The organism is Mesorhizobium humile, from assembly GCF_033977215.1.
Lineage (GTDB): Bacteria > Pseudomonadota > Alphaproteobacteria > Rhizobiales > Rhizobiaceae > Mesorhizobium > Mesorhizobium humile.
Genome location: NZ_JAVIIV010000015.1, coordinates 1 through 113,434, shown reverse-complemented (window position 1 = coordinate 113,434; position 113,434 = coordinate 1). Strand labels below are relative to the sequence as shown.

The 113,434-nt window shown below is 64.9% G+C and carries 105 protein-coding genes and 1 pseudogene (1 of these 106 cut by a window edge); 62 read left to right on the top strand and 44 right to left on the bottom strand.

What is annotated here, in order from left to right; translation table 11 throughout:
• A protein-coding gene (locus RFM52_RS21680) for a ribonuclease D (protein ID WP_320296918.1) crosses the window boundary here: on the bottom strand, window positions 1-178 show its 5' end (the start). The gene continues 446 nt to the left of window position 1, outside the view; 178 of the gene's 624 nt are visible here — the first part of the coding sequence; the start codon lies at window positions 176-178; its stop codon lies off the left edge, out of view.
• Window positions 179-301: 123 nt separating this feature from the next.
• Window positions 302-1,687, bottom strand: coding sequence for a M20/M25/M40 family metallo-hydrolase (locus tag RFM52_RS21675; RefSeq protein ID WP_320296919.1), 1,386 nt, complete (start codon window positions 1,685-1,687; stop codon window positions 302-304).
• Window positions 1,688-2,212: 525 nt separating this feature from the next.
• Between RFM52_RS21675 and polA the strand changes: the two genes are divergently transcribed.
• Window positions 2,213-5,167, top strand: coding sequence for a DNA polymerase I (gene polA, locus RFM52_RS21670; protein WP_320296920.1), 2,955 nt, complete (start codon window positions 2,213-2,215; stop codon window positions 5,165-5,167).
• A gap of 101 nt (window positions 5,168-5,268) precedes the next feature.
• On the opposite strand, the gene RFM52_RS21665 is transcribed toward polA, so the two are convergent.
• From RFM52_RS21665 to RFM52_RS21630, 8 genes are all read right to left on the bottom strand, one after another.
• Window positions 5,269-5,673 carry a Fur family transcriptional regulator gene (locus RFM52_RS21665; protein ID WP_320296921.1) on the bottom strand — a complete coding sequence of 135 codons (405 nt, stop codon included), beginning with the start codon at window positions 5,671-5,673 and terminating at the stop codon, window positions 5,269-5,271.
• A 148-nt stretch (window positions 5,674-5,821) separates the two neighbouring features.
• A complete protein-coding gene (gene mgrA, locus RFM52_RS21660; protein ID WP_320296922.1) occupies window positions 5,822-6,868 on the bottom strand; it encodes an L-glyceraldehyde 3-phosphate reductase in 1,047 nt (348 codons plus the stop codon).
• A gap of 111 nt (window positions 6,869-6,979) precedes the next feature.
• Entirely contained in the window at window positions 6,980-8,122 is a 1,143-nt protein-coding gene (locus RFM52_RS21655) for a Gfo/Idh/MocA family protein (protein WP_320296923.1), read from the bottom strand.
• 5 nt (window positions 8,123-8,127) lie between these two features.
• Window positions 8,128-8,880, bottom strand: a complete 753-nt coding sequence (locus RFM52_RS21650; RefSeq protein ID WP_320296924.1) for a sugar phosphate isomerase/epimerase family protein — start codon at window positions 8,878-8,880, stop codon at window positions 8,128-8,130.
• A gap of 40 nt (window positions 8,881-8,920) precedes the next feature.
• Complete coding sequence (locus RFM52_RS21645) at window positions 8,921-10,030, bottom strand: ABC transporter ATP-binding protein (protein WP_320297025.1); 1,110 nt, start codon at window positions 10,028-10,030, stop codon at window positions 8,921-8,923.
• Window positions 10,030-10,962, bottom strand: a complete 933-nt coding sequence (locus tag RFM52_RS21640) for a carbohydrate ABC transporter permease (protein ID WP_320296925.1) — start codon at window positions 10,960-10,962, stop codon at window positions 10,030-10,032. Before RFM52_RS21640 ends, RFM52_RS21645 begins: the two co-directional genes overlap by 1 nt.
• Window positions 10,955-11,848, bottom strand: coding sequence for a carbohydrate ABC transporter permease (locus RFM52_RS21635; RefSeq protein ID WP_320296926.1), 894 nt, complete (start codon window positions 11,846-11,848; stop codon window positions 10,955-10,957). The genes RFM52_RS21640 and RFM52_RS21635 overlap by 8 nt, the downstream gene beginning before the upstream one ends.
• Before the next feature lie 85 nt (window positions 11,849-11,933).
• Window positions 11,934-13,172, bottom strand: coding sequence for an ABC transporter substrate-binding protein (locus RFM52_RS21630; RefSeq protein ID WP_320296927.1), 1,239 nt, complete (start codon window positions 13,170-13,172; stop codon window positions 11,934-11,936).
• 386 nt (window positions 13,173-13,558) lie between these two features.
• Between RFM52_RS21630 and RFM52_RS21625 the strand changes: the two genes are divergently transcribed.
• Window positions 13,559-14,605: a LacI family DNA-binding transcriptional regulator gene (locus tag RFM52_RS21625; protein WP_320296928.1), complete on the top strand. Its 1,047-nt coding sequence runs from the start codon at window positions 13,559-13,561 to the stop codon at window positions 14,603-14,605.
• A gap of 226 nt (window positions 14,606-14,831) precedes the next feature.
• On the opposite strand, the gene gndA is transcribed toward RFM52_RS21625, so the two are convergent.
• The 6 genes from gndA to RFM52_RS21595 form a co-directional block, all read right to left on the bottom strand.
• Window positions 14,832-16,256 (bottom strand): NADP-dependent phosphogluconate dehydrogenase, encoded by a 1,425-nt coding sequence (gene gndA, locus RFM52_RS21620; protein ID WP_320296929.1) that lies wholly within the window; start codon window positions 16,254-16,256, stop codon window positions 14,832-14,834.
• Between the two features lie 152 nt (window positions 16,257-16,408).
• Window positions 16,409-18,037: a copper resistance CopC/CopD family protein gene (locus RFM52_RS21615; protein WP_320296930.1), complete on the bottom strand. Its 1,629-nt coding sequence runs from the start codon at window positions 18,035-18,037 to the stop codon at window positions 16,409-16,411.
• Window positions 18,038-18,088: 51 nt separating this feature from the next.
• A complete protein-coding gene (locus tag RFM52_RS21610) occupies window positions 18,089-18,607 on the bottom strand; it encodes a YcnI family copper-binding membrane protein (RefSeq protein WP_320296931.1) in 519 nt (172 codons plus the stop codon).
• Window positions 18,608-18,637: 30 nt separating this feature from the next.
• Window positions 18,638-19,192, bottom strand: a complete 555-nt coding sequence (locus tag RFM52_RS21605; protein WP_320296932.1) for a copper chaperone PCu(A)C — start codon at window positions 19,190-19,192, stop codon at window positions 18,638-18,640.
• A gap of 88 nt (window positions 19,193-19,280) precedes the next feature.
• Window positions 19,281-19,628, bottom strand: a complete 348-nt coding sequence (locus RFM52_RS21600) for a DUF2946 family protein (RefSeq protein ID WP_320296933.1) — start codon at window positions 19,626-19,628, stop codon at window positions 19,281-19,283.
• A 307-nt stretch (window positions 19,629-19,935) separates the two neighbouring features.
• Window positions 19,936-20,838 carry a GntR family transcriptional regulator gene (locus RFM52_RS21595; RefSeq protein WP_320296934.1) on the bottom strand — a complete coding sequence of 301 codons (903 nt, stop codon included), beginning with the start codon at window positions 20,836-20,838 and terminating at the stop codon, window positions 19,936-19,938.
• Between the two features lie 260 nt (window positions 20,839-21,098).
• On the opposite strand from RFM52_RS21595, the gene RFM52_RS21590 reads away from it, so the two are divergent.
• The 5 genes from RFM52_RS21590 (at window position 21,099) to RFM52_RS21570 (ending at window position 27,699) form a co-directional block, all read left to right on the top strand.
• Complete coding sequence (locus RFM52_RS21590; protein ID WP_320296935.1) at window positions 21,099-22,604, top strand: UxaA family hydrolase; 1,506 nt, start codon at window positions 21,099-21,101, stop codon at window positions 22,602-22,604.
• 346 nt (window positions 22,605-22,950) lie between these two features.
• Window positions 22,951-23,946 (top strand): ABC transporter substrate-binding protein, encoded by a 996-nt coding sequence (locus tag RFM52_RS21585; RefSeq protein ID WP_320296936.1) that lies wholly within the window; start codon window positions 22,951-22,953, stop codon window positions 23,944-23,946.
• Window positions 23,947-24,102: 156 nt separating this feature from the next.
• Window positions 24,103-25,656: a sugar ABC transporter ATP-binding protein gene (locus tag RFM52_RS21580; protein ID WP_320296937.1), complete on the top strand. Its 1,554-nt coding sequence runs from the start codon at window positions 24,103-24,105 to the stop codon at window positions 25,654-25,656.
• Window positions 25,653-26,618 carry an ABC transporter permease gene (locus RFM52_RS21575; protein ID WP_320296938.1) on the top strand — a complete coding sequence of 322 codons (966 nt, stop codon included), beginning with the start codon at window positions 25,653-25,655 and terminating at the stop codon, window positions 26,616-26,618. Before RFM52_RS21580 ends, RFM52_RS21575 begins: the two co-directional genes overlap by 4 nt.
• Before the next feature lie 64 nt (window positions 26,619-26,682).
• Window positions 26,683-27,699 carry a zinc-binding alcohol dehydrogenase family protein gene (locus RFM52_RS21570; RefSeq protein ID WP_320296939.1) on the top strand — a complete coding sequence of 339 codons (1,017 nt, stop codon included), beginning with the start codon at window positions 26,683-26,685 and terminating at the stop codon, window positions 27,697-27,699.
• Between the two features lie 291 nt (window positions 27,700-27,990).
• On the opposite strand, the gene phnF is transcribed toward RFM52_RS21570, so the two are convergent.
• The gene (gene phnF, locus RFM52_RS21565) at window positions 27,991-28,740 is read right to left on the bottom strand and encodes a phosphonate metabolism transcriptional regulator PhnF (protein WP_320296940.1); all 750 of its coding nucleotides are present in this window, start codon (window positions 28,738-28,740) and stop codon (window positions 27,991-27,993) included.
• 123 nt (window positions 28,741-28,863) lie between these two features.
• Between phnF and phnG the strand changes: the two genes are divergently transcribed.
• Genes phnG through RFM52_RS21550 form a run of 3 tightly spaced genes read left to right on the top strand, consistent with a single transcriptional unit; the run spans window position 28,864 to window position 31,053 of the window.
• On the top strand, window positions 28,864-29,325 hold the full coding sequence (gene phnG / locus RFM52_RS21560; protein WP_320296941.1) for a phosphonate C-P lyase system protein PhnG: 462 nt from the start codon (window positions 28,864-28,866) through the stop codon (window positions 29,323-29,325).
• Entirely contained in the window at window positions 29,325-29,936 is a 612-nt protein-coding gene (gene phnH, locus RFM52_RS21555) for a phosphonate C-P lyase system protein PhnH (RefSeq protein WP_320296942.1), read from the top strand. Before phnG ends, phnH begins: the two co-directional genes overlap by 1 nt.
• 1 nt (window position 29,937) lies before the next feature.
• Window positions 29,938-31,053, top strand: a complete 1,116-nt coding sequence (locus RFM52_RS21550) for a carbon-phosphorus lyase complex subunit (RefSeq protein WP_320296943.1) — start codon at window positions 29,938-29,940, stop codon at window positions 31,051-31,053.
• Between the two features lie 2 nt (window positions 31,054-31,055).
• On the opposite strand, the gene RFM52_RS21545 is transcribed toward RFM52_RS21550, so the two are convergent.
• Window positions 31,056-31,229, bottom strand: coding sequence for a hypothetical protein (locus RFM52_RS21545; protein WP_320296944.1), 174 nt, complete (start codon window positions 31,227-31,229; stop codon window positions 31,056-31,058).
• A gap of 59 nt (window positions 31,230-31,288) precedes the next feature.
• Between RFM52_RS21545 and RFM52_RS21540 the strand changes: the two genes are divergently transcribed.
• The 9 genes from RFM52_RS21540 (at window position 31,289) to phnE (RFM52_RS21500) (ending at window position 40,007) form a co-directional block, all read left to right on the top strand.
• On the top strand, window positions 31,289-32,203 hold the full coding sequence (locus RFM52_RS21540) for an alpha-D-ribose 1-methylphosphonate 5-phosphate C-P-lyase PhnJ (protein ID WP_320296945.1): 915 nt from the start codon (window positions 31,289-31,291) through the stop codon (window positions 32,201-32,203).
• The gene (gene phnK / locus RFM52_RS21535) at window positions 32,200-32,976 is read left to right on the top strand and encodes a phosphonate C-P lyase system protein PhnK (protein ID WP_320296946.1); all 777 of its coding nucleotides are present in this window, start codon (window positions 32,200-32,202) and stop codon (window positions 32,974-32,976) included. The genes RFM52_RS21540 and phnK overlap by 4 nt, the downstream gene beginning before the upstream one ends.
• Window positions 32,977-33,292: 316 nt before the next feature.
• Window positions 33,293-34,000 carry a phosphonate C-P lyase system protein PhnL gene (phnL, locus tag RFM52_RS21530; protein ID WP_320296947.1) on the top strand — a complete coding sequence of 236 codons (708 nt, stop codon included), beginning with the start codon at window positions 33,293-33,295 and terminating at the stop codon, window positions 33,998-34,000.
• Window positions 33,997-34,614 carry a DapH/DapD/GlmU-related protein gene (locus RFM52_RS21525; RefSeq protein ID WP_320296948.1) on the top strand — a complete coding sequence of 206 codons (618 nt, stop codon included), beginning with the start codon at window positions 33,997-33,999 and terminating at the stop codon, window positions 34,612-34,614. The genes phnL and RFM52_RS21525 overlap by 4 nt, the downstream gene beginning before the upstream one ends.
• Before the next feature lie 140 nt (window positions 34,615-34,754).
• Window positions 34,755-35,465: a DUF1868 domain-containing protein gene (locus RFM52_RS21520; protein ID WP_320296949.1), complete on the top strand. Its 711-nt coding sequence runs from the start codon at window positions 34,755-34,757 to the stop codon at window positions 35,463-35,465.
• Between the two features lie 173 nt (window positions 35,466-35,638).
• Window positions 35,639-36,496 carry a phosphonate ABC transporter ATP-binding protein gene (gene phnC / locus RFM52_RS21515; RefSeq protein ID WP_320296950.1) on the top strand — a complete coding sequence of 286 codons (858 nt, stop codon included), beginning with the start codon at window positions 35,639-35,641 and terminating at the stop codon, window positions 36,494-36,496.
• Between the two features lie 141 nt (window positions 36,497-36,637).
• Window positions 36,638-37,546, top strand: coding sequence for a phosphonate ABC transporter substrate-binding protein (phnD, locus tag RFM52_RS21510; protein ID WP_320296951.1), 909 nt, complete (start codon window positions 36,638-36,640; stop codon window positions 37,544-37,546).
• Between the two features lie 56 nt (window positions 37,547-37,602).
• Entirely contained in the window at window positions 37,603-38,556 is a 954-nt protein-coding gene (gene phnE, locus RFM52_RS21505; protein WP_320296952.1) for a phosphonate ABC transporter, permease protein PhnE, read from the top strand.
• Window positions 38,557-38,642: 86 nt separating this feature from the next.
• Window positions 38,643-40,007 carry a phosphonate ABC transporter, permease protein PhnE gene (gene phnE / locus RFM52_RS21500; RefSeq protein ID WP_320296953.1) on the top strand — a complete coding sequence of 455 codons (1,365 nt, stop codon included), beginning with the start codon at window positions 38,643-38,645 and terminating at the stop codon, window positions 40,005-40,007.
• 156 nt (window positions 40,008-40,163) lie between these two features.
• Here phnE (RFM52_RS21500) and RFM52_RS21495 read toward each other — a convergent pair whose 3' ends face one another.
• From RFM52_RS21495 to RFM52_RS21485, 3 genes are all read right to left on the bottom strand, one after another.
• Window positions 40,164-41,015, bottom strand: coding sequence for a sugar phosphate isomerase/epimerase family protein (locus tag RFM52_RS21495; RefSeq protein WP_320296954.1), 852 nt, complete (start codon window positions 41,013-41,015; stop codon window positions 40,164-40,166).
• Between the two features lie 169 nt (window positions 41,016-41,184).
• Entirely contained in the window at window positions 41,185-42,372 is a 1,188-nt protein-coding gene (locus RFM52_RS21490; RefSeq protein WP_320296955.1) for a Gfo/Idh/MocA family protein, read from the bottom strand.
• Between the two features lie 54 nt (window positions 42,373-42,426).
• On the bottom strand, window positions 42,427-43,482 hold the full coding sequence (locus RFM52_RS21485) for a sugar phosphate isomerase/epimerase family protein (RefSeq protein ID WP_320296956.1): 1,056 nt from the start codon (window positions 43,480-43,482) through the stop codon (window positions 42,427-42,429).
• Between the two features lie 398 nt (window positions 43,483-43,880).
• On the opposite strand from RFM52_RS21485, the gene RFM52_RS21480 reads away from it, so the two are divergent.
• The 4 genes from RFM52_RS21480 to RFM52_RS21465 are packed head-to-tail and all read left to right on the top strand — an operon-like array spanning window position 43,881 to window position 47,699.
• Window positions 43,881-44,768 (top strand): sugar phosphate isomerase/epimerase family protein, encoded by an 888-nt coding sequence (locus RFM52_RS21480; RefSeq protein ID WP_320230675.1) that lies wholly within the window; start codon window positions 43,881-43,883, stop codon window positions 44,766-44,768.
• A 57-nt stretch (window positions 44,769-44,825) separates the two neighbouring features.
• A complete protein-coding gene (locus tag RFM52_RS21475) occupies window positions 44,826-45,995 on the top strand; it encodes a mandelate racemase/muconate lactonizing enzyme family protein (RefSeq protein WP_320296957.1) in 1,170 nt (389 codons plus the stop codon).
• Window positions 45,996-45,997: 2 nt separating this feature from the next.
• A complete protein-coding gene (locus RFM52_RS21470; protein ID WP_320216915.1) occupies window positions 45,998-46,714 on the top strand; it encodes a FadR/GntR family transcriptional regulator in 717 nt (238 codons plus the stop codon).
• A 4-nt stretch (window positions 46,715-46,718) separates the two neighbouring features.
• Entirely contained in the window at window positions 46,719-47,699 is a 981-nt protein-coding gene (locus RFM52_RS21465) for a hydroxyacid dehydrogenase (protein ID WP_320296958.1), read from the top strand.
• A 243-nt stretch (window positions 47,700-47,942) separates the two neighbouring features.
• Here RFM52_RS21465 and RFM52_RS21460 read toward each other — a convergent pair whose 3' ends face one another.
• Window positions 47,943-49,238, bottom strand: coding sequence for an amidase (locus RFM52_RS21460; protein ID WP_320296959.1), 1,296 nt, complete (start codon window positions 49,236-49,238; stop codon window positions 47,943-47,945).
• Between the two features lie 118 nt (window positions 49,239-49,356).
• Here RFM52_RS21460 and RFM52_RS21455 point away from each other — a divergent pair, with 118 nt between their 5' ends.
• On the top strand, window positions 49,357-49,704 hold the full coding sequence (locus RFM52_RS21455) for a GFA family protein (protein ID WP_320296960.1): 348 nt from the start codon (window positions 49,357-49,359) through the stop codon (window positions 49,702-49,704).
• A 59-nt stretch (window positions 49,705-49,763) separates the two neighbouring features.
• Here RFM52_RS21455 and RFM52_RS21450 read toward each other — a convergent pair whose 3' ends face one another.
• Window positions 49,764-50,672, bottom strand: a complete 909-nt coding sequence (locus tag RFM52_RS21450; protein ID WP_320296961.1) for an SDR family oxidoreductase — start codon at window positions 50,670-50,672, stop codon at window positions 49,764-49,766.
• A gap of 94 nt (window positions 50,673-50,766) precedes the next feature.
• Here RFM52_RS21450 and RFM52_RS21445 point away from each other — a divergent pair, with 94 nt between their 5' ends.
• Both RFM52_RS21445 and RFM52_RS21440 read left to right on the top strand, forming a co-directional pair.
• Entirely contained in the window at window positions 50,767-51,345 is a 579-nt protein-coding gene (locus RFM52_RS21445; RefSeq protein WP_320296962.1) for a TetR/AcrR family transcriptional regulator, read from the top strand.
• A 397-nt stretch (window positions 51,346-51,742) separates the two neighbouring features.
• The gene (locus tag RFM52_RS21440; protein ID WP_320296963.1) at window positions 51,743-52,735 is read left to right on the top strand and encodes an Acg family FMN-binding oxidoreductase; all 993 of its coding nucleotides are present in this window, start codon (window positions 51,743-51,745) and stop codon (window positions 52,733-52,735) included.
• Between the two features lie 135 nt (window positions 52,736-52,870).
• Here RFM52_RS21440 and RFM52_RS21435 read toward each other — a convergent pair whose 3' ends face one another.
• A complete protein-coding gene (locus RFM52_RS21435; protein ID WP_320296964.1) occupies window positions 52,871-54,085 on the bottom strand; it encodes an MFS transporter in 1,215 nt (404 codons plus the stop codon).
• A 171-nt stretch (window positions 54,086-54,256) separates the two neighbouring features.
• Between RFM52_RS21435 and RFM52_RS21430 the strand changes: the two genes are divergently transcribed.
• Together RFM52_RS21430 and RFM52_RS21425 are read left to right on the top strand one after the other, a co-directional pair.
• The gene (locus RFM52_RS21430) at window positions 54,257-55,225 is read left to right on the top strand and encodes an AraC family transcriptional regulator (protein ID WP_320296965.1); all 969 of its coding nucleotides are present in this window, start codon (window positions 54,257-54,259) and stop codon (window positions 55,223-55,225) included.
• A 99-nt stretch (window positions 55,226-55,324) separates the two neighbouring features.
• Window positions 55,325-55,756 carry a DUF4437 domain-containing protein gene (locus tag RFM52_RS21425; protein ID WP_320296966.1) on the top strand — a complete coding sequence of 144 codons (432 nt, stop codon included), beginning with the start codon at window positions 55,325-55,327 and terminating at the stop codon, window positions 55,754-55,756.
• A gap of 46 nt (window positions 55,757-55,802) precedes the next feature.
• On the opposite strand, the gene RFM52_RS21420 is transcribed toward RFM52_RS21425, so the two are convergent.
• The 7 genes from RFM52_RS21420 to RFM52_RS21390 all read right to left on the bottom strand — a co-directional run bounded on the left by RFM52_RS21420 (window position 55,803) and on the right by RFM52_RS21390 (window position 62,507).
• The gene (locus RFM52_RS21420) at window positions 55,803-56,906 is read right to left on the bottom strand and encodes an ABC transporter ATP-binding protein (protein ID WP_320296967.1); all 1,104 of its coding nucleotides are present in this window, start codon (window positions 56,904-56,906) and stop codon (window positions 55,803-55,805) included.
• Complete coding sequence (locus tag RFM52_RS21415; RefSeq protein ID WP_320296968.1) at window positions 56,906-58,009, bottom strand: ABC transporter ATP-binding protein; 1,104 nt, start codon at window positions 58,007-58,009, stop codon at window positions 56,906-56,908. Before RFM52_RS21415 ends, RFM52_RS21420 begins: the two co-directional genes overlap by 1 nt.
• Entirely contained in the window at window positions 58,006-58,227 is a 222-nt protein-coding gene (locus RFM52_RS21410) for a hypothetical protein (protein ID WP_320296969.1), read from the bottom strand. Before RFM52_RS21410 ends, RFM52_RS21415 begins: the two co-directional genes overlap by 4 nt.
• Window positions 58,224-59,180, bottom strand: a complete 957-nt coding sequence (locus RFM52_RS21405; protein WP_320296970.1) for a carbohydrate ABC transporter permease — start codon at window positions 59,178-59,180, stop codon at window positions 58,224-58,226. The genes RFM52_RS21410 and RFM52_RS21405 overlap by 4 nt, the downstream gene beginning before the upstream one ends.
• Before the next feature lies 1 nt (window position 59,181).
• Complete coding sequence (locus RFM52_RS21400; protein ID WP_320296971.1) at window positions 59,182-60,087, bottom strand: carbohydrate ABC transporter permease; 906 nt, start codon at window positions 60,085-60,087, stop codon at window positions 59,182-59,184.
• Between the two features lie 66 nt (window positions 60,088-60,153).
• The gene (locus RFM52_RS21395) at window positions 60,154-61,470 is read right to left on the bottom strand and encodes an ABC transporter substrate-binding protein (protein ID WP_320296972.1); all 1,317 of its coding nucleotides are present in this window, start codon (window positions 61,468-61,470) and stop codon (window positions 60,154-60,156) included.
• 353 nt (window positions 61,471-61,823) lie between these two features.
• Window positions 61,824-62,507, bottom strand: a complete 684-nt coding sequence (locus tag RFM52_RS21390; protein ID WP_320296973.1) for a TetR/AcrR family transcriptional regulator — start codon at window positions 62,505-62,507, stop codon at window positions 61,824-61,826.
• Between the two features lie 156 nt (window positions 62,508-62,663).
• Between RFM52_RS21390 and RFM52_RS21385 the strand changes: the two genes are divergently transcribed.
• The 3 genes from RFM52_RS21385 to RFM52_RS21375 are packed head-to-tail and all read left to right on the top strand — an operon-like array spanning window position 62,664 to window position 65,196.
• Entirely contained in the window at window positions 62,664-63,860 is a 1,197-nt protein-coding gene (locus RFM52_RS21385) for a Tm-1-like ATP-binding domain-containing protein (RefSeq protein ID WP_320296974.1), read from the top strand.
• A gap of 12 nt (window positions 63,861-63,872) precedes the next feature.
• Window positions 63,873-64,775 (top strand): phosphoenolpyruvate hydrolase family protein, encoded by a 903-nt coding sequence (locus RFM52_RS21380; protein ID WP_320296975.1) that lies wholly within the window; start codon window positions 63,873-63,875, stop codon window positions 64,773-64,775.
• A 4-nt stretch (window positions 64,776-64,779) separates the two neighbouring features.
• Window positions 64,780-65,196, top strand: coding sequence for a cupin domain-containing protein (locus tag RFM52_RS21375; protein ID WP_320296976.1), 417 nt, complete (start codon window positions 64,780-64,782; stop codon window positions 65,194-65,196).
• 187 nt (window positions 65,197-65,383) lie between these two features.
• Here the strand turns inward: RFM52_RS21375 and RFM52_RS21370 are convergent, their stop codons facing one another.
• Window positions 65,384-66,574, bottom strand: coding sequence for a Xaa-Pro peptidase family protein (locus RFM52_RS21370; RefSeq protein ID WP_320296977.1), 1,191 nt, complete (start codon window positions 66,572-66,574; stop codon window positions 65,384-65,386).
• Window positions 66,575-66,908: 334 nt separating this feature from the next.
• On the opposite strand from RFM52_RS21370, the gene RFM52_RS21365 reads away from it, so the two are divergent.
• The 6 genes from RFM52_RS21365 to RFM52_RS21340 all read left to right on the top strand — a co-directional run bounded on the left by RFM52_RS21365 (window position 66,909) and on the right by RFM52_RS21340 (window position 72,941).
• Window positions 66,909-68,519 carry an ABC transporter substrate-binding protein gene (locus RFM52_RS21365; protein WP_320296978.1) on the top strand — a complete coding sequence of 537 codons (1,611 nt, stop codon included), beginning with the start codon at window positions 66,909-66,911 and terminating at the stop codon, window positions 68,517-68,519.
• 264 nt (window positions 68,520-68,783) lie between these two features.
• Window positions 68,784-69,770, top strand: coding sequence for an ABC transporter permease (locus tag RFM52_RS21360; RefSeq protein ID WP_320296979.1), 987 nt, complete (start codon window positions 68,784-68,786; stop codon window positions 69,768-69,770).
• On the top strand, window positions 69,767-70,597 hold the full coding sequence (locus tag RFM52_RS21355; RefSeq protein WP_320296980.1) for an ABC transporter permease: 831 nt from the start codon (window positions 69,767-69,769) through the stop codon (window positions 70,595-70,597). Before RFM52_RS21360 ends, RFM52_RS21355 begins: the two co-directional genes overlap by 4 nt.
• A complete protein-coding gene (locus RFM52_RS21350; RefSeq protein WP_320296981.1) occupies window positions 70,594-71,598 on the top strand; it encodes an ABC transporter ATP-binding protein in 1,005 nt (334 codons plus the stop codon). The genes RFM52_RS21355 and RFM52_RS21350 overlap by 4 nt, the downstream gene beginning before the upstream one ends.
• Window positions 71,595-72,371, top strand: coding sequence for an ABC transporter ATP-binding protein (locus tag RFM52_RS21345; protein ID WP_320296982.1), 777 nt, complete (start codon window positions 71,595-71,597; stop codon window positions 72,369-72,371). The genes RFM52_RS21350 and RFM52_RS21345 overlap by 4 nt, the downstream gene beginning before the upstream one ends.
• A 63-nt stretch (window positions 72,372-72,434) precedes the next feature.
• A complete protein-coding gene (locus RFM52_RS21340; RefSeq protein WP_320296983.1) occupies window positions 72,435-72,941 on the top strand; it encodes an L-2-amino-thiazoline-4-carboxylic acid hydrolase in 507 nt (168 codons plus the stop codon).
• Window positions 72,942-72,949: 8 nt separating this feature from the next.
• Here the strand turns inward: RFM52_RS21340 and RFM52_RS21335 are convergent, their stop codons facing one another.
• The 8 genes from RFM52_RS21335 to RFM52_RS21300 all read right to left on the bottom strand — a co-directional run bounded on the left by RFM52_RS21335 (window position 72,950) and on the right by RFM52_RS21300 (window position 81,808).
• Complete coding sequence (locus RFM52_RS21335) at window positions 72,950-73,735, bottom strand: DeoR/GlpR family DNA-binding transcription regulator (protein ID WP_320296984.1); 786 nt, start codon at window positions 73,733-73,735, stop codon at window positions 72,950-72,952.
• Between the two features lie 212 nt (window positions 73,736-73,947).
• Window positions 73,948-75,246 carry an NAD(P)/FAD-dependent oxidoreductase gene (locus tag RFM52_RS21330; RefSeq protein WP_320296985.1) on the bottom strand — a complete coding sequence of 433 codons (1,299 nt, stop codon included), beginning with the start codon at window positions 75,244-75,246 and terminating at the stop codon, window positions 73,948-73,950.
• 2 nt (window positions 75,247-75,248) lie between these two features.
• On the bottom strand, window positions 75,249-76,619 hold the full coding sequence (locus RFM52_RS21325) for a glutamine synthetase family protein (protein WP_320296986.1): 1,371 nt from the start codon (window positions 76,617-76,619) through the stop codon (window positions 75,249-75,251).
• Between the two features lie 382 nt (window positions 76,620-77,001).
• Window positions 77,002-77,763 (bottom strand): SDR family NAD(P)-dependent oxidoreductase, encoded by a 762-nt coding sequence (locus RFM52_RS21320; protein WP_320297026.1) that lies wholly within the window; start codon window positions 77,761-77,763, stop codon window positions 77,002-77,004.
• An 11-nt stretch (window positions 77,764-77,774) separates the two neighbouring features.
• A complete protein-coding gene (locus RFM52_RS21315) occupies window positions 77,775-78,587 on the bottom strand; it encodes an ABC transporter permease (RefSeq protein ID WP_320296987.1) in 813 nt (270 codons plus the stop codon).
• Window positions 78,587-79,450: an ABC transporter permease gene (locus RFM52_RS21310; RefSeq protein WP_320296988.1), complete on the bottom strand. Its 864-nt coding sequence runs from the start codon at window positions 79,448-79,450 to the stop codon at window positions 78,587-78,589. The genes RFM52_RS21315 and RFM52_RS21310 overlap by 1 nt, the downstream gene beginning before the upstream one ends.
• 77 nt (window positions 79,451-79,527) lie before the next feature.
• Entirely contained in the window at window positions 79,528-80,691 is a 1,164-nt protein-coding gene (locus tag RFM52_RS21305; RefSeq protein WP_320296989.1) for an ABC transporter substrate-binding protein, read from the bottom strand.
• Entirely contained in the window at window positions 80,672-81,808 is a 1,137-nt protein-coding gene (locus tag RFM52_RS21300) for an ABC transporter ATP-binding protein (protein ID WP_320296990.1), read from the bottom strand. Before RFM52_RS21300 ends, RFM52_RS21305 begins: the two co-directional genes overlap by 20 nt.
• A 118-nt stretch (window positions 81,809-81,926) precedes the next feature.
• Between RFM52_RS21300 and RFM52_RS21295 the strand changes: the two genes are divergently transcribed.
• Complete coding sequence (locus RFM52_RS21295) at window positions 81,927-82,739, top strand: helix-turn-helix transcriptional regulator (protein ID WP_320296991.1); 813 nt, start codon at window positions 81,927-81,929, stop codon at window positions 82,737-82,739.
• Here RFM52_RS21295 and RFM52_RS21290 read toward each other — a convergent pair.
• A complete protein-coding gene (locus RFM52_RS21290; RefSeq protein WP_320297027.1) occupies window positions 82,717-83,370 on the bottom strand; it encodes a GntR family transcriptional regulator in 654 nt (217 codons plus the stop codon). The two genes, RFM52_RS21295 and RFM52_RS21290, sit on opposite strands and share 23 nt — an antisense overlap.
• 338 nt (window positions 83,371-83,708) lie before the next feature.
• On the opposite strand from RFM52_RS21290, the gene RFM52_RS21285 reads away from it, so the two are divergent.
• From RFM52_RS21285 to atzF, 8 genes are read left to right on the top strand one after another with little or no spacing between them, the layout of a single operon-like run.
• On the top strand, window positions 83,709-84,836 hold the full coding sequence (locus RFM52_RS21285) for a BMP family ABC transporter substrate-binding protein (RefSeq protein ID WP_320296992.1): 1,128 nt from the start codon (window positions 83,709-83,711) through the stop codon (window positions 84,834-84,836).
• 28 nt (window positions 84,837-84,864) lie between these two features.
• The gene (locus tag RFM52_RS21280; protein WP_320296993.1) at window positions 84,865-85,989 is read left to right on the top strand and encodes an ABC transporter permease; all 1,125 of its coding nucleotides are present in this window, start codon (window positions 84,865-84,867) and stop codon (window positions 85,987-85,989) included.
• The gene (locus tag RFM52_RS21275; RefSeq protein WP_320296994.1) at window positions 85,989-86,915 is read left to right on the top strand and encodes an ABC transporter permease; all 927 of its coding nucleotides are present in this window, start codon (window positions 85,989-85,991) and stop codon (window positions 86,913-86,915) included. The genes RFM52_RS21280 and RFM52_RS21275 overlap by 1 nt, the downstream gene beginning before the upstream one ends.
• Before the next feature lie 40 nt (window positions 86,916-86,955).
• A complete protein-coding gene (gene biuH / locus RFM52_RS21270) occupies window positions 86,956-87,657 on the top strand; it encodes a biuret amidohydrolase (protein ID WP_320296995.1) in 702 nt (233 codons plus the stop codon).
• Between the two features lie 10 nt (window positions 87,658-87,667).
• Window positions 87,668-89,200, top strand: a complete 1,533-nt coding sequence (locus RFM52_RS21265; protein ID WP_320296996.1) for an ABC transporter ATP-binding protein — start codon at window positions 87,668-87,670, stop codon at window positions 89,198-89,200.
• Window positions 89,200-89,868 carry a cysteine hydrolase family protein gene (locus RFM52_RS21260; RefSeq protein ID WP_320296997.1) on the top strand — a complete coding sequence of 223 codons (669 nt, stop codon included), beginning with the start codon at window positions 89,200-89,202 and terminating at the stop codon, window positions 89,866-89,868. The genes RFM52_RS21265 and RFM52_RS21260 overlap by 1 nt, the downstream gene beginning before the upstream one ends.
• Entirely contained in the window at window positions 89,861-90,211 is a 351-nt protein-coding gene (locus tag RFM52_RS21255) for a cupin domain-containing protein (RefSeq protein ID WP_320296998.1), read from the top strand. The genes RFM52_RS21260 and RFM52_RS21255 overlap by 8 nt, the downstream gene beginning before the upstream one ends.
• On the top strand, window positions 90,208-92,040 hold the full coding sequence (gene atzF / locus RFM52_RS21250) for an allophanate hydrolase (RefSeq protein ID WP_320296999.1): 1,833 nt from the start codon (window positions 90,208-90,210) through the stop codon (window positions 92,038-92,040). The genes RFM52_RS21255 and atzF overlap by 4 nt, the downstream gene beginning before the upstream one ends.
• Window positions 92,041-92,107: 67 nt before the next feature.
• Here atzF and uxuA read toward each other — a convergent pair.
• Window positions 92,108-93,292: pseudogene (gene uxuA / locus RFM52_RS21245) on the bottom strand (mannonate dehydratase).
• Between the two features lie 232 nt (window positions 93,293-93,524).
• On the opposite strand from uxuA, the gene RFM52_RS21240 reads away from it, so the two are divergent.
• Together RFM52_RS21240 and RFM52_RS21235 are read left to right on the top strand one after the other, a co-directional pair.
• Entirely contained in the window at window positions 93,525-94,223 is a 699-nt protein-coding gene (locus tag RFM52_RS21240; protein WP_320297000.1) for a GntR family transcriptional regulator, read from the top strand.
• Between the two features lie 232 nt (window positions 94,224-94,455).
• The gene (locus RFM52_RS21235) at window positions 94,456-95,811 is read left to right on the top strand and encodes a glutamine synthetase family protein (protein WP_320297001.1); all 1,356 of its coding nucleotides are present in this window, start codon (window positions 94,456-94,458) and stop codon (window positions 95,809-95,811) included.
• Window positions 95,812-95,905: 94 nt separating this feature from the next.
• Here RFM52_RS21235 and RFM52_RS21230 read toward each other — a convergent pair whose 3' ends face one another.
• Window positions 95,906-97,123, bottom strand: coding sequence for an NAD(P)/FAD-dependent oxidoreductase (locus tag RFM52_RS21230; RefSeq protein WP_320297002.1), 1,218 nt, complete (start codon window positions 97,121-97,123; stop codon window positions 95,906-95,908).
• A 7-nt stretch (window positions 97,124-97,130) separates the two neighbouring features.
• The gene (locus RFM52_RS21225) at window positions 97,131-97,895 is read right to left on the bottom strand and encodes an HpcH/HpaI aldolase family protein (RefSeq protein WP_320297003.1); all 765 of its coding nucleotides are present in this window, start codon (window positions 97,893-97,895) and stop codon (window positions 97,131-97,133) included.
• Window positions 97,896-98,007: 112 nt separating this feature from the next.
• On the opposite strand from RFM52_RS21225, the gene RFM52_RS32850 reads away from it, so the two are divergent.
• The 14 genes from RFM52_RS32850 to RFM52_RS21160 all read left to right on the top strand — a co-directional run bounded on the left by RFM52_RS32850 (window position 98,008) and on the right by RFM52_RS21160 (window position 113,050).
• Window positions 98,008-98,277, top strand: a complete 270-nt coding sequence (locus tag RFM52_RS32850; protein ID WP_320297004.1) for an NAD(P)-binding domain-containing protein — start codon at window positions 98,008-98,010, stop codon at window positions 98,275-98,277.
• Window positions 98,163-98,975 carry a shikimate dehydrogenase family protein gene (locus RFM52_RS21220; protein ID WP_320297005.1) on the top strand — a complete coding sequence of 271 codons (813 nt, stop codon included), beginning with the start codon at window positions 98,163-98,165 and terminating at the stop codon, window positions 98,973-98,975. The genes RFM52_RS32850 and RFM52_RS21220 overlap by 115 nt, the downstream gene beginning before the upstream one ends.
• Complete coding sequence (locus tag RFM52_RS21215; protein WP_320297006.1) at window positions 98,968-99,774, top strand: SDR family NAD(P)-dependent oxidoreductase; 807 nt, start codon at window positions 98,968-98,970, stop codon at window positions 99,772-99,774. Before RFM52_RS21220 ends, RFM52_RS21215 begins: the two co-directional genes overlap by 8 nt.
• A gap of 11 nt (window positions 99,775-99,785) precedes the next feature.
• Window positions 99,786-100,133 carry a RidA family protein gene (locus RFM52_RS21210; protein ID WP_320297007.1) on the top strand — a complete coding sequence of 116 codons (348 nt, stop codon included), beginning with the start codon at window positions 99,786-99,788 and terminating at the stop codon, window positions 100,131-100,133.
• Between the two features lie 151 nt (window positions 100,134-100,284).
• The gene (locus tag RFM52_RS21205; protein WP_320297008.1) at window positions 100,285-101,073 is read left to right on the top strand and encodes a FadR/GntR family transcriptional regulator; all 789 of its coding nucleotides are present in this window, start codon (window positions 100,285-100,287) and stop codon (window positions 101,071-101,073) included.
• A gap of 295 nt (window positions 101,074-101,368) precedes the next feature.
• Complete coding sequence (locus tag RFM52_RS21200; RefSeq protein WP_320297009.1) at window positions 101,369-102,079, top strand: SDR family oxidoreductase; 711 nt, start codon at window positions 101,369-101,371, stop codon at window positions 102,077-102,079.
• An 11-nt stretch (window positions 102,080-102,090) separates the two neighbouring features.
• On the top strand, window positions 102,091-102,840 hold the full coding sequence (locus RFM52_RS21195; RefSeq protein WP_320297010.1) for an SDR family NAD(P)-dependent oxidoreductase: 750 nt from the start codon (window positions 102,091-102,093) through the stop codon (window positions 102,838-102,840).
• 77 nt (window positions 102,841-102,917) lie between these two features.
• Entirely contained in the window at window positions 102,918-103,865 is a 948-nt protein-coding gene (locus RFM52_RS21190; protein ID WP_320297011.1) for a LysR substrate-binding domain-containing protein, read from the top strand.
• A 173-nt stretch (window positions 103,866-104,038) separates the two neighbouring features.
• Window positions 104,039-105,442 (top strand): FAD-binding oxidoreductase, encoded by a 1,404-nt coding sequence (locus RFM52_RS21185; protein ID WP_320297012.1) that lies wholly within the window; start codon window positions 104,039-104,041, stop codon window positions 105,440-105,442.
• Window positions 105,443-105,655: 213 nt separating this feature from the next.
• Window positions 105,656-107,320: a thiamine pyrophosphate-binding protein gene (locus tag RFM52_RS21180; protein ID WP_320297013.1), complete on the top strand. Its 1,665-nt coding sequence runs from the start codon at window positions 105,656-105,658 to the stop codon at window positions 107,318-107,320.
• A 2-nt stretch (window positions 107,321-107,322) separates the two neighbouring features.
• The gene (locus RFM52_RS21175) at window positions 107,323-109,419 is read left to right on the top strand and encodes a hydantoinase/oxoprolinase family protein (RefSeq protein WP_320297014.1); all 2,097 of its coding nucleotides are present in this window, start codon (window positions 107,323-107,325) and stop codon (window positions 109,417-109,419) included.
• Entirely contained in the window at window positions 109,416-111,035 is a 1,620-nt protein-coding gene (locus tag RFM52_RS21170; protein ID WP_320297015.1) for a hydantoinase B/oxoprolinase family protein, read from the top strand. The genes RFM52_RS21175 and RFM52_RS21170 overlap by 4 nt, the downstream gene beginning before the upstream one ends.
• Entirely contained in the window at window positions 111,032-112,234 is a 1,203-nt protein-coding gene (locus tag RFM52_RS21165) for a pyridoxal phosphate-dependent aminotransferase (RefSeq protein WP_320297016.1), read from the top strand. The genes RFM52_RS21170 and RFM52_RS21165 overlap by 4 nt, the downstream gene beginning before the upstream one ends.
• 3 nt (window positions 112,235-112,237) lie before the next feature.
• Window positions 112,238-113,050 (top strand): NAD-dependent epimerase/dehydratase family protein, encoded by an 813-nt coding sequence (locus RFM52_RS21160; protein WP_320297017.1) that lies wholly within the window; start codon window positions 112,238-112,240, stop codon window positions 113,048-113,050.
• Window positions 113,051-113,434: the final 384 nt, after the last annotated feature.

Genomic DNA, 113,434 nt, shown 5'->3' with positions numbered 1-113,434 from the left:
GGCCAGGCGCGATCTGGATGACGTCGGCACTTCCGTCGCCGGGAGAAATCTGCACCACGCAGAGCCGGTCGCGATGCGGGTTCAAGCCCAGCGTTTCCGTGTCGATGGCCACCGCCCCGACATTGTAGCGGGTGAGGTCCGGCAGGTCGTTCTTGTGAAAACGGATGTCTGCGGTCATTCTCTTCTCCGGATCGCGATCTGCAGCGCCGCGCATCTTTTGGGATGCGCAAAGGACGCTGCATAAAAACTAGAAAGCCCGTCCTTGCCGCGATCCGGTGAAAAATCAACCAAAACTTGTTGTTTAGCGGGTCAGCGCATCGAGGATTCGCGCCCAGGACCGCTGCCCCTTGTGGAAGGAGGTCAGCTCGTATTTCTCGTTCGGCGAGTGGATGCGGTCATCGTCGAGGCCGAAGCCGACCAGAAGCGATTCCATGCCAAGATAGGTCTGGAAATCGCCGACCACCGGGATCGAGCCGCCGCCGCCCGTGGTCACCGCCTGCTTCTCCCACTCGTCCGACAGCGCGTCCTTGGCCTTGGTCAGGAACGGCGAATCGTAGGAAAGCTGGATCGCCGGCGAGCCGCCATGCGGGTGGAACTCGACCGAGCAGTCGCCGGGGATGCGCTCGCGCACGAAGGCCTGGAAGGCGGCGCGGATCTTCTTCGGATCCTGCTTGTGGACGAGCCGGAACGACACCTTCGCCGAGGCTTGCGCCGCGATCACCGTCTTGAAACCCTTGCCGGTATAACCGCCGATGATGCCGTTGAATTCCGCCGTCGGCCGCGCCCAGGTGAGCTCGAGCACCGAGCGGCCCTTTTCGCCGGCCGGGATGGAGAGGCCAACCGGTCCGAGGAAGGTCTCGGCCGTCTCGCCGAGCCCTTCCCAGGATTTCAGCACCTGCGAAGGCGTCTCCTCGACGCCGTCATAGAAGCCCGGGATGGTGACGTGGCCGTCCTTGTCGTGGATGTCGGCCAGCACCTTGGCCAGGATGCGGATCGGATTGGCGGCGGGACCGCCATAGAGGCCCGAATGCAGGTCGCGGCTGGCAGCCTTGACGGTGACCTCCTCGCCGACCATGCCGCGCAGCGACACGCAGATCGACGGCGTCTCGCGGTTCCACATGCTGGTGTCGCAGACCAGCGCGAAATCCGCCTTCAGCTCGGCGGCGTTGGCTTCCAGGAACGGCTTCAGCGATGGCGAGCCGGACTCCTCCTCGCCCTCGAACAGGATGGTGACGCGGCACGGCAGATTGCCATGCACCTGCTTCCACGCGCGGCAGGCCTCGACGAAGGTCATCAGCTGCCCCTTGTCGTCGGCCGAGCCTCGTCCGGTGATTATCTTGCGTCCAGGCTCGATCTCCTTGATCGAGGGCGCGAACGGGTCGGTTTCCCACAATTCGATCGGATCGACCGGCTGCACGTCGTAATGGCCGTAGAACAGCACATGCGGCGCGCCCGCCGGTCCCTCGTGATGCGCCACCACCATCGGATGTCCGGGCGTGTCGCGCACACTGGCGTCGAAGCCGATCAGCTTGAGCTCGGCGACCAACCATTCCGCCCCTTTGCGGCAGTCGGCGGCAAAGGCCGGATCGGTGGAGATCGACTTGATGCCGAGCAGGCCGAACAGCCGCCCCAGGCTCTGGTCGAGATTCTGGTCGAGACGGTCGAGGACGGGGGAGATTCTGGACATGCTTTTTGCCTTTCGATTTTGGGCAGACCCTAAAGGGCCACGCCGAAAACGAAAAGCCGCGATCGTTAGACCAACGAGGCAAGGGGCCAGCCGAAAGGCAAAAAAAGACCGCCGTGGTGGAGGGGGAACCACGGCGGTCTCTACTCGAAACGATGCGGCAGCCCGGAGAGGGGGGATAGGCTGCCGCAGTTGCCCGGGATAGGCGGGGGACGGGCCTTACTCCGGACTTCGGCGAAAACTGCCGATGAGATGTATTTGGGTCTGTGAACGTGGCGATTCAAGGGCACGAAAATTACAGTTTTGTAACATGCCCGTGAGCGGCGAATTCCATGCATGTCGCCCAAAACTGTGCAGCGGTTTTGGGAAACGGCATGCACGAACAAAAAGACGCAAAACACGTCACCTGAATCCGTTTCAGCGCGACACGCTTTGGCGGACAGGATCTGTCAGGGGTGTTGCCCGAACCGGTGGGTTCCGCAGCCTTTGGCATGGACCGCGAAGGCTGGCCGCGCTATCCCTGCCGGCATGAAAAAAGGCGATCACCTCTTCCTCGTCGACGGCTCCGGCTACATTTTCCGCGCCTACCACGCGCTGCCGCCGCTCAACCGCAAGTCCGACGGCCTGCCGACCAATGCCGTGCTCGGCTTCTGCAACATGGTTTGGAAGCTGGTGCAGGACGCCCGCAACACCAATGTAGGTGTGGTGCCGACGCATTTCGCCGTCATCTTCGATTATTCCTCGAAAACCTTCCGCAGCGATCTCTACCCTGAATACAAGGCGAACCGCTCGGCGCCGCCGGAAGACCTGATCCCGCAATTCGGGCTGATCCGCCAGGCGACCGTGGCTTTCAACCTGCCCTGCATCGAGATGGAAGGCTTCGAGGCCGACGACATCATCGCCACCTATTGCCGGCTCGCCTGCGAGGTCGGCGCCGACACCACCATCGTCTCCTCCGACAAGGACCTGATGCAGCTGGTCGGCCCGACGGTCGGCATGTACGACCCGATGAAGGACCGCCAGATCGGCATCCCCGAAGTGATCGAGAAATGGGGCGTGCCGCCGGAAAAGATGATTGACCTGCAGGCGCTGACCGGCGACTCGGTCGATAACGTGCCGGGCGTGCCCGGCATCGGCCCGAAGACCGCGGCACAGCTTCTGGAGCAGTTCGGCGATCTCGACGGCCTGCTGGCGCGCGCTTCCGAGATCAAGCAGGACAAGCGGCGCGAGACCATCATCGCCAACGCCGACAAGGCGCGCATCTCGCGCCAGCTGGTGACGCTGAAGAACGACGTACCTATGAAGGAGGGGCTGGACGAGCTGGTCCTGCATGAACCGGACGGCCCGAAGCTGATCGGCTTCCTGAAGACGATGGAGTTCACCACGCTGACGCGCCGCGTCGCCGAGGCGACCGCGACCGAGATCGGCGACGTCCAGGCTTCCGCCGTCACCGTCGAGCGCGCCGATGCCGCGCATGGGCCCGATGTCGGGGCCGGCGCTCCGCCGAGACAGGCAGCAGCCTCATCAAACGGCGCCGCGAAGCCGGCGGTAAGGGGCGAGGACGCGCCGCCGCAGGGCGACACCCCATCCCTCCTCTCGGCGCTGCGGCTGGAGCAGGCGACGGCGCGCAAGATCGATCCCTCGGCCTATGGCGCCATCCGCGATGCGGCGGCGCTCAAGGCCTGGATCGCCGAAGCCCGCGACGCCGGCATCCTTGCGCTCGATGCCGAGACCTCTTCGCCCGACCCGATGCAGGCCGATCTCATCGGCATTTCCATGGCGATCGCGCCCGGCCGCGCCGTCTATGTGCCGCTCGCCCACAAGAGCGGCAATGGCGACCTGCTCGGCGGCGGCATGGTGGAGAACCAGATCCCCGTCCGCGACGCGTTGGCGCTGTTGAAGCCACTGCTTGAGGACCGTTCGGTCCTCAAGATCGTGCAGGACATGAAATACGACATCGTCGTGATGAGCCGGCACGGCATCGAGGTCGGTCCGTTCGACGACACGATGTTGATCTCCTACGTCCTCGACGCCGGCACCTCGGGCGGCCACGACCTCGCCTCGCTGTCGGAGAAGTGGCTTGGCCACGCGCCGGCCTCCAAGAAGGAACTTGCCGGCTCGGGCAAGAATGCCATCGGCTTCGACCAGGTCGATATCGAGCGCGCCACCGCCTATGCCGGCGAGCAGGCCGACTTGGCGCTGCGGCTGTGGCAGTTGCTGAAGCCGAGGCTGGCCGCCAAAGGCCTCGTTTCCGTCTACGAGCGGCTGGAAAGGCCGCTGGTGCCCGTGCTTGCCCGGATGGAACAGCGCGGCATCTCGGTCGATCGCCAGATCCTGTCGCGGCTGTCCGGCGAACTGGCGCAGGGTGCCGCCCGCGTCGAGGAGGAAATTTACGGGATCGTCGGCGAGCGCATCAACATCGGCTCGCCGAAGCAGCTCGGCGACATCCTGTTCGGCAAGATGGGCCTGCCCGGCGGCTCGAAGACCAAGACCGGCCAGTGGTCGACCTCGGCGCAGCTGCTTGAGGACCTCGCCGCCGAAGGCCACGAGCTGCCGCGCAAGATCGTCGACTGGCGTCAGCTGACCAAGCTGAAATCGACCTACACCGACGCGCTGCCCGGCTTCATCAACCCCGGCACCAACCGCGTCCACACCTCCTATGCGCTGGCCGCGACCACGACCGGGCGACTGTCGTCCTCCGATCCCAATCTGCAGAACATCCCGGTGCGCACCGCCGAAGGCCGCAAGATCAGGACCGCCTTCATCGCCGAAAAGGGCCACAAGCTGGTCTCGGCCGACTACAGCCAGATCGAATTGCGCGTGCTTGCCCACGTCGCCGAGATCCCGCAGCTCAAGCAGGCTTTCGCCGACGGCGCCGACATCCACGCCATCACTGCCTCCGAAATGTTCAACGTGCCGGTCGAGGGCATGCCCTCGGAGGTGCGCCGGCGCGCCAAGGCGATCAATTTCGGCATCATCTACGGCATCTCGGCCTTCGGCCTCGCCAACCAGCTGTCGATCCCGCGCGACGAGGCCAGCGCCTACATCAAGCGCTATTTCGAGCGCTTCCCGGGCATCCGCGACTATATCGAGGAAACCAAGGCCTATGCGCGCGAGCACGGCTTTGTCGAAACCATCTTCGGCCGCCGCATCCACTATCCGGAGATAAGGTCGTCCAACCCGTCGATCCGCGCCTTCAACGAGCGCGCCTCGATCAACGCCAGGCTGCAAGGCACCGCCGCCGACATCATCCGCCGCGCCATGGTGCATATGGAGGAGGCGCTGGACAAGGCGAAGCTCTCCGCCCGCATGCTGTTGCAGGTGCATGACGAGCTGATCTTCGAAACGGTGGAAGCGGAGGTCGAGGCGACGATTCCCGTCGTGCGCCGCGTGATGGAAAACGCGCCGATGCCGGCTGTCTCGATGTCGGTGCCGCTGCATGTCGATGCGCGGGCTGCTAACAACTGGGACGAGGCGCATTAGGCGGCATGCCGAGAGGCGCCGCGATCCGTCGCCCCCCTCTCTGTCCGGCAGGACAGAGAGGGGGGCTTCGCGCCGGCATTAAAAGGCTAAGTCGTATAGAGCTAAGCAGCTTCGGCCCGACACTTGGCGCAAACCCCACGAAACTCGATCACCGCCTTCTTGGCCGCGAATCCCGTCGAGCGCACCCACTCGTCCAGCCGGTGGTCGACATCGTGGTCGGACATCTCCGTCACCTGGCCGCAATTGTCGCAGATGGCAAAGGCCGTCATCGAATGGCTGTGGTCGTGCGGCTCGGCGCAGGCGACGAAGGAATTGAGGCTCTCCAGCCGGTGCACCAAGCCGGACTTCACCAGCGTGTCGAGCGCCCGGTAAACCTGCAATGGCGCGCGAAAACCGCGCTCGCGCAGTTGGTCGAGCAGTGTATAGGCGCTGAGCGGCCCGCTCGACGCCTCGAGCTTCTCGAGCACGCAGAGCTGGTTCTTGGTCAGCGCATCTCTTGCCGTCATCTTGTTCGCCCAGTTGGCGCCCGCGCGAAATCTCGCATGCGGACGACTTCAATTCTCCTGAGATAGCGACGAACGAGTGATTTTGCCACTGTTTCCGCAGCGCATCCCTTCCGGTGCGCGCCGGGCCAGATGGTTCGCCGGCTAATCGCTACTTGCGCGGCGGCCCCTTGCGTTCGGCAGAAGCCGCCCACAGGTTGATGTCGGACTCGCGCGCGTAAGTGTCGATCTCGGCCAGTTCGGCATCGGAGAACTCGAGCGCCTTGAGCGCGCCGACGCAATCCTCGACCTGTTCGGGCCGGCTGGCGCCGATCAGCGCCGTCGTCACGCGGCCCTTGCGCAGCACCCAGGCCAGCGCCATCTGCGCCAGCGTCTGGCCGCGGCGGCCGGCAACGGCGTTGAGCGCCTTGATGTTGGCGATCGACTTGTCGTTGATGAAGGCAGGCTTGAGCGACTTGCCTTGCGATGCACGGCTGCCATCGGGAATACCGCCGAGATATTTGTCGGTCAGCATGCCCTGCGCCAGCGGCGAGAACACGATCGAGCCGATGCCGAGCCCCTCCAGCGTGTCGAGCAGCCCGTCTTCCTCAACCCAGCGGTTGAGCATCGAATAGCTCGGCTGGTGGATCAGGCAGGGCGTGCCGAGCTGCCTCAATATGTCGGCCGCCTCGCGCGTGCGCTGCGAATTGTAGGACGAGATGCCGGCATAGAGCGCCTTGCCCGAGCGCACCGCGTGGTCGAGCGCCCCCATCGTTTCCTCGAGCGGTGTCTCGGGGTCGAAACGGTGCGAATAGAAGATGTCGACATAGTCGAGCCCCATGCGCTTGAGGCTCTGGTCGAGGCTGGCCAGCACATACTTGCGGCTGCCCCATTCGCCATACGGGCCGGCCCACATCTCGTAGCCGGCCTTGGTCGAAATGATCAGCTCGTCGCGATAGCCTGCGAAATCGCTGCGCAGGATCTCGCCGAACGCGGTTTCCGCCGAGCCGGGAGGCGGGCCGTAATTGTTGGCGAGGTCGAAATGCGTGATGCCGAGGTCGAAGGCCTTGCGCACGAGCGCCTGCTTGGTCTTGTGCGGCGTGTCGTTGCCGAAATTGTGCCACAGCCCGAGCGAGATCACCGGCAGCTTCAGGCCGGACCGCCCGCAGCGGTTGTAGATCATCTTCTCGTAGCGGTTCTCGGCGGCGACATAGGGCATGGGGAATCCTCGGGATACAAGCGGCGCAGAGATCGCCACCAGATAAATTGAATCGATGCTTGCCCCTCATCATTACCCTCTCCCCGCCGGAACGGGGAGAGGGGTTGCCACCTACTTTTTCTTCGCCAGCAGCGCCTTCGCGTCCTTGACGCCGAGCGCGGCCGGCCGCTCGCAGCTCGTCTGCATGGCGACATATTTGCCGCTTTCGCCGGAACGCAGGATGCCGGTCATCACATCGACGGCGTGCAGCGCCAGCTCCATCGAGCAGCGATGCGGCCGCCCTTCGGCGATCGCGATCGCCATGTCGGCAAGGCCGGCGGTGCGGTAGTTGGCCATCATGCCCTGGCCATGCATCTCGTTCGGCACACCGAACGGATGGTTCCATTTCGGCAGCTTCTTCACCGGCTTTGTGCCATTGGTGAAGCGCACCTCGCCGCCGAAGAAGTTCGGGTCCGGCACGAAGACGGTGCCCAATTCGCCATAGAGCTCCATCGGCGCGTGGCCGTGGCTCCAGACGTCCCAGCTGGTGTTGAGCGTGATCACCGCGCCATTGGCGAATTCGAGCAGCGCATGGATGGTGGTCGGCGTGTTCACCGGGATCTTTTCGCCCGCGCGCGGTTTCGACGAGATCGTCCGTTCCTTCGCTGGTGTCGTCGCGAAAGCCGCCACCTGCTTCACCGGCCCGATCAGCTGGATCAGGTTGGTGACATAATACGGCCCGATGTCCAGCACCGGACCGGCGCCCGGCTGGAAGAAGAAGTCCGGGTTGGGGTGCCAGTGCTCCATGCCATGGCCCATCACATGGCAGGTGCCGCTGGTGATCGCGCCGAGCTTGCCGCTGTCGATGAGATCGCGCACCAGCTGGTGCGCGCCGCCGAGGAACGTATCCGGGGCCGAACCGATGCGCAGGCCTTTCTTCTCGGCCTGTTTCTTGAGATCGAGCCCTTCCTCGATCGACAGCACGAACGGCTTTTCCGAATAGACATGCTTGCCGGCGTCGAGCACCGCTTTCGACACTTCATAGTGCACGGCCGGGATCGTCAGGTTGACGATGATGTCGATCTCGTCGTCCTTGAGCAGGTCGTCGACCGTCTCGGCGCGCAGCTTGAACTCCTTTGCCCGCGCTTTCGCGGCATCCATGTTGATATCCGCGCAGGCGCGCATCTTGATGCCGTGGAACAGCGGCGACAGCGAGAAATACGCCTTCGATATGTTGCCGCAGCCGATGACGCCGACGCCAAGTTTCTCTGCCATTTCGATTACTCCTGCCAGCTCTTGGCTGCCGCGATCGATCGCCGGGCATAGCGCTCGATGTCGTTGGGGTTGTCCTGCTCCATGATGAAATACTGCGCCGCGCTCTTGGCGCGCAATGTCTTGAACAGGCCCGCCCAGTCGATCGTGCCGTGGCCGACATCGGACCAGCCGTCCTCGTCCAGTCCCTCGCCGGGCTTGGCCATGTCCTTGACGTGGACGGCGACGATGCGCTTGCCGTGCTTTTCGATCCAGGGCAGCGGATCGGCGCCGCCGCGCACCACCCAGGCGACGTCCATCTCCCAGCCGATATCAGGCGCGGCGGACAGGATATGGTCCTGCGGCAGCGAGCCGTCGGCAAGTGCCTTGAATTCGAAATCGTGGTTGTGCCAGGCAAAGCCGTAGCCGGCCTTCTTGGCGGTCTCGCCCGCCTTGGCCAGGCGCTCGCCGAAGCCGCGCCAGCCGGCGGCGTCGGACGGGCGCTGGTCGGGCATCAGATAGGGGCAGATCATGAGCTTGATGCCGAGCGCGTCGGCGATTTTGCGCACGCCGTCGAAATCGTTCTCCAGCGCGTCGATCGAGAAATGCCCGGTCGGCATCGCAAGCCCGTTCTTGTCGAGCTCGGCGCGAAAAGCTTTCGGGTCGTCATAGACGCCGCCAAAGCCTTCGACCTGTTTGTAGCCGAGCTCGCCGAGCATTTTCACCACGCCGTTCCATGGCTGGAAATTGCGGGCGCTGTAGAGTTGGAATGACCAGTTCATCTGTCCTGTCCGTTCTGCTTGGGGGATGATTTTTCGGGGGTTAGAGGCGGCTGTCGGTCTCGGCGTCGAACAGCGAAGCGCGCGCCGGATCGAAGCCGATGCGGATCGCATCGCCGTTGTGCAGCGTCTTGTCGGCTTCGACGCGGAAGGAAAGGATTTGGCCGCCGAGCTTTGTCCACACCAGCGTGTCGGAGCCCATCGGATCGACGATCTCGACGGTGGACTCGGCGGTGAACGGCATGGCCCTCGCCGCTTCGCCGAAAGCAATATGCTCGGGCCGGATGCCGAAGACGCAGGGCTTGGCGGCGCGACCTCCATCGCTGTCGAACTGATAGCGGGCGAGCGGCACCGACATGCCGTCGGCCTTGAACACCGGCGCCTCGCCCGCTTCGAGCCGACCCTTGAGAAAATTCATCGCAGGCGAACCGAGGAAGCCGGCGACGAAGCGGTTGACGGGGCGGTTGTAGATCGTCTGCGGCGCGTCGAGCTGCTGGATCACGCCGCCCTTCATCACCGCGATGCGGTCGGCCAGCGTCATCGCCTCGATCTGGTCGTGGGTGACATAGATCATCGTGTTCTTGAGCCTGCGATGCAGAAGCTTGATCTCGACGCGCAGCTCGGAACGCAGCTTGGCATCGAGATTGGAGAGCGGCTCGTCGAACAGGAAGACGTCGACGTCGCGCACCAGCGCACGGCCGATCGCCACGCGCTGACGCTGGCCGCCGGACAGCGCCGAGGGCTTGCGCTGCAAGAGCGGGCCGATTTGCAGGATCTCGGCGGCGCGGGCGATGCGTTTGGCGATCTCCTCCTTCGGCACGCCGGCGACACGCAGGCCGAAGGAAAGGTTCTTCTCCACCGTCATCTGCGGATAGAGCGCGTAGGACTGGAACACCATGCCGATGCCGCGGTCCTTCGGCTCTTCCCAGGTGACGTTCTTGCCCTTGATGAAGATGCGCCCGTCCGAAATGTCGAGCAGGCCGGCTATGCAGTTGAGCAAGGTCGACTTGCCGCAGCCGGACGGGCCGAGCAGCACGATGAACTCGCCCTCGGCGACATCCAGGTTGAGTGTCTGCAGCACCGAGACGGCGCCGAAATTGAGCGACAGGTCCTGGATCGAAACGCTTGCATTGGCGATTTCAGCTTCCATCATCATCCTTTCACCGCGCCGGCGGCGATGCCGCGCACGAAGAGCTTGCCGGAAATGAAGTAGACGATGAGCGGAACCAGCCCGGTGAGGATGGTCGCGGCCATGTTGACGTTGTATTCCTTCACGCCCTGCACCGAGTTGACGATGTTGTTGAGCTGCACCGTCATCGGATAGGTGTCGGGGCGCGTGTAGACGACGCCGAACAGGAAGTCGTTCCAGATGCCCGTCACCTGCAGGATGATGGCGACGACGAAGATCGGCAGCGACATCGGCAGCATGATGCGCAGATAAATGCCCCAGAAGCCGGCGCCGTCGACGCGCGCCGCGCGGAACAGTTCCTCCGGCATCGAGGTGAAGTAATTGCGGAAGAGCAGCGTCAGGATCGGCATGCCGAAGATCGAATGCACGATCACCAGGCCGGTCAGCGAGCCGTAGATGCCGATCTCGCGCAGGATGATGACGATCGGATAGATCATCACCTGGTAGGGGATGAAGGCGCCGACGATCAGGATGATGAAGAAGGTGTCGGCGCCCTTGAAACGCCAGTTGGCCAAGGCATAGCCGTTCACCGAGGCGATCGCGATCGAGAGCAACACCGACGGCACCGTGATGCGCACCGAATTCCAAAAGCCGCGCGAGAGCCCGTCACAGTTGAGCCCTGTGCACGCTGTCGCCCAGGCTTTCACCCAGGGCTCGAAGGTGATCTCCACCGGTGGCGAGAAGATGTTGCCGAGGCGGATCTCCGGCATGCCCTTCAGCGACGTGACGATCATCACATAGAGCGGCAAGAGATAATAGAGCGCCACGACGATCAGCGTGCCGTAGAGGAAGATGTTGCGGCGCGACAGCACGTGCCGCGGCTTCGGCCCACTCGGGCCGGCGGCATCGCGCCTGAGCGCTTGCGCGCTGGTGGACAGGGAGGCGACGTCAGCCACGCTTCTTGCCTCCGAATTCGAGATAGGCCCAGGGCACGATGACGATCACCACCGACAACAGCATCATGGTCGAGGCGGCAAACCCCTGTCCGAGATTCTGGGCGAAGAACATGTAGTCGTAGACGTATTTCGCCGGTACTTCGGAGGCGATGCCGGGGCCGCCGCTGGTCTGCGCCACGACCAGGTCGTAGACCTTGACGATGCCGGCGGCGATGATCACCAGCGTGGTGATGAAGACCGGCCGCATCATCGGGATGACGATGAAGAGATAGGTCTTCCAGGTCGGAATGCCGTCCACCCTCGCCGCCTTCCAGATGTCCTCGTCGATGCCGCGCAGGCCAGCCAGCATCAGGCACATGATCAAGCCCGTGCCCTGCCACAGCGCCGCGATCGAAATGCCGTAGATGACGATGCTGGAATTGTAGAGCGGGTCGAAGCTGAAGCTCGTCCAGCCAAGGTCGCGCACGACGCGCTGGACGCCGAAATCCGGATTGAGCAGCCATTGCCAGACCAGCCCGGTGACGATGAAGGACAGCGCGAAGGGATAGAGGAAGATCGTGCGGAACGTGTCCTCGAAGCGGATCTTCTGGTCGAGCAGGGCTGCAAGCAGGAAGCCGATGACCAGCGAGAACACCAGCGAGATGACGCCGTAGATCAGAAGATTCTCGATCGACACCAGCCAGCGCGATGTCGACCAGAGCCGGTGATACTGGTCGAGCCCGACGAAATTGAGCCGCGGCAACAGCTTCGAATTGGTGAAGGAGTAGAGAACCGTCCACGCCGTGCCGCCGACGAACACCACAAGCGCAGTGAGCACCATCGGGATCGATGCGACCTTGGCGTTCAGGTTACGGAAAAGCTGGTTAGGGCGTTCGCTGTTGCTCATCTCGGCAGCCGGGCTGGGACAATGAGGACGTCATGCTCCCGACCCCCGATAGGCTGGGGCCGGGAGCGGGCGGGGGCGCCGGTTGTCAGTCCGCCGAACCGATGATCTCGGCGAAGCGCTTCTGCGCCTCTTCGACGGTCATGTCGGGCTTGGCGAAGAACTCGGAGAACAGGTCTTCCTTCTGCTTCTGGGTGTCCTGCGAAAGCAGTTGGTCCGTCCACGGCATGACCGCGCCCTTGGCGAGGATGGCGAGGCCCTTCTTCATGCAATCGTTGGCCGTGCCGAGGTCGACGTCGCCGCGCACCGGCAGCGAGCCCTTCTTGAGGTTGAAGGCAACCTGGGTCTTCGGATCGAGCAAGGTCTCCGCCAGAACTTCCTGTGCCTTGGCCTTGTCGGCATCCTTGAGCAGCGGGAAGTAGAAGGCGTCGCCGCCGGTAGCGATGACTTCGTTCAGGCCGAGGCCGGGCAGGCAGGTATAGTCCTTGCCGGCGGTCTTGCCGGCGACCTGGAACTCGCCCTGCGCCCAGTCGCCCATGATCTGGCCGGCAGCCTTGCCGGTGATGACCAGATTGGTCGCCTGGTTCCAGTCCTGCACATTGGTGTTCTTGGCCATCTTGCGGGCGTCGTCCGCCGCCTTGAACACCTTGGCGATCTCCGGACCGGCCGCAAAGGTGGCGTCCTTGTTCTTGTAGACCTTGAGGAAGGTGTCAGTGCCGCCAACAGCGGCCATCAGCACGTCGAAGGCGCCGGAAGCCTGCCAGGGCTGCCCGCCGACGGCGAGCGGAATGATGCCTGCCTTTTCCAGCGCCGGCGCGTCCGCCACGAATTCATTCCAGTCCTTCGGCAGCGGCAGGCCGGCCTTCTGGAAGGCCTCGTTGGACAGCCACAGCCACTGCCAGGAATGGATATTGACCGGCACGCAATAGATCTTGCCGCCGATGGTGCAGCTGTCGAGCAGGCTCTTCGGCCGCACGACCTCGGTCCACTTGCCCTTGGTGGCGATGTCGGTGAGGTCGCGCATCAGCCCGGCCTGCACCAGCTCCTCCGCCTGCCGGCCGTGGTTGAACTGCGTGGCGCCCATCGGATCGCCGCCGGTGATGCGGCTGATCATGATCGGCCGCGCCGTGCCGCCGGAGCCCGCAATGGCGCCGTCGACCCAGTGATTGCCTGTCGCGTCGAATGCCTTGGCAAGCTCGGCAACCGCCGCCGCCTCGCCGCCGGAAGTCCACCAATGGGTGACTTCCAGGTCGGTCGCGGCCGCCGGGCCGGCGACGTTGAACGCAACCGTCGCGGCAAAGGCGGCAGTCATGAATTTGTATTGCATTTCGGCTTCCTCCCAGAATCTGAAACGTTACAGATTTTCGATACGGCAAATGAACTGCATAGGCAACCCCTCGCCTCAAAACCAATCAAGATTTTTTCGAGGCCCGAACAAAATCTCTCTTCTGGGATGGCAATGCCAACGTCGGAACAGTTGTTTGGTGGCAAAACCCAGCCTGAAGCCGAGATTTCTTTGTGATTCCAGAGACTTTCGGTTCGCCTCCGCAGCGCAATGGAATGCTTCCGGCCCTGCCGGCCGCTCACGAAGATTGGCAACCTGTAACGTTTCAGTATATTGAACCAGGCGACATGCTGAAGGTCGCGCAATTGTCAACGCCGCACGATTGCCGGCCGGCCTTGCGGCTGCTATGCGCCTGACGGGCGGGACGAATGGATAGACGGGTAACGAAGAAGGGCGACGACGACACGTCGGGCAAGGAGCGGCCGACTCTGAAGACGCTTGCCTTCATGACCGGACTTGGCGTCACGACGGTCTCGCGCGCGCTGAAGGATGCGCCGGAAATCGGCGCCGAGACCAGGCGCCGTGTCCAGCTCGTCGCCAAGCAGATCGGCTATCGCCCGAACCGCGCCGGCGTACGCTTGAGAACCGGCAAGACCAACGTCATCTCGCTTGTGCTGAACACCGAGCACGAGCTGATGAGCTTCGTTTCGGACATCATCTACGGCGTCACCGAGGTGATCGCCGACACGCCCTACCATTTGATCGTCACGCCCTATTCGCGCTCGCAGGATCCGCTCGACCCGGTGCGCTATCTGGTCGAGACGGGCTCGGCCGACGGCGTCATCATCTCGCGTACCCAGCCCAACGACCCGCGGGCGCGTTACATGCTGGAGCGCGGCATCCCCTTCGCCACGCATGGCCGCACCGACATGGGGCTAGTGCATCCCTATCATGACTTCGACAATTACGCCTTTGCCGGCGAAGCGGTTCGCGCGCTCGCCGCCAACGGCCGCAACCGGCTCGCCCTCGTGACACCGCCGATTGGCCTCACCTATTACCGCTATACGGTGAACGGCTTTGCCGATGCGCTGAGCGAGGTCGGCGCCTCGGAGGTGCCGTTCAATACCGTCTCCATCGACCAGTCGATCGAGCAGATCAGGATGCGGACTGCGCAGTTGATGCGGCGCAAGGACCGGCCGGACGGCTTCGTCAGCAGCGCCGCCGCCGCCACGCTCGCCATCGTGGCCGGCATCGAGGACGCCGGGCTGAAGCTCGGCCGCGACGTCGACGTGGTCTCAAAACAATCGTCGGAACTGCTGCATCTGTTCCGGCGCGAGCTGCTTGTCGTCAACGAGAATTTCCGGCTCGCCGGCTCCGAGCTCGCCAAGGCCGTGCTCGGCTGGATCGGCGGCGCTGATCCAGGCACGCTGCAATCGCTCAGCACGCCGAGCGAGGTCTTGCCCTATCGCGGTTAGCTCTGGTTCGTTGGAGATTGGTCGAAGCTCCTCAGCTTCGTCATTCCAGGGCGAAGCAGGAGCGAAGCTCCGTCGCGGAGACCCTGGAATCCATGCCGTGACCTTGGCCAGAAAACGCAGCGGAGCAGAATTCTGCACAGTTGCGACACTCGGATGTCACGGAATGGATTCTAGGGTCTGCGCGCGTCGCTTCGCTCCTTGCTCCGCCCTAGAATGACGACCAAGCCTAGGCCGCTCCACTCCCCCACGGGCCGTGGAACGCCCCCTCTTCCCCGATGCGCTCAAAGCCATGCGCGCCGAAGAAATCGCGCTGCGCCTGGATGAGGTTCGAGGTGCCGCGTCCCTGGCGGTAGCTGTCGAAATAGGCAAGCGCCGAGGACAGCGCCGGCACCGGCGAGCCAGCCTCGGAGGCGCGCGCCACGATGCGCCTCAGCGACGGATGCGCCTCCTTCATCATGGCGATGAAGGCCGGCGCCATCAAAAGGTTGGTGGACGCGCTGCCCGAGCCGAAGGCCTCGGCCATCGTGTCCAGCATCTGCGAGCGGATGATGCAGCCGGCGCGCCAGATCTTGGCGATGGTCGGCATCGGCAGGTTCCAGTTGAACTCCTTCGAAGCGCCGCTCATCACCGCAAAACCCTGCGCATAAGCCGCGATCTTGCCGGCGAACAATGCGAGCTCCAGGTCCTTGAGCAGCGCGGCCCTGTCGCCCGAGATCTTTTCAACGCCGATATCGCCATAGGCCTTTTCCGCCGCCTGGCGCTCGTCCTTGATCGACGAGAGCACGCGCGCCGCCACCGCCGCCTCGATGGCCGTCGCCGGAATGCCGAGCTGCTGCGCCTCGATGACCGACCATTTGCCGGTGCCCTTCTGCCCGGCGCGGTCGAGGATGATGTCGACCACCGGCTTGCCGGTCTTCGCGTCGCCGGCGGCCAGCACTTTGGCGGTGATCTCGATCAGGTAGGAGTTGAGCCGGCCCTGGTTCCAGCCGTCGAAGACCTTGCCGATCTCCTTGGGCGCCATGCCGAGCCCGTCGCGCAATATGCCGTAGATCTCGGCGATCATCTGCATGTCGGCATATTCGATGCCGTTGTGGATGGTTTTCACGAAATGCCCGGCGCCGTCATGCCCGAGCCAGGCGGCGCAGGGCTCGTCCTTGAACTTGGCGGAAATCGCCGTCAGCACGTTCTCGACGCGCTTCCAGGACTCCTCGGTGCCGCCGACCATGATCGACGGACCGTGACGCGCGCCTTCCTCGCCGCCCGAAACGCCCATGCCGATGAAGGTCAGGCCCGAGCCGGACAGCTCGGAGAAGCGGCGCATCGTGTCGCGGAAATTGGCGTTGCCGGCATCGATGACGATGTCGTTGTTGGAGAGCACGCCGCGCAGTGCCGCGATCTGCTCGTCGACCGGCTTGCCGGCCAGCACCATGATGATGATCGGCCGCGGCGGCCGGATCGCCGCGGCGAGTTCCTCCAGGCTGTAGCACGGGACGACCATGTCTTTCAGCGAACCGGCGCTCTCGACGAAGGCGTCGGTGCGCGATGGCGTGCGGTTGAAGACGGCGATGCGGTGCCCGTGCTCGGCTATGTTGAGCGCCAGGTTGGAGCCCATCGTGCCAAGGCCGATCAGGCCGATTTCGGCTTTTTCCATCGTTTCTTCCCTACTTCCGGATGCTTGTTGCAGGCCGCGCCCTGGAGAACGCCTTTTCCAGATGAATGACGGGCCGAGGCGACGGCGTCAACCGTCTGACCGAATTGTGTCAGGCGGTTGTAGATCGGATTGGGGCCGGCCTCACCTGAATATCACTCAGCGCGGATGTCGATCGGCGCCTCGATCTTCACCATCTCAAAGTCCGAAACGAGGATATCCAGCCGCGCGTTCCAGCGCCCGGGAATTGGGATGACGAGATTGTCGACGCGCCAGGTGCCGTCGCCGGGTTTTGTCGCTGGCCGCTTGATCGTCTCGATGCCGGAATCCGGCTTCGACAGCACCAGCGTCACCGCCTTGGCGTCGAGCGGGCCGAAATCGCCGGTCATGATCACCACCGAAGCGGCGACCTCGCCGGCATGGCCCGGCGTGATGCTGAGATCGGCCATCGCCTTCAGCGTGTGGATGTGGATCGACACCGGTTGCGCGGCGGCGATCGCCAGGGCGCGCGGCGGCGGGGTGAAACGCCAGCCGGCGGCGACGCCGAAGATGGCAAGCACGATGACCACCTCGATGCCGATCGAGCGAACCAGCCGCCGCTGCACCTCCGTGTCGCCCGCCTCGGCGGGCACGGTCAGTGTCCAGCGGTTGACCGCGGCAAGCGTGAACAGGAAAAGCAGCAGAGCCAGCTTCAGAAGCAGCAGCCGGCCATAGGACGTGTCGATCAATGCCGCCGGCTGCTGCACCTGGATGATCGCCAGCATGATGCCGCTGGCGGCAAGCGCGATGACGACCGGCAGGATCGCGCGAGAGAAGCGCCGCAGAAAGGCTTTTGCTTCCGCGGGTTGCTGCCGCAACGCCAGGCCGAGCGGCGCCAGCGAACCGGCCCAGAAGGCGATTGCGGCGCCATGCAGGAACACCAGCGGCCGCGTCAGCCATTGCGGCTCGGCGGCGCTGGCGTGGCCGCTCGCGGCGAGAGCGCCGCCGACACCGAGCAGTGCAGCACTTGCCGACAGCTTGCGGAGACCTGACGGCCCGGCAAGCGACAACAGCGCGAGACCAAGCGCGATCAGGCCGATCAGCACCGTCCAGACGAAGCTCGTCTCCAGCGCGGTCTTCCAGACAACCGGTGCCGCAAACCGGGCGAGCGGCGCGCCGAGCCCATCCAATCCCTGCAGGCCGAGCGATACCGGCGCGCCGGCCAGACCGAAAAGCAGCGCTGCGGTGACAAAGCGCTGGCCGCAACGCCGGTCCTCGGCCAGCCATGCAAGCGCGAACGCGCCGCCGACGCCGAGGAAGAGGCCGGCATAGAGAAACAGCCTGGCTGCCCAGATCGCCGCGCGCAACGTCCGGTCGACGGCTTCGGCCGCCACCGGCGCGGCACTTGGCGCACCTATGGAAAACAGCGCCGAACCGGCGACCGGATGGCCGTCGACCGACACCACTCGCCAGCTCAGCACATGCGTGCCGGATTTGAGCGTTTCAGGATTGTCGATCTCAACGGTCTGATCGTTGAGACGGAAGGATGTCAGCGCAAGCTGCGAGCCGTCCGGCCGCACGAGCGTCAGGACCAGCGGCGAGACCGGCTCACTGAAGGTGAGTGAGAATTTGGCGGGACTTTGCGGCAGCACCGCGCCGTCGGCCGGATCGGTCGCGACCAGCGCCGCATGCGCAAGGGCGCGACCAGGCATGGCCAATACCGCCATCGCCACGAGCACTGCCACCAGCCAGGCAAGCGGGCCGGTATGCAGGCGGATCGTCGAGGAAGGCTGTGCTGCGTTCATGCCGTCATGACAGGAAATGGTGGCGCGCCCCGATGGAGCGCCAACGAAAGATCATTTCTTCGGCAGCAATTTGATGCCGGGCGCCGGAGTTTCCAAGGCGTCCTCATCCTGGCCCGCCGCCGGGATCTCGATCCAGCGATCGATCGCGTCGCCGCATTCCTGGACCACCGGGAAATAGAGCATCTGGCCGGCTGGCAGATCGGCCGCCAGCGAAGCGCGGAAGACGAACTCGTCATAGAACTCGTCGGGCAGGTTGCCGCCGCTCCAGTCCACTTCCTTCACGCCGGTGGTCAGCGTCTCGCCATAGAGCTGGTAGGACTTCTCGTACCTGCCCTTCTTGGCCTGCAGCGTCCAGCCGGGCTTGGGCATCGGCTTCACCGCGATGACGCCTTCGGGGATCTGCACGCGCACGGCGGTCGTCGCCTTGCCCTCGCAGCCATGCGGCACGCGCAGGACCGTCTTATAGGTGGAGCCGACAGCCGCTTCCTGCGTTTCAAGCGTGATGTGGGCGAGCGCGGCATTGGTCCCGAGCGCGCATAGCACGCCCGCCGCCAAAAGATACTTCTTCATGGATCGTCCCTCTGAATTCGAACTGGCGGATTACTCGGCGTGATCCATGTCCATATCGCCACTGCCTGTCTCGCCCATGCCTTCGACGGCAAACTCGACTTTGACGCTGCCGGCCTTCTCGAACGTCAGCGTCGCGGGGAATTTCTCGCCCTGCTTCGGCTGACGCTTCAGGCCGGTGAACATCAGGTGGTAAGCGCCCGGCTTCAGCGCGACCTTGCCGCCGGCCGGGATCTCCAGCCCGCCCTCGACCGGCCGCATGGTCATGACGCCGTCCTTGACGCCCATCTCATGCAACTCGGCTTTGTCGGAGATGTCGGAGGAAATCGACAGCAGCCGGTCCGGCGCGCTGCCCTTGTTGGTCACGGTGAAGTAGCCGCCGGCCACCTTGGCGCCGGGCGGCGTCGCCCGCGACCAGGGGTGCACGATCTCGAGATCGCCGACCTTGAATTCATGCGCGATGGCGGCCGGAATGCAGGCCAAGAGAAGGACAACGAAAAGCGCGGCGAAGGCGAGACGCTGCCGCAAGCCGAGCTGCGGCTGACCGCGAAGGGCGAAGGCTCGCGCCTTGGGAAGAAGATTGGACATGGTTGCTCCATGGATAGGGAATCGCGCCGCAATGCGGTCGCGAGCAGTCTGATCATAGGATGGACAAGGCCGCGAAAGGTTCCGCGGATCAGCCGATTGCCGGCGGCGCGCGCGGATTGGCCGGCGAGCGATCGCGGGCGAAGTCGAGATGATGGAAGGCCGGGACCGCAAAAGCGACTGTCTCGAACGCCATCGCCCTGTGAAGCGCATTCGCTTCCGGCGGCGGCAGATGCGCCGGCGAAGCCATGCTGCAGCCGAGCGAGCAGCAGGCCGGCATATGCTGCTGATGGGGATCGCCGTCGGGGGGCTTTACAGCGCCTTCATGCGTGCAGATGACATTGCCGAAGGCGTCGAGCTGCGAAGACGCGCCGAAGGCGAACGCACCGAGAGAGGACTGAAGCAACAGAAGCAGCGCCGCGACGAACGCGGCCGGCATGCTCCATCGTCTCAGCCGGATATTCAACGCAAAGCCTCTCCCGGAAACTTGATCGACCCTAACATGGACGATGCGGCCGGAAAATCGGCAAAACCGCGCTGCGGCAACGCGGCGCGACGTGCCTGTTTTTATGGGTCTGTTGAGATTCAGGTCAGGCCGAGCCGAGAATGGTGGTTTCCGAGAACCGGCCTACGCCGGCCGTAGCCTTCCTAGAGCGGAGACCCTTATGAGGGCTTCGGCCGGCGAAGGCCGGAAGCGCAGGAAGCCGCCGTTCGCAGGCCGGCATCACCTGAATATCAACAGACCCTCAGGCGGGCTGCGCCTGCCGTCCCTCGGGAATGGAGCTCAACAGCGTCTGGCGCGCCGACTTCAAATGCTTGCGGCAGGCGGCGTCCACCTTGCCGGGATCGCGCGATTTGAGCGCCGCGATATAGGCGAGGTGCTCCTGCACCGCGACCTCGTTGCGCTGGCGCTCCTCGGCCTTGTTCCACTGATAGTGGTAGTGGAAGATCATGGCGATGACATCGTAGAAGTCGACGATGAAGCGGTTGTGCGAGGCGCGGTGGATCAGCCGGTGGAGGCGCTCGTCGAGCTCGGAGAATTCGTTGAAGCGCGTGGCGATCTCGCTGGCGAGCTGGCGATGCTCGACCTCCAGCCCGTCGAGATCGGCCCAGACCGCGCTCTCCAGCGGAAGCGCGACAAACGCCGCCGCCGAGCGCAGCTCGAACATCTCGCGTATCTCGGTCAATTCGAGCGCGAAGGCGCGCGTGAAACCTTTCAGCACCCAATGGCTGTTGCGCCGTTTCTCGATCAGGCCGAAGCGCGAGAAGCGGATCAGGAACTCGCGCACGCTGGTGGTGCCGACGCCGATCTCGCGCGCCAGTTCCAATTCGTTGATCTGCATGCCGGCCTCGGCGCCACTGGCAAGCAGCCGTCGCATGAAGGAACGCTCGATGATCTCGGCCAGCGTGTCGGTCTCTTCCTCCGGGAAGAAATCCTCCGGCCGCGGCGCCCTGAGCACCGTCTTGCTGCGCTTGTTCCAGGCGATCAGCCCGGTCTCTTCCATGCGGGTAAGGATGCTGCGCACCGTGGTGCGGCTGACGCCGAGCAACGTGCCGAGCTCGGGTTCGGAGGGCAGGCTTTTGGATTCATCGAGCAGCCGCAGACAGCGGTTGAAGGCGTCCTTGTAGACGTTGTTGCTCTTCGACATTCCCTGCCCCGTTGCCTCGCCGGCGCTTGCGACGGCCGACTTGAGGCGCAATTATGGTGCGTTCCTAGCTCAAGCTTCCGAAAACAGGAAAGGTTTTCGCCGGCTTGCCAAACGGACACCCGCACCGCCAGAGGGCGCGCGCTGTCCGCGACGAAAAAACAATTGACGCAAAAATGTTTTTTCCCGATAAAAGACATTACCTTTAAACGGGCGCGAGTCAATCCGCCCGCCTTCCCAGGATCCACCCAGGACAGCCGCCCGTGACCATTGCCAACACCATCCTTCTCTCACCCTCCGACAATGTCGCCGTCGCCAATGGGCGTATCGAGATTGGATCGCCCTTGCCGGGCGGCGCCGCCGCGACCGCCGTGATCGAGCCTGGCCACAAGGTGGCGATCAAGCCGATCGCCGCGGGCGAAGCGGTGGTGAAATACGCGCAGGCGATCGGCCGCGCCACGCAGGCCATCGCGGCTGGCGAGCATGTCCATTCGCACAATCTGGTTTTCGAGAGCGGCCGCTTGCCGGTGGTGCCGCCGAGCGAGGCAGAGCACGCCACCGAGGCCGACCGCAAGCGTACCTTCATGGGCTACCGCCGCGCTGACGGCCGCGCCGGCACGCGCAACTTCATCGGCATCATCGCCAGCGTCAATTGCTCGTCGACCGTTTGCCATGCCATCGCGGACGAAGCCAACCGCACGCTTCTGCCGAAATATCCCGGCATCGACGGCTTCGTGCCGATCGTGCACGGCCAGGGCTGCGGCATGAGCGCCACCGGCGACGGCATGATGGTTCTGCACCGCACTTTGGCCGGCTATGCGCGCCACCCGAATTTCGGCGGCATCCTGATGGTGGGCCTGGGCTGCGAGGTCAACCAGCTCACCCTTTATGGTCAGAAGGGCGTCGCGGCGGGAAAACGCCATTTCAACATCCAGGAAGCCGGCGGCTCGCGCAAATCGGTCGAGCGGGCGATGGGCGTGCTGGCCGAGATCGCCGAGGAGGTCGGCCAATTGCATCGCGAGCCGATTCCGGTCTCGGAGATCGTCGTCGGCCTGCAATGCGGCGGCTCGGACGGCATGTCCGGCATCACCGCAAATCCGGCCTTGGGCGCCGCCGTCGACATCCTGGCCGGCTGCGGCGGCATCGGCATCCTGTCGGAGACGACCGAGATCTACGGCGCCGAGCATCTGCTTGCCTATCGCGCCGCCTCGCCCGAGATCGCCGCCAAGCTCGACGGCTTCGTGAAGTGGTGGGAGGACCATACCGCCAAGCACGGCGCCTCGATCGACAACAACCCATCGCCCGGCAACAAGCGCGGCGGCCTGACCACGATCCTCGAGAAATCGCTGGGCGCGGTCGCCAAGGGCGGCCAGACGCCGCTCAACGGCGTCTTCGGCTATGCCGAGAAGGTTTCGGGCAGCGGCCTGGTGTTCATGGACACGCCCGGCTACGACCCGGTCTCTGCCACTGGCCAGGTCGCCGGCGGCGCCAATGTCATCGTCTTCACCACCGGCCGCGGCTCCTGCTTCGGTTGCCGGCCGACGCCGTCGATCAAGGTCGCCACCAATTCGACCATGTATCACCAGATGGAAGAGGATATGGACGTCAATTGCGGTGTCATCGCCTCGGGCGAGAAGACCATCGCCGGCATGGGCCGCGAGCTCTTCGAGCTGATCATCGAGACGGCGTCCGGCCGCAAGACCAAGAGCGAGGCGTTCGGTTACGGCGACAACGAGTTCGTGCCCTGGCATCTCGGCGCGACGCTCTAGATCACGGACAACACGGCCACCGACGACGGGACCGGGCAACCTTCACGATCCTGCGATTTGGCTAGGGAATGAATATTCCATATTGACAGAATAATGGAATTAATGTTCCATGTTCAAGGGAGGAACGGAAGCGCGCTCGTATGCTGCCTGGGAGGGGAAGCCGGCTGAAGCCGACCAAACCCTATCCGGCAACACGTAAACGGCACCAGACACCGCTTGCATCGGCCACTGCGATGCACTATCAAAAAACGGCATCTGTTTTTTATTGATAAAGTTCTGTTTGGCTCGCGCCTATCCAGATGGAGCTTCCGTAAACCTTCACCAGGCGATTTTAGGGAGGAACCTAATGAAATTCGTGACCAGCCTTCTCAACCGCCGCGCTTTCGTGGCCTTGGCCGCCGCATCGATGCTTGCCGGCACGCTGCATTCCGCCCCTGCCTCGGCGGCCGACGTGACCATTCCGATCATCGTCAAGGACACAACCTCCTTCTACTGGCAGATCGTCCTGGCTGGCGCCCGCAAGGCAGGCAAGGATCTCGGCGTCAACGTGCCGGAACTGGGCGCGCAGGCCGAGACCGACGTGAACGGCCAGATCTCGATCCTCGAAAACGCCGTCGCCGGCAATCCGGCCGCCGTCGTCATCGCGCCGACCGAGGCCAAGGCGCTCGGCAAGCCGATCGACGAGGCCGCATCCAAGGTCAAGGTCATCGGCATCGATTCCAGCGCCGACTCCAAGGCCTTCACCTCCTTCCTCACCACCGACAACGTCCAGGGCGGCCGCGTCGCGGCTGACGGTCTGGCCGCCGCGATCGGCGCCGCCAATGGCGGTAAGGTCGAGGGCAAGGTTGCCCTGATCACCGCGCTCCCGGGCGCCGGCTCGCTCGAGCAACGCGCCCAGGGCTTCAAGGAACAGCTCAAGGCCAAGTATCCGGGTCTCGAGCTCGTTGCCGACAAATACGCCGACGGCCAGGCGACCACCGGTCTCAACATCGCGACCGACCTGATCACCGCCAATCCGGATCTGAAGGGCATATTCGCCTCCAACCTGATCATGGCGCAGGGCGTCGGCCAGGCGATCGCCGAGAACAACCTTGCCGGCAAGGTCGGCCTGATCGGTTTCGACAGCGACGAGAAGCTGATCAAGTTCCTCAATGACGGCGTCATCTCCGGCCTCGTCGTCCAGGATCCCTACCGGATGGGCTATGACGGCATCAAGACCGCGCTCGCCGCATCGAAGGGCGAAAAGGTCGAGGCCAATGTCGACACCGGCGCCAACCTGGTCACCAAGGCCAACATGAAGGACCCGAAGATCGACGCGCTGCTCAATCCGAAGCTCAAGTGAGATCTTCACGACAGTCGTTTCCGGGGCCTCGCGCCCCGGGAACATCCGCCGCGGCGGCTTGGAAATTCGACGCCTTGCGTTAGCTTGCGTTCAAGGTGCGCGATCAAGACGCATCGCTGCGGATCCAACAGTTGAGATCAATCTGGGAGGATTGTCATGACGTCGACGGCGCAGGAACTGCATCCGCACCCCACGCTGGAGCCTGGCAGGACGATCCTCGAGCTCAACGGCCTCGAAAAGCGCTATCCCGGCACGCACGCGTTGAAGCCCGTGCACCTTGCCTTCAAGGCGGGCGAGATCCACGCCATTGTCGGCGAGAACGGCGCCGGCAAGTCCACCCTCATCAAGCTTCTGACCGGCGTCATGCCGCGCACCTCGGGCGAGGTCGTCTGGGAGGGCAAGCCGGCGGCTTTGGCAACACCTCATGAAGCGATGGCGCTCGGCATCAACGCCGTCCACCAGGAGGTGGTGCTGTGCCGCCACCTCACGGTCGCCGCCAACATGTTCCTCGGCGAGGAGGAGTCGCGCTTCGGCATCCTTCAGCAGCGCGCCATGGTCAAGGACGCACAGAAGATCATCGACGATCTCGGCTTCGACCTGCCGGCGCATGTCGTTCTCGGCGACCTCACCATCGGCCAGCAGCAGCTGATCGCCGCAGCCCGCGCCACCGTGCGCGGCACGAAATTCCTGATCTTCGACGAGCCGACCGCCTACCTCACCCGCAAGGAGGCCGACCAGCTGTTCACGCTGATCCGCCGACTGAAGGGCGAAGGTGTCACCATCATCTACATCAGCCACCGCATGGAGGAAGTGTTCGAGCTCGCCGACCGCGTCTCCGTTCTGCGTGACGGCACCCTGGTCGGCACCCGCAACATCGCCGAGACCAACGAGCCCGAGCTGGTCAAGCTGATGATCAACCGCTCGATCGAGCAGATCTACCACAAGGAGCACTTCACGCTTGGTGCCGCGATCGTCGAAACGAAGAACCTCTCCGGCAAAGGCTTCGAGAATGTTTCTCTGACTGTCCGCGCGGGCGAGATCGTCGGCCTCTACGGCCTGATCGGCGCCGGCCGCAGCGAGTTCGTCACGACGCTTTACGGCCGCCACAGGAAATCGGCCGGCCAGATCCTGTGGCAAGGCAAAGAGGTCCAGGTCAATTCCGAGCACGACGCAATCCGGCTCGGCATGGCGCTGGCGCCCGAAAGCCGCCGCGACCAGGGCCTGTGCCTCAATTTGCCGGTCGGCATGAACCTCAACCTGCCGATCTACAAGCGCATTTCGAGCAACCTTCTGATTTCCGGCGCCAAGGAGAAGGCCGAGGCCGACCGCCAGATCGCCGACCTGCGCATCAAGACGCCGACGCGCCATGCGTTGGCCTCGAGCCTGTCGGGCGGCAACCAGCAGAAGATCGTCATCGGCAAATGGCTGGCGCATGGCGCCAAGCTGTTCATCTTCGACGAGCCGACAGTGGGCGTCGATGTCGGCACCAAGGCCGAGATTTACCGGCTGTTCAGCGTGCTCTTGTCGAAAGGCGCCGGCATCATCCTGATCTCGTCCTATCTGCCCGAGGTCTATGAGCTCGCCGACACGCTGCATGTATTCCGGCGCGGCAAGCTGGTCGCCACGCATGGCTTCCGCACTGCCGATCACGAGGAAATTCTCACGCAGGCGCTCGCCGAGAAACAAGAAAAACAGGGAGGTCAAACATGAGCACCGAGGCCATCGCCGCCGAAAAACCCAAGCGCAACTACAACGCCCTGTTCGGGCTGACGCTGCTGGCGCTGCTGGTTCTCCTGTGGGTCATCCTGTCGGTCGCGACGTCGAGCTTCGCCTCGGCCAACAACATTTCGAATCTGCTGCGCCAGGGTTCGATGATCGCCATCCTCGCAGTCGGCCAGACCTTCGTCATCATCACCGGCGGCATCGATCTTTCCGTCGGCGCGGTGGTCGGCTTCTCCACCGTCATCGCCGCAATGCTGATCAATGCCGGCGTGCCGGTCTTCGCCGCTATCCTGATCACGCTTCTGGTCGGCGTCGCCATCGGCCTGTTCCACGGTTTCGGCATCGTCAAGATGGGCCTGCCGCCCTTCATCATCACGCTGGCGACGCTGACATCGCTGCGCGGCATCGGACTGCTGATGACCAACGGCAATTCCATCTCGATCAACAACGACGCCTTCCAGGAGTTCTCGCGCAATTCCTTCGTCGGCGTCCCCAATTTGTTCTGGATGGTGATCCTTGTCGGCATCCCGGCCTACATCTTCCTGCATCACAGCCGCTGGGGCCGCTATCTGTTCTCGGTCGGCTCCAATGCCGAGGCGTCGCGCCTGTCCGGCGTCAACGTGCAGCGCACCATCTATATGGCCTATACGCTGTCCGGCCTGTGCGCGGCCTTCGTCGGCGTCCTGCTGGCATCCCGCATCGGCATCGGCAATCCGACCCAGGCCGAAGGTTGGGAGTTGCAGGCGATCGCCTCGTCGGTGATCGGCGGCACCTCGCTCTTCGGCGCGGTCGGGTCGGTGCACGGGCCGCTGCTCGGCGCTTTCATCCTCGCCACCATCAACAACGGCGCCAACCTGCTCAACGTCAACGCCTTCTGGCAGCGCATCATCACCGGCGTGCTGATCATCGTCATCGTCTACTTCGACGGTCTGCGCCGTCGCGGCAAATGAATCCTCCCTGAAACTCCGCGCCGGCCCGGTTCGACCGAGGCCGGCGCTCTTTTTTGGATTGCCCATGAAAGCCGTTGTCTGCCGCTCGCCCGGCGAGCTTGTCCTCGAAGACCGCGCCGCCCCAGCTACGCCGCCGCCCGGCTGGGCGCGCGTCGCGGTCAGCCATGTCGGCATCTGCGGCACCGACTACCACATCTTCGAAGGCAAGCACCCCTTCCTGGCCTATCCGCGCATCATGGGCCATGAGGTTTCCGGCACCATCGTCGAGAAGGGCGAAGGCGTCGATCTCGCGGTCGGCGAGCCGGTGATCATCAACCCCTATCTTTCATGCGGCAAATGCATCGCCTGCCGGCACGGCAAACCGAATTGCTGCGTGAAGATCGAGGTGCTGGGCGTGCATCGCGACGGCGCCATGTGCGACGAGATCCTGGTGCCGGCGCAAAACCTCTACCCGACGAACGGCCTGTCGCTGGCCGACGCTGCGACGGTGGAATTCCTGGCCATCGGCGCGCATGCGGTGCGCCGCTCGCTCGGTCAGTCCGGCCAGCGCACGCTGGTCATCGGCGCCGGCCCAATCGGCCTTGGCACGGCGATCTTCGCGCGCATCGCCGGGCTGGATGTCAGCCTGCTCGACATGAGCGCTGAACGTCTCGGCTTCGCCGAAAAGGAACTCGGCTTTGCCCCGCTGGACAGCTCGAAAGCGGCGGCCGCCGACCTGGTGCGGCAGGCGACCGGCGGCGAAGGGTTCGACCTTGTGTTCGACGCGACCGGCAACACCCAATCGGTGCAGTCGGCCTTCGCCCATGTCGCGCATGGCGGCACGCTGGTGCTGGTCAGCGTCGTCAAGGACGACATCACCTTCTCCGACCCCGAATTCCACAAGCGCGAGATGACGCTGGTCGGCAGCCGCAACGCGCTGAAAGCCGATTTCGACCATGTCGCGGCCTCGATCCGCAACGGCTCCGTGCCGTTGAACAAGCTCGTCACCCATCGCACCACGCTCGACGGAACGCCGCGCGACCTCGCCAGATGGACGCATGAGAAATCGGGGCTGATTAAGGCGGTTATCGAGGTCGGCTGAGCGCCGGCACGGAGATCTCGGCTCTGGATTCCTGGCAAATCGCGGCATTGGCGATTGGCCGAAGCGTTTGTGCCTCGTCATCCACGGGCGGAGCAAGGAGCGTAGCGACGCGCGCAGACCCGAGGACCCATTCCGTGACGCCAACGCGTTGCGACGATCCAGAATTCTGCTCCGCTGCACTCTACGATTAAGATAACGGAATGAATCCCCGGGTCTGCGCTCCGCTTCGCGTCGCTCCGCCCGTGGATGACGACCTCACTGGGCTATCGTCCTGGATGACCGCGTTGAAGGCTAATCGTTGGCCAATAGCCTGAGCTCCACCCGCTCCGCGGGAAAGCGCGACTCCGCGAACTGGATCGGCTGGCCATCGAGCGTGACGTTGACGGCGACGGTGACCAGCACGATGGCGCCCGGCTGCAGATCGAGCGCTGCAAGGTCGTCGGCATCGGCATGACGTGCCGACAGCACGGTCGATTGCCGCAGATAATCGTTGATGCCGAAACGCTTGAGCGAGGCGGTGATCGATCCCGTCTCCGCCATTGCGTCCTCGATGCCGGCGAAGCGCTGGGCGTCGAACCAGGTCGTCGCGCGCGATACTGGATGACCATCGGCCTCGCCACGCGTCTCCAGGCAAATGACGGCCGCGCCCTTGGCGATGCCCAGCGCCTCGGCGATGCGCCGGCTGGCCGGCTCCGTGGATGATGACAAGAGCGCGATGTGCCGCTCGCTCGTCTGCCCCTGCAGCCCGGTCGAGAAGCGCGTGCGCGCGCCGATCGGATAGGACAGCCGTTTGCGCGACAGGACGAAGGTGCCGCGTCCCTGCTCGGCCTTCAGCACGCCTTCCTGCACAAGTGCTGCGATGGCGCTGCGCACCGTATGGCGGTTGACGCCGTAGCGCTCGGCCAGTGCGACTTCGGGCGGCAGCGCCGCATTCTCGGCGAAATCGCCGCTTGCGATCCCCTGCAATATCTTGTCGGCGATCTGCCGCCACAGCGACACGCCGTTACGCCTTTCGATACTCGCCGCCAGTCCAGTCACCATCGCCCCCCAAGCATTTTTCCCGCCCTTGTCATCCACCCGTCATGGACTCCCGTTACGAGGTGAGTATAATTTGTATAGTTGTCTATATCAATAGACAAATTTGTGCATGCAAGGAGCGATGCCATGCGAGGACAGGAAGCGCGCGAGCAGGCCGGGCGAAAGGCCTTGATGGCGACGCTGGCGCATGCCGCGGCCGATGAGATCGCCCGTCTGTGGAGCGAAGCGGACCTGCCTTCCGAGGCGGAGCTTTTGCGAGGCCCGGAGACCGGATTGGTGACGGTGCGCGGGCGGATCGGCGGCGGCGGCGCGCCGTTCAATGTCGGCGAGGCTACGGTCACCCGCGCCACGGTGCGGCTGCCGTCGGGCCAAGTCGGCCATTCCTATGCGCTCGGCCGCGACAAGGGCAAGGCAAAACTGGCGGCAATCGCCGACGCGCTCTGGCAGGACCCGGCACATCGCGAAGCGGTCGAGACGAAGCTCGCCGCGCCCTTGCGCGCGGCGCTCGATGCTGCGCGCGAAACAAAGCGCGTCGAAACGGCGGCAACGAAAGTGGATTTCTTCACCATGGTGCGCGGAGAAGACTGATGAACATCGCCACGCAATCGATCGACGGCGGTTTCGCCGAGCCGGTCTTCGACGCCCAGGCCGTGTTCCGCGCCATCATGGACGCGATGGCGCGCCCCGGCACCGTCCAGGAGCTGCCGCAGCTCGCCCGCCCGCCGGCGCCGTTGTCGGCGACGGCAGGCGCGGTCGCGCTGGCGCTCTGCGACAACGACACGCCGGTCTGGCTCGACCACGCGCTGCTGGCGGAGGCCTCGGTCAAGGCCTGGCTCGGCTTTCACACCGGCGCGCCTTTGGCCAACACGCCGGCCGACGCGCATTTCGCCTTTATCGCCAATCCGAAGGAGATGGCGGCGATCGACGGTTTCTCGCAGGGCACGCAGGAATATCCTGACCGCTCGACGACGCTGATCCTGCTCACCGGCGATCTCGGTTCCGGCCCGACGCTGCTGCTCGAAGGCCCCGGCATCGAGAAGACGGCGATGATCGCGCCGACCGGCATGCCGCGCCATTTCGTCGAGCAGTGGAAGCAGAACAACCAGCGTTTCCCGCGCGGCGTCGACATCATCCTGGCGGCGCCCGGCAGCCTCGCCTGCCTGCCGCGCACCACCCGCATCAAGTCGATGGAGGCATGACATGTATGTCGCGGTGAAAGGCGGCGAGGCCGCCATTGCCAATGCGCACCGCCTGCTTGCCGATCGCCGCCGCGGCGACCGCTCGGTGCCGGCGCTGCGCCTCGACCAGATCGTCGAGCAGCTGGCGCTCGGCGTCGACCGCGTGATGAGCGAAGGCTCGCTCTATGATCGCGAGCTCGCAGCACTCGCCGTCGTCCAGGCGCGCGGCGACATGATCGAGGCGATCTTCCTGGTGCGCGCCTACCGCACCACGCTGCCGCGCTTCGGTTACACCAATCCGGTCGATACCGGCGCCATGCAGCTCGAACGGCGCATATCGGCCACGTACAAGGACCTGCCGGGCGGACAGGTGCTCGGCCCGACCTTCGACTATACCCACCGGCTGCTCGATCCCGAGCTTGCCGCCGGCGCCGAGGTCGAAACACCCGCGCAGCGTCCAGCCGAGGCTGAGGCGATGCCGCGCGTCTCCGCGATCCTCGCCCATGAAGGGCTGATCGAGGCCGACGGCGACATGCCGCTGGACCATGTGCCCGGCGACATCACGCGCGAGCCGCTGCAATTCCCGATGGCACGCGACATCCGCCTGCAGGCGCTATCGCGCGGCGACGAGGGCTTCCTGCTGGCGCTCGGCTATTCGACGCAACGCGGCTATGCCCGCAACCACCCCTTCGTCGGCGAAGTACGCATCGGCGAGGTCGCGCTGGAGCTGGACGTGCCCGAGCTGCCTTTCGCCGTGCCGCTCGGCTCCATCCGCGTCACCGAATGCCAGATGGTCAACCAGTTCAAGGGCTCGGCCAAGGCGCCGCCACAGTTCACGCGCGGCTACGGCCTTGTCTTCGGCCAGAGCGAGCGCAAGGCGATGGCGATGGCGCTGTGCGACCGGGCGCTGCGCGCCGGCGAGCTCGGCGAGGACGTCGTCGCCGCCGCGCAAGACGAGGAATTCGTCATCTCGCACTCCGACAATGTCCAGGCGACCGGCTTCGTCGAGCACCTGAAGCTGCCGCATTATGTCGACTTCCAGGCCGAGCTCGGCCTGGTCCGCCGCATGCGCGCCGAATACGAGGCACGGGAGAACGAGGACAAGGCCGCCGAGGAGAAGCGGGAGGCTGCGGAATGATCCTAACGTCCGCCGCCACCGAACCACAGGCCGATATAGCCACGCGCGCCGGCAACGGTCTCGCCGCGTGGCGGCGCCTTTGGCGCGGGCAGAACCATCTTCCACAGCACAAAGGCCACGATGCCGGCAAACACCAGCAGCAGCACGCCAAGATGCATCCAACCGGTAGAGTCCATTCGGGCGCCCTCCCGCCTCTTTGGCGCCAAATCCCTAGCACGAAGCGGACGTGATCGCCATGACCGACATCGCCACCTACAACTTCGCCTATCTCGACGAGCAGACCAAAAGGATGATCCGTCGCGCCATCCTGAAGGGCATCGCCATTCCCGGCTACCAGGTGCCTTTCGCCTCGCGCGAGATGCCGATGCCCTATGGCTGGGGCACCGGCGGCGTCCAGGTCACCGCCTCGATCATCGGCCCGGATGACGTGCTGAAGGTCATCGACCAGGGCGCCGACGACACCACCAACGCCGTCTCGATCCGCGCCTTCTTCAAGAAGGTCGCCAAGGTCGCCGTGACCACCGAAACCGCGACGGCGACCATCATCCAGACCCGCCACCGTATCCCCGAGCATCCGCTGACGGCGGGCCAGGTGCTGGTCTTCCAGGTGCCGATCCCCGAGCCGCTGCGCTTCCTCGAGCCGCGCGAGACCGAAACGCGAAAAATGCATGCGCTGGAGGAATACGGCCTCATGCATGTGAAGCTCTACGAGGACATCGCCAAGCACGGCCGCATCGCCACCACCTACGCCTATCCGGTCAAGGTCGAGGGCCGCTATGTGATGGACCCCTCGCCGACGCCCAAATTCGACAATCCGAAGATGCACCGCTCGCCTGCCCTGCAGCTGTTCGGCGCCGGCCGCGAGAAGCGCATCTATGCGGTGCCGCCCTTCACCGATGTGGTGAGCCTCGATTTCGAGGATCATCCTTTCGAGGTGCAGACCTTCGACCAGCCCTGCGCGCTGTGCGGCGCAGAAAATGTCTATCTCGACGAGGTCATCCTCGACGACCATGGCGGCCACATGTTCGTCTGCTCGGACACCGACCACTGCGAAAAGCGGCGCGACGATGGCCATCACGGTCACCTTGCCCCCGAGACCCATCTTGCCCCCAAGACCCACCCCGCCGAGAAAACGGAGCCGGCTAAATGAGCGACGAACCGCTGCTGCGCGTCTCCGCGCTGTCCAAGTTCTACGGCTCGCGCGTCGGCTGCGAGAATGTCTCCTTCGACCTCTGGCCGGGCGAGGTGCTGGCGGTGGTCGGCGAGTCCGGCTCCGGCAAGACGACGCTGCTCAACTGCCTGTCGACCCGGCTGCTGCCTTCGTCCGGCACGGCCAGCTACCGCATGCGCGACGGCCAGTGGCGCGAGCTCTACCGCATGAGCGAGGCCGAGCGCCGCTTCCTGATGCGCACCGACTGGGGTTTCGTCCATCAGAACCCGGCGGACGGACTGCGCATGACGGTATCGGCCGGCGCCAATGTCGGTGAACGGCTGATGGCGGTCGGCGACCGCCACTACGGCAAAATCCGCGCCACCGCCGTCGACTGGCTGTCGCGTGTCGAGATCGACGAGGACCGCATCGACGACGAGCCGCGCGCCTTTTCCGGCGGTATGCGCCAACGCCTGCAGATCGCCCGCAACCTGGTCACCGGCCCGCGGCTGGTGTTCATGGACGAGCCGACCGGCGGCCTCGACGTCTCGGTGCAGGCACGCCTGCTCGATCTGTTGCGCGGGCTGGTGACCGATCTCGGCCTTGCCGCGATCGTCGTCACCCACGACCTCGCCGTGGCGCGGTTGCTGTCGCAGCGCATGATGGTGATGAAGGACGGCCGCGTCGTCGAAAGCGGCCTCACCGACCGCGTGCTCGACGATCCGCGCGCGCCTTACACGCAGTTGCTTGTTTCCTCGATTTTGCAGGTGTGATGATGGCGCCGGGTCACCCTCTTTCAGGCTATTCATTGAACTTTGGAGATTGGCGAAACCGCCCGACACAGCCCCTTCTCCCCGTCACTATACGGGGAGAAGTACCCGGCAGGGCGATGAGGGGCGGCGCTGACTTGGCGAGAAGGCGCGCCGTGGACGCCAACCTCGCCCCGTTAGCTTCGGTTTGCGCAGAGCGACTCCTCAGCCGGGCTCCGGCGCTGCCCCTCATTGTCCTGCCGGACATTTCTCCCCGTATAGTGACGGGGAGAAAGGGCTGTACCCTCCCGCCGACACACGACAACCGGAGCACCTTCTAATGCCCACCCCTCTCGTCGTTTCCGACGTCGCCAAAAGCTTCACCATGCATCTGCGCGATGGCGTCACACTGCCGGTGGTGACGGGTGTCTCCTTCTCGATCCGCGCCGGCGAATGCGCCGTGCTCGGCGGTCCGTCGGGTGCTGGAAAAAGCTCGATCCTGAAGATGCTCTATGGCAACTACGCCGTCGACGAAGGCCAGATCATCGTCCAGCATGGCGGCGGCCTGATTGACCTCGCCTCCGCCAGCCCACGCACCGTCCTTTCCGTGCGCCGCCACACCATCGGCTATGTCAGCCAGTTCCTGCGCACCGTGCCGCGCGTTTCCGCGCTCGACGTCGTCGCCGAACCGCTGGCCGAGCGCGGCGAGGACAGGGAAAGCGCGCGGGCGAAGGCGCGTTCGCTGTTGGCACAGCTCAACCTGCCGGAAAAGCTCTGGGCCTTGCCGCCCGCGACCTTCTCGGGCGGCGAGCAACAGCGCGTCAACATCGCACGCGGCTTCATCACCGAGCATCCAATCCTGCTGCTTGACGAGCCCACCGCCTCGCTTGATGCCAGGAACCGCGATGTCGTGGTCGAGCTCATCGCCGCAAAGAAGGCGGCGGGCGTTGCCCTGCTCGGCATCTTCCACGACCTCGACGTGCGCGACGCCGTCGCCGACCGCGTCATCGATGTCACTGCCTTTGCCGCAGGGAAGATCGCTGCATGAGCAAAAAACTTTCGGAGGCGCCGCTGATCCATCCGACGGCGCAGGTCGAAAACTCGACCCTCGGCCGCTGGACCGAAATCGCCGAGCGCTGCCGCGTCGCCGAATGCGAGCTCGGCGACTATTCCTACATGATGCAGGACTGTGCCGTGTGGTGCGCGACCATCGGCAAGTTCTCCAACATCGCGGCGAGCGTTCGCCTCAATGCCACCAACCACCCGACCTGGCGGCCGACGCTGCACCATTTCACCTACCGCGCCTCCGACTATTGGGATGACGCCGAGCATGAAAGCGAGTTCTTTGCCCAGCGCCGCGCCAGGCGCGTCATCATCGGCCACGACACCTGGCTCGGCCACGGCTCGACCGTCCTGCCCGGCGTCACCGTCGGCGACGGCGCGGCTGTCGGCGCCGGCGCCGTGGTGTCGAAAGACGTCGCGCCCTACACCATCGTCGGCGGCGTGCCGGCAAAGCCGATCCGCGAGCGTTTCGACCGCCGCACCGCCGAGCGCTACCAGGCGCTTGCATGGTGGGATTGGGACCACGCCCGCCTGCGCGCCGCGCTGGATGATTTTCGCGAGCTGGAGGCCGAGGCGTTTCTGGAGAAATATGGCGGCTGAAGATCGTGAATGGTGAATGGTCAATAGTGAATGGCAACGAAGCTCTTCTTCCCACCATTCACCATTCACCATTCACCATTCACCATTCATACCCTTGACACATGACTCGGACAGGACGCCATCTCCCCCAGGAGATCGCCATGCTCGACACGATCAGACCTTCGCTCGCCGGGTTTTTCGAAGGCACCAATCCGACGCCGCCCACCCATCTCGGCACCCGTTACGACACGGCTGGCAACTTCCTCGTCGAGCCCGGCAACACCGTCGTCTGCCATCTGGTCGAAGGCTCGCCTTCGCAAGCTGCCATCATCGAGGTGCGCGAGCGCATCCGCGCCATGCCCGACGCGGATCGCCTCGCCTTCACGCCGATCTCCAGCCTGCACATGACGCTGTTCCAGGGCATCATCGAGTATCGGCGGCGCCTTCCCTACTGGCCGTCCGACGCGCCGCTCGATACGAGCATCGACGACATGACCCAGCTCTATCTCGACCGCCTACAGGGTTTCGAAGGCCGCGGCGCGTTCAGCGTCAAAATTGTCGAAGTGGTGCCGACCGGCCTGACGGTTGCGGGCGCCACAGAGGAAGACCGGCTTGCGATGAAAGCCTGGCGCGACGCGCTGTCAGTGCCGTTCGGCTACCGCCATCCGGACCACGACACTTATGTCTTCCACATCACCTTCGCCTACCAGATCCGCCGTCTCGCCGACGAACAGGCGGCAGCCTGGCAGGACCTGTTCGACGACTGCCCGTCATTCCTCGATCGCGAAGCTCCCGTGATCGAGCTCAGGCCCCCGGCCTTCTGCAGTTTCAAGGACATGAAGCATTTCGAGGAATTGCTGGTGCTTGGTTGATCCGGATGCATGTCGCCCAAAAGTGCGCGGCGATTTTGGGGTAACGACATGCATGAACAAGGATGGCCTGTGACTCGTAACAAAACTGACATCAATCCGACACCGCAGCTTCATCGGCCTGCGCTAGCGAAGCTTAACAGACCTGCAAAAGCGCGACGGACTGGAGTTTTGGTATGTCAGCATCATCGGCCACGCTCGAAATCCGCGGCGTAACCCGACGATTTGGCAAGAATACCGCCGTCAGCGACATCAACATCTCGATCCCGCGCGGTCAGATGGTCGGCATCATCGGCCGCTCGGGCGCCGGCAAGTCGACGCTTTTGCGTATGATCAATCGTCTCATCGATCCCAGCCAGGGGTCGATTTTTTTTGACGGCGCCGAGGTCTCCAGCCTGCAGGGTTCGCCGTTGCGCCGCTGGCAGCGCGACTGCGCCATGATCTTCCAGCAGTTCAACCTCGTGCCGCGTCTGGACGTGCTGACCAACGTGCTGCTCGGCCGCCTCAACCACCGCTCGACGGTCTCCAACCTGCTCGGCATGTTCACGCGCACCGAATGCGCCGAGGCGGTGGCCGCGCTCGAGCGCCTCGACATCGCCCGCACCGCGCTGCAGCCGGCCGGCACGCTGTCCGGCGGCCAGCAGCAGCGAGTCGCGATAGCCCGCGCCATGATGCAGCAGCCGAAAGTACTTCTGGCCGACGAGCCGATCGCCTCGCTCGACCCGCTCAACGCCAAGGTGGTGATGGACTCGCTGCGCGACATCAACCTGCGCGAAGGCATCACCGTCGTCACCAATCTGCACACGCTGGACACCGCGCGCGCCTATTGCACCCGCATCATCGGCATGGCCGCCGGCAAGGTCGTCTTCGACGGCGCCCCGGAAGACCTCGACCGCAACGCCGTGCGCACGGTCTATGGCGCCGATGCCAGCGGCGCCGAGATCTCCGAGGCCATCACGTCGACCAGCGTGACCATCAAGCCGAAGATCACCGCATCCGCCGGACCGCTCGAACCAGCCTTTCCTGGCTACTGAGCCCACCGCCCTGGCCCATTCGGTCCGGGCAAATCGTGGATTTCAGCAGAGCAACCCGGATCGCCCGCCAGCGTCAACGGCAAGACTTGAAAAATCAGAACGCCGCCGGCGCGCAGCCGGAACAACAGGAGAGAGATCGAAATGTTCAGAAAGATGGTTTTTGGAGCAGTTTCGCTGCTCGCCATGGCGGCAAGCGCCGCGCACGCCGCTGACATCAAGGAATTCCGCGTCGGCATCCTCGGCGGCGAGAACGAGACCGACCGCCTGCGCAACTACCAGTGCCTCGCCGACCACCTGAAGTCGGAATTCGGCTTCGAGAAGGTGTCGCTGTTCCCGGCCGCCGACTATGACGGCGTCATCCAGGGCCTGCTCGGCGGCACGCTCGACTTCGCCGAGCTCGGTGCCTCCGGCTATGCCAGCGTCTATCTCAAGGACCCGAAGGCCGTCACCCCGATCCTCACCACCAAGCAGACCGACGGCTCGACCGGCTATTATTCGATCGGCCTGGCGCTGAAGACCTCCGGCATCACCGACATCAAGTCGGCCAAGGGCAAGAAGCTCGGCTACGCCGATCCGGACTCGACCTCGGGTTACCTGATCCCGCTGACCCAGATTCCGAAGGACACCGGTGCTTCGAACGAGACCTACTTTGCCTCGACCCAGTTCAACGGCGGCCATGAGAACAACGTGCTCGCCGTGCGCGACGGCAAGGTCGACGTTGCCGTGGACGATTCCTCGGGCATCGGCGACTTCAAGAACGGCTACACCTCAGGCACCTTCCACAAGGAAGTCGCCAAGGGCGCCGTCGACCCGAACGACTTCGTCGAAGTCTGGCGCTCGGGCCTGATCCCGAACGGCCCGCTGGTCGTGCGCACCGCGCTCGGCGACGACATGACCGCCAAGCTGACCGCCTTCTTCACCGGCCTGCCGGCCAAGGACAAGGCCTGCTTCGAAGGCGTCGAGGGCGGCGATTTCACCGGCTACGTGCCGGTGAAGCCGGACTTCTACAGCGTCATCGTCGAAGCCCGCAAAGCGGCGATCGGCGGTTAACGGCAACAGGAAAAAGGGCGGCGTTCGAAACGCCGCCCTTTTTGCATGTCCACATCATGACATCAGCGACACTCCATTCCGACGCGACAAAGCAACAGGCGGACGCCTGGCGGCGCCAGACCTCGTTGCGCCGCTTCTACACCGCGCTTGGCGTCGGTCTGCTGCTCATCGCCATGTGCGCCACCATGTGGTTCGCCGACGAGGCCAATGCCGGCCATTTCTTCGACCGGCTGCCGCATCTTCTGGATTTCCTGAGCTGGCTGGTCCCGAAGGACTGGAACGACGTCTGGCGCGCGCTGTTCGACATCGCCTCGCCCAACGACAAGGGCACGCAGGAATTCAACTTCCCGCTCGGCCGCGTCTATGTCTGGGGCGGCCTCTACATTCCCGAATATTTCGAGCTGATGCTGACCACGGTGAACGTCGCGCTGGTCTCCACCTTCATCGGCTTCGTCTGCGCCGTTCCGTTCTCCTTCATCGCCGCGCGCAACCTGACGCCGAACCCGATCCTGCGGCTTGTCGTCAAGCGTTTCATGGAATTGCTGCGCGCTTTCCCGGAGATCGTCATCGCCGGCCTGTTCGCGGCCATCGTCTCGATCGGCCCGGTCGCCGCCATCATCGCCATCGGCCTGCATTCGATCGGCGCGCTGGGCAAGCTGTTCTACGAGATCAATGAGAACATCGACATGCGCCCGGAGGAGGGCCTGCGCGCGGTCGGCGCCAACTGGTTCGAGCGCGTGCGCTTCGCCGACCTGCCGCAGGTGCTGCCCAATTTCATGTCCTACACGCTGCTCAGGATCGAGATCAACGTGCGCATCTCGACCATCATGGGCGCGGTCGGCGGCGGCGGCATCGGCGAGGAGCTGAAGCTTTCGATCTCGCGCGGCTTCGGTGCCAAGACCCTGGCGCTGGTGCTCCTGCTCTTCGTCACCATCTTCCTCGTCGACCAGTTCTCCGCCTGGCTGCGCCGCAAGCTCGTCGGCGAGCAAGCTTTCCTGATGAGCGCGTGACCATGATCCCGAACCGAAGGACCGCGTTAGCGAAAAGTGGACGCCGGTTTTCGGACAAGATCATGGTCAGGAGCAAAGAGTAAGCCATGGCAATGACCGCCTCCGAACCGAGCGCCATCGAAGATCGCCATCCGCTGATCTTCCAGCGTCCTGTCTACAAGCGCTTCTGGCCGCTGCTGCTGATCGCCGGCACGGTGCTCTACCTCGCCTATGCCTTGTGGTTCTTCAGCCTGCCGCAGGTGCTGCGCGAGTCGCATTGGGAACGCCTGCCGCTCTTCCTGTCGCAATGGATCAGCTACGACCTGCAGCCGGAATTCCGGCTCGACCAGTCGGAGATCACGCCGAAATATCCGCGCTTCTCGGCGCTCGGCGAGAACCCCGATCCCGATTGGGTGGTCAAGAACCCCGACGGCACCTTCACGGTTCAGATCGACGGCGACGCGAAATCCGTCACCTTCGACAAGACCAGGGCGACGATCACGGCCAATGGCGTGACCGTGCCGATAACGCTGACCGGCGGCAAGCCGGTGGTCACAGGTCCGGTGCCCGACTGGGTGACCGTCCATGACGACGAGATTGTCGCCAAGATGGGCTTTGCCGGCGAGGTGCGCGTCACCGTTGACCGCGTCAAGGTGCGCAAGCGCTTCCTCGGCTGGGCCAATTTCGTCTTCGACACGCGCTCGCCCTTCTTCGGCAAACCGGCCGGCGAGGTCATCTCGCTGATCGTCTCGGGGCCTGAGCTTCAGCCCGGCACGTCCAACCTCGCCTTGGCCGCCGACAACATCTGGAACAACGCCCAGTGGCAGCACGGCGATGTCTGGACGAAGCTCCTGCAGACCATCGTCATGGCGTTCCTGGGCACACTGCTCGGCGGCATCGTCGCCTTCCCGCTCGCCTTCTTCGCCGCCCGCAACATCACGCCGAGCGGGCTGCTCAGCCAGGTGCTGAAACGCTTCTTCGATTTCATGCGCTCGGTCGACATGCTGATCTGGGCGCTGTTCTTCACCCGTGCCTTCGGCCCCGGACCGCTGGCCGGCAGCGCCGCGATCTTCTTCACCGAGATCGGCACATTGGGCAAAACCTATTCCGAGGCGCTGGAGAACATCGACGACAAGCCGCGCGAAGGCGTGCTCTCGACCGGCGCCAACGGCATTTTGGTGCAGCGCTACGGCGTGCTGCCGGAAGTGGTGCCGGTCTTCATCAGCCAGACGCTCTACCAGTGGGAATCCAACACCCGCGGCGCGACCATCATCGGCGCCGTCGGCGCCGGCGGCATCGGCCTGAAACTATGGGAAGCGATGCGCACCAATTCGAACTGGGCCAACGTCTTCTATATGGTGCTTTTGACGCTGCTCGTCGTCTTCATCTTCGACAACATCTCGAACTTCCTGCGCCGCAGGCTGAGCCGCACGCTGCATGATTACAACAGGCTGCAGGCAGAGCGGGGTTGATAAGCTCAGCGCACGAGGGTGTACCGAGATTCAGGTCAGGCCGAGTCGAAAATGGTGGCGTCCGAGAACCGGAGCGGAGCGTACTTGAAGTACGTGAGCACCGGAAGCGCAGGAGGCCGCCATTTGCAGGCCGGCCTCACCTGAATATCGGTGCACCTAAGCGGCCTTCTTCCACCCATTCCTGATATGCCTGTACCCCTCGCGATAAACCGCCTCCGGGCTCTCGGCGAAATCCCGCCACACCTTGGTCGCCGCCGCCAGATCCTTCAGCGAGCGGCCGAACGACTCGATGGTCAGCCAGTCGTCGTAACCGCTCCGGCGGATGGCGGAGAACGTTTCCTTCCACGGGATGTTGCCACGCCCCGGCACGCCGCGGTCGTTCTCCGAAATATGGATATGGACGACGTTTCGGCGATGCTTCGTATAGGCGCCGATCGGGTCGGCCTCCTCGATGTTGGCGTGGAAAGTGTCGTACATCGCCTTGATGTGCGGCCGATCGATCGCGTCGATGTGCTCCGACAGGTCGGCCATGGTGTTGACGAGATAGCATTCGAAGCGGTTGAGCGCCTCCAGCCCGATCGTTACGCCCTTCTTGCCGGCATGGTCGCCGATGGCGCGCTGCGAGGCGATCGAGCGCTTCTTTTCGGCGGAAGTCGGCCCGCTGCCGGAAAAGGCGCCGAGCGTCGAATGCAGCGGCCCGCTGAGCCGGTCCGCCCCGAGGGCTGAGCTGCAGTCGATCGCCCATTTCATATAGTCGATGCCGGCCTTGCGCGTCGCGGCATCCGGCGAGATCAGGTTCATCGCCGGATCGCCCATCGCAGAGACAGCGGTTCGCTCCAGGCCGATGCGGTCGAGCATCTCGCCGAGCCTTTTGTAGTCGTCGGGCGCCCCGACGAAGACCGGTATCTCGACGCCGTCGAAGCCGGTCGCCTTGATGTCCTTCAGCAGCGCCTCGTGCTTCTTCGAGACGCTGGTCGTCCACAAGAACATGCACATGCCGATTTTCATCGACCCTCCCCCCTCATCACCTTCGATCAAGGGGTGATGAGATTCAGGTCAGGCCGAGTCGAAAACGACGGATTCCGAGAACCGGAGCGGAGCGTACTTGAAGTACGTGAGCACCGGAAGCGCAGGAAGCCGCCGTTTGCAGGCCGGCCTCACCTGAATATCGTCCCCCCTACAGTTTCGTCCACGCCCCATTCTTCTTCGACGACTTCACGCAGGCCTCGATGAAGGCCATGCCCTCGACACCGTCCGCGATCGTCGGGAAGACCACATCCTTGGTCGGCTTGCCGCCCTTCCGGCGCGCGGCGCGGATGGCCCGGGCGGCCTCCTGGTAGATGTTGGCAAAACCCTCGAGATAGCCTTCCGGATGGCCGGACGGCACGCGGCTGACGCGCGCCGCGACCGGCATCGCGCCGGCGCCGGCCCGGGTGAGCAGCTGCTTCGGCTGACCGAACGGCGTGTACCAGAGATAGTTCGGATCGGCCTGCACCCATTCCAGCCCGCCCCTGGAGCCGTAGACACGCAGCTTCAGCCCGTTCTCGTGGCCTGGCGCCACCTGGCTCGCCCAGATCATGCCCTTGGCCGGATGCTTGTTGCCGACCGGCTTGAAGCGCAGCATGACGTTGACATTGTCGTCGAGCTGGCGGCCCGGCACGAAGGCGTCGAGATCGGCCGACAAGGAATCCAGCTCCAGCCCGGACACGAAGCGGGCAAGATTATAGGCATGCGTGCCGATGTCGCCCAGCGCGCCGCCGGCGCCGGCTTGCTTGGGGTCGGAGCGCCAGGAGGCCTGCTTCTGGCCGGTCGCGGCGAGATCCTCGGTCAGCCAGTCCTGCGGATATTCCGACTGCACGATGCGGATGTCGCCGAGCTGGCCCTTGGCCACCATCTCGCGCGCCTGCCGGATCATCGGATAGGCGGTGTAATTGTGGGTGAGCACGAACACCTTGCCGGTCTTCTCGACCAGCGCCGCGAGCTTCTTCGCCTCGGCCAGCGAGGTGGCCAGCGGCTTGTCGCAGATGACGTGGATGCCGGCCTCGAGGAAGGCCTTGGCCGCCGGCACATGCACATTGTTGGGCGTGACGATCGCCACCGCCTCGATGCCGTCGGGACGCTTGGCTTCGGCCTTGGCCATCTCGGCATAGGAGCCGTAGCTGCGCGCGGGATCGAGTCCGAGTTCTTCGGCCGATGCCTTGGCCCGCGCCGGATCCGACGACAGCGCGCCGGCCACCAGCACGAAATCGTTGTCCATGCGCGCCGCGATGCGATGCACCGCGCCGATGAAGGCGCCCTGCCCGCCGCCGACCATGCCGTAGCGGATCGGGCCGCCTCCCGCTTCCGACTTCGATGCGCCGACCATGCCTGTCTCCCTCGTGTCTTGGATGTACCTCCCTCGGCGGGAGGCGAAGTCGTGTCAAATCCCCATCATCGCCCGCAGCAGCTTCTTGTCCGTTGTACCGGCGGCGAAATCGTCGAAGGCCTTCTCCGTCACCCGGATGATATGGTGCTGGATGAAGGGTGCGCCTTCGGCGGCGCCGTCCTCGGGATGTTTCAGGCAGCACTCCCATTCCAGCACCGCCCAGGAATCGTAATTGTACTGGGTGAGCTTGGAAAAGATGCCGCTGAAATCCACCTGTCCGTCGCCCAGCGAACGGAAGCGGCCCGCCCGGTTCACCCAACCCTGGTAGCCGGAATAGACGCCTTGCCGCCCGGTCGGGTTGAACTCGGCGTCCTTGACGTGGAACGCCTTGATGCGCTCGTGATAGATGTCGATGAACTCGAGATAGTCGAGCTGCTGCAACAGGAAATGCGACGGGTCGTAGTTGATGTTGCAGCGCTTGTGGCCGCCGACCGCGTCGAGGAACATCTCGAAGGTCGCGCCGTCGAACACATCCTCCGAAGGATGGATCTCGTAGCCGACATCGACGCCGTTTTCCTCATAGACATCGAGGATCGGCTTCCATCGTTTGCCGAGTTCGCCGAAGGCTTCCTCGATCAGCCCCGCCGGCCGTTGCGGGAAGGGATAGAGGTAAGGGAACGCCAACGAGCCGGTGAAAGATACCGAGGCATTCAGCCCGAGATTGCGCGATGCCTTGGCGCCGAACCTCATCTGTTCGACGGCCCATTCCTGCCGCGCCTTGGGATTGTTGTGCACCGATGGCGGCGCGAAGCCGTCCATCTGTGCATCGTAGGCTGGATGCACAGCCACCAACTGGCCCTGCAGATGCGTCGACAATTCCGTGATCTCGACGCCAGCCTCGGCGCAGGTGCCTTTCACCTCGTCGCAATAGGCCTTCGACGACGCCGCCTTCTTCAGGTCGAACAGGCGTCCGTCCCAGGTCGGGATCTGCACGCCCTTGTAGCCCAGGCCTGCCGCCCATTTGGTGATCGAAGCCAGTGAATTGAACGGTGCGGCGTCGCCCGCGAACTGCGCCAGAAACAGGCCGGGGCCCTTCATCGTCGTCGGCATCGGCATCCTCCTCTTTGTTTTCACGACCAAGCATAGCGCCGATTGGAGCGAGGACCAGTCTGTTTGGTCAATCTCACCGGCGTCTACGCACTGCGTCATTCTGGTATTACCAAATCCCTTGGGTCGGTCAAGCGGTCGAAAACCCCTGGGAAGGCGCCACTTTACGGCTCACGAGGGGAAATTGTCTTATTAAATCATGAAATTACACGGCCGGTCCGGCCTCCGATGGCCACTTCTTGCCGCGCATGAAAATTTGCTGTAGAGGTCATGGTGAACCCAATTGGTCGAACCAGTTTCGAGGAAAATGCTGGCAGTGCCTTGGGGAGGAATCATGCGACCGCTTCGGTCGGAGGCGTCGCGGGGTAAATGTGACTGGCGAATTCTGGGAAGGATAGACCATGCATCTTTCGACGCACAATTGGATGCGGGCGGAGCCACTGGAGGTGACGCTCAAGCGCATCAAGAAATTCGGCTACGAATCGATCGAGATTTCCGGTGAGCCCGAGCAGTACAAGACCAAGGAGACGCGCGCGCTGCTCAAGGAGCACGGCATCCGCTGCTGGGGTTCGGTGACGCTGATGCTGGGCGAGCGCAACCTCGCCGCCAAGGACCAGGGCCAGCGCGAGCGTTCGGTCAAATACGTCAAGGACGTGCTCACCATGGTGAGCGAGCTCGACGGCGAGATCATCACGCTGGTGCCCGCGACCGTCGGCAAGGTGGTGCCGGACGGCACCGAGGCGGAAGAATGGGGCTGGGTGGTCGACGCCACGCGCGAGTGTTTCACCCATGCCAAGAAGGTCGGCGTCAGGATCGCCGTCGAGCCGCTCAACCGCTTCGAGACCTATCTCTTCAACCGCGGCGCCCAGGCGCTGGCGCTCGCCGATGCGGTGAGCCCCGAATGCGGCGTCTGCCTCGATGCCTACCATATCCACATGGAGGAATTTAACGTCTACGACGCCATCCGTCAGGTCGGAAAGCGCCTGTTCGACTTCCATGTCGCCGACAACAACCGCTTCGCCGCCGGCCTTGGCCAGATCGACTGGCCGAAGATCGTGCGCACGCTGAAGGAAGTCGGCTATGACGGCGCGCTGACCAACGAATTCGTCGCGCCCGTCGACCGCACGCCGGCCGCGCCCTATCCGGAGATGGTCGAGCGCAATCCGGTCGACATCTCGCCCGAGCAGCTCAAATTCATCCAGGACCACGGCTCCAGCGTGCTCACGGAGAAATTCTACACCGACCAGATGCGCATCACCGCTGAAACGCTGCTGCCGCTGATCAAGTAGACCTCCGATTGAAACCTATTCTTCCGCCCGGCGGGGCGGAGGGGCCGAAGGGAACACATGCGCATCAAAAGCGTCCAGGCCTGGTGGGTTCGTATCCCGATCGAAGTCGCGAAGCAGCATCGCAGCGACTTCGGTCAGGTGACGACGTTCGACGCCGCCATTCTGCGCATCGAGACCGATGACGGCCTGGTCGGCTGGGGCGAGGGCAAGAACGCCGCCGGCAGCGCCGGCAGCTATGGCGCGCTCGTGCACATGCTGAACCACGAGGTCGGCCCGCAGCTCATCGGCCGCGATCCGGCCGATATCGGCATCATCTGGGAAATTCTCTACAACGGCGTGCGGCATGAGACGGCGGCGCATGCCGGCCATGCCATGCCGCAGCTGGCGCGGCGCGGCATGAGCGTGGCGGCGATCAGCGCCGTCGATATCGCGCTCTGGGATATTCTCGGCAAGTCGCTGGGGCAGCCGGTGTGGCGGCTGCTCGGCGGCCGCAAGGTCGAGCGCATGCAGGCCTATGCCTCGGGCGGCTGGGCCGCCGCCGACGCGATCGGCGAACAGTTGCAATCCTACATCGCCAAGGGCGGCTTCAAGGCGCTGAAGATGCGCGTCGGCGCCATGGACGGCGCCCCGCATGTTTCGGCCGCGCGCGTGCGCGCCGCAAGGCAGGCGATCGGCCCGGATGTCGAGCTGATGGTCGACGCGCATGGCACCTACACCGTCGCCGAGGCCAAGCGCTTCATCAAGCTCACCGCCGATCTCGACCTTGCCTGGTTCGAGGAACCGGTGATCGCCGACGACAAGCCGGGCATGGCCGAAGTGCGCGCCTCCGGCTCTACGCCGATCGCCACCGGCGAAAGCGAGGCGACGCGCTACGCCTTCCGCGATCTGGCGGTGCTGAAATCCGCCGACATCTTCCAGCCGGATCCGGCGTTTTGCGGCGGCATCAGCGAGGCGATGAAGATCGGCACCATCGCCAGCGCCTTCAACCTGCGCTTCGCGCCGCATCTGTGGGCCGGCGCGCCCTGCTTCTTTGCCGGGCTGCACGTGTGTGCCGCATCGCCCGCCTCCTTCATCATCGAATATTCGCTCGGCGCCAATCCAATGATCCACGACCTTGTCGAGGAGACTGTCGAAGCGAAGGACGGTATGATAGCGATCCCTGAAAAGCCTGGATTGGGATTCACCATCTCCGAGCGATTCCTGGAGGCGCACGCGCAACGTATTTGACGATGAAAGAAAAGAACCTTCTCGCGGAACTCGCCGCCTATCTCTTCTCCAACTCGGACAAGGAGTCCGGCCGCACGCCCTCGGAGCGCGAGCTGGCGGAACATTTCGGCGTCAGCCGCGGCCAGATCCGCGAAGCGCTCGCCATCCTGGAAGCCATGCGCATCGTCGAGCGGCGCGCCAAGTCCGGCATCTACATCGACACCAAGCAGGCGAGCGTCGAGGCGCTGGCCCTGTTCGCGCGCGCGGGCCTGCCGCTCGATCCGGTGCAGATCTACGAGACGGTCGAATTGCGCAAGATCCACGAGATCAAGGCGGCCGAGCTTGCCTGCTCGCGCGCCACGGAAGAGAACTTCGAACGCCTGCGCGAGATCCTGAAAGCCTCGGAAGAGCGCATCGCCGCCGGCGAAGGCCTCGCCAAGGAGGACCGCGAGTTCCACCTCGAGATCGTGCGCGCCACCAAGAACAGCGTCTTCCACAACATCTGCAGCGTCTATTACCTGATGGGCGAGCAGCGCCTGCCGATCTATTTCAACGATCCCGAACGCAGCGTGCGCTCGCATGCCGAGCATATCCAGATCTACGAGGCGCTTTTGCGCCGCGACGGCAATCTCGCCCAGGCCCTGATGAATGCTCATTTGCAGGGCGCCGAGAGCTACTGGAAGGGGATCATCGAAGGCCGCGGAATGGAGCCGAAAGGCGCGGCGCTCGAGAAAGCTTGAGCTCATGCGCAAGATCCTGTCGACGCATCCGCTGCATCCTCGCGCCACGGCCATGCTGGCCGGCGCCGGCCAGCTTGTGGTCGCTTCCGCGCTCGATCCCAGGACGCTGACCGTTGAGGCCCGGGACGCCGACATCGTCATCGTGCGCGCGCTGCTGCCGCCGGGGCTGTTTGCCGGTGCTTCGAGCCTGCGCGCCGCGATCCGCCACGGCGCCGGGCTGGACATGATCCCGGTCGAAGCCGCGACCGCCGCCGGCGTGCTGGTGGCCAACGTGCCCGCCGTCAATGCCCGCTCGGTCGCCGAGCATGTGATGTTCACCGCCCTCGCGCTCTCGCGGCGCTTCCGTGTGATGGACCGCGACCTGCGCGCCAAGGGCTGGCTTGCCGGGCGCGAGCATGCCAATTCGACCAGCGAGCTTGCCGGCAAGACGATCGGCATTGTCGGCCTCGGCGCGGTCGGCCAGGCCGTCGGCCATATCGCCGCGCACGGCTTCGACCTCAATGTCGTGGCGACCACGCGCAGCCTGCGCCCGGCGCCCGAGCGCGTCGGCTTCCTGTCGATCGACGCGCTTGTCGAGCAGAGCGATATCATCGTGCTCTGCTGCCCGCTGACGGAGGAGACGCGCGGCCTGATCAGCCGCGAGCGCATCGCCCGCATGAAACCCAATGCGCTGCTGATCAATGTCTCGCGCGGCCCGGTGGTGGACGACGAGGCGCTGATCGAAGCCTTGCGAGAAGGCCGCATTGGCGGTGCCGCGCTCGACGTCTTTTCCACGCAGCCGCTGCCGTCGAACCATCCCTATTTCGGCTTCGACAACGTCATCGTCACTCCGCATATGGCCGGCATCACCCAGGAATCGATGATGCGCATGGGCGTCGGCGCCGCCGGCGAGGCGCTGCTGGTGCTGGCCGGCAAACTGCCGGTCAACCTGCGCAATCCGGAAGTTATCGAGCACTACCGGCGACGCTTTCCGGTCAACGGTTAGAGCAATTCCAGGAAAAGTGTGAGCGGTTTTCCGTCCGGAATTGCATAAAAACAAAGGGATAGAGCGGTTCGCCGTTTCCGTGAAACGGTGAAACGCTCTAGTACCGGCGACCATCGCGACGGTGCAGCCAGAGATGACAGAGGGACAGCGCCCCCTCTGTCCGGCAGGCCAGAGGGGGGCGCGAAGGAACGCAACGGCAAATTTCGCTGACGCCAATTTGCCTCGGTTTGCGGCGCGCCTCTCTCAACGGCCAAGCAGCGTCTCGACCGCGGCGGCAATGCGCAGCAGCCGGTGATCATCTCCATGCTTGCCCACCAGCATCAATCCGGCCGGCAGCCTGGTGCCGGGCATCGGCAGCGAGATCGCGCAGAGGTCGAACTGGTTGCCGACCTGCGTGTTGCGCAAGAGCAGCCCTTCCGTGCTGTCGCGCAGCGCTTCGTCGCCGGCCATGGCAGCAATGGAGGGCGCGACCATCGGCACGGTCGGCAATGCCAGCACATCGACCGCCTCCAGCCGCTCCGCCATGGCCGCCACAAGCTCGCCGCGACGGCGGATCGTGCGGATATAGGCTGAGGCGGGAATGGCCAGCGCGCGCGACAATGGCCCGGTGACATGCGGATCGACTGGCACGGACGCGTCGCTCTTCAGCCAGTCGGCATGCACTTCGGCGCCTTCCATGGAGGCGATCGTGCCACGCCTGGTGGCAAGGCGCATCTCCGCGATGAGATCGTCGATGGACAAGTCGGCGGCACGGGCGCCGGCCTGGCTGATCCTGTCGATGCAGGTCTCGAAAGCTCCGGCGACCTCGGCTTGCGTGTCGCCGAACAGCACGCCCCGCGGTATGCCGACGCGCAGGCCGGCGAGCGTGATCGGCTGAAGGACTGCAGGCTCTTGCCCCGCCATGATCGCATCGGCGATCGCGCAATCGGCGACGCTGCGGGCAAGCGGGCCGATCGAATCCAGCGTCATCGACAGCGGAAAGGCGCCGGCCAAGGGCACGCGCCTCGCCGTCGGCTTGAAGCCGACGACGCCGTTGAGCGCAGCCGGGATGCGGACCGAGCCGCCGGTGTCCGAACCGATCGAGATGTCGCTCGTGCCCTCGCCGACCGCAACACCCGCGCCCGACGACGAGCCGCCGGGGATGAGGCTGGGATCGGCCGCATTGCCCGGCGTGCCGTAATGCGGATTGTCGCCGATAGCGGTGAAGGCGAACTCGGTCATGTTCGTCTTGCCGAGGATGACGGCGCCCGCCTGGCGCAGCCTCTGCACTATCGCCGCGTCCCGCGTCGCCGGCACGGCGCCGGCGCGGATCAGCGACCCGGCTGTCGTCGGCTCGCCGGCGACATCGAACAGGTCCTTGACCGAAACGATCCGACCGTCGAGCGGCCCAAGGCTGATGCCGGCCTTGCGGCGGGCATCGGATGCGTCAGCCGCCGCCCGCGCGGCCTCGGTGTAGAGCTTCGTGTAGACCTTCTCGTCGGCCGCGCGATTGGCAAGACGTGACAGGATGATTTCAAGACGGTCGCGGATGGATTGCATTTTCGATGTCGGGCCTTGCAAAGTTGCAACGTCTTTTAGGCACGGCCTGATGTTGGGCCGGCAAAGAGATAACCCGGCAAGCGTGCCTTTGCACCCTGCCAGCGATGGGAAGATGCTGATGCTGTACAAAGGCAGCTGCCACTGCGGCAAGGTGGCGTTCGAGGTCCAGGGCGAGCTCGGCATGGCCATGCGCTGCAACTGCTCGATCTGCCGGCGCAAGGGCGCGCTGTTGTGGGCCGTGCCGCATGAGACGCTCAATCTGGTTGCCTGGGGCGACGACCTCGGCCGCTACACCTTCGGCAAGGCTCAAATCGCGCATCGCTTCTGCCGCACCTGCGGCATGCATCCGTTTGCCGAGGATGTCAGTCAGGGCGACGAGCGATCCGCCTATGTCAACATCAACTGCCTGGACGATGTCGACATCGCCAGCATCGAAGTCTTAGAGTTCGACGGCCGCTCGGCCTGAAGCTTTGTTTTTACGCAATTCCGGACGGAAAACCGCTACGCACTTTTCCTGGAATTTCTCTATCGGTAGCCGGTCGCATCGGCCGGCTTGCCAGCGTCCTGGACTTCCGGGACATAGCGCCAGGCGTCGGGGCGCGAGCCGTCGAGATCGGTAAAGCCATAAACCTGCGCCAGCCCGCCGCTGGAAAGCGACTGGCCGTTCCAGCGTGAGCGCTTCGGATCCGAGGCAAGCGCCACGACGGCGCGACCGACGAAGCGCGGCGTCTCCGATATGACGAAATGCGGCACATTGGCTGTGGCGTCGCGCCAGTTCTCTTCCCAAACGCCGAATGTCTCCAGCATCAACTCCGAGCGCATCCAGCCCGGTGTCAGCGAGACAGACGTCGCGCCATGCTTTTCAAGATCCTTGGCGTGCGCCCATGCCATGCGGTTCACCGCCACCTTGGCGAGATCGTAGAAGGGCGACAGCCGGTAGTGGTCGGCATTGTATTCGGCGGTGCCGTCGGTGACCTCGACGTGGAGCCCGCCCGGCTGTTCGATCAGCAGCGGCAGCGCGTGATGCGCGGTTATCAGGTGCGTGTCGATCCCAAGCCGCAGCAGCCGCAGGCCGTTGTCCAGATTGTGCTCCCAGACGGACTTGTTCCATTCGAACAGCTTCTCACCGCCCCAGACATCATTGACCAGGATATCGAGGCGGCCCTGCTCCGCGCGGATACGCGCGACAAGCTTCTGCACCTCTTCGGAGATCAGATGGTCGACCTGCACGGCAATGCCCTTGCCGCCTTGCGCGGCAACCAGCTCGGCCGTCTCCTCGATGGTCTCGGGGCGCTGATAGTCCGATTGCCGGGTGCGCGTCGTACGGCCCGTGACATAGACGGTGGCGCCGGCGGCGCCCAGCTCGACCGCAATTCCGCGGCCCGCGCCGCGCGTCGCGCCGGCGACGAGAGCGACTTTGCCTTGAAGCGTCATTGAAACCTCCGAACTTGAACTCAGCACAACGAGGGCTGGCTTTTGCCGCGCCTCTCATTTATAAATGATCATTCGTTTATGAATAAGAGTCAAGATGACCCGGCCAAAGACCCAATCTGACGAGAAGGTGCTGGAAACCGCGTACCGGCTGATGCATGCCGACGGCCCGGAAGCGTTGACCTTCGAAAGGCTGGCGCGAGCCAGTGGCCTTTCAGGCTCGACGCTGGTGCAGCGCTTCAAGAACAAGGCGCTGCTGAGGCAGCGCACCCTGCTCTATGCCTGGGATGGGCTCGACCGAAAGACCGAGGAGGTGGCGAGCTCCGTCCCCAGGACGCCGGCCGGCGCCGTCGAGCTGCTGGTCGCTCTCTCGAGCGGCTATGGCGACATCGAGTCCTATGCCGAAGGTTTGCTCGTCCTGCGCGAGGATCTGCGCGATCCGATTCTCAGGGTGCGCGGCGCCGCCTGGAAGGCCGCACTCGGCAGGATGCTCGCCGATTGTTTCGCCGGCGTCCGCGGCATTCCGGACGACATCGGCCTGCTGATGGCAACTCACTGGCAGGGCTCGCTGCTATGGTGGAGCTTCGATCCCGATGACATGGACCTTACTGCCTATGTCGAGCACAGTCTGAAGCGCTTCCTATCCGCCACGACAACGTTGGCTCGAAACCCTTGAAAATTCCGCCGGAGAACGATGTGGAGTTAACTATCCCGCCTGAATCGGCCCAATGGTAAAGGTCATCAGGGCCACGGGCATCATCGCGCCATTATAGACGAAGGTGCTCACCACGCCGGCGTGGTCGACCTGCAGGTCGCCTGCTGGCCGAGTGCGGAAGTCAGGGTAAAGATCGATCTTCCAAATCAGTCAGGGACGATTCGGGACCGTAATGTAGCCGCCTGGTCAGCGAGATGACGTTGACGAAGATCAAAAGACAATTTTCCGATCGGCGGTATCTTCCCTAAAGCTTATCCGAGAGGGCGCGATGAACAGGCGAACGATGCTCGTGGGCGCAGGCGCCGCGCTTGTCGCGGCCGGCGCCGGTGCCGCCGCCTGGCGATCAGCGGTCGGGTCCATGGCCGAATATGAAGCTTTCGCCGCCGGATTGCGCGACCGCCTGACGCCCGATCTTGAGGCCGTGGTCCGTTACGCAACCCTGGCGGCCAATAGCCACAATACGCAGCCCTGGCGGTTCCAGCTTGAAGGGCATGCAATCGAGATCCGGCCCGACCTTCAGAGGCGGACTCCGGTCGTCGACCCCGACGACCATCATCTCTATGTCAGCCTGGGATGCGCCGCGGCCAATCTCACGCTCGCCGCGGCGGCAACTGGCCGTACCGGCGAGGCTTCGCTTACGGCTGACGGCAACGGAATCCGTTACGATTACCTTATGGGCGCGCCGAAAGCGGACCCGTTGACCGACGCCATTCCGAAACGCCAATCGACTCGTGCCGAATATGATGGCCGCGCCACCGCCGCGGCGGATCTCGCCGAGCTTGAGCGGGCAGCAGCGATACCGGGTGTGAGCCTGACGCTCATCACGGATCGGACGCGGATGAAGCAGGTGCGGGATCTTGTCATTGCCGGCAATGAAGACCAGATGAACGACCCCGCATTCATGCATGAGCTGAAGCAGTGGATACGCTTCAACCCGCGCAGCGCGACGGCAAGCGGAGACGGGCTCTTCTCAGCCGCGAGCGGCAGCCCGGTGCTGCCGACCAGCCTGGGCCGGATCGCCCTGGATCGGCTGTTTAGCATCGCTCAGGAGAATCAGAAGTACGCCCGTCAGATCGACTCATCAGCCGGGGTGGCGATCTTCTTTGGCGAGCGGCCGGACCACGATCACCGGATCAGGGTCGGCCAGGCATGCCAGCGCTTCGCTTTGGCCGCGACGAGCCTGGGACTCAAGATCGCCTTCATCAATCAGCCTGTCGAGGTCGCCCGCCTGCGCGCGGACCTCGCGGCGATCGTCGGCGAGACCCGCAGGCCGGATATTGTAATGCGCTTCGGATATGGGCCTGCCTTGCCGTTTTCGCCAAGGAGGCCGGTGGCTTCGGTCATTACATGATGGCGTGGAGGGCTGACATGGCCGGAGGCGGTTGATCCTTCAGCCATGTTGCCGACACCTCCCATCAGGCGGGCACGGCGCATCGGCCGGAGCCTGAAGGCCTGGGTCGATGCGGCAGAAATGGTCCCGACCAGGCTAATCAGCCTGCTTCGGCCCCATCAGGAAGGTCACCAGCGCCGCGAGCAAGGTCGCCACGCCGCCATAGGCGAAGGCGCTCGCCACACCCGCATGATCGACCAGCAGGCCGCCGACGATGGCGCCGAGCGCGATCGCCACCTGGAAGGTCGCGACCATCAAGCCGCCGGCGCTCTCGGCCTGATCGGGCGCGGCGCGCACCAGCAAGGTCTGCAGACCGACGGGCACGGCGCCGAAGGCAAAGCCCCAGGCGGTGACTGCGACTGCAGCCGTTATCGGCGAAGCGCCAAACACGAGCAGCGTCCCCGCCGACAGGGCGATCAGCAGCGGCGCCAGGCCGACGGCCATCTTAAGGTTGCGCTCGGCCAGGAACGCGCCCGCGAAATTGCCGAAGAAGCCGCCGATGCCATAGGCAAGCAGCACCAGCGAGATCGTCTCGATCGGCATCGCCGGAACGGTCTCCAGGAACGGCCGCACATAGGTGAAGCCGGCGAACTGTCCGGACGCAACCAGCAGCACGACCAGCAGCGCGACGCGGATCATCGGCCGCTTCAACACGGCGAGCAGGGTGCGGAAGCTTGCAACGGTTGTGGGCGGCAGGCTGGGCAGGGTGGCGAGCTGCGCCAGCAGCGCCAGCGCGCCGACGACCGCCGCGATCATGAAGGCGGTTCGCCAGCCCCAGATATCGCCGACATCGGCGCCGACCGGGGCGGCGGTGACGGTAGCAACCGAGACGCCGGTCAGGATGATCGACATGGCGCGCGGCATCAGCCGCATCGGCACCAACCGCAGCGCCATCGCCGCCGACATCGACCAGAAACCGCCGAGCGCAACGCCCAGCACGACGCGGGCAAGAAGCAGCATGGTGAGCGAGGAGGCGAAGGCGGCGACGAGGTTGGAGACGATCAGCAGCACCGAGAGGATCCACATCACCAGCCGGCGGTCGAGCCACTTGGTGACGATCGCCATGGTCGGCGCCGCGATCGCGCCGACGACGGCCGTCGCCGTCACCGCCTGGCCGGCGGCGCCTTCGCTGACGCCAAGGTCCTGCGCCAGCCGCGTCAACAGGCTGGCGGGCAGGAATTCGGCAGTCACCAGGCCGAAAACGCCGAGCGCCAGCGAGACCACCGCGCCCCATGCCGGCTCTGTTCGCTCCTCGGCTTCGCTTCCGTCGAGATCGGCGGCGTCGACGACGCCCGTGGCGGGTTCGGTCATGGCAAAATCTCCGATCTGTTTGCGGCGCCACGTAGGAGATGACCCGATCGGACTCCACCCGATACATGCCGGCAGGCGGCTGTGTCAGTTCGATCTGGTTGCGGCGCAATATTTGGCTGCAGTGCAACATAGGGAGTGACTGGCTGGAGTTTCCATGCTAGAAACACCGAAATGAATTACAATTCGTCCAAAACCATTCTGCAGGCTTCCGGCGACCCGCTGACCGACATGCTGCGCGGCCTGCGCCTCGACGGCGTCGATTACGGCCGCTGCGTGCTGGGCGAGCCCTGGGCCGTTTCCTTCCCCGCGCAGAAGGCGGCGCGCTTCCATTTCATCGGACAGCAGGGCTGCTGGCTGTTTACGCCGGCGAAGGAATGGACCCAACTCTCCGTCGGAGACGCGCTGCTGATCCCGCGCGGCGACGCGCACGTGCTGGCGAGCGCGCCCGGCGTGCCTCCGGTGCCGATCGGCCGCTACACGATCGAGCCGGTCTGCGAGAACATCTACGACGTCTCGAACGGCTGCGACGGCAGCAAGACCTTGCTGTTTTGCGGCTCGATGCATTTCAACCTCGACGGCTCGCATCCGCTACTGGAAATGATGCCCGACCTGATGCAGGCGCATAAGCTGATGGCGAACGCGCCCGGCATCCAGCATCTGCTCGACGCGATGGCCGGCGAGGTGACGATGGACCGCGTCGGCTCCGGCGGCATCCTGGCCCGTCTGGCCGACGTGCTCGCCGCCACCATCATCCGTTCCTGGGTGGAGAATGGCTGCGGCGACGCCACCGGATGGATCGCCGCCGTGCGCAATCCGGATGTCGGCAAGGTGCTTGCCGCCATCCATCTGCAGCCGGAGCGCGACTGGACGGTGGAGGCGCTGGCCAGGATGATGGGCGCCTCGCGCTCCGCCTTCGCGCAGCGCTTCGCCACCGTGGTCGGCGAGACGCCGGCCAAATATGTGCTGCGCGTGCGCATGCACCAGGCCCGGCAATGGCTAGGCCGCGACGGCATGCGGGTTTCGGTGGCGGCGTCGAGGCTGGGCTACGATTCGGAAGCCTCCTTCAGCCGCGCCTTCAAGCGGGTGATGGGCGTCGCGCCGAGTCATTTCCGTCACGCCGGCGCCGACGAACAATCCTGATCGCCAGCTGCAGGGCTGGAGGAATTGCCAAGTCTTTTGGACACCGTGTCATTCCCCGTCAGTCGAGACGGCATAAGCTCAAGGGCGGAGGAAACCGCCATGCCCAACCATCTCGCACCGTTTGCGCTTGCCGCACTTGCCGTCTTGCCGAGCCCGGCTTTCGCGCTCGAAGACAGCTACCTGCCCGCCGACAAGATCCCTTACGCCGTCGAAGCGCCGGGCCAGCCGCAGCGCCTCGGCGCGTTATGGGGCGAACGGGCGAAAGGACCGGCCGGCACGCTGCTGAAGGTCCCCGGCAACTGGCGCGCGCCTGTCCATGCCCACACCGCCGATTACCGCGCGATTGTCATCAAAGGCCTCTGGGCGCACTGGCAGATGCAGGGCGGCGAAGCCACAAAGGTCGAGTTGCCGCCCGGCTCCTACTGGACCCAGAAGGCCGACGAGATGCATGACGATGCCTGCCTGTCGGACACCGAATGCGTGATCCTGTTGATCAACGACACGCCTTACGAGACCTATCTGCCGAAATAGCGCAAGAACCGACCGACGAAATCTCTGCGGCCGAGCGGCGGCCTCGTCAGCTAGCGTGCCTCAGGCTGACGCCGCTGCCCTTGTCGAACAGCATCACCTTGTCCGGGTTCCAGGCAAAGCGCACCGGCTGCTCGATTGTCACATCGGTCCTGGCAGGCACGGTTGCCCGCAGCATCGTGTCGCCGACCCTGAGCGTCAGGATCTTCTCCACGCCATGGTTCTCGACATCGTGGACGCGCGCCTCGGCCGGGGCGCCGCTCTCCAAGTAGACGTCCTCCGGACGGATGCCGAAGACGAGTGGCCGACCGTCGGTCGCGCCACTCGTCCTGCCCCCGCCAAAAGTCTTGGCCCCAGGTGACAGCGGCAGTTCGAAATTCATCGGCGCCATCACCGCGCGGTCGTCGACTAGCCTGCCGTCGATGAGGTTCATCGGCGGTGAACCGACGAAGCTCGCGACATAGGTGTCGCGCGGATTGTTGTAGATCTCATGCGGCGTGCCGATCTGGACGATGCGGCCATGGTTGAGCACGCCGACCTTGTCGCCCATCGACATGGCTTCGATCTGGTCATGCGTGACGAACAGGAATGTGGCGCCGAGCTGCATCTGCAGGTTCTTCAGCTCCGTGCGCAGCGCCTCGCGCAGCTTGGCGTCGAGCGCCGACAGCGGCTCGTCCATCAGGAACACGCGCGGCTTGCGCACGATGGCGCGGCCGATCGAGACGCGCTGCATCTCACCGCCGGAAAGCCGGTCGGTCTTGCGGTCGAGCAAATGTTCGATCCTGAGCGTGCGGGCCGCGCGCGCGACGCGGTCCTTGATCTCGGCATCCGGCAGCCGGCGGATCTTCGGCTTCAGCGGAAATTCGAGGTTCTGCCTGACCGTGTAGCGCGGATAGAGCGAATATTGCTGCAGCACCAGCGCCACGTCGCGTTCGGCCGCGCCCCAGTCGGCGACGTCGACGCCGTCGATTAGAACCTGGCCGTCGGTCGGCTTATCCAGTCCGGCGATCAGGCGTAGCGTCGTCGTCTTGCCGGCGCCGGTCTCGCCGAGCAGCACGAAGAACTCGCCGTCGGCTATGTCGAGGTTCAGACCCGTGAGCGCGGTGTGGCTGCCGAATTTCTTGGTGATGTTCTTCAGTTCGATATGGGCCATTACAGCCTTACTCCCAGCGACTTGCCGCTTGCGGTGTCGAAAAAATGCGCCTGCTCGGGATCGATGCGGACATGGACTTTCTCGCCGGGGCCCGAGACGTAGCCTGCCTTGGTGCGGGCGCGCAGCATCTTGGAGCCGACCTTGAGGTCGACGATGTCGAAGGAACCCAGCGGCTCGATGATATTCGCCTCGACCGGCACGTAGCCGGGCGCTGCGTCGCGGCGGACGAGCACGCCCTCCGGTCGGATGCCGAGCGTCAAGCCACCGTTGGAATGCCCGTTGAGCCTGGACAGGAGCTCGCGCGGAAATTCGAAACCCGACGGCGCGCCGCCGATGGTGACGGTTGCTGCACCGGCCTGATCCGCGACGCTGGCCTCGGCGATATTCATCACCGGGCTGCCGACAAATTGCGCTACGAACAGGTTGGCCGGGTGCGAATAGACATCGTCCGGCGTGCCGACCTGCTGGATGAAGCCTTCATGCATGATGACGATGCGGTCGGCCAGGCTCATCGCTTCGATCTGGTCGTGCGTGACGTAGATCGTGGTCGAGCCTTGCTTGACGTGCAGGCGCTTGATCTCGGCGCGCATCTCTTCGCGCAGCTTGGCGTCGAGCGCGCCGATCGGCTCGTCCATCAGCATCGCCTTCGGCCGCCGCACCAACGCTCGGCCGATCGCCACCCGCTGCATGTCGCCGCCCGAGAGCGCAGACGGCCTCTTGTCGAGCAGATCGGTGATGCGAAGAACCCTGGCGATCTCTCTCACCGAGGTGTCGACCTCGCCGCTGCTCATGCGCGTGGCGCGCAGTGGAAAGGCGATGTTCTCGAAGACGGTCATATGCGGGTAGAGCGAAAAGGACTGGAACACCATGGCGATGTCGCGGTCGGCGGCCTTGAGGTGCTGCACCGGCTTGCCGTCGATCAGGATGTCGCCCTGGTCGATCGTCTCCAGCCCTGCCACCGCGCGCAGCGTCGTGGTCTTGCCGCAGCCCGACTGTCCAAGCAGCACGATGAACTCATTGTCGGCGATGGCGAGGTTCAAATTATGGATGACCTGGACGGCACCAAAGAATTTCTCGATGCCGCGAAGTTCGATCTGCGTCACTGCCGGGCTCCCTCATGCATCGCGGCGCCGGTTTCCTCGCTCTGCTCCGGTGCAATCTTGGACGTGATGTTGAAGCCGATCAGCCCGACCAGGATGATCGTCACACCGTATGAATGCAGGCTGAGGCTCCATGGCTGGCAGAGCGCTACGATGCCCAGCACCATGAGGATTTGCGAGGCCGGCAGCAGGTACTTCTCGTTGATGGCGCGAAAACTCATTTGCGGATTGCTCCGAACGTCACGCCGCGAAGCAGATGGTTGCGCAGCAGGAAGGTGAAGATCGCGACTGGCAACAGGAACAGGAAAGTACCCGCCGCGATCGTGGTCCAGTCCGGCAGGCCGGAGCCGATCTGCGACGGGATGAAGGGCGGCGCCGTCTGGGCGCGCCGGTTGGTCATGATCAGCGCGAAGGCGTATTCGTTCCACGCGGTGATGAAGCAGAACACGGCGGTGGCGGCGATGCCGGTCGCCGCTTCCGGCAGCACGATCTTGAAGAAGGCCTGCATGCGTGTGTAGCCGTCGACGAGCGCCGCCTCCTCATATTCCTTCGGGATCTCGTCCATGAAGCCCTTCATCAGCCAGACCGAGAACGAAAGATTGAAGGCGACGTAGAGGATGATCAGGCCGATATGCGAGTCGTTGAGGCCGACCATCCGGTACATCAGGAACATCGGAATGGCGACCACCACCGGCGGCAGCATGCGGGTCGACAGGATGAAGAAGAGGAGGTCTGCCTCGCCCTTCACCTTGAAGCGTGAGAAGCCGTAGGCGGTGAAGGTTCCCATGCCCACCGCGAGCACAGTGCTGATCACAGCCACGATCAGGCTGTTCATGAACCGGTCGGGATATTGCGAAAGCTGCACGTCCTTGCCGACCTTGAGCACCCGCTCGCCGCCGTCATAGATGCGTTTTTCCCACCAGGGCGCGGCATCGTAGACTTGCGGATCGACGGCCTTCTGCATCTGCACGCGCTTGGTGAAGAGCCGTACGAACGGCGTCACCTCCGGCTCGAACAGCACGGTGGGCGGGACGCTGACGGCGAGCTCCTTCGGCTTGAACGCCGTCGAGGCGATCCAGTAGATCGGCGCCAGGAAGATCAGCGTCGCGATCAGCACCGCGGCGATGGCGATGCGGTTGAATGCGACCTCGGAAGAAGTGCGGACGGCGGCCATGTCAGCGCTCCTTCACCTTGTTGAGATACTTCACGTAGAGGTTGGTGATGGCCAGCACCATGATCAACACGATGTAGGCCAGCGCGCAGGACTTGCCCGTATCCCACTGCTGGAAGGCCTGCTTGTAGAGCCGGATCGCGATCAGTTCGGCGGTTGGCTGGGTCGTCATCGTGTAGGCGATGTCGAAGGTCTTGAAGGCTTCCATGGTGCGGAAGATCAATGCGATCAAAAGGATCGGCGAGACCAGCGGCAAGGTGATGCGGGTGAACGTGTACCACCATCCGGCGCGGTCGATCGCGGCGGCCTCATAGAGATGCTGCGGCACGGCCGACAGGCCGGCGAGCGACAGCAGCATGACGAAAGGCGACCACATCCAGATGTCGGTGATCGCGACCGCGTAGAGCGCGCTGTCGGGATTGGAGAGCCAGGCGAAGTCGCCAAGGCCGAAGACATAGTTGATCGGACCCCAGGACGGGCTGTAGAGCAACTGCCAGAACAGGCCGACGACCGCCGCCGACATCATCATCGGCAACAGCAAAAGCGTGGTGATCAGCCCCTTCATCGGAAAGCTGCGGTTGAGCAGAAGCGCAAGGCCGAAGCCGACGATCATCTGTCCCGCTACCGAAACGATGACGTATTTCGCCGTGATGATGAAGTTCGACCAGATGTGGTCGTCGCTGAGCAGTTCGCGGTAGTTCTGCAAGCCGACGAACTGCCAGGCATCGCCCCGGTTTGCGGCGAAGTTCGTGAACGAATAGCCCAGCGAATAGATCAACGGGAAGATGTTGAAGACGATCAGGAAAACCAGCGTCGGGATGATGAACAGGTTGCGGATGGTCAGATCGGACCAGCCGCGCGCGGCGGCCCTGGAGGCCGGATCAAGATTGGTGAGGGCTACCGAAGCCAACGAATGTCTCCCTGAAAACAGGAATGCCGGAGGGGAAACCCTCCTCCGGCATTCTGACTGCGGTGCTTACTTGTAACGATTGTACTTGGTGAACGTCGCCTTCCAGTCGGCGGCGGTCTTGTCGAGAGCTTCCTGGGCGGTGCCCTTGCCGCCAACCACGAACGGATAGATGTTCTGGTTCAGCTGATCGAGCACTTCGGCATATTCAGGCGTTGCCCAGAAGTCCTTGACCATGAACATCGTGTCGTAGAACGCCTTGTTGTATGGCGTGGCGTTCTGGAAGGCTTCCGACTTCAGCACGGCCTGGCTGCAGGTGTAGCCGCCCAGGTCGGCCCACTTCTTCTGGGTCTCGTCCTTGATGAACCACTCGAGGAACTTCATCGCCTCGTCCTTGTTCTTCGAGTACGAGATGACGGAGATGCCCTGGCCGCCGAGAGCGGCGAAGCGCTTGCCGTCCGGCCCGGCCGGGTTGGCGAAGAAGCCGGTGACGTCGGCATAGGGGTTGGTGGCCTTGTTCACCAGCGGCGGGAAGAAGGCGAAGAAGTTCATGCTCATCGCAGCGAGACCGCCGGTGATCGCCTGGTTGTCCTCTACGAAGAAGGTCTTGCCCCAGCCCGGAGGCGTGAACTTGTAGAGTTCCTTGTACATGTCGAGGCCGGCAGCGGCCTCTTTCGAATTGATGACGCCGTCGACCTTGTAGGTTGCGTAGTCGCCGAGATCGCCGCCATAGCTGAATATGGCGCTCTCGACGCCCATCGCCATCGCGTCATAGGAATTGTCGGTGTAGATGGCGACGCCGTATTTCTTCTGGTCCGGACGGTAGAAGAACTCGGCGATGTCGCGCAACTGCGCGTAGGTCTTCGGAATGTCGAGGTCGTAGCCGTATTTCGCCTTGAAGGCTTCCTTCTCCTTCGGGTCCTCGAACCAGTCCTTGCGGTAGGACCAGCCGATCGCATCGCCCTCCAGCGGGATCGCCCAATACTTGCCGGAACCGCCGGGGTATTCGGCATAGTATTTGATGGTCGCGGGCGCCATCACGTCATTGAGCTTGTGCTTGTTGAAGAAGTCGGTGAGGTCGACATAGTGACCCTGCGTCGAACCGGCGCCGAGCCATTGCGAGTCGCCGACCACCAGGTCGTAGGCGTCGCCATGCGCGTTGAATTCGGTGAAGGCCTTGGTCTGGAAGTCGGGCCATGGCGTGGTCTGCACCGTGACCTTCACGCCGGTTTCGGCCGTGTATTCGTTGACGAGTTCCTGCAGATAGTTCGCCGGATCCCATTCCGCCCAGAAGATGGTGAGTTCCTTGTCCTGCGCGCGGACGGATGTCCCGCAGGCAAGCGCCAGCCCGATACCAGCAATCACGCTGGTCACTATCTTGCGCATAGTTTTCCTCCCTTGTGCGCATTCTACCGCGTCATGTGGACCGGCAGCGAAGCCGGCCCTGGTAGTTCCTCCTGTGATGGCACCTCTCCGGTTCCGGGCCTCCTCGCCCTGCCGGAAATGGATCTCGGCCTTCACTAGTTGATCCGCTTTATCGGTCTTGATCTGGTATTACCAATTCTGGCTTGGCGTCAAGCGCTTTCTTGAGCGGCCGGCAGCCGCCGGAAAAGCGAAGCATTATGATATCTGCCTGTTTTCCCTTACTTTTCCTACTCTTTGATACGCAGGACCCTTGCCATGGACTGCCCACTTCAATTAACATTCCGAACCGTCGTCGCAATCTGGTCGAACCAGATTTAGGCCATTGTCGCCCTGGACACTGCCGATTTCGCCTCCGATTCCGCCATTGCGGCGCGGACCAGCGCGCCCGCCGCCCATTGCGCGACCGACATCATCTCGGCGCTGTCCAGCCCCCATATATCCTTCAGCACCGTGACCACCTCGACGCCGAACACCAGCGACAGCGCCTGGGCTAGGCGCTTGAACTGGCGCGGCTTTAAGCGGCCCTTGAGCGGTGCGATCGCATCCTTCAGCAAGTCGACGCGATGGCCGCGCTTGAAGGCTGGTTCCGATCCGAGCGTGCCCGCCTCGCGCCGCGCCCATTGATCGAGCGACAGCTTCAGCGCCGCCTTGAACGTCGCCTCGAAGGCTTCGATGCGCGGCATCGCGGTGGCGAAGAGATCCGACACCCGCCGCTCGGCATCGTCGGACGCCGACTTCCAGGTGAGGATCGGGCCGAGCCCTTCATCGACCACGGCCTGCACCAGCGCCGCCTGGCTCGGGAAGTAACGGTAGGCGGTTGCGCGCGACACCTCCGCCGCCTCCGCGACCTCGCTGACCGACGGCGTCATGCCGGACTGCATCAGCCGCGTCGCTGTTTCCAGCATCAGCCGCCTGGTGCGGGCGCGCGGCCCCTTCTCGACGGCCGGCGCCTGGGCGGCATCGTCGGCGGAGACAGCTTGTTGACGTGAGACATCCATATCAATACGATACGCGCGTCTCAAAAATTTGCAATGGCGCAATGCCGGGCAATAATGAGGTCCCCACCAGCGACGAGGCTTTGCCGAGGAGCTTAAAGGTGGGGCAAAAAAGGCGGACGGCGATGCCGGACATGCCGGATGACGGGGAAACCACGGATGGGACGCATCTATGTGGTCGGCACCGCCGACACCAAAGGTGAGGAACTCGCCTTCCTGGCCGATGCTATCGCCAGGGCCGGCGGCGCGGTCACGCGTGTCGACATCGGCACGCGCGGCGCGACTGTCCCGGTCGACATCCCCGCAAGCGAGGTCGCCGCGCATCACCCCAAGGGAGCCGGCGCGGTTCTCGGCGTCGACGATCGCGGCGCCGCCGTTGCCGGCATGGGCGCCGCCTTCACCAACTTCATCCGCTCCCGTCACGACATCGCCGGCATCATCGGCATCGGCGGCGGCGGCGGCACCTCGATCGTCACCGCCGGCATGCGCGCGCTGCCGCTCGGCCTGCCGAAGCTCATGGTCTCCACCTTGGCGTCGGGCGATACCGCGCCTTACGTCGATGTCTCCGACATCGTCATGATGCCGTCGGTGACCGACATGGCGGGACTGAACAGGCTCTCCCGCACGGTGCTGCACAATGCCGCCCAGGCCATCGCCGGCATGGCGGCCAAGCCCGCCCCGGCCGCCGCCGGCAAGCCGGCGCTGGGGCTCACCATGTTCGGCGTCACCACGCCCTGCGTGACCGCGATCGTCGACCAGTTGCGCACCGGCTATGACTGCATGGTCTTCCACGCCACCGGTACCGGCGGCCGCTCGATGGAGAAGCTCGCCGACAGCGGCCTGCTGGCCGGCGTCCTCGACATCACCACGACCGAAGTCTGCGACTTCCTGTTCGGCGGCGTGCTGCCCGCGACCGAGGATCGCTTCGGCGCGATTGCCCGCACGAAGCTGCCCTATGTCGGCTCGGTCGGCGCGCTTGACATGGTGAACTTCTGGGCGCCGCCCACGATCCCCGAGCGCTATCGCGGACGCCTGTTCTACGAGCACAATCCCAACGTCACGCTGATGCGCACCACGGCCGAGGAATGCCGCAAGATCGGTGAATGGATCGGCGGCCGCCTCGCCCGATGCGACGGCCCGGTCCGTTTCCTGATCCCGGAAAAGGGCGTCTCGGCGCTCGATATCGAAGGCGGCGCCTTCTTCGATCCGGAAGCCGATGCGGCGCTGTTCGAAGCCATCGAGCGCACGATCCAGCCGGCCAGGGACCGCAACGTGACGCGCCTGCCGCTGCACATCAACGACCCCGCATTCGCCAAGGCCGCCGCCGAGGCGTTCCTCGACATAGCCAGGAAGTGAGAGACGACAGGCATGGCCGCCATTCCGCGCAAAACGATCCTGGAAAAATTCCGCCAGATGATCGCCGACGGCGTGCCGATCGTCGGCGGCGGCGCCGGCACCGGCCTGTCGGCCAAGGCCGAGGAAGCCGGCGGCATCGACCTGATCATCATCTACAATTCCGGCCGCTATCGCATGGCCGGGCGCGGCTCGGCCGCCGGCCTGCTCGCCTATGGCAACGCCAACGAGATCGTCAAGGAGATGGCCTATGAGGTGCTGCCGGTGGTGAAGAAGACGCCGGTGCTGGCCGGCGTCAACGGCACCGACCCCTTCGTCATCATGCCGCTGCTTTTGGCCGAGCTGAAGACGATGGGTTTTTCCGGCGTGCAGAACTTCCCGACCGTCGGCCTGTTCGACGGCACCATGCGCCAGAGCTTCGAGGAAACCGGCATGGGCTTTGGGCTCGAGGTCGACATGATCGCCGAGGCGCACAAGCTCGACCTTCTGACCACGCCCTACGTTTTCAACCCGGACGAGGCGCGCGCCATGACCAGGGCCGGCGCCGACATCGTCGTCGCCCATATGGGCGTGACGACCGGCGGCTCGATCGGGGCCACCTCGGCGAAAACGCTCGACGCCTGCGTCAAGGAGATCGATGCCATAGCCGATGCCGCACGCTCGGTGCGCAAGGAGGTCATCCTGCTTTGCCATGGCGGGCCGATCTCGATGCCCGACGACGCGCGCTACATCCTCGAGCGCTGCGGGGGGCTGCACGGCTTCTATGGCGCAAGCTCGATGGAGCGTCTGCCGGCCGAAGCGGCGATCGCCAGGCAGACGGCGGATTTCAAGGCGGTCGCGCTGGGGCATCGGACCCAAAAGTGGAAGCCGGTTTTGGGAAAATCCGATGCCCCGACAAAAACGAAAAGGAAGGGATGAGGCAATGGCCGACAAAAGCAAGGTTTTCGTCTACCCGAAGGATGTCAGCGCTTTCGGCTTCGATTGGGGCAAGCTGTCGCTGACCGTCGCACCGGAAGTGAACGGCGCAGCCCGCTTCTCCGGCGGCGTCGTCGACCTGCCGCCCGGCAAGGGCCACACCCGCCACAACCATCCGGGCGCCGAAGAGATCATCTTCGTCATCTCCGGCAATGGCGAACAGATGGTCGAGGACGAGAAGGGCAATCCGGTGGTGGCCAAGGTCGGCCCGGGCTGCACCATCTACGTGCCGGAAAGCCGCTTCCACTCGACGCTCAACACCGGCGACCAGCCGATGCAGCTTTTCGTCGTCTATTCGCCCGCCGGCCCGGAGCTGGCGCTGCGCGAGTTGCCGGATTTCAAGCTGCTGCCGGCGGGGAGGTGATCTCTTCTGCAGCGTCGCAGCCCCCTCATCCGGCCGCTTCGCGGCCACCTTCTCCCCGAGGGGAGAAGAGGTTGGCGCCAGCGCTGACCCGCTCCTCTCCCCTCGGGGAGAGGTCGGATTGCCCCGAATTGCTCCTTAGCAATTCGGCCTCGGCAATCCGGGTGAGGGGGCGGCGCCGACCTTTGCCTTAGGCCGCCCCGCCCCTGTTCCATCCCCGCCCGCGGTCGCCGAACATCACATAGCCGGCGTCGGTGACGGCTACCGTGTCCTCCAGCTTGATGAAGCCGCGCGTCGGGTGAAGCATGGTCGTCTCGACCGAAAGCACCATGTTCCTTTCCAGCGGCTTCGCCGCATAGGTGCCCTCATAGGCGACCGGATGGTTGGTCATGAGGAACGGCGCTTCATGGGTGATCAACCCCATGCCGTGCGCGAAGAAGTCCGTGTAGGCCGCGACCTTCGACGCCTTCAGCACGCTCTCCGCATGCGCGATCATGTCGCCGCCCAATATGCCTGCCTTGACCTTGGAAAAGGCCGCCTGCTGCACCGCTTCGACCTCTGCCAGAAGATCCTCCAGTTCGGCATCCGGCTCGCCGAGCACGCCCATGCGGCAGAGGTCGCCGATATAGCCGTGGTAATTGCCGCCGGAATCGATCGACATCACCTCGCCCTTCTTCCACGCCTGGCTGGACGCCGCGCGGTTGTGGCTGGAGCCCAGCGTCAGCAGGCAATATTCGAAATGCGCGCCGCGATTGGTCTCCTCGCGCCTGAGCTGCTCGATGATGTCGGTCTTGCTCGTGCCCTCACGTGCCCAAGCAATCGTCGCCAGCATGGAATCGGTGATCAGCTCGGAGGCGATGCGCAGTTGCTCCAGTTCGGCCTCGGTCTTGATGGCGCGCATGCGCTCTAGCATGTCGGTCGCGTCGATCAGCTTGGCATCCGGCAACGCCTTGCGGATCAGCGTATAGGCGTCCGACGGCAGGAAACCCGGTTCGATGCCGATGCGGGCCGCCGACTTGCCGATCTGCTTGAGATGCTCCACCGCAAGATTGGCGGCATCGAGCGTACCCCAGCAGGCCGCGTGCAAGGTCGGCGTCCAGAACGGATGGTTCTGATGCTCGCCGCCTTCCATCTTGTTGCCGATATAGGCGGCATGCTCCGGCCCGCCCTTTTCGTAAATCACGATCGGCAAATAGCGGCTGTGACCGATGGCATCCATCGCCGCAAAGAAGATGAACTTGTAGCCGCCGAGCAGATATTGCGTGTTGTGCTTGGAGGTAGCGAAGAGCACGTCGATGCCGGCCTCTTCCATCAGCCGGTCCACCCGCGCCTGGTCGAACGGAATGCTGCTGACTTCGGTTTTGCCCGGAGCGATGTTCATCTGCCTCTCCCTGTTTTTCATCGGCCGCAGGAGCGCCGAACGTCATGATTTATGGCTGTCGGCCAAATCTGCATCATTTTGGCCACTCTGGTCCAGCCAGAATTGATCACTTTCGCGCTAAAGGCGGTTTCAGTTCGAATCCCGATGCTGCTTCCCTACAATCTGGTCCTACCAGATTGGGGCATCGGAGCCTCTTTGGTTCGGCTGGTCCAGCGGGCGGAAATTTCAAAGCCAAGCCATGATGCGCCAAATCCGTCTCTGGCGAAACCTTTGCCAAGCGCCATAATCGCCGGATTGCCGCGCCTGTCACGGCGCGAAGAGGGGAGTTTGAGCGATGTCCGAATTGACGATTTCACGCCGCGGCCTGCTGGCCGGCTCGGCGCTGCTGCTGACCTCGACAGCATTGCCGACCATCGGCTTCGCGCAGACGCCGAAGAAGGGCGGCCGGCTGGTGCTGGCCGCCGATTCCGAGCCGCGCAACCTCAACCCCGCGATCGTCGCCTCCAACGGTGTCTTCTTCATCTCGAGCAAGATCGTCGAGACGCTGGCCGAGGCCTCCTTCGACGGCAAGGACGGGCTCGCGCCGCGCCTGGCGCTTTCCTGGGAAGGTGCGGCCGACGGCCTGTCGGTGACCTTCAAATTGCGCGACGGCGTCAAATGGCATGACGGCAAGCCCTTCACCTCCGCCGACGTCGCCTTCTCGGCGCTGCAGATCTGGAAGCCGCTGCAAAATCTCGGCCGCACGGTGTTCAAGGATCTGCAGGCCGTCGAAACCCCGGACGAGCTGACCGCCATCTTCAAATTCGCCAAGCCGACGCCGTTCCAGCTGATCCGCAACGCGCTGCCGGCGCTGTCGAGCGTCGTGCCGAAGCACCTTTATGAGGTGGGCAAGATCGAGGACAATCCGGCCAACAACGCGCCGGTCGGCACAGGCCCGTTCAAATTCGCCGAATACAAGGCTGGCCAATATTACCGACTGACCAGGAACGACGCCTATTGGGGCAAGGATGAGCCCTATCTCGACGAGATCGTCTACCAGGTGCTCCCCGATCGCACGTCCGCCGCAGCGGCGCTCGAAGCCGAAGAGATCCAGCTCGCCGCCTTCTCCGCCGTGCCGCTCGCCGATCTCGACCGCATCTCGAAGGTGCCCGGACTGAAGGTCATCACCAAGGGCTATGAGGGGCTGACCTACCAGCTCGTCGTCGAGATCAATCACCGCCGCAAGGAGCTGGCCGACCTGAAAGTGCGGCAGGCGATCGCGCATGCCATCGACAAGGATTTCGTCGTCAAGACGATCTTCCTCGGCTATGCCGCGACCGCCACCGGCCCGGTGCCGAAGAACGATCCGCAATTCTACACCGCCGACGTGCCGACCTATCCTTTCGACGTCGCCAAGGCCAATGCGCTGCTGGATGAAGCCGGCTACAAACGCGCCGACGACGGCAAGCGCTTTGCGCTGAAGCTGCTGCCGGCGCCCTACTTCAACGAGACAAAACAGTTCGGCGACTATCTGCGCCAGGCGCTCGCCGCCATCGGCATCGACGCCGAGATAGTCAACAACGACTCCGCTGCGCACATCAAGGCGGTCTACACCGACCATGCCTTCGACCTCGCCGTCGGCCCGCCGGTGTTCCGTGGCGACCCGGCGATCTCGACCACCATCCTGGTGCAGAGCGGCATTCCCGACGGCGTGCCCTTCTCCAACCAGGGCGGTTACAAGAACGCCGACCTCGACGCGCTGATCGTCAAGGCTTCGGAGACGCTCGATGCGTCGGCCCGCACCGAGCTCTACAAGGAGTTCCAGAAGAAGGTGGCCGCCGACCTGCCGCTGATCAACGTCGCCGAATGGAGCTTCATCTCCGTCGCCCGCGACACGGTCGGCAACATCGCCAACAACCCGCGCTGGGCAGTGTCGAACTGGGCGGACACCTATTTGGAATCGTGACACACTCGCGCGGATGAAAGTTCGCGAGATCATCGTAGACGTTGAGCTCTACGAGGCCCCTCTCTGTCCTGCCGGACATCTCCCCCTCAAGGGGGGAGATCAGCAGCTCATCTGTCCCGCGATTTCTTCAACGTTGAAGATTGGCGAAGCCAAAAATGACAGCCAATCTCCCCCCTTGAGGGGGAGATGTCCGGCAGGACAGAGAGGGGGGCCTGGGCTCGGCATCTCCTTTTTGCAGCATACCGCCAACCCGACGAGGCGCGCATGAACCGCGCCTTCACCCTCTTCCGCCGCCGTCTCGTCGGCAGCGTCTTCGTGCTCCTTATCGTCGTCATCGGCAGCTTCCTGCTGCTCGAAGCCGCCCCCGGCGACGCGGTCGACGCCTACATCGTCTCGACCGGTGGTGATGCCGGCATGATCGAATTGCTGCGCCACCGCTGGGGCCTCGACCAATCGGAGCTGACGCGCCTCGCCAACTACCTCTGGGCGCTGCTGCATCTCGACCTCGGCCAGTCCGTCACGTTTTCCAGGCCGATCCGCGACGTCATCCTCGAACGCCTGCCGACGACGCTGATCCTGATGGGCAGCGCCACCGCGCTCTCCTTCGGCCTCGGCTCGGCGCTCGGCATCTATGCTGGCGCGAGACCCGGCAGCTTCCGCGATCGCTTCCTGTCGATCGGCTCGCTGGCGCTCTATGCCGTGCCTGGCTTCTGGCTTGGCCTCGTGCTCATCGTCGTCTTCGCCGTCGATTTGCGCTGGCTGCCGATCGGCGGCATCGAGACCATCGCCTCCGATAAAACCGGGTTTTCCCGCGCCGCCGACGTCGCCACCCATCTCGTTCTGCCGGTCTCGGCGCTCGGTTTCATCTATCTCGCGCTTTATCTGCGCATGATGCGCGCCGGCATGGCCGAGGCCTGGCGGCAGGATTTCGTGCTTGCCGCCCGCGCCAGGGGCCTGCCGCGCCACCGCATCGTGCTGGCCCACGTCGCTCGCAACGCGCTGCTGCCCTTGGTCACCATGCTCGGCCTGCAATCGGCGCAGATGCTGGGCGGCAGCGTCGTCATCGAAAGCGTCTTCGCCGTGCCCGGCCTCGGCCGCCTGGCGCAGGAAGCCGTCGCCGGACGCGACACGCCGCTGCTGCTCGGCATCATCCTGGTCAGCGCCGTCCTGGTCGTCGTGATCAACCTTCTGGTCGACCTCGCCTACGCTGTCCTCGATCCACGCGTCGACGCCGGCGAGGCAAGCGCATGAACCGCCTGCGCCGTTTCCTGCGCACGCCGGAAGCAGTCGCCGGCGCGATCATCCTGGCCCTGCTCGTCGTCATGGCACTTGCGGCGCCGCTGTTGTTTCCCGGCGACCCGCAGGCGATCGCCGGCCCGGCGCTGCTGCCGCCGTTCCAGGCCTGGTCGCTGCCGCTCGGCACCGACCGGCTCGGCCGCGACGTGCTGGCCGAGCTGTTTCATGGTGCTCGTACATCATTGGCAGTCGGCCTGGCGGCGGCCGCCGCGGCGCTGCTGATCGGCACGGTGGTCGGCACTTTGGCCGGCTTTGCCGGAGGCCTCGCCGACGAAGTGCTGATGCGCATCACCGACGCCTTCCAGACCGTGCCAGGCTTCCTGCTCGCGCTCGCTTTCGTCAGCATTGTCGGCCCCTCGCTCGGCGTCGTCGTCGCGGCAATCGCGCTCAGTGGCTGGACCGGCCCCGCGCGCGTCGCACGCGCCGAGGTGCTTTCGATCCGCGAGCGCGACTACGTCGCCGGCGCCCGCGTCATCGGCATGCACCCGCTCGAAATCGCCTTTCGCGAGGTGCTGCCCAATGCCCTGCCGCCGGTGCTGGCGTTGTCTTCGGTGATCGTGGCGGCGGCGATCCTGACCGAGGCAGCGCTGTCCTTCCTCGGCCTAGGCGACCCGAACCGCGTCACCTGGGGCGGCATGATCGCCGAGGGCCGCACGGTGCTGCGCACCGCGCCGTTCCTGTCGATCGTTCCCGGCGTGGCGCTCGTGTTGACCGTGCTCGGCGTCTACCTCACTGGCGAAGGCGTGGTGGAAGGCACCGCCGTGCGCAGGAGCCTTTCGTGACGGCGCTGCTCTCGATTAGCGATCTGTCGGTGCGGTATCGGCGTGACGGCGTCGAGGTGCCGGCGCTGAAGGGCATCAGCCTGGATGTTCTCGCTGGGGAGCGTCTCGCGATCATCGGCGAAAGCGGCTCAGGCAAGAGCACGCTCGCGCTGGCGGTTGCGGGGTTGTTGGCGAGGGGTGCCAAGATTGGCGGGCGCGTGGACTGGTTCCTGCCGGCAAGCGCCGGCGCCAAGGCCCCCCTCTCTGTCCTGCCGGACATCTCCCCCTCTAGGGGGGAGATTGGCAGTTCCGCCGCCGGCTCTCTTCTTGCGACCTCGAAAATTGGCGAAGGCGGAGATCGCCAGCTAATCTCCCCCCTAGAGGGGGAGATGTCCGGCAGGACAGAGGGGGGCGCGACAGAACGCCTACTTCTCATGCCAGGCGGCAACACACCCCGCCTCGGCGGCGACATCGGCTTCGTCTTCCAGGACCCCTCCTCCAGCCTCGATCCGGTGATGCCGGTCGGCAAGCAGATCGCCGAGGTCGCCCGCACCCATCTCAACCTGAGCTGGCCACAAGCCTACGCCAAGGCCGCAACCCTCCTCGAACGCGTCCGTCTCCCCGATCCGGACACGGCCCTCCGCGCCTACCCGCACCAGCTCTCGGGCGGCCAGAAGCAGCGCGTGGCCGTCGCCGCCGCAATCGCCGCCGGGCCGAAGCTGCTCATTGCCGACGAAGCGACCAGCGCGCTCGACACCATCGTCCAGGCCGAGATCGTTTCCCTGATCCGCCGGCTGGTCAGCGAGGACGGCATGACGATGCTCTTCATCAGCCACGACATCGCGCTTGCGGCCACGCTCGCCGATCGCATCGCGGTGCTGCGCCACGGCGAGTTGGTCGAGTTCGGCGAGACGGGCCAGATCCTCAACGCGCCGCGCCATGCCTATACGCGCTCCCTGCTCGCGGCTCACCTCGGCCTGGAGGCCGAGCCGTTGCTTGACCGGCAAGGCGCCTCGGCATGAGCATGCTTGCCGTCTCCAGTCTCGCCAAGCGCTATCATCGTGGCGGCAAGCCCTTCGCGGCGGTCGACGACGTCTCGTTCGAGATCGGCCCGGCGGAGACGCTGGCGCTCGCCGGCCCGTCCGGCAGCGGCAAATCGACGATCGCCAGGCTGGTGCTGCGGCTGACCGAGCCCGATGCCGGTCGAATCGCATTCGAAGGTGCGGACTTCCTCGCGCTGTCGGGCGCCGCGCTGCGCGCTCGCCGCGCCCGCCTGCAGATGGTGTTCCAGGATCCGCTCGCCGCCTTCAATCCGCGCGCCACGGTGGCGCGCGTGCTGGACGATCCGTTGCGCATCCACAACATCGCCTCGCGCGCCGAGCGCCCACGCCGGATCGCGGCGCTTCTGGAACGCGTCGGCCTCGACGCCAACCTAGCCACGCGCGCCGTCCACGAGATTTCCGGCGGCCAGCGTCAGCGCGTCGCGATCGCCCGCGCCATCGCCACACAACCGTCGCTGATCGTCCTCGACGAGGCGGTGTCGGCGCTCGACGTATCGGTGCGCGGGCAGATCCTGGAATTGCTGCTCGACCTGCAACGGCAGGAACGGATCGCCTATCTGTTCATTTCCCATGACCTCGGTGTCATCCGCGCCGTGGCGCACCGCGTCATCATCCTCGATGCCGGCCGGATCGCCGAGAGCGGCGATGCCCGCGCCGTCATCGCCGACCCGCAGTCGGCGATTGGCAAGGCGTTGGTGGCGGCAACGCCAAGATTGACCAGGAACCGACCATGATCCCGCAAGTGGCAACCGGTTTGCGGACAAGATCATGGTCAAACAACAAAATCAGGACACGCCATGACCGATCCCGAAGCAGCCAGAGCCGAGAAACTGTCGCGTGAGCTCGACTTGGCCTTCCGCAACCGCGCCGACCTCTACCGCCTCTTCCTCGACGAGCTGACCGCCGAGCTCGGCGCCGAGAAGGCCGAGGCGGTGATGATCCGCAGCATCGAGAAGCGCGGCCAGGAAGTCGCGGCCGCGGCCTTCGCCGGCTTCGGCCCCAATGACGCGCCGGCGATCGGTGAAGCATTCCTCGCCGTCAGTCCGGATGGCGGGCGCATGTACCCCGCCGACATCGAGCGAGGCCAGGACCGCATCGCCTTCAAGGTGAAGCGCTGCCCGCTGAAGGATGCCTGGGTCGAGGCCGGCGTCGGCGAGGAGAAACTCGCCACGCTCTGCCGCATCGCCGGCGCCTTCGACCGTGGCCTGTTCGAGGCGACCGGCGTGCGCTTTGCCTATGTCACCTGGACGCCGGGCCACGGCTCCGGCTGCTGTCACATCGCGCTGACCAATCGTGACGCTTAGCCGGAGAATTATTCGGCAAAGACGTGCAGCTCGCCGCCCGCTTCGTCGATCGCGGCGCGCAGCGCCGCCGCCGGCTCGCTGTCGGTGACGACATCGGAAATCTGGCTCAGCGCGCAGACGCGCTCCAGGCCGCTGCGGCCGAACTTGTCGTTGGTGACGACCAGCATCGTCGACAGCGATCGCCCCATCATCGCGCGTTTCACCGCCGCGGCGCCCGAGATCATGTCGCTCGGTCCCTCGGCGTTCAGCGCCGAGGCGCCGATGATGGCGATATCGGCATTGTAGCGCCGCACGAATTCCACCGTGTCCTCGCCGAGCACCGCGGCCTCGCGGCTGTCATAAGTGCCGGGGCAAAGGATGACGCGGAAGCCGGGATTGGCGCCGGCCACTGAGGCGACGCCGATGGAGTTGGTGATGATCGTCAGGTCCCGGCCGAGCTGCGAGAGGCTGCGCGCCACCTCGTAGGTGGTCGATCCGCCGTCGATCATCAAGACGCGGCCTCTCTCGATCAGTCCGGCCGCACCCCGTCCGACGCGGGCCCGCTCCTCGACCATGGTGAGGCCGCGTTCGGCGATCACCGGCTCCGACGTCACCAGCGAAATGGTGGCGCCGCCGTAGGTGCGGTTGATGAGCCCTGCCTCGCCGAGCTCGATCAGGTCGCGGCGGATGGTCTCGCCGGCGACCCCGATGCGGCGGGCAAGCTTCGAGATGCGGATCGAGGCCGAGCGCCGCACCTCCGACAGGATCAGCTCATGGCGTTCTTTCTTCGTCAGCCGGTCAGGCTCGATGTTCATCGCTCTTCCTTCGCGGATTTCCCTCCCGGCGCCAGGACATTAGCCACGCCGGGAACGGGAAAGCCAGCCCGGGATCTATTGAGATTCAGGTCAGGCCGAGTCGAAAATGGTGGTTTCTGAGAACCGGAGCGGAGCGTACTTAAAGTACGTGAGCACCGGAAGCGGAGGAAGCCGCCATTTGCAGGCCGGGCTCACCTGAATATCAACAGACCCTAGTGCCGCAACCGATCGCGCATGGCGTACCACAGCATGCCCAGCACATAGAGCGGGCCGCGCAACGCCGTACCGCCCGGGAACGGCAGCGGCGTCAGCGTCGAGAACAAATCGAGCCGCGAGGCATCGCCCGTGATCGCTTCGGCCAGCAGCTTGCCGGACAGCGTCGACAGGATGGCGCCCTTGCCGGAATAGCCATGCGCGAAATAGACCTCGCCATAGTGCCCGACATGCGGCAGGCGCGACGTGGTGACCGAGACCAGACCGCCCCAGGCATGATCGATGCGGCAGCCCTTGAGCTGCGGGAAGGTCTTTTCCATGTGCGGCCGCACGAAGCCGGCGATGTCGGCCGGCGGTGACGGCGTGTAGCGCTCGCCGCCGCCGAACAGCAGGCGTCCGTCCGCCGACATGCGGTAGTAGTTGACGACGAACAGCGTGTCCGAGACGGCGACATTCGCCGGGATGACATTGCGTTCGCCCAAAGGCTCGGTGGCAACGATATAGTTGCCGACCGGCATGATGCGGCTGTTGACGCGCGGCTCCAATCCCTGGAGCAGCGCATCGCCAGCAAGCACAACGTGCCTGGCGCGGACCGAGCCTTTGCCGGTGAACACCCGGATGGACGGCTCGCGCTCCAGCCGGATGGCCACCGAGTTCTCATGGATGGTGACGCCTGCGGCGGAAGCGGCGCGGGCGAGCCCAAGCGTGTAGTTCAGCGGATGCATGTGGCCGCCGAGCGGCTCGAAGACCGCGCCTTGATAGGGCGTGTCCACCTTTTGCCGCGCCTGCGAAGCCGACAGGATCTCGACATCGGTGAACTTCATCACCTTGGCGAGGCACTCGGCCTCGTCCTCGAAGTCGCGCACATCCGAAGCGCCGACCGCGCCGACCAGATGGCCGGTCTGGCGCAAGTCGCATTCGATGCCGTGACGCTCGATGATGTCGAGGACCAGCCCGCGCGCCTCGAAGGCGAGGTCGAACAGCGCCTTTGCCCGCTCCGGACCGAACGTCTTGACCAGCCCCCTGGCGCCCTTGCGCAGGCCGGGGATCATCTGGCCGCCATTGCGGCCCGAGGCGCCCCAGCCGATCTTGCCGCCTTCGAGCAGCACCACCTTGAGGCCACGCTCGGCCGCATGCAGCGCCGCCGACAGACCCGTGCAGCCGCCGCCCACCACCACCAGATCGGCCTCGACATCGCCGGCAAGCGCGGGATGGTCGGGCGCCGGATTGGCGGTGGCGACATAATAGGATTTGCCGATATCGAGACCGGAATTGAAACCTGTCGAACGCGAGGCCATGATCACACCTTGAGCAGCAGATGGTCGCGTTCCCAGGACGTCACGACGCCCTGGAACAGGTCGAGCTCGACGCTCTTCACGCGCAGATAGGTCTGGAAGAAATCCTCGCCGAGCAGCGCCCGCACGGGCTCGCAGGCGGCGAATCGGTCGAGCGCTTCCTCCATCGTCTTTGGCAGTGTGCTCTTGCTTTTATAGGCATTGCCGAAGGCTTCCGGCGAGCGCGCAAGCTTCTCCTCGATACCGAGATAGCCGGCGATCAGCGAGCCGGCCATGGCAAGGTAAGGATTGGCGTCCGCTCCAGGCAACCGGTTCTCGATGCGGCGCGCGGCGCGCCCGCCCATCGGCACGCGCAGGCCGCAGGAGCGGTTGTCGTGCGACCACTCGATGTTGGCCGGGGCGCTGTGGTTTGGCCGGATGCGCCGGTAGGAGTTCACGTTCGGCGCGAACAGCGGCATGATTTCGGGAATGTATTTCTGCAGGCCGCCGATGAAATGCGCGAACATCGCGGTGTCCTCGCCATCTTTGCCGGCAAACAAGGGCTCGCCCGCCTCATCGACGATCGACATGTGCAGATGCATCGAGCTGCCGGCCTGTGCGGCGATCGGCTTGGCCATGAAGGTGGCGTGCATGCCGTTCGCCTGCGCGATCTGCCGCGCCAGGCGCTTGAACAAGAGCACCTTGTCGGCAAGCGCCAGCGGATCGCCATGCAGGAGATTGATCTCGAGCTGCGCCGTTCCGGATTCGTGGATCAGCGTGTCGAGCGGCAGACCGGCGGTCGCTGCATGCTCGTAGAGGCGTCGCGTCACCGCTTCGAATTCCTCAAGCGCCTGCATATCGTAAGGATGCTGCACGCTTTCCGGCCGGCCGTTGCGCCCGACCGGCGCGGTCAGCGGCCGGTCCGGATCGGGGTTGGGCGCGGTCAGATAGAATTCGACTTCCGGCGCCATCACCGCGCGCCAGCCGCGCTTGCGATAGAGGTCGAGCACCGCCCGCAGCACATGGCGTGGCGAAGCCATCCAGGGCCGGTCGTCCATGTGGAAGGCGTCGGCGAAAACATAGGCCCTGCCGGCGCTGCCGGGCGCTACGCACAGCGTGGAAATGTCCGGCACCATGCGCATGTCCGGGTCCGAATAGGCAAAACCCTCGTCTATGGAACCGGAATAGCGGCCGTCGATCGCCACCAGGAAGGCGCTGCTCGGCAGATAGAGCGCGCGGTCCTCGAGCGACTTGAGGAATTTGGCCGCCGGCAAGGTCTTGCCGCGCAGCACGCCGTTGACGTCGGGCACGAGGCACTCGACCTCGCTGATCGCATGCGTTTTCAGCCAGCTTTGCGTGTCCGCGCCGGCGAATGAAGAGTCTTGATTGTCAGGCATTGGTCATGTCCGTACGAAGGAGAAATCGCTTCGGCGGGCATGTCCGTTCCGGGTAGGGCGTTATCTAAGCTGCGTTATCCGAGAACGGACGCCCGCCTGATGGCCGGCTCAAGAGCCGGGTGGAGCACGCCTCACACCCCTTCGGTCCAGCCGTCGCGAACGACATGCGAGCCGACTTTCGTCTCCTCCGCGCGCTGCAGATTCTCGAAGCGGCAGCAGCGCATGATCAGCGATACCCCGCGCGCGCAAACGAAATACCGTCGGCAACCGAATGCCTGGCGCGGTATTGCTGTTTTGCAGCTTGCATGACGGGTCCCACTAAAATGGAGTTATGGTTTGACCGATCATCGCCGCCGGCGCAAGCCTGCATTGCTGGACCAGATCAGCCGATGCTCTCGCCGCCATCGATCACCAGCGCCTGCCCGGTCATGAAAGACGAGCGGTCGGAGACCAGGAAAAGAATGGCTTCGGCGATCTCCTCAGCGCTCGCCCAGCGCCCCATCGGGATCTTGGTGCGGACATAGTTTTCGATGGCGTCGCGCCCGCCCATCTGGGTGATGAACGGCTCGTTGAACGGCGTGTCGACCCAGCCCGGGCAGAGCGCGTTGATGCGCACATTGTGCCTGGCGTAGTCGAGGGACATCTGCCGGGTCATCGCCACCACGGCATGCTTGGACGTGGCATAGGCGATCATCTCGCGATCGTAGAAGACGCCGGAATTGGACGCCGTGTTGAGGATGACACCGCCGCCCTGCGCGATCATCGAAGGCATCACGGTCTTCGCCGCCAGGAACTGCGCCCGCACATTGATGCGCCAGGAGGCATCCATGCCGTCCGTGCCCACTTCCGTCAGAGTGCCGCCGACCTGGATGCCGGCATGGCTGTGCAGGATGTCGATCCGGCCATGCCTGCCGAGCGTTCCCTCGATCAGATCTTCGACCGCTGTGTCGCTGCCGACATCGGTGGCGACGGCCTCGGCGCGGCCGCCGGCTTCGCGGATGTCGGAGGCCGCGGCTTCGCCAGCCGCAGGATCGCGGTCGGCGATGACCACATGCGCCCCTTCCCTGGCCATGATCATGGCCCCGGCGCGCCCTATGCCCGACCCGGCGCCCGTCACCACGGCGATACGGTCTTTCAGGATCATGAATCTGTCTTTCAAGGCGATGGCTTCCGGCGCCCGAGCTGCCATTGGGCGAGAAGCACAAGCAGGACCGACGCGCAGAGCACGATCGTCGCGATGGCGTTGATTTCTGGCGTGACGCCGCGCCGGATCGAGGCGAAGACGTAGATCGGCAGTGTGGTCTGCGCGCCGGCGACGAAGAAGGCGATGATGAAATCGTCGAAGGAGAAGGTGAAGGCGAGCAGGAAGCCCGCGATCACCGCCGGCATGATCTGCGGCAGCACGATCGAGCGGAACGTCGTCAGCGGCGTGGCGTAGAGATCGCTCGAGGCCTCGACGAGATTGCGGTCAAGGCTGCTCAGCCGCGTGCCGACGATCATCGTCACCAGCGCCATCGAAAACAGGCCGTGCGCTGCGATGATCGAGCCATAGCCGAGCGAAAGCCGCGGCGGCTGGTCGGTCGGCCACAGCGAAGCGAGGAATGGATTGACGATGGCGAAAAGCTGCACCAGCGCCACCAGCGTCGAGATACCGATGACGACGCCGGGAACGACGATCGCCGCGCCGAGCAGCGCGTCGAAGAGCGCCCGCGTGCGCGCGCCGACGCGCTGCAGCCCGAGCGCCGCGGCGGTGCCGCAGAAGGCCGCGAGCAGCGCGCTGGTCGTGGCGATGAACAGGCTATTCTTCAGCGCTTCCACCAGGAACGGATTGGACAGCGCCTTGCCGTACCATTGTACCGAGAAGCCGGTGAACTCGCTGGCATGGTGGCCGGCATTGAAGGAGAACAGCACGACCAGCGCGATCGGCAGATAGAGGAAGGCAAAGACCGCAAGGACGAAGGCACGCATCAGATCAGGTCCACCCGGCGTGCGCCCGAAAGCCGGGTCGAGACGTGGTTGGCGACGATCAGCACCACCACCGAGACCAGCACCAATGTGATGGCGATGGCCGATCCGAATGGCCAGTTGCGCGATTGCAGGAAGAGATCGACCAGCGCGTTGCCGATGAAGAACACCTTGCCGCCGCCGAGCAGCGTCGGGATCAGATATTCGCCGAGCAGCAGGATCATCACCAGCGAGAAGCCGGTCATCACCCCGGGCAGCGACAGCCGCAGCGTCACGCCGAGGAAGGTCGACAGCGGCTTGGCACCCAGATCGGCGGAAGCCTCAAGCAGCCGGCGGTCGAGCCGCTCCAGGCTGACATAGATCGGCAGGATCATCAGCGGCAGGTAGCCGTAGACGATGCCCAGCAGCACCGCGCCCGGCGTGTTGATCAATCTGAGATCCTCGATGCCGGCATAGGCGAGCAAAGCCGGAATGCCGCGCCCGCCGAGGATATACATCCAGGCATAGGTGCGCATCAGAAGGCTGGTCCAGAACGGGATGACGATCAGCGCGAGCAGGATCAGCCGCCAGCGCGGCGGCGCGCGCAGCGCCAGATAATAGGCGACGGGATAGGCGACGAGCAGGCAGGCCAGCGCGCCGATCGGCGCCAGCACCATCGTGTTCCAGAAGGCGGTCGCCCGCGCCGGCAGATTGGCATATTGCGCAAAGGTCAGCGCGGCCTGATAGCCTCCCTCCGGCGCCCGCTCGCCGACGCTGAAGATGGCGATGGCGACGAAAGGCAGCACCAGGAAGACGACCAGCCACAGCGCCGCCGGGGCGAGCAGCAGCGCCGTCACGAGATTTTTGCGAAAGAGACTGCCGCGCATCGGGAAAGCCGGTTGGGAGCCGGCGGACTTTCGTCCGCCGGCCGCATTGTCTTGGTCGGGTTTGTTGCCGGTCTCGCTCAAGCCGACTTGAAGCGCGCCATCAGCTCGGCGCGGCCCGGATCGGTCAGCGTCGCGGCGGCGCCGAATTCCAGCGGCTTCAACAGGTCGGCCGCCGGATAGAGGATCGGGTTGTCGAGCACTTCCTTGGGCAGCAGCGCGTTGACCCGCGCGTCGGTCGAGGGCGCGCCATTGGCCAGATGCTCCTTCACCGCCACCTTCGGGTTCATCAGGTAATTGAGCAGCGCGTAGCCGGCCGGCTTGTTCGGCGCGTCCTTCGGGATGGCGTAGAAGTCGGTCCAGATCTCGCCGCCCTCCTTGCCGAGCACATAGGCGATATCGGGAATGTCGCGATGAAGCTGAGCCCCGTCATTGGTCCAGCACATCGTCATCCAGGCGTCGCCGGCGCGCATTCCCGGCTGGTAGTCGCTCGACACGGCGAACAGATGCGGCTTGACCTTGAGCAGCAGCTCCTCGGCCTTGGCGAGCTCGTCCTGCTTCAGCGAGTTGAACGAGTAGCCGTAATATTTCAGCGCGTTGCCGATCGTGGTCAGCTGGTAGTCATGCACCATGGTGCGGCCGTCGCCTTCCGCCATGGCGGTGTCCCAGAATTCCTTCCAGCTCGACATCGGCTTGGCGAGCTTCTTGGTGTTGACGGCGAAGCCGGTCGTACCCCAGTTCTTCGGCACCGCGTAGATCGTCCCGTCGATCGTGCCTTCCGCGGTGAAGCGCGCGTCTTCCGACTTGCCGTCGAAATTGCCGAGCTTGGCCATGTCCAGCGGCTCGATGATGCCGAGCTTCTTGTAGGTCGAGATGGTGTAGTTGGTCGGCACGAACAGGCTCCAGCCCGAGCCGCCGGCCTGCAGCTTGGCCAGCATCTCCTCGTTCGATCCGAAGACGTTGACCTCGACGGCGACGCCCGTATCGGCCTTGAAGTTCTCGAAGGTTTGCGGATCGTGATAATTCGGCCAGGTGGCGATCGACATGCGGTCGCCGAGATTCTCGGCGGCGAAGGCCGGCGTCGGCATGATGCCGAGCTCGCGCGCCATCACCGCGGTCGCTACGCCGAGGCCGGTGAGGCCGAGGAAGTCGCGCCGGCTGATCGAGCCGCGCTTCAGGCGCATCAATTGGTCGACGAATTTATCGGGGCTTATCGGCAGTCCGTCACGATAGGATTTCGGCATTTTGGTCTTCCCTCTGGTTGGTCCCGTTGTTCTTGGCGTGCGGAAACGCCAGCGGCGCTCCGGCGGCAAAGCCGATGGCGACGGGTTCGCCCGGCTTGAAGAGGTTGCCCTGGCCGATCACGTGGTCGGCCTTGGCGAGCAAAGATCCGATGCCCTGGACCTCGATGGCGTATTCGGCCGTCGAGCCCAGGAAAATGCGGTTGCGGACGATGCCTTTCAGGCTGCCGCCTCCGGGCGCCGAGAGGCTGAGCGATTCCGGGCGCAGGCTGACGGACACGGCCTCGCCCCGGCTGAGCGGCAGCCGCTTGCGCGCGGAAATCACCGTGCCGTCGGCAAGCGCGACATCGACCAGATCGCCCGAAAGGCCGGCCACCTCACCGCTCAACAGATTGGTCTTGCCGACGAAGTCGGCGACGAACAGGTCGGCGGGCTCGTCATAGATTTCGCTCGGCTGTCCAAGCTGGACGACGCGGCCGCCATTCATGACGCAGACGAAGTCGCTCATCGACAGCGCCTCCTCCTGGTCGTGGGTGACCAGCACGAAGGTGATGCCGATCTCGCGCTGCAGGTTCTGCAGCTCGATCTGCATGTCGGTGCGTAGCTTCTTGTCGAGTGCGGCCAGCGGCTCGTCGAGCAGAAGCACCGCCGGCTTGTTGACCAGCGCGCGGGCGAGCGCCACGCGCTGCTGCTGGCCGCCGGAAAGCTCGTGGATCTTTCGGCGGCCGTAGCCGGCGAGCTGCACCATGGCCAGCGCTTCGCCCGCCCTCGCGGAGATCTCGCGCGACGACAGCCGCGGCCTCGCCTGGCGCAGCCCGTAGGAGATGTTCTCCTCGACGTCGAGATGCGGGAACAGTGCATATTGCTGGAACACCATGTTGACCGGCCGCCGGTACGGCGGCGTGCCGGCCATGTCGCGGCCACGGATCAGCACCTGGCCCTCGCTCGGCTGCTCGAAGCCGCCGATCATGCGCAGGCAGGTCGTCTTGCCGCAGCCCGAGGGGCCGAGCAGCGCGACGAAGGCGGAAGGCGGGATGGCAAGGTCGATGCCGCTGACTGCGGTGACCGCGCCGTAGCGCTTGGTGACCGCGCGAAATTCGATATCGGGCACTGCAGTCAAGCCACGGGCTCCAGCGACAGCGTGAGGCAATGTGGTGACGCTAGCAGAGCCAATAGCACCTAGTATATACCTCGCGGGTGGTATATTTAGCTGATTTTATCGTTAAGAGGGGTATGAATTGGCCGCCTCCCGCAGTGACGACTACAACGCCCTGGCCGCCGTGATCGCCGCTTCGCGCGAGACCGGCGGCGACCATTTCGGCAAGGCGATCGTCGGTTGGCTCAGCGGACATGTCCGCTTCGACCACTGCGTGATCTTCGGCTATAGGGGTGCTGCGCGGCCGCCGCTTCTGTTCGAGACCTTCTCGCCGGCGGAGAGCCACATCTTCGTCGCACTCTACCAGGAAGGGCCCTATCTGCTCGACCCGTTCCACCACGCCGCGGTCGAGCGCAAGGAGGGCTTCTGGCGCATGCGCGAGCTGGCGCCAGACCGCTTCTATGCCAGCGAGTACTACCGCTCCTACTACAGCCAGACCCGTCTCGCCGAGGAGGTCGGCTTCTTCGTGCCTCTGGCCGGCAAGGACGCGCTGGTGCTCTCGCTGATGCGGCTGCGCGCCACCGGGCCGTTCGGAACGGCGGATGCCAGGCTGCTGCGCGACATGGCGCCGGCGGTGATCGGCTTCTGCAGGCAGCGCTGGCCGTCTTTGCCCGCCGAACAGGTCGCGCTGCCGCCGGCGGGTGAAACCACCGCCGTGACCAACGAGCTCGACCGCGCCCATATCTGGAAGAGCCTGTCGCTAACCTCGCGCGAAAAGCAGGTGGTCGACCTGGTGCTGCAGGGCCATTCCACGGAATCGATCGCCAGGGCACTCAGGATCGTGCCGGGGACGGTGAAGGTCCACCGCCGCAACATCTACCGCAAGCTGAAGATCAAGTCGCAGGCCGGGCTCTTCGCCCGCTTCGTCGAGATCATCGACGCGCGTATCGGGTGAGTCTCGACTCCACCGGGTCGACGGCCGCAAACACCGCGCTTGCCTCGCTGACGATCGAGACATGATCCCGGGCCGCCTTGCCGGCAGCCGCCGCGTCCCCGCGCATGATCGCGGTAACGATCACATCGTGTTCCTGCCAGGATTTGGCCAGCCGGCCCGGCAGCATGAACTGCGCGCGCCGGAACGGTGCCAGCCGGCTGCGGGTCGCCACGGTCAGATCATGGATATGCGTGTTGTGGGCGCCGCGATAAAGCCTGCTGTGGAATTCGGTGTTGAAATACTCGTAGTCCTCCTCGGCCCCGAGCTGCACCATGCGCGCCGATGCCTGGTGCTCGCTCTCCAGCGAGCGGCGCTCGGCTCCGGTCATGCGCTCGGCGGAGAAGCGGGCGCAGATCGCCTCCAGTTCGGCCATGCTCTCGAACATCGAGGCCAGATGCTCCTGCGTGACCACGGCGACGATGGCGCCCCGGTTGGGCCGCCTCTCGACCAGCCCGATGGCGCTCAACTGGCCGAGCGCCTCCCGGACCGGCGTGCGCGAAACGTCGAAGCGGGCCGCGAGCGAGGCCTCGTCGAGCCTTTCGCCCGGGCGCAGATAGCCGGTGACGATGCGATCCGCGATCGCCCTCACCATCTGATCCACGGTCGTTCCCGACCTGACCAAGCTGCGCTTTCCCGACACGTCTCCTCCCGTCCAGTTTGTCGCGGACGGCCCGCAAGGTGGACGACCCACGGGCTATTTCGACTCAAGGCCGCATTCCTGTATGCCTAGATTTTAACCTCAATGTCAAACTGAGCATTTTTCAGGCAAAAAGTGCATGCACTTGCCTTTGGTTTATGCAAACGCTCTAAAGTCATACATTGATTTTATTACGGAAAATCACGAAATGGAACTGGCACAACGATTGCATGCACTTTCTTGACAGCACGTCAAACGACCCCGACCGGGTCCAAGAAAGGGGAGCATTCGATATGACCGACCGATTCATGCTTAGCCGCCGCGACCTGCTCAAGACCTCCGCCGCCGGAGCGGCGCTCGGTCTGGCTTCGGCAGCCTTTCCGATCCGCGCGGCGCGCGCCGCCGCCGCGACCGTGGGCTTCATCTATGTCGGTCCGAAGGACGACTACGGCTACAACCAGGCGCATGCCGAAGGAGCTGCATCGCTGAAGGGCATCGAGGGCATCTCCATCGTCGAGGAAGAGAACGTCCCCGAGACGGTCGACGTCCAGAAGACGATGGAATCGATGATCAATCTCGACGGTGCCTCGCTGATCTTCCCGACCTCCTTCGGCTATTTCGACCCGCATATGCTGGCCATGTGCGCCAAGTTCCCCGACGTGCAGTTCCGCCATTGCGGCGGCATGTGGAACAAGGACAAGCACCCGATGAACGCCGGTTCCTATTTCGGCTATATCGGCATGGGCCAGTACCTGAACGGCGTCGTCGCCGGCCACACCACCAAGTCGAAGAAACTCGGCTTCGTCGCCGCCAAGCCGATCCCGCAGGTCCTGCTCAACATCAATTCCTTCCTGCTTGGCGCCCGCTCGGTCGATCCGGCGATCACCTGCCAGGTTATCTTCACCGGCGAGTGGTCGCTGGCGGTCAAGGAGGCCGAGGCCACCAATGCGCTGGTCGACCAGGGCGCCGATGTCGTCACCTGCCATGTCGACAGCCCCAAGGTGGTGGTCGAGACGACCGCCGGACGCAGCGCCTTCGTCTGCGGCTACCACGCCAATCAGAGCCCGCTGGCGCCGGAAAAATACCTGACCGGCGCGGAATGGAACTGGGCCAAGGTCTATAAGATGTTCGTCGACGACCTCATCGCCGGCAAGCCGCTGCCCAATTTCACGCGCGGCGGACTGGCCGACGGCTTCGTCAAGATGAGCCCGCTGGGCCCGGCCGTCGGCGAAGCGGCGCGCAAGCAATTCGACGCCACGCTGGCCGAAATGATGAAGGGCGGCTTCTCCGTCATCAAGGGACCGTTGAAGAATAACAAGGGCGCCGTCGTCGCGACCGAGGGCCAGGCCTTCGCCGAGACCGCCATCGAGCTCGAAAGCATGGACTATCTCGTCGAGGGCGTCGTCGGCTCGACGGCCTGAGCCACGCGCGCGCCGAGGGAGACGGGATATGGCGGACACTGTGAGCGGCCCGGACGTGCGGACCATCCTCGATGCGCGGGGATATCGGCCGGCGCTCGAATGGATCGCCAGGCGGGCCGAGGCCTTCGTCATTCCGCTCGCGGCGCTGGTCGCCGGCATGGTGCTGTTCAGCCTGTTCATCCTGGCTGTCGGCAAGTCGCCGGTCCAGCTCTACGAGACGATGTGGCGGGGCGGCTTCGGCTCCTGGTTCTCGATCCAGAACTCGCTGTCGCGCGGCGCGCCGCTCTTGCTGGCGGCGCTCTGCGTGGCGCTGCCGGCGCGCCTCGGCCTGGTGGTCATCGGCGGCGAAGGCGCGATCGTGCTGGGCGGCGTCGCCGCGGCCGCCATCGGCGTGGCATTGAACGGCGCGCCGGCTTTTCTCGTCATCCTTCTCATGGGCGCGGGGGGCGCAGCCGCCGGCGGCATCTGGATAGGTGTCGTCGGCGCGCTGCGTCATTACCGCGCCGTCAACGAAACCATCTCGAGCCTGCTGATGGCCTACATCGCGATCGCGGTGATGAACCATCTGGTGGAAGGACCGCTGCGTGACCCGGCCTCGCTGAACAAGCCCTCGACCCAGCCGCTCGCCGACATCTACCGTGTCGGCAACATACCGGGCATGGAAGTGCATTGGGGCCTCGTCATCGGCGTCCTCGCCTGCGTGCTCTCCTGGCTGCTGATCGAGAAGACCCGTTGGGGTTTCGCCGCCCGCATCGCCGGCGGCAATGTCAGGGCGGCGCAAGTCCAGGGTCTTGCCGTCGGTCCGCTGATCGTCGGCTTCACCGCGCTTGCCGGCGGCTTCGCCGGCGTTGCCGGCATGATGGAGGTCGCGGCCGTGCAGGGCAGCGCCAACGGCTCGCTTGCCGCGGGCTATGGCTACACCGGCATCCTCGTAGCCTTCCTTGCCCGCCACAACCCGCTCGCCATCATCCCCGTCGCCATCCTGCTTGGCGGCATCGACGCGTCCGGCGGACTGATACAGCGCCGCATGGACCTGCCCGACGCGACCGTCCTGGTGCTGCAGGGCATGCTCTTCATCGTCATCCTGTTCAGCGAGACCTTCTACGGCCGCTTCAAGCTCTTCAATCCCGATCTCTGGCGGAGGAACACCTGATGGAGACGACCGACATCGGGCTATGGGGCGTGCCGCTCGCCATGCTGGGCGGCGCCATCCGCGTCTCCACCCCCTTCATCTTCGTCTCGCTCGGCGAAGCCATCACCGAGCGCTCCGGCCGCATCAATCTCGGCCTCGAGGGCACGCTGGTGTTCGGCGCCATGAGCGCCTACGCGGTCGCGGTGATGACCGGCTCGCCCTGGCCCGGCCTGCTGGCCGCGGCCGTCGCCGGCCTCTGCTTCGGCCTCTTCCATGGCTGGATCTGCAAATTCCCGAAGGTCAACGACATCGCCATCGGCATCGCCCTGATGCTGTTCGGCACCGGGCTGGCCTTCTTCTTCGGCAAGCCCTTCATCCAGCCCTCGGCGCCCGACCTGCCGGCAATCCCCTTCGGCGCCTGGTCCGACATCCCGCAGGTGCAGGCGGCGCTCAACGTCAACGTGCTGTTCCTGATCGGCGCAGCGCTTGCCGTCTTCCTCTGGTGGGCCTTCCGCAACACCCGCATCGGCCTGATCGTGCGCGTTGTCGGCGACAGCGCCGATGCCGCGCGCGCCATGGGGCTCAACCCCAACACGGTGCGTCTGCTCGCCACCGGCGTCGGCGGCGCGCTGGCCGGCATCGGCGGCGCCTATCTGTCGCTTTACTATCCCGGCAGCTGGACCGAGCGCATCTCGTCCGGCCAGGGACTGATGGCGGTGGCGCTGGTCATCTTCGCACGCTGGAACCCGCTTGGCTGCTTCGCCGCGGCCTTGCTTTTCGGCGGCGCCGGGGCACTTGGCCCGGCACTGCAGTCGGTCGGCGTCACGCAAGGCTACTACCTGTTCTACGCCGCGCCCTACATCCTCACCCTCGTCATCATGATCGCCACCTCGTCGCCGAGCCGAACGCTCGCCGGCGCGCCCGGCGAACTGTCCATCACCAAGTGACCATTCCATCAGAACCGCTCGCGAGACCGGAGTCCTTGCCATGAACGCCAGAGCCGAGATCACCCAGCGCTACATTGACGCCGATCCCTATCCCTGGCCCTACAATGGCGATCTGCGGCCGGACAACACGGCGCTGATCATCATCGACATGCAGACCGATTTCTGCGGACCGGGCGGCTATGTCGACCATATGGGCTATGACCTGTCGCTGGTCCGCGCTCCGATCGAGCCGATCAAGTCGGTGCTGTCGGCCATGCGCGCCAAGGGCTACACGGTCATGCACACGCGCGAGGGCCATCGCCCCGACCTTGCCGACCTGCCTGCCAACAAGCGCTGGCGCTCGCGCCGCATCAATGCCGGCATCGGCGACCCCGGCCCTTGCGGGCGCATCCTGGTGCGCGGCGAGCCGGGCTGGGACATCATCCCCGACCTTTATCCGGCCGAGGGCGAGCCGATCATCGACAAGCCGGGCAAGGGCTCCTTCTGCGCCACCGATCTCGAGCTGATCCTCAACCAGCGCGGCATCGAAAACATCGTGCTCACCGGCATCACCACCGATGTGTGCGTGCACACCACCATGCGCGAGGCCAACGATCGCGGCTTCGAATGCGTGATGCTGGAGGATTGCTGCGGGGCGACCGACTACGGCAACCATCTGGCGGCCATCAAGATGATCAAGATGCAGGGCGGCGTGTTCGGCGCGGTGTCGAATTCCGCGGCGCTCGTCGCGCAGCTGCCTTGAGGAGCCGGCGATGAGCAGTAGCCTCCACGGAAAGGCGATCGGCGTCGAGACCATCGGCATGACCATGCGCTTCGGCGCCTTCACGGCGCTGGACGATGTCTCCATCAAGGTGCCGGCGGGCTCCTTCCACGCCCTGCTCGGCGAGAACGGCGCCGGCAAGTCGACGCTCGTCAAATGCATGATGGGTTTCTACCACCCGACGTCGGGCGACATGCTGGTCGACGGGCGTCAGGTCGCGATCGCCAGCCCCAGGGATGCCTCGGCGCTCGGCCTCGGCATGGTCTATCAGCATTTCACGCTCGTGCCGTCGCTGACGGGCGCCGAGAACCTGGTCATCTCGCGTGAGACGGTGCCGGGCGTCATCGACTGGCGCAGAGAGCGCGGCGCGCTGGCCGCCTTCATGAGCGGCATGCCGTTCAAAGTGCCGCTCGACGTCAAGGTGGCCGAGCTTGCCGCCGGCGAGAAGCAGAAGCTGGAGATCATCAAGCAGCTTTATCTCGGCCGCAATTTCCTGGTGCTGGACGAGCCGACATCCGTGCTCACCCCGGGCGAGGCGCAGGAAGTGCTTGGCCTTGTGCGCGGCATGACCAAGGCCGGCGACCTCACCGTGCTGATGATCTCCCACAAGTTCCACGAGGTCACGGCCTTCGCCGACGACATCACGGTGCTGCGCAAGGGCAGGCTCACCGGAACCGGCAAGGTCTCCGATCTCTCGCACAGGGAGATGGCGGCGATGATGATCGGCGACCAGCCGATCGCGGCGCTCGACAGCCGCGCCGAGCCGAAGCCGGACGCCGAGATCGTTCTCAAGGTGAAGGCGCTGAAGGCGCCGGACCGCACCGGCCTCAAGTCGATCGACATCGCGGATCTCGGCGTGCGTTCGGGCGAGATCGTCGGCATCGCCGGCATTTCCGGCAACGGCCAGAAGGAATTTCTCGAAGTGTTGGCCGGGCAGCGCCCCCGCAATGGCGGCGAGGTGATGGTGCGCGGCAGCGCCTATGCGGCGACGCGCGCCGAGGCGCGCGCGCTCAATGTCCGCCTCATCCCGGAGGAGCCGCTGAAGAATGCCTGCGCGCCGAGGATGACGGTCGCCGAGAACATCGCCTTCCGCACCTTCGACGTGGACGGCAACGGCAGGCCGGTGAGCTGGATCAGCGCCGGCGCCATCAAGTCCTTCAGCGCCCGCCTGGTCGAGCAGTTCAAGGTCAAGACGGCATCGCTCTCCTCGCCGATCGCCTCGCTGTCGGGCGGCAATGTGCAGCGCGCCGTGCTCGCCCGCGAGCTAACCGGCGAGGTCGACCTGCTCATCGTCTCGAATCCCTGCTTCGGCCTCGATTTCTCCGCAGTCGCCGAAATCCGCGCCCGCATCATGAAGGCGCGCAACGCGGGGGCCGCGGTGCTTTTGATGTCCGAAGACCTCGACGAGCTCCTGGAGCTCTCCGATCGCATCCTGGTCATGTCCGACGGTGCGCTCGTCTACGAGACGCCGATCGCGCAGGCGAGCGTGCAGACGATCGGCGAGCACATGGCGGGGCACCACTGATGGCGGAAATCGACGCACTGCCGTTCACGTTCGCCTTCAGGCCTCAGACGATGGCGCTCATCGTCATCGACATGCAGCGCGACTTCGCCGAGCCGGGCGGCTTCGGCGCCAGCCTTGGCAACGACGTCAGCCGGGTCACGGCGATCGTGCCGACGGTGAAGCGGCTGATCGAGGGTTTTCGCGCCGCCGGCCTGCCGGTGATCCACACCATGGAATGCCATAGGCCGGACCTTTCCGACCTGCCGCCCGCCAAGCGCGACCGAGGCAATCCATCGATCCGCATTGGCGATGCCGGCCCGATGGGGCGCGTGCTGATCGCGGGCGAGCCGGGCACGGCGATCCTCGACGAGCTCGCGCCGTTGCCGGGCGAGATCGTCATCGAGAAGCCCGGCAAGGGCGCCTTCTACGCGACCGGCCTCAGCGACGACCTGAAGCGCATCGGCGCGCGGCAACTGGTGTTTGCCGGCGTGACGACCGAAGTCTGCGTGCAGACGACGATGCGCGAGGCCAACGACCGCGGCTACGAATGCCTGGTCGCCGAGGATGCGACGGAAAGCTACTTTCCCGAATTCAAGGCGGCCGCGCTGGCCATGATCAGGGCGCAGGGCGCAATCGTCGGCTGGACGGCGACGACCGACCAGGTGCTCGAGGGAATTGCGAATGCCTAATCTTGCCTTTGCCGGCCTCGCCGACGGCGGCTGGCGCGATCTGGCGTTCGAGCCTTTCCGCGACGGCGTCACGGTCCACTGGCTTCTCAGGGGCGGGCCGGTCGAACCCTCGGTCGCCGTCCTCAAATATCAGCCGAGTGCCAGCGTGCCGCGCCATCGCCATGCCGGGCTGGAAACCATCGTCGTGTTGGACGGCATCCAGAGCGACGAGAACGGGAACTATCCTGCGGGCAGCGTGATCCTCAATCCGGTCGGCACCGAGCATTCGGTGTGGACCGATGGAGGCTGTGTCGTGCTGATTCAATGGGACCTGCCGGTGATCATTCTGGGGGACACGAAATGAGCGACATCCGCTTCGACATCGGCAGCCTGCACGCGGCCTACCGGGCCAGCACCGACATAGCCGAGGTGATCGATACGGTGCTGGCCCGCATCGGGGCGGCCGGCGATCCCGGCATCTTCATCCACCTGGCGACGAGGACGGAGTTGCTGGAGCAGGCTGAAGCACTCGGCCCGTTCGATCCCGCGGCCAAGCCGCTCTGGGGCATACCTTTCGCCGTCAAGGACAATATCGATGTCGTCGGCATGCCGACCACGGCCGGCTGCGCCGAATTTGCCTATGCGCCTGCCAGAGACGCCACGGTCGTGGCGCGGCTCAGGGCCGCGGGCGCCCTGGTCGTCGGCAAGACCAATCTCGACCAGTTCGCCACCGGCCTCGTCGGGGCGCGCACGTCCTGGCCGATCCCAAGGAATGCGATCGATCCGAAACTGGTGCCCGGCGGCTCCTCCTCCGGCTCGGCGGTGGCGACGGCGCGCGGCATCGTTTGCTTCGCGCTCGGCACCGACACCGCCGGCTCGGGGCGCATTCCGGCCGGCCTCAACAACATCGTCGGGCTGAAGCCGACGGTCGGCGCGCTGTCGACGACGGGTGTCGTGCCGGCCTGCCGCACGCTCGACTGCGTCTCGGTCTTCGCGTTGACGGTCGACGACGCCTATGCGGTGTTCTCGGTCGCCGCGGCGCACGATGCCGCCGATCCCTATTCGCGCGCGGTCGCCGCTCTGCCCCTCGCAGCCCGCCCGCCGGTGCTGACCGTCGGCATCCCGGCAAGGGCCGACCTGAAGTTCTTCGGCGACGCGTCGATGCAGGCCGGTTTCGAGGCCGGTCTCGCCGCCCTGGAGGCGCTCGGCGCCAGGCTTGTCGAAATCCCGTTCGGCGACTTCTACGCCACCGCCGATCTCCTCTATGAAGGCGCCTGGGTGGCCGAGCGCTACGCCGCGATCCGCGATTTCTTCGACGCGAATGAAGGCACGCTCCATCCGGTGACGCGCAAGATCATCGGCGGCGCCAGGAGCCTGTCGGCCGCCGACGCCTTCCGCGGGCTCTATGCCTTGCAGGCCTACAAGGCGCGCCTCGCTCCAGTTATCGCTTCCGTCGATCTGTTCTGCGTGCCGACCGCGCCGACCCACTATACCGTCGATGCCGTGCTTGCCGATCCGATCGCCACCAACAGCCGGCTCGGCACCTATACCAATTTCGTCAATCTCCTCGACATGTGCGGCATCGCCGTGCCGGCCGGCACGCGCGGCGACGGCCTGCCGATGAGCGTGACCCTGCTTGCGGCAGCCGGGCGGGACGGTCTCGTCGCGGCGGTCGCGCGCGATCTGCATGCCGCGAGCGGCCTCACCCTCGGCGCGACCGGATGGCGGCAGTCGAGCGCGCGGCCTGTCGGCGCATCGGCCGAGGACGGCACGATCGAACTGGTGGTGGTCGGCGCGCATCTTTCGGGAATGCCGCTCAACGGCCAATTGAAGGAGGCCGGCGCGCGCTTCTGCAGGTTGGCGCGGACGGCTCCTGCCTATAAGCTCTATGAACTCGCCGGCCAGACACCGCCCAAGCCCGGGCTTGTCCGGGTCGGCAGCGGCGGCGCCGCCATCGAGATCGAGGTCTGGCGCCTCTGCGCCGACGCCTTCGGCCGTTTCGTAGCGGCCATCCCGCCGCCGCTCGGCATCGGCACCATCGAGCTTGACGACGGCACCTCGGCGAAAGGTTTCCTGGCAGAGACCGCCGGCCTGGCGGCGGCGACGGACATCTCGGCATATGGCGGCTGGCGCAGCTACGTCAGCGGGGCGAACGCGATTCAACGACAATTGGAGAGCGTTCCCTCCAATTGACCAGGGCTCGCTTTGGGCCGCCAAGCGGACTGAAGCTCATTTCGAAGCAGGGGCCCGCCGGTCTGCGTCAGGCCAGCTCGAACCGCTCCACCGCCCGCATGATGCCGCGCAATTCGGCAAGGCCCTTTAGCCTGCCGATCAGCGAATAGCCGGGATTGATCTTCGTCTTGCCGATATCGTCTGCAAGCAGATGGCCATGGTCCGGCCGCATCGGGATGCGCCAGTCGGAGCGGCCCTCCTTGCGCCGGCGCGCCTATTCCTTCATCAGCGCCAGGATGACTTCGGCCATGTCGGTCGAGCCCTCCAGATGCTCCGCCTCGTAGAAGGAGCCGTCCTTTTCGCGCGTCACGTTGCGCAGATGCGCGAAATGGATTCTTGGCCCGAATTCCTCGATCATCGCGACCAGGTCGTTGTCGGCGCGCGCGCCGTAGGAGCCGGTGCAGAAGGTCAGCCCGTTCGACGGGCTGTCGACCGTGCCCAGGATGAAGCGCGCGTCATCGGCGGTGGAGACCACGCGCGGCAGGCCGTAGAGCGAGAAGGGCGGATCGTCGGGATGGATGCACATGCGCGCGCCGACTTCCTCGGCCGCCGGGATGATCTCATTAAGGAACCAGGCGAGATTGGCGCGCAGTTCGGCCGGGCCGATCGCCGCATAGTCGGCGAGCGCGTCGCGCATCGTCTCGCGATTGTAGGTGCGCTCGGTGGCCGGCAGGCCGGCGATCAGGTTGCGCTCGATCCTGTCGATGTCCTCGCTGCTCAAGGTCCTGAGCCGCGCTTCCGCCTCCTCGAGCCGCGCCGGGCTATAGCTCGCCTCAGCGTTCGGCCGCTTCAGCACGAAGACGTCGTAGGCGGCGAAGTCGAGCGCGTCGAAGCGCAGCGCGTAGCCGGTGGTCGGCAGCCGGTACATCAGATCGGTGCGGGTCCAGTCGACCACCGGCATGAAATTGTAGCAGATGGTGGAGATGCCGGCCTTGGCCAGCGCCCGGATCGTGTCCTTGTACCAGCCGGCGTAGCGCTCCCGTTCCGGCGTGCCGGTCTTGATCGAGTTGTGGACGGGAATGCTCTCCACCACCGACCAGGTCAGGCCCGCCGCCTCGATGATGCGCTTGCGCTCCAGGATGGCGTCGAGCGGCCAGGCGCTGCCGTCATAGATGTTGTGCAGTGCCGTCACGATGCCCGTAGCGCCCGCCTGCTTGATGTGATCGAGCGTGACCGGATCGTTCGGCCCATACCAGCGCCAGCTTTGTTCCATGACTGCCTCTTTCGTGCGGTTGCGACCGACCATATTGTCGGATGACAATGGCCGTCAAATCAGGTCAATGGCGTCGATTGCGGAGAGATAGCGTCATCGTCTCGATTAAGCGGGCTCTCGCTTGCGACGGCGTGCGTTGACCGTCTATCGTGCGGCGGCCAGAACCGCCTTCCGCGTATCGCGGATAGAGTGACGAAACAGATTTCGGGACGAGTGAAGCAACGCATCGCCAATGGCCGCCAAATCGCAATTCGGACTGACCGCTGTCGATACCGTTCCGCTGCATGAGAAGGTCTATCTGGAGCTCGTGCGGGCCTTGATGTCGGGGCAGCTCCAGCCTGGCCAGAAGCTGACCTCGCGCAAGCTCGCCAAGGAGCTCGGCACCAGCGACATGCCGGTTCGCAGCGCCTTCATGCGGCTGCAGGCGCTGAGGGCGCTGAGCCCGATGCCGAACGGCAGCGTCGAGGTGCCGCTGATTTCGGCCGACCGCTTCCAGCAGCTGACCGCGGTGCGCACGGTCCTGGAAGGCACGGCCACCGAGCTCGCGACGAAACTCATCAACGGCAACAATCTGCGCGCGATCCGGCGCCGCTGCGCCGAGCTTACCGAAGCCGCCCGCGGCGGCGGGATCGATAACTATCTGCGCAAGAACTATGACTTCAAATTCTCGATCTACCGCCATTGCGGCAACGAACAGATGATCTTCCTGATCGAGACGGTATGGATGCAGGTCGGCCCTTTCCTGCGAAATCTGCACATCGGCTTCGAGGACGACCTGGCCGGCATTCTCGGCATCGACTACCACGAGGAGGTCGTGGCGGCGATCGAGGCGGGCGACGGCGAAAGGGCGCGGGCCGCGATCGTGCGCGATATCGCCGAGGGCGCGGCCCATATCCTCGGCCAGGTGAAATTTCCGGAACTGCGGCACTGACAGGCAAGTCGGTCTCGAATCCGGCTTGGCTTTCGTCAATCGGGTCGCTATGTTGCGATCGCAGATCGCACAATATGGACCCGAAATGCCGCCCGATATCCCAGCTAGTGACTTGAAAAAATGAAGGAAAGCCGATCGGCGTCAGCCGCGTTGGCCTTCACGAACTCACAAGCTGAAAATTGGATATCGTAGCCGACAGGGCTACAGCACCCAGAGAAAAAGGGGCTGGAAATTGAGCGATGCGATTGCGGACGTCTTGAAGTGGTTGGACAGCAGGAAGGACATCCAGAGCCTGCGGGCGGCGGTGTGCGACCTGAACGGCATCATGCGCGGCAAGCGCATCCCGGTCGAGCAGGCGCGCAAGGCGCTCGAAGGCAAGCTGCGCATGCCCTATTCGGCCATCGGCCTCGACATTTGGGGCGAGGACATCGAAGGCAACGCCCAGGTGTTCTCGACCGGCGACGCCGACGGGCTTTGCCATTGGACGGGGCGTGGCATACTGCCGGTCGACTGGACGGCGCACCCGACGGCGCTGTTGCCGCTCTGGCTGGCCGATGATAGCGGCGCCCCCTACCTCGGCGACCCGCGCCGCGCGCTGGCCCGCATCCTCGACCGCTACGCCGCGCTCGGCCTGACGCCCGTCACCGCGACCGAGCTCGAATTCTACCTTGTCGATCCAACGTCGCAGCGGCCTGTCGGGCCGGTCTCGCCGGTGACCGGGCGGCGTCTCGATTCGGACGCGGCGCTTTCGATCGATGAGGTCGACGATTTCGAAGCCTTCATCCACGATATCTACGAAGCCTGCCGCATGCAGGACATTCCGGTCGACACCGCGATCGCCGAGAACGGTGTCGGCCAGTTCGAGATCAACCTCAATCACGTCCCCGACGCGCTGCGCGCCGCGGACGACGCCGTGCTCTTCAAGCGCACCGTCAAGGGCATCGCCCGCAAGCATGGCTTCGCCGCCTGCTTCATGGCCAAGCCCTATGGCGAGCGCGCCGGCAACGGCTTCCATGTCCATTTCAGCGTCCTCGACAAGGACGGCCGCAACATCTTCGACGACGGCTCGGACCAGGGCTCCAACACCATGCGCCACGCGGTCGGCGGCCTGCTTGCCGCGATGGCCGAGAGCACGCTGGTGTTCGCGCCGCATTTCAATTCCTACCGCCGGCTGCGGCCGCGTTCCTATGCGCCGACCGCCGTTGCCTGGGGTTATGAGAACCGCATGGTGGCGATACGCATTCCAGGCGGCCCGTCGGCGGCGCGACGCATCGAGCATCGCGTTTCCGGCGCCGACGCCAATCCCTATCTGGTGCTGGCCGCGATCCTCGGCGCGGCCTTGATCGGCATCGAGCGCCAGCTCTCGCCAGGCGAGCCGACCGGCGGGGAAGGCCAGGGACTGACGCTCGCCAAGCTGCCGCCCGACTGGGCCTCCGCAATCGCCGCCTTCGAGGCGGGTCCGCGCGTCGCCGAGATCTTCCCGGATGTGCTGCGCGACGCCTTCATCGCCTGCAAGCGCCAGGAGCTGAACACGTTCGCGCTCAACGTCAGCGACTTCGAGATCGAGACCTATCTCGAAAGTGTTTGAGGTGTGCCAACAGATGGGCCGCCAAAAATTGAAGGAGAGGGCGACGGCCCGGGCCGCTATCTGACGCGACGATATCCAGGCAACCTTCAAGGTTCTAGATCACCGCTTCCTCGAGGAACGGTTCGTTGCGTGGGATCCTTTCGTAGCAGAAGGGCGAAAGGTCCAGCGTCTGGAACGCGCCGTGGACGATCAGCTCCGACACCGCCCGGCCGACTGCCGGCGACTGCTGCAGGCCGTGCCCCGAAAAGCCGTTGGCGAACATGAAGTTCCTCACCTCGGGATGGAAGCCGACAATGCCGTTGTGGTCGAGCATGTTGTATTCGTAATGGCCGGTCCAGCTCGTCTGGACCTTCAAGGCATCAAAGGCCGGGATGCGGTGCCACAGCGCCGGCCAGATGTAATCGTCGAACTCCTCGAAATGCATTTCGAAGTCGTCATAGTCGGCCGGCCCGTCGCCTTGCGGCGTGTTGCCGGTCAGGAAGAGCTCGCCCTCCGGTCGCACGAACGTGCCGGAAAGGTCGATGACATTGGGCATGCGGCCCGGGATCGGATTGGCGCTGGCGAAGACGAAGCTGTAGCGCTTGTAGGGCGCGACCGGAATGGATAGCCCGGCCATGCTGGCCACCTGCTGCGCTCTCGGGCCGGCGGCATTGACCAGCGTGCCGCAAGCGACCGTCTGGCCTGTCGCGAGGCGGACGGAGGCGACCCGCCCGTCAACGACATCCAGCGCCGTCACGGCATTGTCGATATATTCGACCCCGCTGCCGCGGGCGGCGCGGCGGAAGCCGTTCAACATGCCCATGGAATCGAACCAACCCTCTTCGCGGGAGCCCCACGAACCGCCGCCGAGATCGTCGACGTTCAGCCACGGAAACCGCTCCTTCAAGGCCCCCGGTTCGAGGAAGACGGTGTGGGCGCCGAGGCTGCGCTGCAGCTCGACTCGTTCGCGCGCCGCCTCCACGCCCTCGGGGGAACAGCAATAGAGATATCCGTGCTCCTTGAAGCCGAGATCGGGCGCCGGCTCATTCGGGTAGAAGGGCGCCATCCGCTCGGCAAAACCACGGATGATCTCGATGCCGAACTGGCTGATCTTCACATTGATCGGATTGGAATATTGCTGGCGGATCGCACTGGTTGAGAGGGCGGTGGAAGAAAAGGTGTAGCTCGAGTCGCGCTCGACGACGAGGATCGAGACCTTGTCGCCAAGAGCCTGGCTCAGCCAATAGGCCGTCGACGAACCGACGACCGCGCCGCCGACGATGACGATGTCATAAGCGTTGCGCGACGGTGCCTTGTAAGGGGGGATTGCCATGACTTTCCTACCGGTTGAACGAGGCGATCAGGGCGTCCGAACCCCGCGCCAGCAGGCCGAGGTCGGAGCCGACGGCGACCATGGTGAAGCCGTCGGCAAGGTAGCGGTGCGCATCGGCCTTCACGGGAGCCAGGATGCCGCCGGCCTTGCCTGCCGAGGCAGCGGCCTTGCGCACCGACGATATCGCCTCCTGCACATGGCCCGCGCCTGGATTGCCCATCGCGCCCATACTGGTCGAAAGGTCGCCCGGCCCGACGAACAGGACGTCGACGCCATCGACCGCCGCGATCTCGGCGGCATTGGCCACGCCGACCCCGTCCTCGATCTGCACGGCCAGCAATTGCTGCTCACGCGCCTTGGCGTGATAACCGGCGATGCGGCCGAAAGCATTGGCGCGGTGGCCGACCGAGAAGCCGCGGAAGCCGCCCGGCGCATAGGTCATCGCAGCGACGATGGCGCGCGCCTGCTCGGCGGTGCGCACGTTCGGTATCATCAGGCTGCGGGCGCCGACATCCAGCGGCTGTTTGATCAGATTGGGATCGTCGGATGGCAAGCGGACGACCGCCTCGCAGGGGAACGCCGCCGCGACCTGCAGCTGCGCCATGATGCTGCGCAGGTCGTTCGGGCTGTGCTCGCCGTCGACAAGCAGCCACCCCGCTCCGGAGCCTGCGACGATCTCGGTGGTGAGCGCCGAGGCCAGCGAGCACCAGATGCCGATATGAGCCCGGCCGGCCTGTACGGCCGCCTTCAGCGAATTGACGCGCTCCTGCATTTTGCGATCGGTCTCCAGTCGTGAAGAAGGTGCATTGAAATTTGTATGATGTCCTATATCATACGTCGAACTTGAGCTGCAAGGCGCTCCGACGCCGCATGGGAGTTGCTAAATGAAAATCGGCTTCATCGGACTTGGCGTCATGGGTGCGCCGATGGCCCGGCATCTCCTCGATGCCGGGCAAGCGCGGAGGCCGACCATTCTTCACTCGTTCGGACCCTCGAAATCCTCAGTCATCACGACCTCTCAACCGGAAAGGAATAACCGATGCGCGGAACCGGCAAGGCCGATGTTTTCGTCATGCTGGCCCATCCCGTGGGCCATGCGAAAAGCCCCGGCATCTTCAACGAGATCTTCGAGCAGAAGGGGCTCGACAGCCTGATGGTGCCGCTGAGCTGCCGCCCGGAGGACTTCGACACGTTCTGGGCCGGCATCACGGCGGCCGAGAACATCCGGGGCGTGATCATCTCGGTCCCCTACAAGGTCCCGGTCTTCCACAAATGCGCCGCCGCCCATGACCGCGCCGCGCGCGTGCAGAGCGCGAATTCCGTGCGCCGGCAGGCGGACGGCACCTGGTATGCCGACAATTTCGACGGCGTCGGCTTCATCGAGGGACTGAAGGCCGGCGGACACCGGATCGCCGGCAAGCGCATCCTTCAGGTCGGCGCCGGCGGCGCCGGCGCTTCACTGACCTACTGCCTTGCCGAGGAAGGCGCGTCGGAAATCCGGCTGGCCGATATCGACAGGGAGCGCGCGCAAAAGCTCGCTTCGCTGGTCAGCAAGACTTTCCCCAACTGCCGCATCGAAGTCGGGGAACCCGATCCGTCCGGCATGGATATGGCGATCAACGCCACGCCGTCCGGGCTGAAGGCCGCCGACCCGCTGCCGATGGATGTGAGCAAGCTGACGCCGGAAATGACGGTCGTCGACATCATCATGGAGCCGGCCGAGACGGCGCTGCTCAAGGCGGCGAAGGAGATCGGCTGCCGCATCCAGCCGGGACGCCCGATGATGGATTTCCAGGTCGAGGCCATGGCCGAATTCTTCGACATAGAGCGGAAGGATCGCCGCCATGGCTGACGCACCGACCGCCGTCGTCATCGGCGGCACGTCCGGCATCGGTCGCGCGATCGCCGAGCGCTTCGCCGGGGATGGCTACCAGGTTGTCGTCGCCGGCCGCGATGCCATCCGAGGCAAGGAAGCGGCAGGCGCTTGCGAGAGCGCCGGCGCGCCAAGCGCCATCTTCGTGCAGACCGATGTCGCCGATCCCGACTCGGTCGAAGCGTTGGCGCGAGATGTCAGCAATGCCTTCGGCACGCCGCATGTCGTGGTCAACTGCGCCGGCATCCTGCAGAGCGGCAAGCACGTCCTCGACCAGGACCTCGATGAAGACGAGCGGATGTGGCGCATCAATTATCGCGGCACGCTGCTTGGCTGCCAGGTGTTCGGCCGATTGATGTCGGCCGCCGGCCGCGGCGCGATCCTCAATGTCGGCTCGCTCGCTTCCTTCGCGCCGCTGTCGCTGCCGTCCTACACGCCGGGAAAGCATGCGGTGTTGGCGCTGACGCAGATGCTGGCCGCCGAGCTCGGCCCGCATGGCGTCCGCGTCAACGCCGTGGCGCCCGGCTACACGCTGTCGGATGGATTGAAAGCAAAGATCGAGAAGGGCGAGCGCAACCCGCAAGCCATTCAGGCCACCACCGCGCTGCGCCGCTTCGTCGAACCGCGCGACGTCGCCGAGGCAGCCTTGTTCCTCTGCTCCGACCGCGCCGCATCGATCACCGGCGTCACGCTTCCGGTCGATGCCGGCTGGCTCGTGCAGGCGCCTTACGCGCAGTACCTGCAAGGCAATCCCATCCGGCAGACGCCGGTAATCTGAGAGAGAACCAAGTGAGCGACATCCAACGCTTCGACTTCGACACCCGCATCCATCACGGCGTCATCCACAACGGCACGCTCTATTTGACCGGCCAGGTCGCCCGGCCGGGCCAGTCCGCGGCCGACCAGATGCGCGAGGTGCTCGGCAAGATCGACGCGCTGCTCGCCAGGGCAGGCACCGACAAGACGCGCATTCTCCACGTCCAGATGTGGCTGGACGACGTGCGCGATTTCGACGAGGTCAACACGGTCTGGGACGCCTGGATGCCGAAGGAACACGCGCCGGCGCGGTCCTCCGGCGAAGGCCGGATGGCCAAGCCCGGCATGCTGGTCGAACTGATCGTCACCGCGGCGGTTTGAATGGTCCTGCCGGTTCGGGCATCATCCCGAATCTGGGTCGAGCGCTTCAGCGTTTCACGGAAACGCCGAACCGCTCTATCTCTTTGTTTCTACGCAATTCCGGACGGAAAACCGTTACACACTTTTCCTGGAATTGCTCGCGGGGAGACTGATGACGAAGCGCAAGCCGCTTTCCACCGTCGTGGCGGAGAGCCTGTCCGAAAAGATCCGCTCCGGATCGCTGCTGCCCGGCGCGCAACTGCCGACGGAGGCGGAGCTTTGCGCCGAATACGACGTCAGTCGCACCGTCGTGCGCGAGGCGGTGGCGCGGCTGCGCTCCGAGGGCATGGTCGTGCCGCAACAAGGGCGCGGCATGTTCGTCAGCGAAACGCCCGCGCCGCGCAATTTCTCGATTCCGGACGAGGCTCTGCGGACATTGCCGGAGACCATCGCTTTGCTCGAATTGAGGCTGAGCGTGGAAATCGAGTCCGCCGGGCTCTGCGCGGAACGGCGAACCGACAAGGAGGCACGCGACATCCGCGCCATGATGGATGAGATTGACGCCCGGCACGCGGACCCCGCCGCCGTCCAGATCCACTACGATTATGATTTCCACCTCGCGGTCGCCAAGGCCGCGCGCAATGAATTCATCCACGGCTTCCTGAGCTATCTCGGGCCGATGATCGTGCCGCGATTCCAGCTCGGCTATGTGGTCGAGCCCGCGCTCAAGGACAGCTACTACGCGCGCATCCACAGCGAGCACAAAGCGATCGTCGATGCCATCGAACGGCAGGACGCAAGCAAGGCCCGCCAGGCGATGCGCAAGCACCTGCAGAACAGCCTGGGTCGCGTGCGTGCGCTGGCGAAAGCCTCGGGCATCGAGGCAACCGAGGCAGAGCAGAAAGCAGCCGCCGCCTCGCTTTTCACCGAGCTGAGAAAGCCCTTGCCGACAGCCGGCTAGTTTCGCCGACGTCGATGTCGCTCGCCTCAGTCGCCGCGCGCCCCGCCGGCTGTTTGCGAAAGCCATGTTTTTTCTCGGTTCGCGATCAACGGCCCGCTCTCGAACGCTGAAGACGTTGTTTTCCTTGGGCTGTCTGCATTTGCCGCCGCACAGGGAGGTTGGAATATTCCGGTCGTCAGCAAGGCTCTCGAAAGTTTATCTTTCCTTTTTGCTGGTTTTCTTGGTTTCGCGGCACCGGCCCGCGCCGCACACTGAAAACCAGGCAAATGAGGAAGCCGCAAATGGGGAAGCCCAAGTGACGACAGCCTTCATCACCGGAGCGACGAGCGGCATAGGACGGGCGATGGCGATCGCGCTGAGCGACGCCGGCTACGAGGTCTATGCGGTCGGCCGCAGCCAGGCGGCGTTGAAAGCCCTGCAAGGCGAGCGTCCGGGCATCGTTCCCATCGCCGTCGACGTCACCGATCGCGAGGCGCTGGAATCGGTGCTGGCGGACCTCACCATCGACGTGCTGATCAACAATGCCGGCATCATGCCGCCGCTCGGCAATTTTGCCGACATGAAGATCGCCGACATCGACGCCACGCTGGAGGTGAACCTCAGCGCCGCGATCCTGCTCACCCGCCTCGTCGCGCCGCAGATGCGCGAGCGGCAGTCGGGACACATATTGTTCACCGGCTCCGTCGCGGGCCATGCCGCATTCTCCAACATCGCCGTCTATGCGGCCACCAAGGCGGCGATCTCCGGCTTTGCCGGCGCGCTGCGCGCAGACCTCTCCCCTTCCGGTGTGCGCGTCACCGAAATCGTCGCCGGGCGTGTCGAGACGCAACTCTACCAGGACATCCTCGACGCCAAGACGCGCGCCGCCATGTACGCCAGCAAGGTGGTGCAGCCCGACGACGTGGCCAGGATGGTCGTCGCGGTGCTCGCGTTGCCGGCATGGGCCGACGTCACCCGTTTCGACATCATGCCGACCTGGCCGACCTCGCCCAGCGGCACCAAGTAAGGAAAACTGGAATGAAGGATCTTTCCGTTCTGATCGTTGGTGGCGGGGCCGGCCTCGGCGCGCTTTTGGCCCAGATGGCTGTCGAGGCCGGGGCGGCAAAGGTCGGCATCATCGACATCAACCAGCAGGCGGCGGAGAGCGCGCTTGGGCCGGCGAAGGCCAAGGGCCTGCCGACCGCAGCGGCCACGTGCGACATCCAGGTCGGCCCGCAGTGCCATGCCGCCTTCGACGCCATCGTGGCCAAGCTCGGGCGCGTCGACACGCTGATCAACTGCGCCGCCATCTATCCGCGCCGACCGTTGCTCGAAATCACCGACGCCGACTGGGACGCCTCGAACGGCATCAACATCAAGGGCACCTACCACATGATGGTGGCGGCGGTCCGCCACATGCAGGCGCAAGAGCCGAAGGATCATGTGCGCGGGCGGATCGTGAACCTCACCTCCGTCGACGCCTTCAAGGCGCATCCGCAGAACGCCCATTATGCCGCGACGAAGGCAGCCGTCGTCAGCCTGACGCGGTCCTTCGCGCACTACGTCGCCAAGGACGGCATCCTGGTAAACTCCGTGGCGCCGGCCGGCATGGCTACCGAGAAGGCCAAGGCCCTCGGCTTCCTCGAGGAACTGGCCAAGGCAAGCCCGCTCGGCCGTGGCGCCGAGCCCACCGAGATCGCCGAATGGGTGCTGATGACGGGTGGCCCCAAGAACACCTACATGACCGGCGAAAATGTAATTGTTTCAGGCGGTTATATCTACGCATAGGACCTCGGCGGTCTGACGCCGCCGGCATGTGGCAGTGCATGATTGACGGAGCTCGAACGAAAGGAGGCGGAACTACCATGACCGGCAAGCTTCGCCTTCCTTCGCTGAACGCGCTTCGCGTCTTCCACGCCGTGGCGCAGCACAAGAGCTTCCGGCAGGCGGCTGACGAGCTCCTGGTCACGCCGCAGGCGGTCGGGCAGCAGATCAAGCTCCTGGAAGACACGCTTCAAGTGACGCTGTTCGAGCGCAAGGGCCGCTCGATCGAACTGACCGAGTCGGCGATCCTGCTCTCGCACTACGTCAAGGCCGGCTTCGACGAGTTTTCCGAGGGCGTGCGCCGCGTCACCAAGTCGAACTACCGCGACCGCATCAACCTCAATGCGAGCCCGTATTTCGCCACGCATTACCTGCTGCCGAGGCTTTCGCTGTTCCGCGAAATGCTGCCGGGAGCGGACCTGCGCCTGACCACAATGGTCGACCTGCCCGACTTCGGTCGCGACGACATCGATATGACTGTGCAGTGGGGCTACGGCAACTGGCCTGACTACGAGGTCACGCTGCTGGTGCCGGACCCGAAGATCATCTGCTGCACGCCGGCGATCGGCGAGAAGATCAACTCGGCGCGTGATCTGACGAAGTTCACGCTGCTCGACACGGTCAAGTCGAAGCGCCTGTGGCCCGACATATTGCGGCACCTCGGCGTGGAGCTGACCGACAGCGACCGCAGCATCAGCTTCGACGACGCGGCGACCATGCGCCGGGCGACCTTGCAAGGCATCGGCGTCGGCCTGGTCTCCGTCATCGACGCCGAGGAGGATTTCCGCTCCGGCGCGCTGGTCGCGCCGATCGGCCGCGACGCCATCGCCGATATGAAACCGGAGGAAGTCCCCGGCTTCTATCTCGTCGTCCCGCGCGGGCACCTGCGCGTCAAGGCGGTGGCCGCGCTCCATCGATGGCTGGCCCAGGAAGATTGGCGCAGCGACCTCAAGCTCTCCTTGCCGAAACCGGCCCCGCTTTCCGACTGACAAGCGGCTTCGAGACCGGGCTCCGACAACCGCTTGCGGGGCTCCAACAACAAGAAACGGAACAACCTCAACGGAGCGAGCGCACGCGACAATTCCTGTCGCAGGTCCTTGGTCATTGAGCCGGACGCCCCAACTGTCTATTACGCGGCTCATCCGATATCTCAGGTACCCAGATGGCTGATCTCGTTATCGCATTGCAGGCAATCCTCGGACCGAAAGGCTGGCTTTCGGGCGCTGATGCCGAGCCCTACCGCCGCGATTGGCTCGACCGCTACGGCGTAGCGCCTCTTGGCGTTGCCCGGCCTGCCAGCACCGCTGAGGTGGCGGCAGTCGTAAACATATGCAGGGAGGCGGGCGTAGTGGTGATCCCGCAAGGCGGGAACACGGGCCTGTGCGGCGGCGCCGTCGCCGATCAGGCGAACGCGGTGATCGTCTCGCTTTCGCGCATGACGGCGATCGGCGAACCGGACCTGGACAGCGGCTCGATTATCGTCGACGCAGGCGTCGTGCTTGCCGCGCTGCACGAGACGCTGGAACCGCATGGGCTGATGTTTCCGATGCATCTCGGCGCCGAAGGCAGCGCCAGGATCGGCGGCCTGATCGGCACCAATGCCGGCGGCAGCCAGGCGTTTCGCTTCGGCATGATGCAGGATCTGGTGCTCGGCCTCGAAGTCGTGCTGCCGGACGGCACGGTGTGGGACGGTCTTCGCGCGGTGCAGAAGGACAATGCCGGCTATCAGCTGCGCAAGCTGTTCTGCGGTTCGGAAGGCACGCTCGGCATCGTGACGCGCGCGGTGCTGAGGCTCTATCCCACGCCAAAGCAGCAGGCGAGCGCGCTTTTGGTGATGTCCGATTTCGCCGCCGCCGTGTCCTTCGGCGCCTTCCTGCGCGGCGAGGCCGGAGAATTCCTCGCCGGCCTCGAGTTCTTTTCGGATGTCGGCCTGACGCTCGCGCTCAAGCATCTGCCGGATCTTGCCTATCAGCTGGAGACAAGGGGCGACGTCTATCTGCTCGTCGAGATAGCGTCGGGCTCGACGCGCGTCCCTCTCGACGAGATCCTGGCTTCGACGCTGGAATGGGGCATGGAGCAAGGCCTGGTCACGGATGGCGCGCTGGCCACATCGGGCGCGCAACGGGCGCAGTTCTGGCGCCTGCGCGAAGAACAGCCGGAGGGCCAGCGGCTCGAGGGTGAGCAGCTCAAGCACGACATCTCCGTGCCGCCGGGCGCGATCGCCCGCTTCATCGAGGCCGGCGCGAAACTGTGCCACGACATTCTTCCGGGCGTGCGGATCAACCCGTTTGGCCATCTCGGTGACGGCAACATCCACTACAATCTGTCGCCGCCGGAAGGCCACGCCGATTTCGACGGCAAGGGCGCGGCGTTCGCCGAGGCGCTGGCTGCTTTGGCCACTGGCATGGGCGGCAGCTTTGCCGCCGAGCACGGGCTCGGCCGCGCCAAGATCGCCATGGCCGACCGTAACCGCAGCTCAACCGAGCGGGCCCTCATGGCCCGGCTCAAACGCGCATTCGATCCGCAAGGGACGATGAACCCCGGTGTCTTGGTCCGGACTCCATAGCAAAGAAAAACTTTCCTATCGATCGCATTTCTTGATTTCGCGCCGGCCCGCCGCGGTGCAGGTATAGTTTCAAGGGCAGGCCCGGTCCGTTTGCCGCCAGCTTTAGAGCATGATCCCGAAAAGTGGGGACCGGTTTTCGGAGAAGACCATGCTCCAACAAAGAGTTGGATCAGGATGGCGAAACGTCATCCTGATCCAGGAGGATGCCGAAGCATGGTCCGCAATGGCGGTCGCCTTCTTGTCGAGTGCCTCATTGCCTTGGGTGCCACCAAGAGCTTCGGCGTTCCCGGCGAGAGTTATCTGGCCGTCCTCGACGCGCTGCACGATACGCATGGCAAGCTCGACTATGTGCTTTGCCGCAACGAAGGCGGCGCGGCTTTCATGGCCTCGGCCTATGGCAAGCTCACCGGCTCGCCGGGCATCTGCTTCGTGACCCGCGGCCCGGGCGTGACCAATGCCAGCATCGGTGTGCATACCGCGATGCAGGACTCTTCGCCGATGATCCTGTTCGTCGGCCAGGTCGGCACCGACATGAAGGGCCGCGAAGCCTTCCAGGAGATCGACTACCGGGCGGTCTACGGGACCGTCGCAAAATGGGCGGTCGAGATCGACGACGTCGCGCGCCTTCCCGAGATCGTGGCGCGCGCTTGGACCACCGCCTTGACCGGCCGGCCCGGCCCCGTCGTCGTCGCACTGCCAGAAGACATGCTGACGACCATGACCGATGCCGCGCCGCTCAGCGGCCCTGCTTCGATTTTCGAGGCCGCTCCGTCGCAGGATGCCATTGCGTCGGCGCTGAACATGCTGGCCGCGGCGGAGAAGCCGGTGCTGCTCATGGGCGGCGCCAACTGGACGGCGGATGGACGCGCCGCGCTCCAAGCCTTCGCCGAGGCTTCCGACCTCCCCGTGGTTGCCGCCTTCCGCTATCAGGACCAGTTCGACAATCATTCGCCGGTCTTCGTCGGCGAGGCCGGCGTCGGCATGGTGCCGCATGTCAAGAACCTGATCCGCGAGGCGGATGTGATCCTGGCGGTCAATGTCCGCTTCGGTGAGATGACGACGGACGGCTACACGTTGCTCGACGTTCCGGTGCCGCGCCAGAAGCTGATCCATGTCCACGGCTCCGACCGCGAGATCGGCAAGATCTACGTGCCCGCGATCGGCATCCATGCCGGCCCGAATGCCTTCGCCAAGGCCCTGTCCCCGGTAAAGGGTGGCTGGGCCGACTGGCGCGCGGCGGCGCGCAAGGCCTATGAAGGCACGTTCGCAGCACCCGTCCAGCCCGGTCCCGTCGACATGGTCGCGGTCACTGCCTGGCTGCGCGAGACCTTGCCGGCCGACGTCATCCTCACCAACGGCGCCGGCAATTTCACGGTATGGCCGAACAAGTTCTTCAAGTTCGGGCCGAAGGCGCGGCTGCTTGCCCCGCAATCCGGCGCGATGGGCTACGGCCTGCCGGCGGCAGTTGCCGCGAAGGTCGCATACCCGAACCGCACGGTGGTCTGCTTTGCCGGCGACGGCGACTTCCAGATGAATTGCCAGGAGCTCGGCACCGCCATGCAGGCCGGCGCGCAGCCGATCGTGCTCATCATCAACAACGGCATCTACGGCACGATCCGCGCGCATCAGGAGCGCAACTATCCGGCCCGCGTCTCCGGCACCTCGCTGGAAAACCCCGACTTCGTGGCGCTGGCGAAGGCCTATGGCTTTCACGCCGAGCGCGTCGAAACCACTGGGGATTTCGCGGCGGCGTTCGAACGGGCGCTGCAGTCGGCGACCGGCGCCGTCCTCGACATCGCCATCTCGCCCGAAGCGCTGACGCCCCGGCAGACCCTCTCCCAGATGCGCGACGCCGCGCTCGCTTCGCAGAAGGCCTAGGCATGACCTCCAGATCAGACGACATCCGTCTCGGCGCGGACATCGGCGGCACCTTCACCGACATCGCGCTCGATGTCAGGGGAATGATGTTCTCCACCAAGGTGCTGACCAATTATGCGGCGCCCGAGCAGGCGATCCTCGACGGCATCGACGTCGTCATCCGCGATGCCGGCATTTCGGCGGCCGAGATCGGCATCATCATCCATGGCACGACGCTCGCCACCAACGCGCTGATCGAGCGGCGCGGCGCCAGGACCGCGCTGGTCACGACGGAAGGGTTCCGCGACGTGATCGAGATGCGGACGGAGAACCGCTTCGAGCAATATGATCTCAATTTACAGCTCCCGACGCCGCTGATCCCGCGCGAGGCCCGCTTCACGGTCAAGGGCCGCATCGGCGCCGAAGGGCAGGAGCTGCAGCCGCTGGACGAAGCCGCGCTCGAGGAGATCGCCGATCGCATCGCTGCCGGCAATTTCGGCTCGGTGGCGATCGGCTTCATCCACGCCTATGCCAACCCCGACCACGAGCGCCGCGCCCGCCAGATCCTCGCTCGCAAACTCACCATCCCGATCTCGATCAGCGCCGAGGTCTCGCCGCAAATGCGCGAGTTCGAGCGCTTCAACACGGTCTGCGCCAACGCCTATGTTCGCCCGCAGATGGCCGACTATCTCGCCCGCCTGCAGACGCGGCTGAAGGATATGGGCGCCGACTGCCCGGTCTTCATGATCCATTCCGGCGGTGGCCTGATCTCGGTGGAAACCGCTTCGGAATTCCCTGTACGGCTGGTCGAGTCCGGCCCTGCTGGCGGCGCCATCTTCGCCGCCGACATCGCCCGACGCTTCGGGCTCGAAAAGGTCGTCTCCTACGACATGGGCGGAACCACCGCAAAAATCTGCCTGATCGAGGACTATGCGCCGCGCACGGCGCGGACCTTCGAGGTCGCGCGCACCTATCGCTTCTCGAAGGGCTCGGGCATGCCGATCTCCATTCCGGTGATCGAGATGATCGAGATCGGCGCCGGCGGCGGCTCTATCGCCTGGGTCGACGCCATGGGCCGCATCCAGACCGGGCCGGAAAGCGCGGGCTCGGAACCCGGCCCTGCCTGCTACGGCCGCGGCGGCAAGCGCCCGGCGATCACCGACGCCGACCTGGTGCTCGGCAAGCTCGATCCCGACAATTTCGCCGGCGGTGCGATCAAGCTCGACACGGCGGCGTCCGAACAGGCGATCCTGCGCGATGTCGGCGAGCGCCTGTCGCTGAACGCCATGGCGACGGCCTTCGGCATCTGCGAGGTGGTCGACGAGAACATGGCCAATGCCGCGCGCGTCCACGCCGTCGAGAACGGCAAGAACATTTCCGACAATCTGATGATCGCCTTTGGCGGCGCGGCCCCCCTCCACGCCGCGAGGCTCTGCGAAAAGCTCGGCATCGACCAATGCATCGTGCCGCGCGGCGCCGGCGTCGGGTCGGCGATCGGCTTCCTCAAGGCGCCGTTCGGCTACGAAGCCCTGGCATCGAAGCTGACGCGCCTGTCCCGCTTCAAGACGGCCGACGTGAATGCCCTGCTCGCCGACCTCAAAGACTCGGCCGAGGGGTTCGTGCGCACCGGCGCCAGCGGAAAAATCGTCTGCGAGATCACGGCCTTCATGCGCTATGCCGGCCAAGGCTGGGAAATCCCAGTGCCGCTGGCGGACGAGCCGTTCGGCGACGATGCCGTGGCAAAGCTCAAGGACTTGTTCGAGGAGAACTACCAGCGCTTCTTCGGCCGCGCCATCGAAGGCCTCGACGGGCTGGAGATCGAGATCGTCACCTGGTCGGTCAAGGCCACCGACGTTCGGCCTGCCGTAGCGAGGCATGAATTGACCAAAGGCAAGAAGACAACCGAGCCGGCAACGACGCGCGAGATCTTCGACCCGGTCAGCGGCGCCTCGCGAACTTATGGCATCGTCGAGCGCGACACGCTCTGCGCCGGCGACCGCGTGGCGGGGCCTGCCGTCATCGTCGAGCGCGAGACGTCCACCGTCGTCACCACCAGCTTCGACGCCGTCATCCAGAGCGAGGGCGCGATCCTCCTGATCCGCAAAGGCAGCCAGGCATGAGCGATATTGGCGAAATCCGCATGCAGGTCATGTGGAACCGGTTGATCTCGGTGGTCGAGGAGCAGGCGCTGACCTTGCTGCGCACTGCCTTCTCGACCTCTGTGCGCGAATCCGGCGACCTGTCGGCTGGCGTGTTCGACCCGCGCGGCCAGATGCTGGCGCAGGCGGTGACCGGCACACCCGGCCACGTCAACACCATGGCCGAAGCCGTGCTGCATTTCATGAACGCAATACCGCGCGAGGAGATGTTCGAAGGCGACACCTATGTCACCAACGACCCTTGGCTCGGCACCGGCCACCTGCATGACATCACCATGGTGTCGCCGTCCTTCCTCAACGGCGAGCTCGTCGCCTTCTTCGCCTGCACGGCGCATGTCGTCGATGTCGGCGGGCGCGGTTTCGGCGCCGACGGCAAGTCGGTCTATGAGGAAGGCATCCAGATCCCCATCATGAAATTCGCGGAAAAGGGCAAGGTCAACCTCGACCTCGTCCGCATCCTGCGCGCCAATGTCCGCGAGCCGAACCAGGTCGTCGGCGACTTCTATTCTTTGGCCGCCTGCAACGAGGTCGGCCACCGTCGCCTGACCGACATGATGAAGGAGATAGGCCTGATTTCGCTCGACGGGCTCGGCGACTTCATCTTCTCGCGCACCCGCGACGCCATGCTCGAACGCATCGAGGCGCTGCCGAAGGGAAGCTGGTCGAATGAGTTGGTGACCGACGGCTATGACGAGCCGGTCAAGCTTGCAGCCACGGTCTCGGTCCGCGACGACCACGTCGAGGTTGATTTCACCGGCACCGATCCGATGAGCCGCTGGGGCATCAACTGCCCGATCATCTACAGCAAGGCCTATGCCTGCTATGCGCTGAAATGCATGGTGGCGCCCGACATTCCCAACAATGCCGCCTCGCTCGCCTTCTTCACCGTGTCCTCACCGATCAACATCCTGAATGCGGTGCGGCCGGCGCCGGTGGCGCTCAGGCATATTTTCGGCCACATGGTTCCCGACCTCGTGCTGGGCGCCTTCGCCAAGGCGTTGCCCGGAAAGATTCTCGCCGAAGGCGCCGGCGCGCTCTGGAACATCCATATTTCGGCGCGTCCTGTCGCCGGCGGATCCGGACGTCGCGCCGAAGTGCTGATGTTCAACTCCGGCGGCATGGGCGCCCGCCCCGAGCTCGACGGCCTCTCGGCGACGGCCTTCCCATCCGGCGTCCACACCATGCCGATCGAGGCGACCGAGCATACCGGCCCGATCGTCATCTGGCGCAAGGAGCTGCGGCCCAACTCCGGCGGCGACGGGGAATTCCGCGGCGGCCTGGGACAGGTCATCGAGATCGCCGCGACCGACGGCCACGAATTCGACTTTTCGGCCATGTTCGATCGCGTCAATCATCCGGCCCATGGCCGCAATGGCGGCAGGCCGGGCGTTGCCGGCGTCGTCAAGCTCGACGACGGCACGAAGATGCGCCCCAAGGGCTGGCAGCATGTGCCGGCGGGACGCCGGCTGATCCTCGAACTGCCGGGCGGCGGCGGCTATGGCGATCCGGCCAAACGCAATGCGGCCGCACGAGCCAATGACCGGTCAAAGGGTTACATCACGGAGAACGACCGATGAGCTACATTGCTTCGCGCCTCTCGGTGGTGAAGCCCTCGGCTTCGATGGCCGCATCACAGGCCGCCAAGGCGTTGCGCGCCAAGGGCGTGGACGTGATCGATCTCGGCCTGGGGGAGCCTGACTTCCCGACACCGCATCACATCGTCGATGCCGCTCATTTCGCCGCCAAGGCCGGCCAGACGCTCTACACGGCCGCTGCCGGCACAGTTGAGGTGCGCGAGGCGGTAGCGGGAAAATTCCGGCGTGAGAACGGGCTGGACTACACGGCCGACGACGTCGTCGTCGCCAACGGCGCCAAGCAGATCATCTTCAACGCGCTGATGGCGACGCTCGAGGCCGGCGACGAGGCAATCCTGCCAGCGCCCTACTTCGTGTCCTACCCTGAAATGGTGAAGCTTCTCGGGGGAACGCCGGTCGTCGTGGAATGCCCTGAGACCACCGGCTTCCGGCTGACGCCGGCGCTACTGGAAAAGGCGATCACGCCGAGGACGAAGTGGCTGTTCCTCAATATGCCGGGCAACCCGTCCGGCGCCGTTTATTCTCAGTCCGATCTCAAGGCGCTGGGCGCGGTGCTGGCGAAGCATCCGCAGGTGCTCATCCTGTCCGACGAGATCTACGAGCACATCCTGTTCGACGGACGCGCGTTCGTTTCCTTCGGCAAGGCGTGCCCCGAGCTCAAGGACCGCACGCTGATCGTCAACGGCGTCTCGAAATCCTATGCGATGACCGGCTGGCGCGTCGGCTATGCGGCCGGGCCCGCGCCGCTTCTCAAGGCGATGTCGACGATCCAGAGCCAGTCCTGCACGTCCGTATGCTCGATCGCGCAGGCCGCGACGGTCGCCGCGCTCAACGGCCCGCAGGACGAGGTCGCGCGTTTCCGCCAGGCGTTCGAGGCGCGCCGCGACCTGGTCGTCGACGGTATCCGCAAGATCAACGGGCTCACGCTCTCGCCGCCGGAAGGCGCCTTCTACGCCTATATCGGCTGCGCCAGTCTGATCGGCCGCAAGACGCCCAAAGGCGTCGTGCTGGAGGACGACGCGGCCGTGGCGAATTACCTTCTGAACGAAGGGCGAGTGGCGTCGGTGCCCGGCGTCGCCTATGGACTGTCACCCTATTTCCGCATCTCGACCGCGACCAGCGAAGAGGTGCTGACCGAAGCGATCGCGCGGATCAATGCCGCCGTCGCGCAAGTGGAGTAAGTGATGCCGCAGTACGAACGTATCCTGATCACGGGCGCCGCCGGCCGGCTCGGCTCGCAGCTGCGCAAAGGGCTGGCGCCGCTGGCCAAGACGATTCGCCTGGCAGGCCGTGAACCGTTCGGCGATCTAGCGCCGCACGAAGAGGAAGCGGTGTTCGATCTCGCCGACATGGAAGCCACGATCGCGGCCACCAAGGACTGCGACGCGATCGTGCATTTCGGCGGCGCGCCGCTCGAATGCGAATGGCAGACCATCCTCGATTCCAGTATCCGCGGCTCCTACCACATCTATGAAGGCGCCCGGAAACACGGCGTGAAGCGCGTCATCTACGCCTCCTCGGTGCATGCCATCGGCTATCACGAGATCGAGGCGCATATCGGCGTCGACGCGCCAGTGCGCCCCGACAGCCTCTATGGCGTGTCGAAGAATTTCGTCGAGAGCCTCAGCCGGCTCTACTGGGATAAGTTCGGCATCGAAACGGTGTGCCTGCGCATCTTCTCGTCCTTCCCCGAACCGGCCGACCGGCGCATGCTGTGGTCATATCTTTCCTTCGCCGACTGCGTGCGCCTTGTCGAGGCCTCGCTGACCGCGCCGCGCGTCGGCCACACGATCTCCTTCGGCATTTCCAACAACAAGCTGAAGATGGTCGACAACAGCGGCGCGGACCACCTTGGCTTCATCCCGCAGGACAGCGCCGAGCCGTTTCGCGCCGCGGTCGAGGCCAAGACCCCTGTTCCCGATCCGAACAAGCCGTCGGTGAAATATCTCGGCGGCTGGTTCTGCGAGCTTGGCCACCCCGACGACAAGCCCGCCTGAACATCTCGTCTGAGCGGAACCGCGTCACGAAAGCAAAACGCCGGCAACTCGTTGAGTTGCCGGCGTTTTCAATGGAAGCTGGTTTTGGGGAGCGGCACTGGTTTTTGTCTTGTGGGGCCGGCGCCGGCTTGGCCTCTCAGGGCTGGCTACGAGAACGCCGGCGCGCGGCGGGGGTTGTATTTGGTTTTAGGGACAGGATTGGCTTTTTGTCGCACGGCGTCGGTTCGGCTCCTTGCGGGCCGCTGATGCAGGATCGCCGGCCCTGGCAGCACAAAGCAAAACGGCCCGCGCGAGGCGGGCCGTTTTTGAAGTTTGGTTGCGGGGACAGGATTTGAACCTGTGACCTTCAGGTTATGAGCCTGACGAGCTACCGGGCTGCTCCAC

Coding starts and splice junctions, on each gene's coding strand:
- RFM52_RS21430 (WP_320296965.1), top strand. CDS start 54,257: ATGAATTACAATTCGTCCAAAACCATTCTGCAGGCTTCCGGCGACCCG.
- RFM52_RS21180 (WP_320297013.1), top strand. CDS start 105,656: ATGGTCCGCAATGGCGGTCGCCTTCTTGTCGAGTGCCTCATTGCCTTG.
- RFM52_RS21475 (WP_320296957.1), top strand. CDS start 44,826: ATGCGCATCAAAAGCGTCCAGGCCTGGTGGGTTCGTATCCCGATCGAA.
- RFM52_RS21600 (WP_320296933.1), bottom strand. CDS start 19,628: ATGCCGGCCGCGTTCGTCGCGGCGCTGCTTCTGTTGCTTCAGTCCTCT.
- RFM52_RS21595 (WP_320296934.1), bottom strand. CDS start 20,838: ATGTCGAAGAGCAACAACGTCTACAAGGACGCCTTCAACCGCTGTCTG.
- RFM52_RS21345 (WP_320296982.1), top strand. CDS start 71,595: ATGAGCATGCTTGCCGTCTCCAGTCTCGCCAAGCGCTATCATCGTGGC.
- RFM52_RS21480 (WP_320230675.1), top strand. CDS start 43,881: ATGCATCTTTCGACGCACAATTGGATGCGGGCGGAGCCACTGGAGGTG.
- RFM52_RS21570 (WP_320296939.1), top strand. CDS start 26,683: ATGAAAGCCGTTGTCTGCCGCTCGCCCGGCGAGCTTGTCCTCGAAGAC.
- RFM52_RS21420 (WP_320296967.1), bottom strand. CDS start 56,906: ATGGCCCATATCGAACTGAAGAACATCACCAAGAAATTCGGCAGCCAC.
- RFM52_RS21280 (WP_320296993.1), top strand. CDS start 84,865: ATGGCGGACACTGTGAGCGGCCCGGACGTGCGGACCATCCTCGATGCG.
- RFM52_RS21315 (WP_320296987.1), bottom strand. CDS start 78,587: ATGCGTGCCTTCGTCCTTGCGGTCTTTGCCTTCCTCTATCTGCCGATC.
- RFM52_RS21195 (WP_320297010.1), top strand. CDS start 102,091: ATGAAGGATCTTTCCGTTCTGATCGTTGGTGGCGGGGCCGGCCTCGGC.
- RFM52_RS21540 (WP_320296945.1), top strand. CDS start 31,289: ATGACCGACATCGCCACCTACAACTTCGCCTATCTCGACGAGCAGACC.
- RFM52_RS21460 (WP_320296959.1), bottom strand. CDS start 49,238: ATGCAATCCATCCGCGACCGTCTTGAAATCATCCTGTCACGTCTTGCC.
- RFM52_RS21610 (WP_320296931.1), bottom strand. CDS start 18,607: ATGAAGAAGTATCTTTTGGCGGCGGGCGTGCTATGCGCGCTCGGGACC.
- RFM52_RS21675 (WP_320296919.1), bottom strand. CDS start 1,687: ATGTCCAGAATCTCCCCCGTCCTCGACCGTCTCGACCAGAATCTCGAC.
- RFM52_RS21405 (WP_320296970.1), bottom strand. CDS start 59,180: ATGGCCGCCGTCCGCACTTCTTCCGAGGTCGCATTCAACCGCATCGCC.
- phnC (WP_320296950.1), top strand. CDS start 35,639: ATGTCAGCATCATCGGCCACGCTCGAAATCCGCGGCGTAACCCGACGA.
- RFM52_RS21465 (WP_320296958.1), top strand. CDS start 46,719: ATGCGCAAGATCCTGTCGACGCATCCGCTGCATCCTCGCGCCACGGCC.
- RFM52_RS21255 (WP_320296998.1), top strand. CDS start 89,861: ATGCCTAATCTTGCCTTTGCCGGCCTCGCCGACGGCGGCTGGCGCGAT.
- RFM52_RS21355 (WP_320296980.1), top strand. CDS start 69,767: ATGAACCGCCTGCGCCGTTTCCTGCGCACGCCGGAAGCAGTCGCCGGC.
- RFM52_RS21320 (WP_320297026.1), bottom strand. CDS start 77,763: ATGATCCTGAAAGACCGTATCGCCGTGGTGACGGGCGCCGGGTCGGGC.
- atzF (WP_320296999.1), top strand. CDS start 90,208: ATGAGCGACATCCGCTTCGACATCGGCAGCCTGCACGCGGCCTACCGG.
- RFM52_RS21260 (WP_320296997.1), top strand. CDS start 89,200: ATGGCGGAAATCGACGCACTGCCGTTCACGTTCGCCTTCAGGCCTCAG.
- RFM52_RS21525 (WP_320296948.1), top strand. CDS start 33,997: ATGAGCAAAAAACTTTCGGAGGCGCCGCTGATCCATCCGACGGCGCAG.
- RFM52_RS21215 (WP_320297006.1), top strand. CDS start 98,968: ATGGCTGACGCACCGACCGCCGTCGTCATCGGCGGCACGTCCGGCATC.
- biuH (WP_320296995.1), top strand. CDS start 86,956: ATGAACGCCAGAGCCGAGATCACCCAGCGCTACATTGACGCCGATCCC.
- RFM52_RS21240 (WP_320297000.1), top strand. CDS start 93,525: ATGGCCGCCAAATCGCAATTCGGACTGACCGCTGTCGATACCGTTCCG.
- RFM52_RS32850 (WP_320297004.1), top strand. CDS start 98,008: ATGAAAATCGGCTTCATCGGACTTGGCGTCATGGGTGCGCCGATGGCC.
- RFM52_RS21440 (WP_320296963.1), top strand. CDS start 51,743: ATGGCCGAATATGAAGCTTTCGCCGCCGGATTGCGCGACCGCCTGACG.
- RFM52_RS21635 (WP_320296926.1), bottom strand. CDS start 11,848: ATGAGCAACAGCGAACGCCCTAACCAGCTTTTCCGTAACCTGAACGCC.
- RFM52_RS21225 (WP_320297003.1), bottom strand. CDS start 97,895: ATGCAGGAGCGCGTCAATTCGCTGAAGGCGGCCGTACAGGCCGGCCGG.
- RFM52_RS21575 (WP_320296938.1), top strand. CDS start 25,653: ATGAGCACCGAGGCCATCGCCGCCGAAAAACCCAAGCGCAACTACAAC.
- RFM52_RS21330 (WP_320296985.1), bottom strand. CDS start 75,246: ATGGCCTCGCGTTCGACAGGTTTCAATTCCGGTCTCGATATCGGCAAA.
- RFM52_RS21265 (WP_320296996.1), top strand. CDS start 87,668: ATGAGCAGTAGCCTCCACGGAAAGGCGATCGGCGTCGAGACCATCGGC.
- RFM52_RS21490 (WP_320296955.1), bottom strand. CDS start 42,372: ATGGTCGGCGCATCGAAGTCGGAAGCGGGAGGCGGCCCGATCCGCTAC.
- RFM52_RS21375 (WP_320296976.1), top strand. CDS start 64,780: ATGGCCGACAAAAGCAAGGTTTTCGTCTACCCGAAGGATGTCAGCGCT.
- phnH (WP_320296942.1), top strand. CDS start 29,325: ATGAACATCGCCACGCAATCGATCGACGGCGGTTTCGCCGAGCCGGTC.
- RFM52_RS21550 (WP_320296943.1), top strand. CDS start 29,938: ATGTATGTCGCGGTGAAAGGCGGCGAGGCCGCCATTGCCAATGCGCAC.
- RFM52_RS21470 (WP_320216915.1), top strand. CDS start 45,998: ATGAAAGAAAAGAACCTTCTCGCGGAACTCGCCGCCTATCTCTTCTCC.
- RFM52_RS21335 (WP_320296984.1), bottom strand. CDS start 73,735: ATGAACATCGAGCCTGACCGGCTGACGAAGAAAGAACGCCATGAGCTG.
- RFM52_RS21220 (WP_320297005.1), top strand. CDS start 98,163: ATGCGCGGAACCGGCAAGGCCGATGTTTTCGTCATGCTGGCCCATCCC.
- RFM52_RS21175 (WP_320297014.1), top strand. CDS start 107,323: ATGACCTCCAGATCAGACGACATCCGTCTCGGCGCGGACATCGGCGGC.
- RFM52_RS21340 (WP_320296983.1), top strand. CDS start 72,435: ATGACCGATCCCGAAGCAGCCAGAGCCGAGAAACTGTCGCGTGAGCTC.
- phnF (WP_320296940.1), bottom strand. CDS start 28,740: ATGGTGACTGGACTGGCGGCGAGTATCGAAAGGCGTAACGGCGTGTCG.
- polA (WP_320296920.1), top strand. CDS start 2,213: ATGAAAAAAGGCGATCACCTCTTCCTCGTCGACGGCTCCGGCTACATT.
- mgrA (WP_320296922.1), bottom strand. CDS start 6,868: ATGCCCTATGTCGCCGCCGAGAACCGCTACGAGAAGATGATCTACAAC.
- RFM52_RS21390 (WP_320296973.1), bottom strand. CDS start 62,507: ATGGATGTCTCACGTCAACAAGCTGTCTCCGCCGACGATGCCGCCCAG.
- RFM52_RS21520 (WP_320296949.1), top strand. CDS start 34,755: ATGCTCGACACGATCAGACCTTCGCTCGCCGGGTTTTTCGAAGGCACC.
- RFM52_RS21450 (WP_320296961.1), bottom strand. CDS start 50,672: ATGACGCTTCAAGGCAAAGTCGCTCTCGTCGCCGGCGCGACGCGCGGC.
- phnG (WP_320296941.1), top strand. CDS start 28,864: ATGCGAGGACAGGAAGCGCGCGAGCAGGCCGGGCGAAAGGCCTTGATG.
- RFM52_RS21495 (WP_320296954.1), bottom strand. CDS start 41,015: ATGAAAATCGGCATGTGCATGTTCTTGTGGACGACCAGCGTCTCGAAG.
- RFM52_RS21230 (WP_320297002.1), bottom strand. CDS start 97,123: ATGGCAATCCCCCCTTACAAGGCACCGTCGCGCAACGCTTATGACATC.
- RFM52_RS21395 (WP_320296972.1), bottom strand. CDS start 61,470: ATGCGCAAGATAGTGACCAGCGTGATTGCTGGTATCGGGCTGGCGCTT.
- RFM52_RS21160 (WP_320297017.1), top strand. CDS start 112,238: ATGCCGCAGTACGAACGTATCCTGATCACGGGCGCCGCCGGCCGGCTC.
- RFM52_RS21625 (WP_320296928.1), top strand. CDS start 13,559: ATGGATAGACGGGTAACGAAGAAGGGCGACGACGACACGTCGGGCAAG.
- RFM52_RS21380 (WP_320296975.1), top strand. CDS start 63,873: ATGGCCGCCATTCCGCGCAAAACGATCCTGGAAAAATTCCGCCAGATG.
- RFM52_RS21165 (WP_320297016.1), top strand. CDS start 111,032: ATGAGCTACATTGCTTCGCGCCTCTCGGTGGTGAAGCCCTCGGCTTCG.
- phnE (WP_320296953.1), top strand. CDS start 38,643: ATGGCAATGACCGCCTCCGAACCGAGCGCCATCGAAGATCGCCATCCG.
- RFM52_RS21485 (WP_320296956.1), bottom strand. CDS start 43,482: ATGCCGACGACGATGAAGGGCCCCGGCCTGTTTCTGGCGCAGTTCGCG.
- RFM52_RS21385 (WP_320296974.1), top strand. CDS start 62,664: ATGGGACGCATCTATGTGGTCGGCACCGCCGACACCAAAGGTGAGGAA.
- RFM52_RS21190 (WP_320297011.1), top strand. CDS start 102,918: ATGACCGGCAAGCTTCGCCTTCCTTCGCTGAACGCGCTTCGCGTCTTC.
- RFM52_RS21455 (WP_320296960.1), top strand. CDS start 49,357: ATGCTGTACAAAGGCAGCTGCCACTGCGGCAAGGTGGCGTTCGAGGTC.
- RFM52_RS21285 (WP_320296992.1), top strand. CDS start 83,709: ATGACCGACCGATTCATGCTTAGCCGCCGCGACCTGCTCAAGACCTCC.
- RFM52_RS21605 (WP_320296932.1), bottom strand. CDS start 19,192: ATGTCCAATCTTCTTCCCAAGGCGCGAGCCTTCGCCCTTCGCGGTCAG.
- RFM52_RS21545 (WP_320296944.1), bottom strand. CDS start 31,229: ATGGACTCTACCGGTTGGATGCATCTTGGCGTGCTGCTGCTGGTGTTT.
- phnD (WP_320296951.1), top strand. CDS start 36,638: ATGTTCAGAAAGATGGTTTTTGGAGCAGTTTCGCTGCTCGCCATGGCG.
- RFM52_RS21645 (WP_320297025.1), bottom strand. CDS start 10,030: ATGATGGAAGCTGAAATCGCCAATGCAAGCGTTTCGATCCAGGACCTG.
- RFM52_RS21655 (WP_320296923.1), bottom strand. CDS start 8,122: ATGGCAGAGAAACTTGGCGTCGGCGTCATCGGCTGCGGCAACATATCG.
- gndA (WP_320296929.1), bottom strand. CDS start 16,256: ATGGAAAAAGCCGAAATCGGCCTGATCGGCCTTGGCACGATGGGCTCC.
- phnE (WP_320296952.1), top strand. CDS start 37,603: ATGACATCAGCGACACTCCATTCCGACGCGACAAAGCAACAGGCGGAC.
- RFM52_RS21310 (WP_320296988.1), bottom strand. CDS start 79,450: ATGCGCGGCAGTCTCTTTCGCAAAAATCTCGTGACGGCGCTGCTGCTC.
- RFM52_RS21275 (WP_320296994.1), top strand. CDS start 85,989: ATGGAGACGACCGACATCGGGCTATGGGGCGTGCCGCTCGCCATGCTG.
- RFM52_RS21370 (WP_320296977.1), bottom strand. CDS start 66,574: ATGAACATCGCTCCGGGCAAAACCGAAGTCAGCAGCATTCCGTTCGAC.
- RFM52_RS21585 (WP_320296936.1), top strand. CDS start 22,951: ATGAAATTCGTGACCAGCCTTCTCAACCGCCGCGCTTTCGTGGCCTTG.
- RFM52_RS21630 (WP_320296927.1), bottom strand. CDS start 13,172: ATGCAATACAAATTCATGACTGCCGCCTTTGCCGCGACGGTTGCGTTC.
- RFM52_RS21410 (WP_320296969.1), bottom strand. CDS start 58,227: ATGAGTTTTCGCGCCATCAACGAGAAGTACCTGCTGCCGGCCTCGCAA.
- phnK (WP_320296946.1), top strand. CDS start 32,200: ATGAGCGACGAACCGCTGCTGCGCGTCTCCGCGCTGTCCAAGTTCTAC.
- RFM52_RS21445 (WP_320296962.1), top strand. CDS start 50,767: ATGACCCGGCCAAAGACCCAATCTGACGAGAAGGTGCTGGAAACCGCG.
- RFM52_RS21580 (WP_320296937.1), top strand. CDS start 24,103: ATGACGTCGACGGCGCAGGAACTGCATCCGCACCCCACGCTGGAGCCT.
- RFM52_RS21650 (WP_320296924.1), bottom strand. CDS start 8,880: ATGAACTGGTCATTCCAACTCTACAGCGCCCGCAATTTCCAGCCATGG.
- RFM52_RS21205 (WP_320297008.1), top strand. CDS start 100,285: ATGACGAAGCGCAAGCCGCTTTCCACCGTCGTGGCGGAGAGCCTGTCC.
- RFM52_RS21425 (WP_320296966.1), top strand. CDS start 55,325: ATGCCCAACCATCTCGCACCGTTTGCGCTTGCCGCACTTGCCGTCTTG.
- RFM52_RS21360 (WP_320296979.1), top strand. CDS start 68,784: ATGAACCGCGCCTTCACCCTCTTCCGCCGCCGTCTCGTCGGCAGCGTC.
- RFM52_RS21615 (WP_320296930.1), bottom strand. CDS start 18,037: ATGAACGCAGCACAGCCTTCCTCGACGATCCGCCTGCATACCGGCCCG.
- RFM52_RS21185 (WP_320297012.1), top strand. CDS start 104,039: ATGGCTGATCTCGTTATCGCATTGCAGGCAATCCTCGGACCGAAAGGC.
- RFM52_RS21325 (WP_320296986.1), bottom strand. CDS start 76,619: ATGCCTGACAATCAAGACTCTTCATTCGCCGGCGCGGACACGCAAAGC.
- RFM52_RS21435 (WP_320296964.1), bottom strand. CDS start 54,085: ATGACCGAACCCGCCACGGGCGTCGTCGACGCCGCCGATCTCGACGGA.
- RFM52_RS21170 (WP_320297015.1), top strand. CDS start 109,416: ATGAGCGATATTGGCGAAATCCGCATGCAGGTCATGTGGAACCGGTTG.
- phnL (WP_320296947.1), top strand. CDS start 33,293: ATGCCCACCCCTCTCGTCGTTTCCGACGTCGCCAAAAGCTTCACCATG.
- RFM52_RS21665 (WP_320296921.1), bottom strand. CDS start 5,673: ATGACGGCAAGAGATGCGCTGACCAAGAACCAGCTCTGCGTGCTCGAG.
- RFM52_RS21305 (WP_320296989.1), bottom strand. CDS start 80,691: ATGCCGAAATCCTATCGTGACGGACTGCCGATAAGCCCCGATAAATTC.
- RFM52_RS21290 (WP_320297027.1), bottom strand. CDS start 83,370: ATGGTGAGGGCGATCGCGGATCGCATCGTCACCGGCTATCTGCGCCCG.
- RFM52_RS21365 (WP_320296978.1), top strand. CDS start 66,909: ATGTCCGAATTGACGATTTCACGCCGCGGCCTGCTGGCCGGCTCGGCG.